The sequence below is a fragment of the Gimesia sp. genome (assembly GCF_040219335.1).
GTDB lineage: Bacteria > Planctomycetota > Planctomycetia > Planctomycetales > Planctomycetaceae > Gimesia.
The window spans coordinates 113,704-229,046 of the sequence record NZ_JAVJSQ010000031.1; the positions used below are offsets into that span (position 1 = coordinate 113,704).

Sequence of the window (115,343 nt, forward strand, 5' to 3'; positions counted from 1 at the left end):
GTCTTTCTGGCAGCGTTTCCGCCGTACCAGTCCCTGTTTCTCCAGGCGATCAATCAGCCCGGTAATCGCAGGCACGACCTGAACCATGCGGCTGGCGATTTCCAGACTGGGCAGTGGTTTCCCCTCGCCCCGCAGAATCCGTAATACATTATACTGTGACGATGTTAACCCGAACTCCCGAAACAGCTTACCGAGACGATTCTGAAGCTGATCGCTGGTACGCAATATGTTCAGAATCGCCTCGATTTCAGGGGACTGAAATGCCTGCTTCTTCTTCAATTCCTGTTGCAGTTGTGTCGGTTTCATATTCATTTTGTAACCTCTCCGCTTTTAATTTATATATAAACTATCGTCACGTCAATATGTATTCTGGAATTTTTCTCGAAAGATTTCTGTGGTGAGTAAAACTGCCGACTGCTCAAACCCGATATCCAGCTCTCTGTCCCCCATCAAACAGACACTCAAACCAGAGTAGGAATCACGACGCCATCAGTTACAATGATTGAGATAACAGTTATCATTTATTCAGCCAGTCGCTCAAGTAGTATGAAACAGATCTCCCTTTTGACATTGGCACTCTTCCTCGCTCTGCCCCAACGGGCGGCAGAAGCCTGTATGAATTGCGTGAACAGTGTCACCGAGGTAAAGCTGCCCTTTCTGAACTCCCTGCTCCTCGCTTTTACCGGCTGGCTGGTTCTCACGCTGATTTTCTGTCGCCCCCTGACGAAAGGGACCAGGCGGTTTTACTATTTCGGAATCCCCTTCTTGATACTGGGAGTTCTGATGTTCGTTCCCCTGGGAATGGGTGTGCCCATCATTCTCTGCTGGATCATCTACCTGCCGTATCAGATTCTGCAGTTCTTCTCGACCAGACAGGAACGCATTTTTAAAAACCTGCTCCCCCTGAGCGTCAATACCCTCGCATTGCTCCTGTCGTTGATTCTGATCTTCGTCACCACAGCCCGGGCCAATACCACACCGGAACTCATCAAATCGCTGGGCGGCATTTCCCCCTTCTATCCAGCGACTGTCCACCAGCAAATCACACGTCTGTCCCGACGCGGACCGGAAGTCGTTACCCCACTGAGCGACACCCTGGCTTCAAATTTCGAGCGCTTTGAGCAGGTCAGCGCCTACCCGACCGCACGCATGGCCTATTGCCTCAGGGAGATCGGCGGTCCCCAGGCGGAAGCAACACTACAGGACATCATTGAACACCGCATGAAGTTCAAGGACAGTTCCAGTGCGAAATGGGAAGCCGCGATCTGTTGTCTGTACGCTGAATGTGCCGGTGAGCGAGCTGTTCCAGTTCTCACGGATCTACTCAACCAGGCAGAACGTAACCAGAACCATTTCCAGAAACGGGTCGCCCTGATCGCGCTGGCTCGCACCCGGGATCAAGCCGCCATCGAAACAGTTCTCAATCACGTCCCCTTTTTACAGGAAGATCTGCAGGCTGATCTCACCAGCCGCTGGAGTGCTGCGATGATCAGCCTCACCCTGCAGGCACTCGCCGAAGGACAAGCCAGCCCGGACCTGATCCAGAGCCCCGTATACCATCGCCTGATGCTGGGACTGCGACCGGAGCTCAAGTCCGAATCCGGCATTGTCTGGAATCAGCAATGGGATGGTGAGTTGGACCCGGAGGCGCTCAAAACGCACTGGTCAGCGATACTCAATCAAAAAGACTGAACTCGCTAATCTTCCACGCCTGCCCAGTGAGGATCATCCAGTCCCAGGTTCATCTTGAATTCCTTGTAAGCCACAAACAGCACGGGCACCACGAACAGCGTAATCAGTTCGACAGTCATCCCGCCAACCACCGGCCAGGCCATCGCCTTGGCCACATCGGAACCGCGACCGGTCGAAAAGATCACGGGCATCAGCGCGATAATCGTGGTAAATGTTGTCATCAGACAGGGGCGAATCCGCTTGAGCCCTGCCTGCACTGCTGCATTGCGAATATCCTCGCTGGTATTGAGTCGCTTCCGGGTGAATACCTGATCGAGATATGTTGCCATTACCACGCCATCATCAACGGCGATACCAAACAAAGCAATAAAGCCAACCCAGACTGCCGTGTTGATCTCAATCTGGTTCCAGCCCAGGAAGATCATACCGCCGGCAAACGCGACCGGTATCCCGGCAAACACGGTCAGCGCGATCGACAGATTGCGGAACTGCAGATAGATAATAAACAGGTTGGTGAAGATCACCAGGGGCACCACCCACATCAGCCGCTGGTTGGCTTCAATCTGGTTCTGAAACGATCCGACCGCCTGCAGTGCGTAACCTGCCGGCAGATCCAGCGAACCTTCCTGCTGCGCAGTCCGCAGGCTGTTTTCAACGGTATCCACGGTTTCCAGAGCCCCTGCCTGCCCCGAAGGAGAGAAAGAGACGTAAGCCACCAGCCGTGCGTCTTCGCTGTTAATCACGCCGGGGCCCCAGGTGGTTTTCATCTCTGCCAGCAACGAAAGTGGAATGATCTCTCCTGATTGTGTGACCACGGGCAGTCGATTCAGTTCGTCAATCTGTTCCCGCAAGTTTCTTTCATAACGGACGCGGATCGGATAGCGTTCGCGGCCCTCGACAGTCCGTGTCACGTTTGATCCCCCCAGCGCCGTTTCTATCACCTCATTCACCATCGCGGTCGACATCCCGTATCGGGCTGCAGTCTCCCGACTCACATCAAATTCGACATACGGTTTCCCGAGCACAATATCCGGATTCACGGTCGCGGCATTGACCTGGGGAATCTGCTTGAGATGATCGGCAACAGCGATCGATGCTTGCGCAAGCCCATCCAGACTGTCGCCGTAAATTCGGATTGCCATCGACGCCTTGATACCGCTCTGCAACATGACCACGCGCCCTTCGATCGGCTGTAGGGGAGACGCGGGTGTCACGCCGGGCAGTGTTGCTACCGCGTTGATTTGATCCCAGATATCGTTGGTAGTCACACCGGGCCGCCACTGATCGACGGGCTTGAGCATGACATATGTTTCAATCATGGCCGCGGGAGCGGGATCGAGGGCCGATTCAATCCGGCCGATCTTCCCCAGCACGTTTTCAACCTCGGGGATCTCACTGATCAATGCGTCCTGAGTCTGCAACACTTCCATCGCCTGGGAAAAGCTGGCTGCAGGATAGAGCGTCGGCATATAGAACCAGCTCCCTTCATCGAGGGCAATCCAGTCATTCGTTGACAGTCCGGGAAACAGGTGCTTCACCTCAACCCAGCCGGGCACTTCGTTGGGCTCGACACCCAGCGCCCGGGCTCCTTTTTCGAGAGGCTTCAGCACTGTGGGCATGCCTACCCAGCTTCCCAGACCGAGCAACACAATCAGTGTCGGGCCAGTAAAAAACAGGTACTTGTGCCGCATGAAAAAGCGGAGCGTGGGTTCGTATAAATAATGAATCAGCCGCGCAACCGGGTTTTCATCGACAGGACGCAACCGTTCGCCCAGCAGCCAGAAACAGCTGATTCCCGCCAGCCCGACTGCAATCAGCGTCAGCACCGGTAAACTCAATGGCAACCACCGCAGGAAATCCGCACCGAAAGACCATGTCAGGATTCCACAGACCAGCGCGAACACGACCGACACAATCAGACGCTGTCTCCAGGGCCTGGGATTCGAATTCAGAAACAGTCGACTCAACAGGGGAACGAGCGTGATCGCCACAATCAGGGCCGCGGTAATCGAGAAGGTTTTCGTCCAGGCCAGCGGCGCAAACAGTTTGTAATCACGTCCGGTCAGCATGAAGACGGGAAAGAAACTGACAACCGTGGTCATCACCGCCGTCACGACCGCCGGGGCCACTTCAGACGCCGCTTCATAAATCACACGTAGTCGCTGCTCCTTCCCCCCGGGACGCCCTTCCGTTTCCCACTGGGCCAGCGCATCGTAGATCGACTCGGAAATCACAATCCCCATATCCACCATCGTCCCAATCGCGATCGCGATCCCCGCTAATGACATGATATTTGCATCAATGCCAAACACATTCATCGCGATAAACGCCATCAACACGGCAATGGGGAGTGTGATCGCCACCACCAGGCTGGCCCGCAGATGCAACAGGAACAGCAGAATCACCACCGCGGTGATGATTACTTCCTGTGTCAATGCGTCAGTCAATGTCGAAATCGTTTCGTTAATCAGGCCGGTACGATCGTAAACCAGTTTGAAATTGACGCCCTTCAGCCCCGGTTCGATCTGGGCCATCTTGGCTTTGACGCGATCGATCACCTTGCGGGGATTTTCGCCGAACCGCATCACGACGACGCCCCCCACTGCTTCGACGCCATTTAAATCGATGGCCCCTCTGCGAAATTCCGGCCCGAGTTGTACGCGGCCCAGATCGCGAATTCGGATAGGTACGCCCTCCTCAGAACGAATGACCGTCTGTTCGATATCACCGACCGCCTTCTCGGTGCTCTGTTCGGCGCCAATAAAACCACGGCCCCGGATAATGAATTCCATCCCTCCGGATTCCACCGTCTTCGCACCCACATCGATGTTTGATTTGCGAACGGCATCAATCACCTGATTCAGGGGAATGTTGTGAAACCGCAGTTTATCCGGATCGATTTCGATCTGATACTGCCGGACATAACCTCCCACGCTGGCTACTTCACTGACGCCGGGCACCGCCTGCAATTCGTATTTGACCACAAAATCCTGCAGGCTCCGCAACTCCGCCAGATTCATTCCCGGCGGTGGTTCGAGCGTGTAATACAACACTTGCCCGAGCCCGGTGGCATCCGGCCCCAGAGTCGGCACCACGCCCTCCGGCAACAGAGCCGCCGCCGTTCCCAGTTGTTCGGCGACCCGCGAACGGGCCCAGTAGAAATCGGTACTGTCTTTAAAGGTGACCTGCACGAAGCTGTAACCGAAGAGACTTTTCCCCCGCACCGACTCGGCATCGGGAACTGCCAGCATCGACACCGACAATGGGTAAGTCACCTGGTCTTCCACATCTTTGGGAGACCGACCCGGCCAGGCCGTGAAGATGATCACCTGGTTCTCACCGATGTTGGGAATCGCATCGATGGGCACATCCCGGACGCTCATCCAGCCAAAACCGACCAGAACCGCGGTCACACAGAACATGATCAGCGGCTCACGAATACTGAAACGAATCAGGGCACGCAACATGACTTATTTCCCCCCCTGATCTGAAGTCGGTTGCTTTTCCGGTTTCGCTTCTCCGGCAGAGGGATGCTCCGATTTCTTCTCCACTTTCCCGGTTGGGGCGAATGTCTCCACCAGTTCTCCACAGCGCAACATCTGGCTGCCGAAATAGGGATTCACGAGTTTCAGGTCCGGCTGCAACCAGTCCCCGCCCCCCTCGGGAACCATGGGACAGTAGAAGTGCTGATACGCCTCTTTCGCTGTCGCACCTCGTACCTGTGTCGCCAGTTTCACCACCGCATGGCTGATCGGTTTGAATTTCAGGCGTGCCTCTTTCAGCGAAAGATGATGCAGATGCGCCGCGTTCTCAGCGATCTGTTGCAGTTCCTGTCTGACAGTTGGACTGAGATTAGCATCCTGGGCCAGTTGAGCAGCCAGTTTCTGTAAGGTGGTCGCCTCCGATTCTTTTACGGGTTGATCACCGGCAAACTGTTTCTGAATCTTGAAGTAAGCCGCGTACAGTTTTTCTAATTGCGTACCGGTCCCCCCTGCGAGCTTTTCAATCTGAATCGAATCAAACTTCAAGGGTCCTTTTTTCTCTTTTGATTTTTTATTCGGCTGATATTTTGTTGGATCAATCAGGCTCGGCTTCCCCGAAAGCTGCATCTGGGAATCGATCAGGAAATTACCCGACGTAGCGACCTGTTCTCCCGGTTTGACTCCGTCCAGAATCACCGCAGTATCCCCCAGCATCGGGCCGAGTGTCACGTTTCGGAGTTCAAATCGACCCGGTTTTGTTTCGACATACACGACACTGTGATCGCCGGCCATCAGCACCGCGGACCGGGGCACGGTTAGTGCCTGTTTCTGCTGAACAGGCTCCTGGCTGTAACCAAATCGTGAAGTGGGTACTAATTTCATCCCACAGATGGGACAGTCTCCTGGCTGGTCCCGGATGACCTGCGGATGCATCGGACTGATCCACTTTCCTGCCAGCTCCGCATCGTAAACGGCTCCCTGCGGACCGATGGGAACCGTGATCTGTGCCTTGGCATAATCGCCGGGCCTGAGTTGTCCATGCTCGTTACTGAATTCCACCCGCACACCAACAGTTCGTCGCTGGGGATTCACTGTAGGATCAATAAATACGACACGTCCCTTCAGGGTTTTACCGGGTAATGACTGCAGCTCGGCGTCGACCTGCTGACCAAAGCGGATGCGGGCGGCATCTTCGGGATAGAGTTCCAGCATCAGCCAGACCGTCGTCAGATTGGCGATCCGATAAATGGGCTCCCCCGCTTTGATGTACTTCCCTTCTTCGGCCAGTTTTTCCGTAACGGTTCCCCCCATCGGGGCATAAATCGTTAGTCGCGACTCAGCCTTACCGGATGCGAGGAGCTGCTGAATCTGCTCCTCTGTCATCCCCAGTTCCACCAGTTTCTGCCTGGAATTCGCAACCAGCTTTTCCTGTGCTTCACGTACGACTCCGAGGGCAGCAGAACTCATTTTCTTGAGTGCCTTACGGGCTTCCAGCAATTCCACCTGGGCAGCATACAATTCGGGGCTGTAGACAATCGCCAGGTGGTCTCCCTTCTCGACTTCGACGCCAGTATAATCAGCAAACAGTTTCTCGATCCGTCCATCAATATAAGCGGCGATTGTCGCCTGCCGGCTCTCATCGATTTCAATCGAACCGATGGTTTCAATCGTCGAGTTGACTGCCTGCGTCTTCACTTCCGCCGTCTGTATATTAGCCAGGCGACGCTGTGCCGGTTCAATCGTCACCGCCAGTTCATCAATGTTGGCGCCCTTCTTCGCCGCCGGCACCAGTTCCATCCCACAAATGGGACAGCGTCCCGGTTGGGGCTGGCGGATTTGAGGATGCATGGGACAGGTATATGTCGTTTCCTTACCCCCGTCGCTGATCGACGCGGCGGGCGACGTGCCCGACTGGATCCAGCCGACTCGCTGCGCCAGGCCCACCAGTACAATCAGTAACAGTCCCACCGCCAGAAACAGGGCGGTGGGCAGCAGTTTTCTCAGCCACCAGCGGGCGGACTTGCCTTCGGGGTGCGGTTTTGTGTCTGGGGAGTTCTGCGGTTGATCATTAGTTGAAGATGAAGTCATCTTGCGTTTCCCGGTTTTCTAAAAGAGCGACCAGCCGGTTATTAACAACCAGCGGTGGACCGTGCCGGATAAACCAGCCAGCCGCCCTGTTTCTCTGGAAATTCAGTCTGAAACAGATGCATACGACAAGCAGCGGAGCGTCTCTGTTTAGTCAGCACAGAGACTTACTGGAAAGAGGGACGCAGCGAGACTCTTTTTACGATAAGAGGTGCGCCGAAAGCAATCAGGTCAGCGAGACACAGAACAGCAGCTGCGCAAAATGCGAAGGGCTGCCGTGATCCTGCCTCTCATGACGGGCAGGATGAACTACACATGTATTGGAAAACATGCCTGTAACAGGGGGCGTGGCCAGCACATTGACCAGGGAAACGGGAGCCTGTTGTGACGTCGTCTGCTCCGGGAGCGCGGGCTCTGTGCTTCTCTGGACACACTGACAACGAGCGTGCAACAGGCCACAAGTGCTCTCGCTGAATTCCTCTTCTGCAGACGCAGATTCAGCCTGTGTCTGCTGTTGGCAGCAGGACGTTTCAGTGGTATCGGACACGTGGTCAATCGCTACAGTCTGGCGATTGCAGCGGCTCTGCAGACAACAGCAGCCGAACAGAAAAGACGCACCCAAGGCCTGCGCACACAGCATCGCTGTGGTGATCCAGATCAACAGGATTTGACAGGCAGACGCCATCGAAGGCTCCAGAAATAACAGGACATCAGACTCTCTTATCAATATAGAGTCTGAGCCTGTTGAAGTCCACCCGGATTTTTTACTCTGGTTCCGGTAGCGCTGGTGGTGCCGGAGCATGCAGAGGCACATCCTGACCCGAAACGCGACTGAGTTGTGTCAGGGCGATCGCCAGTTCGCCAATGGCCTGGTGATATCCCAGCTCAAGCGTCAACAGATTGCGATAATCGCGAATCACGCGGTCAAACTCGACAGCCCCGCGGGAATAAGACTCCTGGTCGGCCCGCAACGTCTGCTGCGCCTGGGGAAGAATCGTATCTCGATAGAGTTGCGCCGTCTCTTCCGCCCGACGGGCTTCGGCCAGCAGTTCAGTGATCAACGCATCGTAGCGGTCCAGCAGGTCACTTTCTGAATACGTGGAGGCCAGATGCTTCCAGGTCGCCTCATCTTCCAGCGCGTCGTATTTCTCTTTCCACAGTGGAATACTGACTTGAGCTCCCAGCGACCAGGGATCCTGCCCTACCTTATACAAATTGGAAGGGGGCCGGTTGTTATCAGTGAAGAAATAGTTCGCCGACAGTGTCAGTTCCGGTCGACGGCTCAAATGAGCAACTTCGATCCCCCAACGTGTGGCCTGCGTCCGGAGTTGAGCCGCCTGGATCTCCGGCTGAGAATCCCGGGCCTGCTGAAAGATCTGCTGTGAAGACAGAGTCGGAAGATCGATCTTCAGTTCCTGCGGTGTTAAAATTGATGTATCCGCATCACGGGCGATGAGCCGATTGACTTCTGCCTGAATCGCGACCCGCAACTTGCGGTAGGTCAGCAGTCGCTCTTCCAGCTTGCTGAGTTCCAGTGTTCCCAGCAGAACGTCCCCCTGGGTGGCACTTCCGGTCGAAATCTGTGCATTCGCCACATCGATCAGTGACTGCAGCAGTTGCTGATTTGCTTCTGCGGTTTCAATCTGCTGGTCAATGACATACAGTCGATACCAGCCCGTCCGCACTGCAGCGATGACCCGCAGTCGTTCTGAGAGATAGTCAGCCCGGACCGCAAAGGCTTCGAAGCAGGCCTGCTGTTCCATGGCGTCCAGTTTACCCAGCCAAGGAATCGCCTGGCTCATACTCATCACCGCCCGCTGAGAACCGGAAGCCGTCTGCAGCGGAGCCCCGAAGACATTCGCCCCCAGTCTCGGGTCAGGCAACTTATTGACGTAGCGGGAACGGGACGATGCAGCGTTGTACTCCTGGTAAAGCTTGACCAGTTTGGGGTTCTGTTCCACCGCCAGCATCTCCAGTTCACTCAGTGGCTGGGAGATCGCCGGGTGATTTACAACCACATCAGAATGGGTACCGTCAGTCAATTCCTCCGGAGCAGATTTAATACCCCCGGTCTGGAGAATCTCCGCTTCCGTCACCGGTTCTTCAACGAAAGTTGTCTCGGCAACGGGAGTTGGCTTTAAATCCACAGAAGCTGTGGTCGAAGCGGTCTGCACGTTGGTTGACTGCGAGGCACAGCCAGTGATGAGTGCAGCTGAGAGTGCCAGCCCCAGTCCGCGCGCTCTGCCAGAGGGATGTTCCTTCATCCTGAAACCTTATAGCTGTCCCTGATCCAGGCTCCCTCCTGGAGCTGCATATGATCAGGAGTATGACTTAAAATTGGCACGGTCCGGAATAATCATCGGACGGAGCCACTCTACGGCTGTGTGTATGCTGACGAATTTGAGGATTCGAGAGGGGATCAGAGAAGGATGGTAACGGTTACAGGGGTCATCCCAGTCAGGAAATACAGCATTCCCAAAGAAAATGCTTCAATTTTGCCAGCCCATGAAAATTCAAGATGACCATCTTTTCCTGGTTTTGGGTTTGAAACTTATGTTTTTTCGCTCTAGTGTTTATTTTTCTACTATGCCTGTTCGATCGAAATAGAGCTGACACATTAAAAGTCTTCGTTCTGAAAAACGACTCAATCCTTAACTAATATGCAGCTCTTATGACTCATAATAAATTGAAATATGAACCCATGCATGTCGATACTTCAAATCCCGTAAACTGGCCGGTCTTAAGTTACTTCGATATCAACAAACCTGATGATGAAATTGAAATTTATCGAGTTTCTGACATTCCCAAAGAGCTAATGGAAGAAGCGTACTTTGGGTGTGGGAGTCACCCTGAAATTGTTGGACGTGTTTGGGACAAATTGGGCCAAAAAATACCAGACGAAGCCTGCTGCCTGCTAAACGGTCATAATTGTCTGTTGCATGATCAGACAGGTATCATCCTGGCAGTGTGTATGGGAACGCAATACTCACTGCGGATCACAGACAATTCTATTGAAGATGCAATCGGAGAAGGATTATCTCAAGAATGCAATTGGGGAGGGAGCGGGGATTTCACTGATCTACGTATGGAATTTGGTACGAATTGGTTTTTTGGTTCCTTCGCAGATCAGGAAATAAAATGGATTCAAGAATCGTATGACGACTTTAGGATCTCCCCATGAACAGAATTGTCTTTGCCGGGAAATCTATATCAATCCCAGCCTGAGCAATCTTGAATCGTCATTCCGACTTAAAATCGTTTACACAGCGCACAAAAAAAGCCCTAAGTCTCTAATAGACAAGGGCTTTCAAGTGGACGATACTGGATTCGAACCAGTGACCTCCACGATGTCAACGTGGCACTCTAACCAACTGAGCTAATCGTCCTGAGGTTTCAAAAGATTACGGATCAGGGTCGATATCGTCAAGTTCCAGAACACTTTCTGTGAAAAAAACTGCTGATTGGAAGAGTCGGTCGACCTGTCTGACCGATCATATCAATTTCACAGGATTCTCACGTTTTGCCTGCAAAACTGCGAACATTGACGCGGGCTGTGCCTGTCGAATATAAAGACCGTACCTCTTTCGAACTGCCTGATCAGTGAGCCCTTTGTAACGGCGACTGTGGCGGTTCCGACTTTAGAAGAAGTTCAATAAATCGAATGATTCAGATCAAGTTACCCGATGGAAGCGTAAAGGAATTTCCCGAAAACAGTTCAGCACTCGATGTCGCCCAGTCAATTGGGGAGCGGCTGGCCAATGCAGTCGTCGCCGCGGAAGTGGACGGAACCATTTGTGATGCGTTCCGCCCTCTGAAGGACATCTCTGACTCCAATGAAATCTCACTCCGCCTGCTTACCGAGCGGGACGCCGAAGCACTCGGCGTGATGCGACACTCCTGTGCCCACATCATGGCACGGGCAGTAATGCGGCTCTGGCCCGATATCCAGTTGGCATTCGGTCCCACTCTGCCGCACGGCTTTTACTACGATTTTGGCCTGGAACACACCATCAGCGAAGATGACTTCCCCAAAATCGAAGAAGAGATGAAGAAGATCATCAAGGAAGAAGAGCCCTTCGAACGCTTCTCGCTCGACCGGGAAGAAGCCGTCTCCTTCGTGAATGAGATGCACCAGTCATCCAAAGCCGAGCATATCGCTACCGGTCTGGCTGACCATCCGCAGCTCAGCTTCTACCGCCAGGGCGAATTTGTCGACCTCTGTCGCGGTCCGCACATTCCCGATGCGGGGAAAGTCAAAGCCTTCAAGCTGCTCTCGATTGCCGGTTCCTACTGGAAAGGGGATGCCGGAAACAAACCGCTGCAGCGTCTGTACGGCACTGCCTGGTTCAGCAAGAAGGACATGAAAAAATACCTGGAACAGGTGGAAGAGGCTAAACGCCGTGACCACCGTGTGCTGGGGAAAAAGCTGGGCCTGTTCCAGATTAATCCCGAAGTCGGTCAGGGACTCTGCCTCTGGCTGCCCAAAGGGGCCACCATCCGTGCGGTCCTCGAAGACTTCATCAAGGTGGAACTGACCCGCCTGGGTTATCAGCCCGTCTATTCGCCTCACATCGGTCGTGTGGAACTCTACGAAACCAGTGGGCACTTTCCTTATTACCGCGATTCCCAGTTCGCTCCGCTGTTCGGCCACGACGCCGGCCAGCTGGTCGACTTCTGGGTGCGTAAACTGGAAGAAGACGACCTCTCCGCTGAGCAGGAAGAGACCCTGTTCCAGTCCTCGCGGGTCATGAACTGCGACTTCGAATTTCCCCCTGGTGCAAGCCGGGAAGAGAAACTCAAAATTCTCAAGGACTGGGAACACAAGCATGAGCGGTTCCTGCTCAAGCCGATGAACTGTCCGCACCATGCGAAGATGTATCAGGCAATGCCGCGCAGCTATCGCGACTTGCCCGTCCGCCTGGCCGAATTCGGGACCGTGTATCGTCACGAACAGACCGGCGAATTGAACGGGATGCTTCGCGTACGGGGCCTGACCCAGGACGACGCTCACATTTTCTGTACTCCCGAGCAGGTCGAAGACGAATTCCGGGCCACACTGGACCTGGTGAAATTCGTGCTGGCCTCGGTCGGTCTGGACAACTTCCGTGTACAGCTTTCGCTGCGTGATCCGAAGAGCGACAAGTACGTGGGCAGTGAAGAGAACTGGCAGCACGCTGAAGACAGTCTGCGGAAAGTGCTCGCAGATTCCGGTATGTCCTACACCGAATGCGAAGGGGAAGCCGCGTTCTATGGTCCCAAGGCCGACTTCATGGTCTCGGACTGCATCGGTCGCGAATGGCAGCTGGGAACCGTACAGCTGGACTACAACCTGCCTGAGCGATTCCAGCTGGAATATACCGGCTCGGATAACCATCCGCATCGTCCCGTGATGATTCACCGGGCCCCGTTCGGTTCGATGGAACGTTTCACCGGGATGCTGATTGAGCATTTCGCCGGTGCCTTCCCGCTCTGGCTGGCTCCGGAACAGATTCGAGTCCTGCCCGTCAGCGATAAGACACTGGACTACGCCAACGAAGTCGCCGCCCAGCTGCGACAGAACGGCTTCCGGATTTCGGTCGATACCCGCAGTTCCAAGGTCAACGCGAAAATCCGCGATGCCCAGCTGGAACTGATTCCCTACATGTTCATCGTTGGTCCCAAAGAGGCCGAACAGACTGCTGTCGCTGTCCGCGACCGCATCGACGGTGACCTGGGTCCGATGCCTTTAGCCGATGCGATTGCCAAGCTGAAGGAAGAGGTCGAAGAACGCCGCGTCCGCCAGGTAGCGGAAAGCACGTTCGAAGCCCTGGAAGGTCAGACCGAACAGGCCAACGAGTATTAAAAACAGCATTCCCTGAGTGTAGTGATTCAAACAGGAACAGGGGTGGACTCACAAGTCCGCCCCTGTTTTTGTATACCCAGTCTCTTTGCTATTTCACTTCATTTCCGTTATAAAATGCGCTATGCGGATTTGTGACTTTCTTTAAGAAATAACTTCCGCTCTTCCGGGTTCTGAGATTGCATCAGAACGTTTTCTTTCCTGATTTTGTGAGTACATCACCATGAGCCAGGCCGTGGGACAGCAGATTGAAGCTGACTTTTTTGCGAAATTTCCAACCTCTGCGCAAGATTACAAGAAAGCATGTGAACTCTTCCCCAGCGGAGTCACCCACGACGGACGGTATATGAAACCGTTCCCGATCTATGTGGACCGCGCTCAGGGTGCCCACAAATACGATGTCGACGGGAACGACATTATCGACTACTGGAGCGGCCACGGTGCATTGATCTTGGGACACAGCCACCCGGCCATGGTCGAAGCGGTTCAGGCACAGGTCGCGAAAGGAACTCACTTCGGAGCCTGTCACGAACTCGAACTCGAATGGGGCGAGCTGGTCCGCCAGCTGGTCCCTTCCTGTGAAATGCTCCGCTTTACCAGCAGTGGAACTGAAGCGACCATGATGGCCCTCCGCGTCTCACGGATCGCCACCGGTAAGACCAAAGTCATCAAGTTCGCCGGCCACTTCCACGGCTGGCATGATCTGCTCACCCAGGCTTCTGAGCCTCCACACGATGACAAAAGCTACTCGATGCCTGGCGTCACGAATGGGGTCTCCGATGAACTGGTTATCATTCGCCCCAATGATCTGGAACTGGTTGAACGAACGATCGATGCACATGACCCGGCCTGTATTATTGTGGAAGCGACCGGCAGCCGCTGGGGTGTGGTTCCCCTGGAAGAGGGCTTCCTGCAGGGACTTCGCCAGTTGACCGCAGATAAAGGTGTGCTGCTGATCATGGATGAAGTCATCAGTGGTTTCCGTGTGGCCCCGGGGGGTATGCAGGAAGTCTGTGGCATTGTACCGGACCTGACTTCGCTGGCGAAAATCGTTGCCGGTGGTCTGCCAGGGGGCTGTCTGGCAGGACGCGCTGACCTGATGCAGGCGATTGCCTTCGACAACCCCTTCGGCCAGAAGATGAAACACCCCGGCACCTATAATGCCAACCCGCTCTCCGCCGCCGCCGGGATCGCCGTACTGAAAGAAGTTGCCACTGGTGAACCCTGTCGCCAGGCGAACGAAAGTGCAGCGAAGCTGCGCAGGGGCATGAATGAAGTCCTCACCCGCAAGAATGTGAACTGGGCCGTCTACGGCCAGTTCTCGATCATCAAAGTCTTCCCCGGCTACGATGGCCCGCGGCCGGAAGACGATTCGTTCGTTCCGTATGACAATGACTTTGATAAGCTGGACCGTAAACACGATGCCCGACTGGGGCACGCGTTCCGTTGTGCTCTGCTGCTCAACGGCGTGGACTGGTTCGGCTGGGGAGCGATGACAACCGCTTCTCATACTGACGAAGACATCGATTTCACAGTCAATGCATTTGAACGTGCTATTGACGCATTGCGGAATGACGGCCTGATCGATTGAGGTCCCGCCTGACGCAACAGGGAGTCTGTGCAGCATGGAAGAAATCTGGAAGCCAACCGCCGAGGAGGTCGAACAGGCCATCCATAAGCTGCTTCCCGATCTGATTGAAGAGGGGCTGAAAGCCCTGTTTGTCGGGACTAATCCAGGTCTGTATTCAGCCGCGGTCGGGCACCACTTTGCCCGGCCCGGCAACCGCTTCTGGCCTGCCATGCATCGGGGGAAGATCACCGAACGACTCTACTCCCCGTTTGAAGACTATAAACTGCTCAAGCGGGGTGGCGGACTGACCAACATTGTCAGCAGAGCCTCTAAACGGGCCGACGAACTCGCGAAAGAGGAGCTTTACGAGGGAGCCCGCATTCTCACGGAAAAGGTCATCAAGTACCGACCACAGAAGGTCGTTTTTCTCGGGATCACCTCCTACCGTAAAGCGTTTCAGCAGAAAGACGCGCAGCTCGGACTGCAGAAACACCAGATCGGGAAAGCCGACGTCTGGGTGCTGCCGAACCCCAGCGGGTTGAACGCCCACTATCAGCTCCCGGAACTGGGCAAGATCTTCGCGCGGATGTGGCGGAAATAGTCCACCCATTTTACCTGTCTTACGATATCGAAAACCTTTTCGATACCAAGTCGTTCTCCTCTCGGGATTTGGCTGAATCCAGCCGATTTATATCGACGATGAATAACATTAAACCGGTCAGGGAAACTGCGCAGGTATTATCCGTCTGCCTCCCGCTCCGGTCCGGAACGGTTCCGTATCCCACAGGTCTCTCACATGCATCGTCAATCGAAATTTCGCTGGCATCGAATCGTACTGCTGCTGCTCACCGCGGCTGTACTGAGTCAGCAGGGTTGCGTGCATCGCAAACGGTATAGCCTGTCCAGCTTCTGGATCGACTACAACACCTTGCGGGCTCCGGCGATCTTCTTCCAGAAGCGGGACCACTTTCCTTACAAGGCGTCCCAGGTCTCTCTGTTTCACTGGCAGTACGGCGTGACGCCGGGCCGGAACGTGAAATACGTCCGCCCGGATCTGGTACGGGAAAATATGCCAGTCTCAGACACCTATGGTGGTATCACCCAGGCGGGCATGCTCGTGGAACAGCAACCAGTCATCGAATCCGCGCCCTCGGTGAGTGCCAATGGTCCCATGTCGATTCCCCCTGCCCCACAGCCTGCTCCGAAATCGAAGCTCCCTGCACCGCCTCAGCTCAAACTGCAGCCCAAGCCTGTTCGTAAGCCGACGGCTACACCCCCGCCGCCTCCCGCACCGGCAGCAGAGAAATCCTGATTACTGCTTCGGTGACTGCACGCGGGGCTCAAATGCGGTAATCCAGACGAAGGGTTGACCGCGTTCATCAATCACCAGTTTGCGAACCAGCCCGGTTCCGCCAATGGCATCGCGGATCAGAATGCCCCAGGTCGTCCGCTTCTTGGAAACGTTGACTTTGATTTCATCAACGTCGATCTGTTTCTGCTGAACCTCATAATCGTCCAGCAGCATGGGAATCTCTGAGGCCTTGGAAGCGGCTACCAGAACATCACGCAGGGGGACATTGCTGAGTTCGACCGGAATCAATTCAAAATAGCGGGGCGCAGTTTTCTGGCGGGACAGTTTCAGTTCCCAGCCAATCGGCCAGGGAGACTCTGTGGCCTCCCAGGGGGTGATCAGCAGTTCCAGCGATCCCGAGGGGGTGCGTGAGGGATGAAAGGCCAGTCCGTACTGCTTGAGGGCGATCGCCAGTGCCGTCCCTTTGGACAGTTTGCTGAGATCGGCTGAAATCGTATCACCGGCGGGTATCTGCGAAAAACGTTTTTGTGCTTCCAGATCAAAGCGGACTGGCAGCGAACCCGGGAACTCCAGCTTGCGAACCGCCTGATCCAGGGTCAGGCCCTGGAGGTTTACTGGTGTCGCTTCAGAGAGGGCTGCAAAGACTTTTTTGAACTGTTCGTTCGAAAGCCCCCACAGTGGTTTACTGTCAGGTGATCCCTGGGCACCGTAGACTCTCAGCTCATTAATCCATTCTTTGACCCGGGCGACCTCGTTACGGGCAAACTTGCGTCCAGGAAACTGAATCACACCGTTACGATCCAGAGTACCGGTGACTCTCACCTCCCGTAGAGTCCCCCTGACATTTTCCTCGACAGCTGGTTTATCATCCAGAACGGCACGTCGGGTGCGAATCGAGATCCCCAGATCCCGAAACGTCTGCCCCCATTGCTGGGCATACAGGGCCGAACCGTCAGCTTCCATTAACAGAGTCACTGTCACGTCCGTTTTTAACGGAGCGCCCTGCGGTTTCTCCTGCTTGGGAAACGTCACCTGGGCCGTCGCTGTTGAGACGCCGGTCAGCAGGATTGAAAACAGAACTAAAAGACAGGCAGATTTCTTAATTTGATATTTCATATCTTTTGAGCTGCAATCGAAAGAAACAAGTTCAAAGAACTCATTGTCGGATAAGCCGACAGTGCAACACGAGGCTGCACGAGTATGTGATATTCCGATCTCTGGAGTATAGCAGATCATGTTCTGTCTGATGAGACCAAAACAGCAGGTGGCTACAATTCCGCAGCTGTCCTGATATCCTCGAACTGTTCAGACATATCTGAAAATTCGAAGCTCAGAAACAATCTTGGAATGGGTCACTTAAGTAGAATTCATTTCGTGTTTTTTGTGTCTTTCGTGGTTCAAACTCATCCCTGCCACAAAAAAATCCCCCGGACCATAATTGATCCGGGGGACGGGAGGTCGTGTCAGTCAGGCTGCACCAGTGGTTCAGTGTTTCTGACATAGTCAGGCAGTCAGGGCCGACTAGTTAAGCCAGTCCAGTCCTAGTGCCTTAAGTCTAAAGGACCAGGACTAGGCGTCGATCAGACTTTCAACTTTCTTTAATTCTTCCTGAGCTTCCTTGAGACGCTTCTCAGCAGCAGAAACATCTTCCTGCTGTGCCTTTAGCGATTCCTGAGCGTTATTCAACTCATCCTGGGCATCGGCTTTTTCTTTATCGCTGGCTGACTCCAGTTTCTGCTTCGCTTCAGCAACCTGCGTTTCCGCTTCCACAACATCTTTCTTTTCCTGGCTGATGGTTTTCTGAATCGCAGCGATGCGTTCGTTGGCGTTTTTCAGAGCATCCACTTTGGTCTGAGCGAGATTCTTACGTGCTTCGGCAACACGTTCGTCAGCGTCTTTCTTTGCTTCCTGAACGTCCTGCTTGGCTGCCATCTGAGCCGCTGCCAGGGCTTTATCCAACTCACGTTTGGCCTTTTCTACATCGTGCCGTTCTTCACTGATCTCTTCTGGTTCTTCCCCTTCGCGCTGGGCTTCTTCCAGCTCTTTCATTTCTTCCTGAATCTGTTCGGTGCCGACACGGCGGGTTTCATGAACGCGTTCTTCCGCATCCTGTTTGGCTTCTGCAACCTGCTGCTGCCCTTCCTGTTTCGCCTTATCGATTTCCTTACGGGCTTCTTCGATCGATTCGGAATTGGCCTGGCATCCGACGAGAACCAGAGCGGCCAGTGCTGTTGCAGAGCTGAGTTTCATTAAAGACATGATTTTCTCCTGTGCTTTCCTTAGTGCGGACCCTGTCCTCACTGACGTCTGAGCGGGCCACTTATGAGCAAATTGACTTCACTGTAATCTGATGTATCTTCAAGTCGCTTCCTCACTCGTCAGCGATCTGCTTGAGGAAGCCTGTAATGCCTGAACATGAAAAGCAGTTTCCGTGCCAGTCATACAGGTTGTACGAAATGCAGGCGTTTTCTCAGCTTAATGCAAGTAGGGTAGAAGTTCGGCAGGGCAGAAACAGCCCCCGGGCTGAACGCCGGGCAGACAGTCAGATCGCTGATCGCGCAATATAATGGATGGGATCAACATTGATTGATAAGTAAGCACGAATTAAAGGGCGTTTACCGGACTCATTTTATTCTGATCCAGTTACGATGTCGCTTTAGTTGGATTTAGCCGACATCTCATGCTGATATCCACCGAATAGCCATCACAGTCTAAAAAATAAAGAAGACCGGTTTCTGATTTTCAATGGATTTCTCCAGCAATTCTCTGAATGACTTAAAAAAGATCTTAAGCGAAGGAGAACTCACATTTTGATACTCTTGATCTATCAGATTAACGATTAAATACAGCTTGTCTGGTTCAATCAATTCTTCTTCGTAATCATCAATCATGGAATCACAAAGTCCATTGATTTTATGAAACACTTTCAGGTCCCAAAGCCCATTAAAGTCATCATCGTTATTCAAGGAAATGCAATTAACAAGAAGTGGATGATCAACATACCAGGATCGTAATTGATCCTCGGCCTCTTGATTACAAGGTGATAATATTCCTCTTCGATAACATTCGGTGAGTTGCATTTGAATGATTCCCGAAATTGTCCCCTGAAGCTAATGTCGTCAACGGCTCTGAACTGATCCCTTTAATACAGATGCCGCTTCAGCAGATCCAGGGGATAGATCGTATCGCGCCAGCGTACGCCTCCGTTCTTAAGCGTGATCCAGGCAGATCGCCAGAAGGCGAAGGTGAGAGCCAGCGAGGCGTAGAGCAGAAACGGGGTGATTGCCAGTCCGGACGAAAAGATCCAGCCCAGCAGCCCGTAAGTCAGGTGCAGCAACACGAGTGTCGCCAGAAAGCCGACCGTCTCAGCCAGGGGAAACAGGAAGGGCATCACGAACGGCACCAGAAAAAAGAGAACGTACAACGTCGTGACAAAACAGAGTCTGCGAACCGAATAGTAGAGCGAGGCAAAGGCGTTCTTTTCAATTCCGGTGATGACTGCCCAGGCTGAAGGCTGCCAGCGAACCTGGAGTTCGTCAATTCCCAGGTAGACATCCTGCTGATAACCACTCTGCTTGATCAGCTTTCCCAGCTTGATGTCATCCAGTACATCGAGCCGAATTGTTTCCAGCCCGCCGGTCGCCTGGTAGACAGATCGCTTCAGCAGATTGAAAGCACCGATGCCCACATAGGCATGTTTCCAGCGGGTCGGGATCAGCCAGAAAAATGTTCCCGAGGCGAGCAGAAAGCCGAAGTAAGTCACGAAGGCCCGCTCGAACAGACCTCCCCGTGCCAGTCGGGGGAGCAGCGCCAGATGATCGAGCTGCTGATCCAAAAAGATTCGGGTCGCATGCGTGATGGCCTGCGGCGAAAAGATAATATCCCCATCGGTAAAAAGCAGCAGTTCTCCGGTAGCCTGTTGGGCCGCCTGGTGCATCGCATGGGATTTCCCCAGCCAGTCAGCGGGCAGTTCTTCGATATGCAGGACCTGCATCTGGACCCGGTTCTCTGCCGCAGCCCGGGCGGCGACCCGCTCCATCATCGCACCGGTCTCATCTGTGGAGCGATCGTTGACCGCGATGATTTCGAGATTGGGATAGTCAGAGGCCAGCAGGGAATTCAGGTTCACTTCGATTGTCGCTGCTTCATCCTTCGCGGGCACAATCACTGAAATCCGTGGCCACTGGTCAGGAATCGCGGTCCGGTTCACACAGCGGGAGATCTGTTTCTGCAGCATTGTCACCAGTGATGGTCCCAGCAGAACAAGCCAGAACATAAGAGTAGCATAGCCCCAGATGGTGATCAGCGTGGCGGTCATCGCGGGAACTTTCCGTTATTCAATCCGGGGGGCGAGTAGATCGACAATCGTCTGACCGATGCGGAGCGAAGACGTCGCTGCCGGCGACGGTGCGTTTAACACATTGATCATGCGATCGGATTCGTCGATCAAAAAATCGTCGACCAGGGAGCCATCGGGGCCGAGAGCCTGCGCCCGCACACCCGCTGGGGCAGAGACCAGATGCTCGGACCGGATCTCGGGGATCAGCCGCTGCAGCGCTTCGACAAACGCAGGCTTGCTGAAGGAACGCCACATTTCGCCCAGACCGGTCTTCCAGTATTTACAGGCCATCTTAAGAAAGCCGGGATAGGTGGCAGCCTCGAGCAGGTCACGCAGATTGATGTTTGATTTCGTATACCCCTCACGGGCGAACGCCCAGACGGCATTCGGCCCACATTCCACGCCGCCATGAATCATCCGGGTAAAGTGCACTCCCAGAAAGGGAAATTCAGGATTGGGAACCGGATAGATCAGTGATTTGCACAGGTGCTCGGCTTCCGGCTTGAGTTCATAGTACTCCCCCCGGAACGGGACAATCTTAGAATCGGGATGGGCGCCCCCCAGTCGGGCCACGCGGTCGCTGAACAGTCCGCCACAGTTGATGACCTGTTTCGCGGTAAAGTCACCGGCCCTGGTTTGCAGGTTAATGCCATCCGCATGATGTTTGATGCCGACAACCTCCGCACCGGTCTGGATCAGATGTCCCTTTTCCTGAATCCGCTCTCCCAGCCGGACCGCCACCTGCCTGTAATCGACAATACCTGTTTCGGGAACATGAATCCCACGGATGCCTGCCACGTGCGGTTCGTATTCTTTAAGCCGGGCCTCGTCGATCATTTCACAGACGACACCGTTCTGCTGTCCCCGCTCAAAGATATTGTCCAGGGCGCCGAACTCGCTTTCGTCGACAGCCACGATCACTTTACCGCACTCGTCCCAGGGAATCTCCTCGGCAGTGCAGAAGGCTTTCATCGCCTTGATGCCTTCGCGGCAGTTGACAGCGCGCAGTGAACCGGGCTTGTAATAGATTCCCGAATGCAGGACTCCGGAGTTATGCCCTGTCTGATGCAGGGCCAGTTCGTTTTCTTTTTCGAGGATCAGCACAGAGGTATGGGGAAAGCGCTGCGTGATCTGCCAGCCGGTCGCCAGCCCGACGATACCCCCACCAATTATTGCGACATCTGCATTTTTCATGGATGACTTCTATACTCAAATGGTTGCCGGCATCTTATACTCGGGATTCGATAATTAGATCACGGAATCTCTCTCACCTTCATGTTTATCATAACTTAGCAGGATCGGGGTTACAGGAAAACAATGGTTGAGCATGTTCGCGATTATTTAGAGCAACATCAGGAACGGTTTGTCGGAGAACTGGTTGAGTTTTTAAAAATTCCCAGTGTGAGTGCCGACTCGACTCTCAAAGCCGAAACCCGGCGGGGAGCTGAATTTGTCCAGCAACAGATGAAAGCCGCTGGTCTGGAAAGCCGCCTGATCGAAACCGCGGGACATCCGATTGTGTACGGCTCGTGGAAAAAAGCAGAGGGTAAACCGACTGTCCTTGTCTATGGTCATTACGACGTGCAGCCCCCCGATCCGCTTGATCAATGGGAGACGCCCCCCTTCGAACCCGATATCCGTGACGGTCATATCTATGCCCGCGGTGCGACCGACGACAAGGGGCAGATGTATACACACATTAAATCGGTCGAAGCCTGGATGAAGACGCAGGGAGAACTTCCCGTCAACGTGGTCTTCGTGATTGAAGGCGAAGAGGAAGTCGGCAGCGACAACCTCGATCGCTTCCTGGCTGAGAACAAAGATCTGGTCGCCTGCGATATTGCAGTAATCAGCGACACCAGCCAGTATGCACCGGGCATCCCGGCGATCACTTACGGACTGCGGGGAATCCTCGCCTGCGAAGTGATTGTCAACGGCCCGCGACAGGATCTGCACAGCGGCGTGTTTGGCGGTGCGGTCACCAATCCTGCTAACGGTCTGGCCCGCATGGTCGCTGCACTGCACGATGACCAGGGACGCGTCCAGATTCCCGGCTTCTACGACAATGTCATCGAGCTCAAGCAGGAAGAACGTGATCAGTTTGCTGCCCTGCCCTTTGATGAAGCGAAATTCATGTCGGACCTGGGCGTTAAGGCGGTTTCAGGGGAAGCGGACTTCAGCACACTGGAACGCCGCTGGGCACGACCGACGTGCGATGTGAATGGCATGGTCTCCGGATACACGGGTGAAGGTCCGAAGACAATCGTACCTGCCCAGGCGCGCGTCAAAATCAGTTGTCGACTCGTTCCCGATCAGGATCCAGCCGCCCTGACCAGAGCACTGGAGCAGTTCCTGCTAGAACAGTTGCCGGCGGGACTGACCATGCAGTTCATCGATTATCACGGCTGCAAAGGACTCGTGTTCGATTTCAACAGCCCCTACATGGCGGCTGCCCGCACTGCGATTGAACAGGCTTTCGGAACGGCTCCGGTCATGATTCGTGAAGGGGGCTCAATCCCGGTAGTCGAAACATTCCAGTCGCTGGTGGGCGTAGAAACGCTGCTTTTAGGCTGGGGACAGAATACCGACAACCTGCACAGCCCCAACGAACGTTTCTCCCTGGAAGCCTTCCGTCAGGGAACCCTGGCAAGTGCCCTGCTCTGGCAGGAAATGGCGAACATTCAGGTGTGAATTCAGCGCAGATTGCTTGCTGAAATTCATCCAGGCGTGCAAGAGCCCCGAGTTCGGTTACTGAGTCTACTTACCCGAGTCAATCAGACCAGTTCCGGCATTGCCTTGTATTTATCGCGGTCGACCAGATAGCGGGGACGTCCCTGCAGGTCGTCGATCGTTGCAGATTCGACATCGATCCCCAGGTTGCGATACAGCGAAGCAAAGACTTCCTGGAAATGTACCGGACGATCTTCTGCGTATTCACCCAGCCGGTTGGTCGAACCGATGACCTGGCCGGTTTTCATGCCGCCACCTGCGAGCAGTGCAGTTGAGACGCGGGGCCAGTGATCGCGGCCGGAATTCGCGTTGATCTTGGGAGTCCGTCCGAATTCGCCCCAGACGACAACGGTGACGTCGTCCAGCATTCCGCGGTTTTCGAGATCTTCGACGAGTGCCGTCACACCCTGATCGAGCATCGGCATGTCTTCACGTCCGCGTTTGAAATTCCCACCGTGCCAGTCCCAGCGACTGAAGGCCAGCGTGACACAACGGGCACCGGCTTCGATCAGACGCCGGGCGGTCAGAAAGTCATCCAGCAGTTTGGGGCCGCCGTCTGCTCTCAGTTTCGGAGTTCCTCGACCGTAGCGGTCACGCAGCGTCTGATCTTCTTTCGAAAGGTCCAGAGCTTCGGCGAGTTTGCTGGAGGTCAGAATTCCGAATGCCTGCTGGGTGAACGAGTCGAGGCCGTCCATCGTGCCGGAAGCGTCAACCTGGCTACGGAACTGGTCGAGCGAGCTGAGTACTTTTTTTCGGTCATTCAGGCGATCCAGGGTGATCCCGTTGAGGGTCATGTCGGCCATGCCTTCACCGTTGGGACGGAAAGGCGCGTGTGCCAGTCCCAGGAAGCCAGGATCTCCCGCACGTGCCCATTCCATGTGGCCCATCTTGGGAGAGAGACCGAGGAACGGCGGGATTGAGGGATCGACGGCACCATATTTTTTCGAAAGAACCGAACCCAGGCTGGGCCAGCCGCCCAGGGGCTGGTTGTTGAAACGCTGTCCGGTCAGACACTGGAAGGCATCGTGCCGACCATCAGAGCCAACCATGGAACGGATGAAGGTGAACTTGTCTGCCATCTGCGCCATGCGGGGGAACTGATCCCCGATTTCAATGCCGGAAACATTGGTCTGGATGGCGTTGAATTCACCGCGGATTTCACTGGGGGCATCGACTTTGATATCCCACATATCCTGATGCGGAGGACCTCCCGGCAGGAAGATCATGATGATGCCTTTGTGCTGCTTTCGTTTGGTGGTTGAAGATTCCGCCTGCAGCAGTTGGGGCAGCGACAGTCCGCCTAAAGCGAGCCCACCGATCTGAAGAAAGTTCCTGCGTGAGATCCGGTCACAGAATTGACTCTTTTGAGAACCCAGAATCTTGAGCATCGTATCAGGTCTCCAAATCGTTTCAGGTGGGAATGTATGAGGAAGGCGAGCTACACCGAATTAGTTTATTTATCGCTAGTTCGGTCAGCCATATTAAAAATATCGGCGAGCCCTTATGTACCAGTATAGTGGTTTTTCAGCGGAAATCCAGTGCAGATTGCAGTAGCCAGACAATTTGTTCAGTATTTCGCCGCATCTCAGAAGCGTCTAAACGGGGAAGTAAAGGCAGGGATTCAAAGGCTGCGGTGGTATTCTCTTCCCCAAACCAGGCGATCAGGGAAGGATCCGCGTGCCGTTCATTGCTTTCCCAGCGCGAAAACTTGACTTCCGGAAAACGGGACTGCAGCTCTTGGATCAACGCCAGAGACTCAGCTTGCGGCAGGCCGGCCAGTGAGAACACGAACGGTCGCTGGAGTAATCGCTGCTGGAGTTCGCCGATCGTCGTCTGTTTCACCGGATGAATGACATCGGCTGCAATCTCTACCAGCGGATCGAGCACGAAGCGACGATACCAGCAGGCGGGATGTGGAATCGTCAGTTTGTCGTTCTGCAGAATCAGTTGATTAAATAACAGCAGGTCCAGATCCAGTGTGCGGGCGCCCCAGCGAACCTCGCGAACCCGCCCCAGTTCTGTTTCCACGGTCTGAAGTTCTGTCAATAATGCTTCGGGAGAGAGGTTAACTGAAAGCTGTGCTGCGCCGTTCAGAAAAATCGCTTCTGTCTGACTGCCTACTGGAGTGGTTTCGATCCACTGACTAAGCTTTCCGACTACGATATCAGGGTGGGCATCAAGCCGCTGCAGGGCCCGGTCAAAGGTCTCCCGAACATTTCCCTGATTTCCACCCAGGGCGATATAGCAATCAGGCATTGGAATTCCGGCAGTCAAAAGAAGCGTGAAATGAGAGGACGACTGCCTGCAGTTTAGTGAATTGAATCAGAAGTGCAATTCCGCGACTGCAGCTCACACCAGACGCTGAGTGTTGCGAAGATCATGCGTATTCAGGGAAAAATGCACTCTGTGAATGGTTTACATACCGTGGTTGTGCATTTCGGTAGTGGCATTTTCGAACAGGGCATTCGTATTCGTCCCCACGGCTGCGATGGCAGCTACACAAGCGAGTACAATCGCGGCCAGCATCACTGCATACTCGACAGCCGTCGGTCCATCTTCTTCACAGAGTAAGTTCTTGAGAAATTGCATTGTTAGATTCCGATATTCATACATGTCATATTTTTCTGGAGTCCGCTGATCAGTCAGTGAGCGAACCATCCCCTCAATTCCGTAAACTATGACGCATGTTCAAAATTAGCTCATATTCCTGATCGAAAGCTGGAAAAACTGGCGAAGGTGTCCAAAAATCAGCTAAATCGGTAAGAGTTGCAGGTTTTTCCCGCAGGAATTAGCGGGAAAGCAACTTGCAGGTCTGTTCAGACTGGCATAATCGGTGCATCCCTGTCACAATAAGAGACAGAAAACCGCTCCCGGACCTGAGTTATCATTTTTCAGGCTGTGCTGGTAGCGAGGATTGTGCGACTCAGTTCGCTGCTTCCCATTTCGTTAACTTTATTGGACAGGATACAATTGTTATGGCCAAAGAAGAGGCCATCGAAGTCGAAGGTACTGTAACCGAGGCGCTGGCAAATACACAGTTTCGAGTCGAACTGGAAAACGGACACCAGGTTCTGGCGCACGTTGCCGGCAAAATGCGCAAGCACTTTATCCGAATTGTGCCCGGCGATAAGGTTGTGGTTGAGGTCTCTCCCTACGATCTGAATCGTGGACGCATTGTGTATCGGGAAAGGTAAAGGCCCGCGGCCTGCCTGCCCTGCTTGTGGAATTCACAGCCACAGGAGTTTTCACTGATAACGTGTAATCTCCTGTTGTTGCTTTGCCTGCCGGGCTGAATTCGATACGTTCTTATTCCCCCAGACCGACTTGCGTTCCCGGAAGACATATGCCCCAGGACTCAGCCCAGCTGGACTCTCTCCCGTTCGTGCAACTGTTTACCGACGGCGCCTGCCGTGGCAATCCGGGTCCGGGAGGCTGGGGAGTCATTCTACGTCACCCCTCGACGGGTACCGAGAAAGAATTTTCTGGTGGAGACGCAGAGACAACAAACAACCAGATGGAGTTACAGGCAGTCATCTCCGGTCTGGAACTGTTGAAGAAACGTTCGCGGGTCGAAATCATTACCGACAGCGTCTATGTTGCGAAGGGGTCCAAAGAGTGGATGCCCAACTGGAAAAAGAACAACTGGCGCCGTCGCGAAGGGAAAAGCTGGAAGCCCGTCAAAAACGAAGAGCTCTGGCGGCAGCTGGATGAACTGCTGCAACAGCACGAGGTGCGGTTCACTCAGATCAAAGGTCACAGCGGACATCCAGAAAATGAACGCTGTGATGAACTGGCTGTCGAATATGCGTTGAAGCTGCAGAATCAGACTGATCTCTAATTTACCGGTTCCGGAATGCGATGACCGAACCTTCCCTGGACACACCGATTCAATTTCTACAAGGAGTCGGATCGGAACGCGCCGAGTTGCTGGCGAAGCTGGGAATCGAAACGGTAGAAGACCTGCTCTGGCATCTGCCCCGGAGCGTACTCGATCTGACAGACGTCCGCCCCGTAAATGAACTCGAGGAGGACCAGCTGGCTTCGGTCTGCGGAAAAGTGGTTGACCTCGACGCCCGTACGATTTCCCGTGGACGGACCATCTCCGCCATTCTCCTCGACTGCGGAAGCGGCTTCCTCAAGGGAACCTGGTTCAACCAGCCCTGGGTCATCAAGCGATTCTTCCAGGGGCAGTTGCTGATGTTCTCCGGCAAGCCCAAACGACGTTCGGGCAAATGGGAAATGTCGCATCCCCAATACCAGGTTCTCGAAGAAGATCTGGATGATCCTCAAGGGGTCGTGCTGCCCCGGTACAGCTTGACCGAAGGCATCAAAATGTACCAGATGCGACGCATGGTGCGGACCGCCGTAGAGGAATATGCACAGCTGATTCCCGACTACCTCCCCGAACCGTTTCGCGAAGAACACGGCCTGCTGCCGCTGGCACAGGCGGTGATCCAGATGCATAAACCGCAGACAATGCAGGAATACGAAGCCGGCGTTCGTCGCGTTATCTTTGATGACCTGTTGGAATTTCAACTGGGCCTGGCCATGCGTCGGCGGCAATGGACCTGCGTTGATAACGCACCGTTGATCAAAGTCACCGCCAAGGTCGATGCCCGGATCCGACGCCTGTTTCCGTTTGACTTCACAGAAGGACAGGACCAGGCAATCCAAGAGATCAAAACGGATCTGGGTTCCGGTCGCGCCATGCATCGCATGCTGCAGGCGGACGTGGGTGCGGGAAAAACGGCGATCGCCATCTACGCCATGCTCGCGACGATTGCTGCAGGCAAACAGGCGGTTCTGATGGCTCCCACGGAACTGCTGGCCGTCCAGCACTGGGATACGATTAATCGCATCCTGAAGCAGAGTCGGGTTAAAAGATGTGTGCTGACGGGCAGCCTGTCCTCAGCTGAGCGGAAGGCCACGCTGGAACAGATTGCCTCCGGTGAGCAGCAATTGATTGTCGGCACCCAGGCCGTGGTTCAGAAAGATGTGCAATATCACGATCTGGGCCTGGTAATTATCGACGAACAGCATAAGTTTGGCGTGATGCAGCGGGCGCACTTCACCAGCGAAGCGAATACGCCCCATATGCTGGTGATGACGGCCACCCCCATTCCCCGCAGCCTCTGTCTGACTCAGTTCGGTGAGCTGGATATCTCCATCAATTCCGAACTCCCGCCGGGCAGACAGCCTGTCACCACCAGTCGGATCTCGACCACTCCCCAACGAAAGAAAGCCTGGGATTTTCTGCGAGCCCAAATCGCTGCCGGGAGGCAAGCGTATATTGTCTGTCCCCGGATCGACTCCGAGCTCGAGGAAAACAGCCGATCCAGTGCGGAAGAAGTTTATCGCAAACTACAGAAAAGCGAGCTGGCCAGTGCCTCGATCGGTCTGGTACACGGTCAGATGGACCGCGAAGAGCGGGCCCAGATTATGGAACAGTTCCACCAGGGCAAGATTCAGGTGCTGGTCTCCACAACGGTGGTCGAGGTCGGAGTCGATGTGCCCAACGCCACCTTAATGGTGATCCTGCAGGCAGACCGCTTCGGACTCTCTCAGCTACATCAGCTGCGTGGCCGTGTCGGTCGTGGTATTCATTCCGGATACTGTTTTCTGTTTTCGTATACAGAAAGCGAGGAGGCACTCAAGCGGCTGGCCGTCATGGAACAGACGACCAACGGCTTCGAGATTGCCGAAGCTGATTTCCAGGCCCGTGGTCCGGGTGACATTTTCGGAACCCGCCAGCATGGAGAGCTGCCATTGCGCGTCGCCGACCTCAGACGCGATGACGACCTGCTGCAGGAAACCCGTGAGATTGCACTCCGACTGGTCGAAAAAGGGGAGTTTGATCAGCCCCGTTTTGCACCGCTGAAAATTCGCGTCCTCGACCGGTTCGGGCAGCTGCTGGACCTGGGACAGAGCGGTTAAGCACAGTCAGGTCTGGACACGATTGGAAAACCAGGCAGCCAGCGTTCCATTGGCAATCACCGGAAACCAGGCAGCCTGATCGGGCTTGAGCAGATTGGCACTTCCCATGTAAAGAAAACATTGGGAGATGGCAAAGATCACACCCATCACACAGGAACAAATGGCGATGTTCAGAATCTGGCTGCGGCTCTCTTTCCGGAGCACGAAGGGAATCGCCATCAGCACGGCGATCAGGTTCATGAACGGCCGCGTCAATCGGGAATGCAGGTCGAGTTTCTGCTTGCGAATGGAGAGATCACTGAACGAGGGATTGTTAATCCGGGCGATCAGTTCGGGCGTCGAAATCAGCGAGCTGGAATTACGGTTACACAACTGATCGCAGCCCACGTCAGTTACGATGAAAATATCATTGGGATTCTTGCCCGGTAGTATCATCTTACGGGCAAAGGCCGCGATATCCAGGTCTTCATACTTCGGGAGTGCATTCTGCAGCACCCAGCCACCAGGCCGCGTTTCAGTCCCGGAAATGTAGTGTGCATGGGGGGCCTTCACGGTTACAAAATCGTGCACGGTCGGCTTGGAAAGAACGAACTCCGCATTCACCATCCGCTGTTCCGTGAGATAAAGTTCCTGACCATTGATCATGATCCGGGTACTGAAATCATAGACCGGCTCAACGAACTGCGCACTGGTATCCATCTTTCCCCGTTCTGCCTGAACCTTGTCGGCAATGCTGGGAAGAACCAGTTCCTGGTTGGCGATGATAAAACCGTTGACAATGATCGTCGCGATGGTCAGTGGAATCGCCAGGCGATACGTCGGAATGCCGGCGGAAAGCACTGGGTTAAGTTCCCCATGTCTTACCATCAGCGAGAACACAACCACAGCAGCCAGCACGGTCAGAATCGGACTGACCATATCAAAGAAGACACTGGACTGGTACAGATAGGTCTCGGCCATCAGCCAGAGCAGCCCACCTGAGGAATCACCTTCCTTCAGACCGGCCTGGAATTCATCGATATTTGTGAATCCGTCAAAGACGACATACAGACCATAGGTGGCTATGAATCCGATGATGAACACATGGAAATATCGTTTCAGAAGATAACGGTCAAAAGTTGTAAACACGGTTTCCGGTCGCTGTCAGAGACTGAATCGAGAATGGATACCTCAAATCTGAGATTGTGGGGCGGGTATTACATCGCAATCCCCGAAATGGGTCAATATCAGGAAACAGAACGGGAAGTATTCACAAGTCCACTATCCGATTTTAGATGACTTTTTGGCACTTCAAAATCAGTCAGAGTGGCGTTTATTGTGAATTTCCAAAAACAGTGAGAAAAGAAACTTGCATAAGTCATTTCATTTTTGCAGTTTATGGGCTATTCGAGCTTTTAGGAACTTTCCAACTCTCGACATTTAATCCGCGTAGTGAATAATACTCACGGTGCAGAGTGATCTCAAAACTGTCAGAAACATCAAAGGTTTTTGATTACTTTAGCTAATTTAAAAGCTATCTTTTGGGAGTATTCAATTTCGCATTGAGTCGTCTGAATCTGATTTTTATGAGGGGAAGATCGAGTGGTACGTAAAGATGCAATAATTCGGTTGCACAAGCAACTGTTGAACCGCCGCGATGAGCTCACCAAGCTTGTGAACGACAGTTCAGAAGGCTCCTCAGCCAGCCAGTCCTCCGTGGAGGACAGTGGTGACGCCGCGATTCGCCAGACACGACAGGATCTGGAATCTCACCTGGCAGAGCTGGAATACAAAGAACTGATGCAGATTCGACGCGCGATCTCCCTGATTCAGGAAGGGCGTTACGGTCACTGCGAGAGCTGTAATAAGAATATACCGATTGCACGGCTTAAAGCGGTTCCTTACACAATGTTTTGTGTCAGTTGTGCACAACAGCGCGAATCGATGGGTTTATCCACGAGTGATGTTCATGGCGATTGGGAAAACGCCTACGAGTTCGAAGGACGTCTTAACGATCAGGAGTACAGAATTCACGATTTGGATCTCGAAAAATAATACCCCCCTCCGATAATAAACGACACAGGGTCACGCTTGACTGATTGCGTTTATTATCTGATCTCTCCACAACACGATGCCCCCTCATTCCTGTTACGATTCCCGGAGAGTGTGATTGCAGTCAATCACCAGACCCTGCTTTGTTACTGGAAGCCCGCGTGGATTCAGTTGGACTTCCGTAATCAAATCGTTCGGCACTTGGCGAAGGATTGCCTTATTTTGCCGTGGTCAGCAATAAGCTGAAATGCAAAAAAAGATCCTGGGTCACGCTGAGAGATTTGCAACATGAAGAATCGATATCCTTTGCTGGCAGTCATTGCCATCATTGTCTCCATTTCGTTGTGGAATACCTGCTTCGAGTCACCGCTCAGTTCACGTCAGCTGGAAGCGAAGATTCCTTCTCAGGGTAATGCCCGTCAACCAAATGCAGCGATGTTGTCTTCCGCATCTTCTCTGCACGATGGAAGCAGGCATCTCGCCAAGATCGCTAAACTCGCGACCCCCAGTGTGGTCCACATCCAGTGTGAACGGCAGACTCCCCGTGGCGCTGTTGAAGAAACCGGATCTGGTGTCATCGTTCGCGGTGAGGGAAAACCGGGGTTATACATCGTTACTAACCGCCATGTCGTGCGGGACTCAGACGGACCTGCGATTTCAATCCAACTGCACGATGGACGCGTCATCAACCCGACTCACAAATGGGAAGATAAAGATACCGACCTGGCGATCCTCAAGATTGACGTGACCGATGTCACTCCGGCCGACTGGGGCGACAGTGACAAACTGGATATTGGTCACATGGTACTCGCCATGGGCAGTCCGTTTGGTCTGAGCGAATCGGTGACTCTGGGTATTATCAGCGCCAAAGGACGCCGTTCACTGCAATTGGGAAGTGGATCTGAGGTACTAAACCAGAACTTCCTGCAGACTGACGCCGCCATCAACCCGGGAAACAGCGGCGGTCCGCTGATTGACCTCGAAGGCAAAATTATCGGGATCAATACTGCAATCGCTTCCAACAGTGGTGGTAACGACGGTATCGGATTCAGTATCCCCAGCAAGCTGGTACAACACGTCTTCACACAGCTCCTGAAGTACGGACAGGTCTATCGGGCTTACCTGGGTGTACAGCTCGATCCGGAATTCAGTATCGGAACTGCAACTCGACTGAATATGGACCGTGTGCGTGGTGCCCGCGTGGTAAAAGTGATTTCTAATACGCCGGCTTCCCGCGCCAACCTGAAATATGATGACATCATTCTCAGTTTCGGCGGTATTGACGTTCTGGATCAGAACCACCTGATCAACCTGGTCTCCCTGACACCAATCGAACATCGTGTGAGTGTCGTGCTGCTGAGAGATGGCCGTAAAGTCAATGTGATGGTGGAACTGGCGAACCGCCGGATTTTGGATGAACTGGAACGCAAACAGCGCGAATCACAACAGTCTTCCCGACGCTTTGGTACCTCGGCCGAGCCGATGAGTTTCCATAGAGTCAAACACGCATCTGCCACTGAGGATCTGGCCGGACTGAGGGTTCAGCCCATGTACGCAGATCTGGCTGCTCAGCTCGGTTTCACTCAGGATCAGGCAGGTCTGCTGGTCTTGAGTGTCGATGAACAGAGTTCATTCACTGGAGTGGTTGATCTCTATGACGTGATCGAGGAAGTCGCTGGTTCACCAGTCCACAGCCTGCAAGACTTTCGTCAGGCACTGGATCAGCATCAGGATCTGAAATCACTGGTCCTGAAAGTTTCTCGCGGCAAGCCGGGAGCAGTTCAGCAGCAACTCGTCATCTGGCAGAGGTAGTCACAGCCCGGCACGACTTTATTCCACTCTCTACTCGCCATCCCGCATCCTGACCATATTCAAACCAGACTCGTTTCGTTGTTCAACAAGGGTTCTGCTTCAACGAAAAAAAGCCAGGTCAGTAATGTACTGACCTGGCTTCGGTTTGAATCTTAGATTCGCAGAGAACTTAGTCGCGGTAGAAGCGAGTCAGTTCTTCGAACAGCAGAGGATCGCGGATCGAATCGCTGGCGAGACGAGCCCGGAACCGCTGGTTGCCTTCGACACTGCCGCGTACGATGACCTGGAACTGAACCGAATCACCAGGTGCCAGACCTGCCAGAGATTTGAAGACGACCACACCGTTCTCAGCGATGTGCTGAGTAGGACCGGTGGCAGAGATCAGCTCAACTCCAGGAGGCAGTTCACAGGAGACAGAAACGTTCTGGGCAGACTTACTACCATCGTTCTTGACTACCACGTTGTAACCTGTTTCAGCTCCGATTTCGACAGGATCGTTCAGGTCGGCAATTTCCAGGACCAGCTGGGCGACCCCTTCGATACGTGTCTGAATCTGTGCATCGGATTTCACGTTGTGTTCAGACAGAGCACGTACGTGGTGCACGTAGTTGCCGATAGTTTTGGTCTTCAGTTCGACGTTGACATTGGCTGACTGACCGGGCTCCATACGTCCCAGGAACCAGCTGATGGTGGAATCTTCAGGATTGAACTGACCGCCACGATCGGCTTTGACGAATTCAAATCCTTCTGGAATTTTATGCAGCACGCGAACGTTGTTGGTAGCGGCGGCACCGTCGTTGACGGTGGAAATTGTGTACTGTGCAGAACGGCCTTTGTAACGCAGTCCGGGACCTTCGATGGCGACCTGAACCTTGGGAGCGATCACATTCACACGAGCCTGAGTTTCCTGAGCCAGGCCACCTTCAGCTTTAGCGACAACTTTCACAACCTGTTCGCCACCCAGGACAGCTGCCAGAGCCAGACGGATAGTGCGGGTTTCGCCAGGATTCAGCGAACCGACCTGCATCTGCAGATACTCGGCAGTCACATGTTCCAGACCTTTAGGAATTTCAGCTTCGAGCACAACGTTGTGCAGTGTACCTGTTCCCGGGTTGGAGATGGTGACTGACTGTGAGGCGGGCTCACCAATCATGACATTGGTTGGACCTTTGACTGCAACCTGCAACAGAGGCTCAGCAACCATGAAGGACTCAGTCAGAGTGTTGGTAAACCGAACATTCGCTGCGGCGGTGATAGCACCTCGCTGGCTGGGGATCATTGAGATCTCAATGGTTTTGGTTTCACCGGCGTTCAGTGAATCAAACTTCCATTCAAGATGATCCTGGCTGGCAATGGGCCGGGGAGTGGCATCTGTCAGACGAACTGATACCGGGAAGAAGGCTTCCACAACGACGTCCCTGGCAGATGCTTTACCTTCATTGGTGACTTCCAGTGCGAACTCGCATTCCTGGCCAACATTGATTTCACTTTTCTTAACCCATTTGTGAGACACTTTGGCCTTCGCGACTTCAGAGGCGGTTCCGACAGGCTTCACCTGCACGGCTGCTGCACGACGTTTCTGAGGTGTCGAACTGATGGTTACACCGGAAGGCTGAGTAGCAGTTTCTTCCTGTGCAGCTTTTCCAAAGGTCAGATGATGTTTGTTTTCTACAGTCTGACGATCCGGGATCCGGGGAATTGTCAAACCGGGTGCCTGAGGAGCAGGCTGTTTGAATTCGGTTGGCGACCGGAATGGATTTTGACCACTGCCGGCACTGACCTGCTGAATTCTACCTTGTGTGCCCTTCTGGTGCTGAAATTCAGCATGCACGATATTCTTTTTGGACTGATCCGCATTGAACTCCTCAAAACGGTACCGCTTCTGCTCTCCAGCCGGTTCCGCGTGGTCAACCTGCTGAAAAGCGGACTGCTTGACTTCAGCCTGCTGTTGCTTCTGCTCCAGGCGACGGTAAGGGCGTTCCTGACCGAACAGCTCCTTGTAGTAGTTCGGTACCTGGGACATGCGGGCTTTACCGGTGGGCTGGTACTCTGCACCAGGCTGAGTCGCAGTCTGCTTTGGCTGGGAAATGGTGATATTTCCCGAGGTGCCGGCAGCTTCACCCGTAGACTTCTGTCCGGAGAAGTACTGAATACTGGATTTGGAATTGGAAGGGGGAGCAGAATCAAAGGGAGACTTTGATTCCATCATGCGATCATCGGCGGTTGCGATACTCGCACTCATTACCATGGTTGAAAATATCGCGAGCATCTTTTTTCCGCGTCGCATTGTGTTTCTCCTTACCGATAGGAACTTACTGCTGGATAGGGATGTTTGAGTTAATGGATTTGACATGATGAGAATTGTGAGAGCTGTAGTATCTGGATCATGCACAGGAAGGTTTTCTACTTTTATCCATCTCTCTCTATCGGGTGTAACGATTCCCAAAATTGAACGAGTTGTAATGATTTTTTAAAATAAATCGGAATTATAAGCTTTTCCGGTTATTTCGATTATACCGCTCCCGGTATTTCAAACAGCACAACAATACACATAAACCACTACCAACATACAACTTAAGCACAACCCCCTCTTCCAAAAGCGATTCCTGGATCATCCACAGTCCCCTAACCTCCCCATTCTGGCAAACAGGTCCCTGCAGGTGAAACCGGGCCTTCAAATCCTGCAAAACACGATTTTCATTTTCTGGCGATTGACTCATGGGTACTTAGACTCACAATGACTGTTAGCTTACGGTCCGGCAACGGATCCCTTATTTTCGAGTTATAAAGCAGGCAAATATGAGTTTATCCGCTTCAGAGACAGGCCATTCCATGCGTCAGCATAAGACGCTGAAGGTCTACCTGCTGGGTGGTGTGGACTTTGATTCCCTGCTGACACTGCAGGAACGGGCTCTGCAGGAGATCCATTTCCAGCAGGACGAGTCCGCTATTCTGTTTGTCTGTGAACACCCGCCCATCGTTACTGTGGGGCGTGAAGGCAGCCATTACCAGCTGTCCGGGGCCTATCACGACCTGAAAGCGAAACAGATTGAAGTTCGCTGGACGAATCGGGGAGGCGGAGCTCTGCTACATGCCCCGGGGCAACTGGCCGTTTATCCCCTGTTCCCTCTCAAACAGCTGGGCATTGGCATCAGCGGATTCCGGGATCGTCTGCAGCGGGCGACAATCAGTGCAGCCGGCGAGCAGGGCGTTGACTGTGAAACCTGTCCGGATGACTCAGGAATTTTGGGCCGTTGTGGACAGTTTGCCTTTCTGGGGGCTGCGATCAAATCCTGGATTTCTTACTATGGTTTGTATATTAATGTGTCTCCCGATATGAAACTGCAACGTCTGATCGACGCCAATCGATATGACCACCGCGTGACTTCCCTGTCGGCAACGCTCACGCGGGAAGCCAGTATGGGTTCGGTTCGCGAAAGCATGATTCGCAACCTGGCTCAGCAGTTCGGCTATCCGGATCCCCACATTTTTACACGACACCCCTTACTGCATCGAGTAAAGAAGAAAGTTTATGTCGACACTTAATATCATCACCGATCCCGCCCCCGCCCCACGGCAGCGTCTTCCCAAGTGGCTCAAACGGCCTATGCCGAAACCCGGCATGGCTTTCACCAGCAACGTGATCGAAGACCTCAACCTGGTCACCGTCTGCGAAAGTGCCAAATGCCCGAATCGCACCGAATGCTGGTCGCATAAAACTGCGACCCTGATGATCCTGGGAAATGTCTGCACGCGACCTTGCGGTTTCTGCTCGATCGCCAAGGGGAAAACTGAAACCGTTCAGTTGGACGAACCCGAACGCGTAGCGGAAGCAGCCGCCCGTCTGGGCCTCGAACATGTGGTGATTACCTCTGTCACGCGTGACGACCTGCCCGACGGTGGGGCAGAGCACTTCTATAACTGCATCCTGGCAGTCCGCGAACGAACCGGGGCAGACATTGAAGTCTTGACTCCCGACTTCCGTGGCAATCGTGATGCCATTCAGCGGGTGATTGAAGCTCATCCTGATGTGTTTAACCACAACACCGAAACGGTGCCCCGTCTGTATCACCGCGTTCGTCGGAACGCCGTCTATCAACGGACCCTGGATCTGCTGAAGCAGGTGAAAGATACTGATCCGAGCATCGTCACTAAAAGTGGTTTGATGCTGGGGCTCGGCGAGACACGCGAGGAAATACTCGAAGTCTGTGCCGATCTGCGGGCCGTTGGTTGCGATATTGTCACCATCGGCCAGTACCTGCAGCCGACGCCTGAGAACCTGCCGGTTGAGCGTTTCCTGCCGCCGGAAGAATTCGACGAAGTGGGTGATCAGGTGCGGGCACTGGGATTCAAACTGGTAGCCAGTGGTCCTTTCGTCCGTTCCAGTTATCATGCAGGCGAAATGGCATCGGTACTGGGGAAAGAGTCCTGAATGTCGACTCCGATCACGGTTCCTTCCCTGGAAAACCAGGACCAGAAGCTGACAGTCAGCCTCTGGCTGACACGAACGGGAGAGCCTGTTAACCGGGGAGACCGGGTTGTCGAACTTCTGATTCCCGGTGTGACGTTTGATGTGGCTGCCCCCTGCACCGGAACACTTGCCCGTTGTGAATGTCGATCCGGAGACGAAGTTCACGAGGGAACCGTGCTGGGCTGGATCAAATCTTCCGAAGCCAGCCCGCCAGACGATTCAGTCGCCTCTGGACCTGAGTGATCAGAAACGGAACTGCCATGACAACCGACCAGATCCGAGGTCATCAAACCATTCTGGAAATGCTCGACCGGGCCCTGTCCCGCGGACGCCTGCCGCACGCGCTGCTGTTCTCCGGTCCGGTGGGCGTGGGCAAGAACCGGGTCGCCCGTTATCTTGCCCAGTGCCTGTTCTGCGAACAGACTCCTTCCGACCAGCTCAGCTGCTGTCACGAATGTAACTCCTGCAAACAGATGGCCGCCGGTACGCATCCCGATTTGATCAGCGTAGAATGTCCTCACGACAAAGCCATCCTGCCATTAAGTCTGATCATCGGCAGCGAGGAGCGACGGGGCCGCGAAGGGGTCTGCTATGAGATGTCACTTCGCCCCATGACCGGAAACCGACGGATTGCGGTCATCGACGACGCTGACAAAATGAATGCCGAGAGCGCCAACGCACTTTTGAAAACCCTGGAAGAGCCCTCAGCGAATTACCTGATGATTCTGATCGCCAGTGAGTTGGATGCAATCCTGCCCACCATTCGCTCCCGCTGCCAGCTGATCCGGTTTGCTGAACTCTCTGCAGACGATGTATCCGAACTGCTGCTGGAACATCAACTGGCGGAGTCTCCCGAACAGGCGCAACAGGTTGCCCGACTGTCGGGTGGCTCGCTGGATGTCGCCAGCCAGCTGCTGGATGAGAACCTGCAGGAACTCAGGACGAGTATCACACGACTGTTGTGCCAGCATCCCTTCCGTCCGCAGGCGTTTTCACAGGCGGTCATCAAAGCCGTGGATGATATCGGCGGCAATACTGCTGCTCAGCGAAAAACTGCTCACTGGATCCTGCATTTCTGTGCCGACTTCTATCACCAGGCATTGCAGACTGCTGCCGGACAAGAGTTGACGGTGAACAATGCGCAGATCGACAAATTCGTGAACGGATTCCCCGGCTCGACCGAAGACCGGATTGAAAAACTGGGTTCGCTGCTGGATCGGCTGCTGGAAACCGAAGAACAGATCGATAGGAACGCCACGATCAGCCTCTGTATCGAAAACCTGAGCGAAGACCTCCGGGCGCTGCAGAAAAGCACTCCCTGAACGCAAGTGCCAGTTACGAGACACAGTCTGCTTTTTAAAAAAAAGGATTTCGCCCGAATCGATAGAGATTGATCCCTGCTGTTTGGCTATAATAGAATCTTATCAGCAGAATCCACACTTCTCCTGCTGAGGATTCTTCCCGAGGGATCCGCGGGCCGTTCTGCTGCTGTTTCTGATCTCCATTCGATGAAATTATCATAGATGAATAACGAAGTCTCAGGTTATATTGTCCGCTACGGGTCAACCCGCATGATTGGCGAGTTCTCCGCCAAGGGCTCTGATGAGCTGCCACGAAATGCCTCTGTCATTGTTAAAAGTGATCGCGGTCATGAATGGGGTGAAATACTCTCTCCCGCTACGGACCGCGTGCGTTCCTTCATGAAAGATACCAAAACCGTCGGCCGCATCATTCGCCCCGTCACCGACGATGACTATCGCCTGCGCGACAAGAATCGACACGAGGAACGCACAGAGTTTCTAGGCTGCCAGGATCTGGTGAAAGAACATAAGTTGCAGATGCAGCTGGTCGATGTGGAACATATTTTTGGTGGGGAAAGGATCATCTTTTATTACCTGGCCGAAAAACGCGTCGACTTCCGCGAACTGGTCAAAGCGCTGGCCCGCAAATATCGATCACGGATTGAAATGCGACAGATTGGCGTCCGGGATGAAGCCAAACTGCTGGCTGATTACGGCGACTGTGGCAAAACAGTGTGTTGCGGAACACATCTGACCGAAATGCCACCGGTATCCATGAAGATGGCCAAACTGCAGAAAACCTCACTCGACCCCAATAAGCTATCCGGTCGCTGTGGCAGACTCAAATGTTGCCTGCGATACGAGTACGACACTTACCGCAGTTATAAAAAAGAACTGCCCCCGGTCGGTTCATTCGTCGTCACGGAACAGGGGGAGGGAAAAGTCACCAATCAGGATATCCTTTCGGAATGCGTTCAGGTGATCTATCCTGATTCGCGAAAATCAATTGTCCATAGAAAAGATATTCAGGAAGTCATCAAGAAGAAAAAAGGGGAAGGCCAGCCCCCCGGGAACGGGAAATCACTCAATCAAAAACCGGCTCGCTGAAATTGGCCAGATCGGGATTGATTTTCCTGAAATTCCCAATGATAATTTCTCGCTATCTGAAGCGCAATCTCCTAAGATAGTATTGACGAAGGTCTCTGTGACAGAAACACTGGACTGTAACAACATCAGAGACTGCAACCGCTCGAGTAAGAAGGTATGGGTGAAAACATGACATTTGCAACCAATCTAACCCGCCCCAAACTGCAATATCACCCGAATGCCTACGACTTTATCTTTGAAGCGTTGCAGCAGGCTCAAGAGCTTTACGCCCATTCCATCTCTGAACTTTCCGAACAGGAAGAAGCTCACGTCTCGGGACAGGAACTCCTGGAGGGAGTGCGCGTTCTAGCCCTCAAACAGTTTGGACTGATGACCCAGACTGTGTTCAAACAATGGGGCGTGCACTCAACCAAAGACTTCGGCAAGATGGTCTTCGAAATGATCGAGCATGGCAGAATGCGAAAGACCGACAATGATCGCCTGGAAGATTTCGTCGACATCTATGACTTCCAGCAGGTCTTCGATGCGAACTACATCATCGACACCAGCGAAGTCTTTACACGCAACCCGGCATAAAGACCGATTCGCCGCGACTCTGGCACCTGCCCGTCAGATTCCATTTTCACCTCTTATCAACCTCGTCTGCGTGCGTTGCTGCGCTCCGTAAGTTTTTGCGTTTAACCAACTTTGTTAAGTTATCGTTATTGCAAAAAAAACCTTACGTGATACACTCCCCGGATAGAGTTTTTGCTGGAGTTTTACTTGTAGGTTTTTTGGTCCTTTGAAAAACCTGTGCTGACTGTTGCCCGGAATCATATGAGGTTTTGAGGTTTTACAACAAGATTTACAACGGCTTATTAAATGGGGTTAACTCTAAGGATGAGGTTTTCTACCGTCGCTCGCTACTCGCCCGTTCGTCCTGTTCCCAAACTCATCACTCTAACCATCAGCACGCTCTTCTGCTCCGCTCCCTTGCTGGCAGCAGAAACATCAGATGCCTCGCCACCCGTGGCCGCATCTGAATCCGTCGTCATCAGCTGGCTACTTGCGATTGCAGGTGCGATCTTCGCCCTGTTTACCGCTTATCGCTTTTTCTCCTGGATGGTCGCGCAGTCCGAAGGTGACGCCCGCATGAAGACCATCGCCGAGCACGTCCGTGAAGGAGCCCGTGCTTACCTGGACCAGCAGTTCAAGGTCGTGACCCTGTTCTTTGCCGTGGTCTGTGCATTGCTGGCCTTCATGGCCTTTGGCCTCAACACTCAATCACACTGGGTCCCCTTCGCCTTTTTGACCGGGGGTTTTTTCTCTGCACTGGCAGGCTGGTTCGGTATGCGAACCGCTACACTCGCCAGTGCACGTACCGCCCATGCGGCGAAAGAATCACTCAACAACGGCCTGCAGGTCGCGTTCCGCAGTGGTGCAGTGATGGGACTCGTCGTTGTGGGACTCGGACTGTTGGACATCAGTCTCTGGTTCGGTGTTCTGCACTGGATCGTCAAGATGCCTCTGGCGGAGATCACCGTCACCATGCTCTGCTTTGGTATGGGAGCCAGCAGCCAGGCACTGTTTGCCCGCGTGGGTGGTGGTATCTTTACCAAAGCCGCGGACGTCGGAGCCGACCTCGTCGGTAAAGTGGAGGCAGGCATCCCCGAAGACGACCCGCGTAACCCGGCAACGATTGCAGACAACGTGGGCGACAACGTAGGTGATGTCGCCGGCATGGGGGCAGACCTCTATGAATCGTACTGTGGTTCCATCCTAGCCAGTGGTGCCCTGGGTGTCGCCGCATATCATGGTTATCCCAAAATGCAGATGATGTGCCTGCTGCTGCCGATGTGTCTGGCCGCAGTCGGTATCTTCCTTTCGGTCACCGGAATCTTCATGGTGAAAACAGAAGAAGGTGCCTCTCAGAAAAACCTGTTGAAAGCACTGGCTAAGGGAATCGACACCGCCGCCTTCTGTGTGATTGTCGCCTCCCTGGGCCTGGTCTGGATCATGCTGGTAATTCCTTCGCAGTCCGCGGGAATCCCGGAAGATTCTCCACTGCTGACGGGGAACAAACTGTTTGGTGTCTTCGGTGCGATCGTCTCCGGTCTGGTTGCAGGCTGGTTGATCGGGAAATGGACCGAGTATTCCACCAGTGATGAATTCAAACCGACCCGCTTCATCGCGGATCAGTCTTCAACCGGTCCAGCGACAGTGATCATCGCCGGGATCGCCGAAGGCTTTTACAGCGTCTGGGTGCCGATTCTGGTGATTGGTGTCGCTATCATCGTCGCCTTTGGCTTGTGTACCGGCTTCGACTTCCAGAACTCACAGGTTTTCGCGATGGGCCTGTATGGCGTTGCGATTGCCGCTGTGGGGATGTTAAGCACACTCGGGGTAACACTCGCCACCGATGCCTATGGTCCGATTGCTGACAATGCCGGCGGTAACGCGGAAATGAGCGGTCAGGAACCGTTCGTACGCCAGCGAACCGACGCCCTGGACAGCCTGGGGAATACGACAGCTGCTACCGGAAAAGGCTTCGCGATCGGCTCAGCCGCTTTGACAGCGCTGGCTCTGTTGGCTGCCTACGTGGAAGAAGTCCGCATCGGGTTTGAACGCTGGGTCGAGAACTCAGCCATCGTGCAAACGGTGACCGATGACCCTTCAAATGCGTCTGCACTGAAGCTGAGTAAAAACTGTATTGCGATCCGTATTCCTGACAAAGACGGCAACGCTCCCAAACACAACAACATGGGTTACCTGCTGTTCCCCGCTCTGCACCAGACTCAAATTACGCCCGGGCGAACCAAAATCGAAGAAGCCGAGGTGGGATCGATCATCAACGGCCTGAACATCACAGAGCTCCTGTTGCGCAGCGACTGTGTTGAAGTCAAAAAAGCGACCGTGCCTGATTTCTCCCGCTTCTATAATTTCTCGCTGCTGAACCCCAAGGTACTGGTTGGGATCTTTTTCGGCGTGATGATTGCCTTCGTCTTCTGTGCGATGACCATGAAGGCTGTGGGCCGCGCCGCGGGTGCGATGGTGGACGAAGTCCGGCGGCAATTCCGTGAAATCGCAGGGATTATGGAGAACGAAGCCGAACCGGATTACGCCGCCTGTGTCGAAATCAGTACAGCTGCGGCACAGCGTGAAATGATTCTGCCCGCGATGCTGGGCCTGCTCTCCCCGGTTGTCGTGGGTGTCCTGCTGGGAGTCCCCGGCGTAGTAGGCCTGCTGGTGGGAGCCTTGACGAGTGGGTTCGCAGTTGCCATTATGATGGCTAATGCCGGTGGTGCCTGGGATAATGCTAAGAAGTACATCGAAGCAGGCGCACATGGCGGCAAGGGAACTGATGCGCACAAAGCCACAGTAGTAGGTGATACCGTAGGTGACCCGTTCAAGGACACCAGCGGTCCCAGCCTGAATATTCTGATCAAGTTGATGAGTATGGTTTCTGTTGTCATAGCCGGTTTTATCATCCAATACGCATTAGAGCTATTTTAAGTATTTGAAACAGGCTAAAGGTCACCAAAATCAATACCGAACCTTCTCAACAATCTGATTCCGTCGAAAGCATGTCGAGTCTGGAACGTGCCTGCCTGTGCGCCCGTGTCTGCGAGCAGTTTAAAGGTCAGGACATCGTGGTCCTCGACGTCACGAAAATCACCCCGCTGTTCGACTACTTCATCATCACCACCGCGACCAACCAGCGGCAGGCCCATGCCATTGCCGAGGAAATCCGGGTCCTGATGAAGCAGGATCATGCGAATCGCCGCAACATCGAAGGCAAGGACAGCAATTGGATCCTGGGTGACTATGGCGACGTAGTGCTGCACATCTTCACCGATGATGCCCGCGGGCTGTACGACCTCGAGCGTCTCTGGGGGGATGCCCCCCAGCTGGACTGGCAGTCGCACAAACCCGCCGATTCGCAGTAAGCCTCTCGCGGTTTCTACCAATCTGACGCTGCAGCGTGTATTCTGGGTACCAGGAGCGTACCCCCTTTGTATCGATGTTATTAATTCGGAGCGCCCCCGCTCCGAGCGGAACGAGAAACATGAATATCCTCGCCGAACTGAGAAGCCGGTTTGAACCTGTATTAACTGAATGGACCGACAATCCCTCCTCGGTCATCGACATGCTCAAAGCCTCACAGGACCCCAAATTCGGGGACTACCAGGCGAACTTCGCGATGCCGCTGGCAGCCAGAATTCCCGACCTGAAACCACGGGACCTGGCGGCGCAAATCGTCGAGAAGGTGGACCTGTCTGATTTCTGTGAACCACTGGAAATTGCCGGCCCGGGTTTTATCAACATCAAGCTCAAGCAGGACTGGCTTCAGGAACAGACAATGCAGCTGGTTCAGGACGAACGATTAGGTGTCGTGGCTGTAGAAGCCCCCCAGAAGGTCGTAGTCGACTTCTCCGCGCCGAATGTTGCCAAACCGATGCACGTCGGTCACCTGCGAAGTACCGTGATCGGCGATGCCAACTATCGGGTCCTGAAATTTCTGGGGCACGATGTCGTAGGCGATAACCACATCGGGGACTGGGGTACCCAGTTCGGGATGATCATTTTTGGCTACAAGCATTTTCTGAACGAAGCCGCTTTCCAGGAAGAGCCAGTATTCGAATTAGCTCGACTTTATCGGCTGGTCAACCAGTTGTCGGATTACCACGCTTCCAAAAACTCCCTTCCCCAGAAGGAACTGGAAATCGAGCAGCTGACGGAAAAACTGCAGACGCTCGAAGGAACTGCAGACCAGACCGACAAAAAGGTACAGAAACAGCTTAAAAAACTCAAAACCGAATTAGAAACCAATCAAAAGACCCTCAGTTCACTGCAGGAAAGCCTCAGCCAGCTGGAAGCCAATGAAGACCTGAAAAGCAAGGCGACCGCCTTTCCGGATATCGCTCGACTGGCACGAGAAGAAACCGCGAAACTCCATGCCGGTGATGCTGAGAACAACGACCTGTGGAAACAGTTTCTCCCGCAGTGCCTCGATTTAATTCAGGGAGTCTATGACCGGCTCGACATTCACTTCGATATGACGCTGGGGGAAAGTTTTTACCAGCCCATGCTGGCGGATGTCGTCGCAGACTTGAAACAAAAAGGACTCGCCACCGAGAGCCAGGGAGCAATCTGTGTCTTCATGAAAGGTAAAGAGGCACCCTTCATCGTGCAGAAACAGGATGGCGCCTTTACCTACGCCACTACTGATCTGGCTACCATCAAGTATCGAGCCGAAGAGCTCAATGCTGATCGAATCCTGTATGTTGTTGATTCCCGACAGAGTGAACACTTTGAACTACTGTTTTCCACCGTCAAAGACTGGGGCTACACTGATCTGGAACTGCAGCATGTCAGCTTCGGTTCAGTCTTAGGTGAAGATGGACGTCCAATTAAAACCAGAGCGGGAGACAGTGTTGGTCTGGACAGCCTGCTTAATGAAGCGATTCAGCGAGCCTATAACATTGTTTCGGAAATTGACGATGACAAACATGACGGACCAGAGCTGAGCAAAGAAGAACGCAAACAAATCGCTGAGGTGGTAGGACTTGGTGGTATTAAATACGCTGACCTGAAGCACAACAGAGAGAGCGATTACAGATTCGATTGGGACAAAATGCTGGCCAAGCAGGGTGATACGGCCACCTACATGCAGTACGCTTATGCCCGGGTGAATGGCATCTTCCGCAAGGGGGGCATCGACAGAGACGAACTGCGGACACATCAGCAGTCTCTCAACCTGATCGAACCTACCGAAATCGCCCTGGCGATGAAAATCAACCGTTACTCTGAGATCCTGGAAAGTGTTGCCGCTGAAGCACGGCCCAACTACCTGACCAATTACCTCTACGAACTGGCTGACCTCTTCAGTACCTTCTATGACGTCTGCCCCGTGTTAAAGGCTGACGATGAGACTGTCAGAACGAGCCGACTGCTGCTCTCCGATCTGACCGCCCGGGTCGTTCAGAATGGCCTGTCACTCCTGGGGATCAGAACCTGCGAGCGAATGTGATCTTTCGCTCTCGCATCAAGAAACAAAAAAAAAACGCATTCCACAAAATGGAATGCGTTTTTTTATGAATATTACCCGGCAAGGGCTCGAACCTTGACTAACAGAATCAAAATCTGTTGTGCTACCATTACACTACCGGGTAATGAGTTTCTGTCAATTCAGACACAGTAGCCCAACTCAGGTTCACCGCTGGGGACCAGTAATGAACCTAGCGAACGGAGTTTATTGGATCTCCGCAAATCTGACAAGAGTTCTCTTTCAGAAAAACGGGATCTTTTTATTTCACTAGTCGTTACGCAGCTTGAGGTTCATCTCGGTCAGCTTCTCGCGAATTTCGTTCAGCGAGGTCACACCGAAGTTCCGGCTGGCCAGCAGCTCGTCCGGGCTGCGACGCAGCAGCTCACCAATGGTGCCGATACCGAGACGCGACATACATTTTCGCGAACGCACGGAAAGCCCCAGATCGGAGATCGGCTTTTCGGTAACCGGGTTGTCTGCCAGTTCCGGAGGCAGAGCGGCGTAGCCACCTTCCTGCCCCAGAGCCTCGTGCAGGTTCTGACCGATGTGCAGACCGAAGGAAGACAGCATCTCGCGAATTTCGTCCAGTGAGGTCTGTCCGAAGTTCTTACCGGCCAGCAGATCGTTTTCGCTGACGCGTGTGAGATCACCCAGCGTGTGAATGTCCATCGCGTGCAGACAGTTGCGGCTGCGGACAGACAGTTCGAAGTCGGTGACGGGACGATCCAGCAGCTGCTTCATGCGGGCTTCGTTGCGGGCAGTCTCTTCGTCGTAGTACATGTTGTCGGCTGCTTCGATGTCCTTGAGGTACATCGCTGCCATTTCGTTGGTTGGATCCGCTTCCAGAATCCGACGGAAACAAAAGGCGGCAGCCGGGTAGTTTTCCATGTCTTCGTAAAGCAGACCCAGGTTCAGGATCGCGCCCAGGTAGAACGGCGGGCTGGAAAGAGACTGCTCATACAGGCGAATCGCATCTTCGTCATTTCCACGTGATGCGTTTTCTCCAGCCAGACGGAAGATAGCCCGTGAATGGCGGGGATCCATGTCGACGGCACGTTCGAAGTATTCGATTGCGCCATACAGGTCGCCACGATCGGACCGAATGCAACCCATCTGGAATGAGTACTCAGCACGACCAGCGGCATCTTTGGCGATGGAAGAGAGCAGCGATTCTGCTTCATCCAGCTTGCTGACCAGACGACGGGTTTCAGCACGCCGCAGCGAGCATTCGATCGAGTCGTACCCCAGCTTGGCAGCAGCTTCCAGCTGTTGATCTGCATCGTCATAACGTTTGAGAGCGATCAGCGAGACGGCATGGAAAAAAGCAGCGGTTGCGTTATCCGTGACTTTTTCCAGTTCGATAACAGCCTGTCGATGCTTACCCAGTAGATGCAGGGCGATGCCGACCCGGGCACACAGTGCCGAAGAACTTTCTCCGTCTGCAATGCGTTTGACGAGCGACTGTACTTCACTGTTGAGCTCTGAAACCTGATCAGAGCAAACAATTCTTTTCAATTGCTCGACATCCGAGTAGCCTACACTCTCAGTGCTGTTAAATACACCTTTTACGTCAATTAATTCGTCGACACTCACACTAAGTTCCTTTATTGCAGCTGGCGCGCAGATGGAAGCGTACAACGGGCTTTTTCACAGAACCTGTTGCCAAATTTCACAAATTCGAATCTTACAGTCTGACCTGGCAAACGGCAACCATCAAGGCCTGTTTAGCCCCTTATCCGGCTGTAGTTATGTACCTCAGGCCTCTTCCCTGCACCGCAAATGATACATATGTTCACCAATTCTGGCAAAATCAGCGTACGAGAGCCTGATATCCCCCATCGCTGGGTGCTCCCGGCAGGTGCAGGTTCTCCTGGACGATCTGTCGTTCCGGGAATCGGGTTAACACTGTCTTCAACAACTCACCATTCTCTCGCGGGTCAAAAGAGCAGGTGGAATACACGAGCCTGCCCCCTGGCTTGAGCTGCCTGAGTGCTGTTTGCAGCAAGTCCTGCTGAATCTTCTGGAGTTCCCGGAGAGAGTGCTCATCCAGCCGCCAACGGGCCTCAGGGCGTTTCCCCAGCACGCCAGAATTCGAACAGGGAGCATCAACCAGAATGGCATCGAACTGTTCTTCAGGCAGTGTAGCCCCCCGGGTGTTGATCAGCTGTGTGCGAATGCAGGTCAGCCCCAGTCGGGATGCATTCTGTTCGATTTTTTCCAGCCGATCCGGAGAGACATCGGTGGCGACAATCGTACCCCGATTGAACATCAGCTCTGCCAGATGTGTGGTTTTCGTTCCGGGTGCTGCACACAGATCCCAGACCGTTTCCTCCGGTTGCGGACTGAGCAGGTTGCCGGCCGCCATCGCCGATTCATCCTGAATGGTAAACTTACCGTCATCGAAGCCGACCAGTGACTCAAGCGGAACTGCATTTTCGAGACGGATTGATTGCGGCTCTGCGCCCGGGCTGACTGCGATTCCTGCAGCCTGCAGTTCGTTCAAGAGTTCATCCCGACTGTTCTGCAGCAGATTCGTACGCAGGTAGAGGGTATTTCGCTGGTTGAACCATTGCGCGATGGATTGAACCTGCTGGCTGTCATATCGCGACAACCAGTCTGTCATCACCGACTGCGGATAGCTGAATGCCCGCGAAAAATATCCTGCCTGATCGACTTTCGGATCCGGAAACAGATCCGTTGTCAGACAGCGAAACCGCTGTGTGCTGAGTGGGACTGCATTCGCCTGAGGCTCTGTGACTTCGTCTGTGGTCAGCAGTCTGCCCACTGACCTCAGGATGGCATTCACCAGTTTCTTCCAGCGTTCCCTACCGACCTTGCCGGCCAGTTCGACGGTTTCTGAAACAGCAGCATGATCGGGAATCTGATCGAGCATCACCAACTGATAGACGCCGGTTCTGAGCAGTGTCCAGAGTGCCGGCTCAACCTTCTCGCGGGGGCGTGTGAGCTGGCTTTCAATCAGTGTGTCCAGTGTCAACTGGCGGCGGATCACGCCAATACTGATTTCCATTGCCAGGCGACGGTCCTGCTGCGACAGATCAATCCGACGACTCCACTGTTGCAGGGAATCAGCGACAAACTGGTCCTCCGTGCGATACGCTTCCAGCAGAAAAAAGGCGAGTTGCCTGGCGGAACGAAAATATTGCGGCAGCGCAAGCTCATCCGCCGGACGGGACTTTGATTGATCTTCCCAGACGTTTTTTCTCTTCACGACGTCTGACCACACAACCGTTCCAGGTCGTCAAAAAACCGGGGATATGTTTTGGCAGTACAGCCGGGATCTGCAATCTGAATACCGGGCACTTTCAACCCCACCAGGGCAAAGCTCATCGCCATCCGATGGTCGTCGTAGGTCTCAATCACCGCCGGTTGAATTTCACCGGGATGAATGGTCACGGAGTCATCCGTTTCTTCGACACGAATCCCCATGCGCTTCAGCTCTGTCGCGATGGCAGACAGACGGTCTGTTTCCTTATGTCGGATATGAGCAACGTTGCGGATACACGTTGGTCCCTCAGCGAACAGAGCTACTGCTGCCAGCGTCTGGGCGGTATCGCTGATTTCATTCATATCGACATCAATGCCCTTCAAGGGTTTTCCATGTACCGTAACACTGTTGCGGTCCCGCTTGATGTCACAGCCCATGTCTTCCAGTACGCGGATGAAGTTAATATCTCCCTGCAGAGCATCCTGGTTGAGTCCGTCCACGGTTACCGAACCGCCTGTGATCGCAGCTGCTGCAAAAAAGTAGCTCGCGGCGGAAGCATCAGGCTCGATATCATAGGCGCCAGGTCGCTGATAAGTTTGCGGCAGGATTCTCCAGACATCATTCTGCACTCGATCGATGGTCACACCGAATTGCGCCATGACACCGAGGGTGATATCCAGATAGGGTCTCGAAACCATCTCGCCCTGAATGGTAATTGTTGTGGGGCCCAGTGCAGCTGGCGCCACCATCAGCAGGGCACTCAGATACTGACTGGAGACATTACCGGCAATCGCCGTTTCTCCGCCCAACAATCCTCGAGCTTTTACCCGGACTGGCGGACACCCGGTGTCGGATTCACAGGAAACATCGACCCCCAGCTCTGCCAGGGCGTCAATCAGATCCTGAATCGGTCGCTGCCGCATGCGTGCGTTTCCGTCCAGCTGAAATTCCCCCTGCCCTACCGAGCAGAGTGCGGTCAGAAAACGGATACTGGTACCACTGTTTTCCAGCCAGAGTGACGCTTCGCTGGCGGGAATCTGTCCTCCGCAGCCCTGTACGACGGTCGTGCAATTTTCCGGATCATGATCGACTTTAATTCCCAGTCGGTTCAAGCTTTCGATCATCACCTGGGTATCACGACTGTCCAGGACGCCGGTCAGTTCAGTCTGCCCCTCTGCCAGGGCAGCGACAATTAGCGCGCGATTTGTGATGCTCTTGGAACCGGGTGGTCTGACAGTCCCGTTGAGCGGACCGGAAACTGGTTGAACCTGGTAAGTGTCGGACATGCGATAAACTATGAACTAGGAAAGGCTTCTGATACGGACGGATCAGGATCTGTGACAGACCGTCTACACCCACACAGCATACACTTTCGCTCGCCAAAGCTAAAGTGAGGGACCCGTGATCCTGATCGGTCTCAGGTATTTTTAATCGCCTGAGACAGCCCTTCCCAGATACTGGGATACTGCAACTGCACTCCCAGTTCTTCGCGTAACCTTTTGTTATTACAACGTTTATTGACACCCGCAGCACGTTCAGTGCTGTTAGGGCGGGTCGATTTTGACTTCACATCCGCCGCTTCTCCCGTCGCAAACCGGGGCTGAGGTGCATCGAGCAGTTGAGCCAGGGTTTCGTAATATTCCTGACGCGTTACAGGACGACTGTCACTCACCAGATAATGTGAAGCAAGCTGCAAGTCTCCATCACAGCGGAGAATAGTCTGGACGATGTCATCCAGATGAATCAGATTCAGCCAGGCATCAGGTCTGCCCGCCAGTGGTTCTCCCGCTTTGATCTGTTCCATCCGGGCCAGCAGTCTTCCGGGGCCATAAATCCCTGCCAGTCTGAGAATTACAGCCCGCGCGTTTCCCTCGACAGCTACTTCTCCGAGCAGTTTCTGCTGGGCGAACAACTGTTCTGCCTCCAGACAGATCTGCCCGTTCTCCCGCTCCGGTTCGCATGCCGAGGTCTCGTCGACCCACTCCCCCGCCGTCTGACCATAGACACTGGTACTGGAGAGATAAATGATCTGCTGTGTACGCTCTTTAATTACTGACAGGGCATGCGCGAGACCTTCGACGTAGACTTCGCGTCGAGACTGGCTCGCGGATCGATCAAAGCCCACCGCATACAACACGGTTTCCGACTCGGGGAGGCCCTGCAGCGTTTCCGGATTTGTGATCTCTCCCAGGACCGGCTGAATTCCCAGTTCGGAAAACAGCTGTGCATTTGCCTCCGAGCGCGTGAGTGCAGCCACATCGTGCCCCGCTGCCAGCCATCGACGAGCCACTTCCCGTCCTACATATCCGCAACCAATGATCAGTTTTTGCATCGGAACCTGTTTCTCTGAAAATTCGAGTGTGCCCTGCTTTAACGTTTACCGCGAATGCGGGGGGCCAGTTGAGTCGCCCCCTGCAACACGAGGGCAATCTGTGCCTGAATCTGCTTACCAAGATCCTGTTCTGTTGAATCCGCCAGGTACTCGGTTAACGGAAACTGATCTGGATCTTCAATCGCTGTCTGCAGCCTGGTAAAACGGTCTGCCATTCTATTCAGTGCTTCCTCGAGTTCCGCCTGCGTCAGATCATAACGCTCGAGTGAGGAAGAGTCAGCCGTTCTGACCTTAGTCAGGCGGGCCAGTGTGTTCCCCTGAGTCCGATAGAGATGGCCGTCGAGATAAGCGCGCCTCAGATGTCCCTGGTCATCGAACTGGTAAACCGGATCGCCGCCGAAGTAAAACGAAAACTGCCCACTCCGTTTCTGTCCCCAGAAAACGGGTTCTGATTCCTGAGGCACCCTGAATTCCGCCCGGGGATAGAGGGCGATCGCTTCCCGCATCAGATCTTCGCGGTCCTGTTCGTGAAGCGCCATCAGAACCTCTTATTCCGCTCAGACACTGTGACTCCCAGACGTCTCTCAGTCGAACAGGTGGCTGACCGATTCATTGCGGTGAATTCGGCGAATGGCTTCTCCCAGCAGGGGCGCAATCGAAATCGTACGTAAATTCGAAAGCTTATCCTGATCGGGAATCGGCAGACTGTTGGTCACTACAATCTCTTTGATCGGCGCTTCGCTGAGAGACTTGATTGCCGGTCCACAGAAGACAGCATGCGAAGCACCAACGTAAATTTCTTTGGCACCATGCTCTTTAACCACATTCACGGCTCCCACAATCGAACCGGCCGTGGAGATCATATCGTCAAACAGCAGGGCGATTTTGCCTTCGATCGGACCACCGATAATATTGGCCTGCTGTGTTTCCAGGGCGTTCTTGCGGCGCTTATCCACAATCGCCAGCGTGCCCCCGATATTATTATTGTGCTGCAGCGTCCGCTTGATACTGCCTTCATCGGGGCTGACGACCACCAGATCTTTATCGGGGATATTCAGGCTGCGGAAATAGCGATCGAGAATCGGAGCTGCATACAGGTGATCCACGGGGGTATCAAAGAAACCCTGGATCTGGGCCGCATGCAGGTCCATCGCCAGGACGCGATCCGCGCCTGCTTCGTTGATCAGGTTGGCGACCAGTTTGGAGGTAATCGGAACGCGTCCCGAGTCTTTCCGGTCCTGGCGGGCATAGCCAAAGTAAGGAATGACCGCGGTGATACGCTCTGCACTCGCACGTCGACAGGCATCCATCAGGATCAACAGTTCCATCAGGTTATCATTGACCGGCGGAGAAGTGGGCTGCACGATAAAAACATCGCGTCCCCGCACGTTCTGATTGAGTTTCAGGCTGATTTCCCCATCCGGGAAATTCGATAATTCGACTGAGGCCAGTCGAATGCCGAGATATTCTGCAATTTCTCCGGCCAGTTTGGGATGAGCTCGTCCACTGAGAAGTGTGAGATGGTCATACATTGAAAAAAAGCCTGCAGTAGTGCAATACCTGGGGTAGCGGGATTCAGATCTGCGAGAGCCAGACAGTCCTGTCCGGTCCGTTTCTCTATTCACGCTTATCCAGAGAAAGAAGTCAAGCATGAGCTTTCGATTTCATGCGAAACTGCCCAAATGCCTTGCTTTGCACATTTTTTACTGGCATTAACGGCTGAGGATTCCATGGAAACCGGAGCGATTATTACGCCGTTTCCTGTTGCAGAATGTCTGCGACCTCGGCCAGCTGTTCCTGGGTATTGACGCCCAGTGCTTCCTGGATAGTGAATGCGGTTTCCGCCAGGACCGTTTCCCCGTCCTTGAGCAGAATTTCTGCACAGTCGGTCAGATAGTATTCGGCCTGATTATTATTCGGTCTGACCTGATTCAGAGCTTTGAATAACTGTCTGCCATCGAATGCAAAACAGCCCGTGTTGATTTCAAGAATCGCGACTTCTTCCGGGGTCGCGTCTTTCTGTTCTACGATCCGCAGGAAACTGCCGTTCGTGTCGCGGACGATCCGCCCAAGACCTTCGTTGGCTTCGGTGATTGCAGTGCCTACTACGCAGGCGGCATTCTGCTGTTGCTGAACTTCCAGCAGACGCGAGAGCGAACTTCCCTTCAATAGAGGTGTATCTCCCGCGAGTACGAGCACCGGTCCGTCATGTTCGGCCAGATTATCGGCGCTCATCATCACGGCATGTCCCGTCCCCTTCTGGTCGGCCTGCAGAGCAAACTCCACATCCGGATGGTGGGACAGCGCTGCTTTGACCTCATCTGCTTTGTGTCCCACGATGACCACAATTTTTTCACAGCCGGCTGAGCGGGCGGCGTCCAGCACATAATCAATCATGGTACGTCCCAGAATCGGGTGCAGGACTTTGGGAAGTTCAGATTTCATCCGGGTACTTTTACCGGCGGCCAGGATCACAGCAGCAGGAGCGCTCACTTCAAATTCCTTTATCTATAAAAAAAGAGCGGAAAGACATCAGCCAAACCGCTCCGTATTTCATTTATATTCCATCACAGCCTGTTGGTTGCTGAGGCACAGATCTGATTTAGAACTGGAAGCCGAAGCGGGCCATGAAGCCATCTTTGGTATCAAATCCACCACCGGACCCGAAGTAAGCACGACGACGGAATACACCACCAGCCTCGAGGAACATGGACATACAGGCGCCTTCACCTCGTAAACCGAGCATCAGAGCGTAATCCTGGAATTCCACCTGGTCACGGTTGGCGATACCGGTTCGTTCGACTTCGAAGGACTCGATATCGTATTCGAAGGTACCATACAGCCAGACGCTCTTATCGCCGACGTTACCCAGGAAGCGACTGACGCGTGATTTGGGGAACATTGCCCGGATTTCCCAGAGATCATTCGGGGTCCAGACAATACCAGCATAAGGAATAATGTAATCACCCAACCGGTCCCAGTAAGCGGCACCGACGGCAAACATCCAGGTTTGAGAAGGACGATAGAACAGCACGACACGGGCATCAAACTGCCAGGCATGCGAGCTCAGGCTTTTGCCAAAGTCAGAAGCCAGGGCAGGCGTGAATCCAAGTTGGACACTCCAGAGGCCGTTGGCCGGTGTCGATAATGCCAGGTCACTCCCAAATCGATAGCCGGCACCCGGCAGTGAGATAAACTGAGGACCATCCCAACCCCGATAATCAAATTCGGGAGCTGCAGAAAAGATCCAGCCACTCCGCAGGGGAGTTGAATATTTCAGGTCGACATCAGTTTCGAAGACGCCAAAATTACCACCATCTGCCCCGCCGGGTTGCGCGTAAGTGCGAACCTTGGGAATCAGACCAAAGGTCAAACTGGAACTCCAGCCAAAACGAAATGGCTGAGGGCCATTCAATCCGGTTGTATAACCGGGCATGGGCGAACCTGCATAAGGATCGACAATACCTCCCGCGCCAGGTGTCAGGAACGGGTCGTATCCCGGTCCGGGAGACGGTGCGCCGTAGAGGTTTCCGGCTCCCATATTCGGATCGAAGGGTTGTCCGTCCGGCACGGTATAGCCTCCACCTGCTGGCGGATAACCTCCCCCTGGTGGCGGAGTTGTTCCGTAGGGAATCGATTCCTCGTAGGTGGGAGTCGGACTTTGCGCACGAATCACATCATCGAAATCCGACGCTGGCCTATAAATTGTGGTCATTTCAGTGGCCTGAGCATTCAGACCCGCTGTGAAAACAATGGCTAGACAAAGAAGAGTAGTTTTCAATGTTCGACCTGTGAATATGAAGGTAAATCAGGTTTCGAGCAGAAACGCTCTTTTTCTGAAGGGAGAGCCGGCCACACTGTGTTGCACAGCTCTAATGACTCGGGGGTGGTACAGTGGGCGGAGTTTTCCAGAATCGTCGAATCAGGTCAACATCAATCTGCAGACTGGCAGCAGCATACTTGAGGAAAAAAATAAAATTTCCTCAATTTTAGCGACTTTTTTTGAATGGAAGAATGGGCAGTTTTCAGCGGAAACTGCTGGTGCTCATAGAATTAAGCAGCTTCGACGCAGTTTCAGGCACTCGGGACATGCGTGAGGACAGGGAGCCGGGAGGCAGGGCATCGCATACCGGCCAGCCAGATATCGCGTGGATACTGACTGGCGGTTCGAATGACAGGGACGACTAAGCAGATCCAGTCGAATCCCCGGAGCAACGGCGTTATCCGGATTTACTTGTGGTAACCCAGGCCGGTCACGACAGAATGCAGTTCTTCGAAGGTGATAAACCGACGGCGGTGACGCAGTTTATACTGGTCGATAGCCTGAGCCAGTTCGTTTACGTCTTCATTTTCAGAGTTGTAGGAATTGCTGAACTGCCGACGTTCGACGCCACCATCGGGACGCTGTTCCCCACGATTCTGACGACGATCCTGGAAAGTGACAGCCTGTTGCTCGGTAACCTGGTTCATAAGATTGCTCCTCATTTTAATACTTACCAGGTAAAACCTAGTCTGGATTTTCCGGTAAGCTGCGAAATACTGTGATCTGCAACGGTTAATTCTGTGAATTGCTGCGCAAGATGCCTGCTGTTCCGATCAGAGGGATCGTGGGAGAAATGCAGCACAATCGATTTATGCAGGATGCTGGGGAGTCAATCTCGGCCCGAAATATTCCTGTCATAAACTGGATCGGCGGTTTCTGCCGCCTTCTTTGGCTTATGCAGCATTTCTCGTTATATTACAGGTATCCGGGTCGTAAGTATTCTGCCTGTCATGCAGCAGACAACAGGAGGCGTTGCCTGCAGAAGAACCGATTCCCGATTTTTCACACTCACTAATGAAAGACAACCAAGTTATGACAACCAAAGTGGCAATTCTGGGTGGGGGCGGGATGGCGACCGCCTGTGCATCATTGCTCACAGAAAGCCCGGAGACAGCCGTCTCCATGTGGGTCCGTAAGCCGGAAGTTGCTGAAGATATTCACGTCCACCGGGAAAACCGCAGACTGCTGCCGGGAGTCAAGCTGCCTGAAGCAGTGCATGTGACCTCAGACGTTGATGCAGCGGTGAAAGATGCCGATTTCCTGGTCATCGCAATACCCACCGAATTTGTCAGGCAGGCACTGACCACACTGAAGCCACACCTCAAAGGGGAAACGCCGGTCGTCAGTGTGATCAAGGGGATTGAGAGAGAGACTTTTTATCGTCCCAGCGAGATCATTACCGATGTACTGGGACCGCGGCCCGTTGTGGCACTGGGAGGACCCAGCCATGCGGAAGAAATCGCCCGTCGGCTGCCGGCCAGTGTGGTGGCTGCCAGCGGGGAGCTCGATCTCGCTCGCGAGACGCAACAGCTCTTCAGTACAGATCGCTTCCGGGTGTATACGAATCTGGACATCATTGGGGTCGAACTGGCGGGGGCTCTTAAAAATGTAATCGCGATTGCAGCCGGGATCTGTGATGGGGGCAAATATGGCGACAACGCCAAATCGGCCATTATGACACGCGGACTGGTAGAAATGACCCTGTTCGGAGCCTCCTTTGGTGCTGAACCGTCCACGTTTTCAGGCCTGGCTGGTGTTGGCGACCTGATCACCACCTGTATGAGTCCCTTCGGTCGCAACCGGAGTCTGGGAGAACGGCTCGGCCGCGGCGAGACGCTGCAAGAGATTCTCAGCAGCATGGAAGCGGTCGCGGAGGGTGTCAACACAACTCGCAGCGTTTATAATCTGGCAGAACAGAGAGGGCTGGAAATGCCCATCACAACCGAGATCTATCGGGTGCTGTTTGAAGGCAAGTCACCCGAAGATGCCACCCAGACCCTGATGACACGCCCCCCACGTGAGGAATAATTAACCAACTGACATTCCAGGTAGCGCGCTAATACCTTCACCCCCTTTTGGAGTTTGTTTGATGCGATTCACACCCTTGTTGTTACTTACCGTCTGCTGCGGTTTGTTTTTATCGACCGCAGAGACTCAAGCGGAGACCTGGCCTCAGTTTCGTGGTGCTGATGGCAGCGGAGTCTCTTCCGAAACGAATCTTCCCACAAAGTGGTCGGCTCAGGAGGGTATGCTCTGGTCTGTCGATCTCCCCGGTCGTGCGAACTCTTCTCCGGCGATCACAGTGAAACGGGTCGACCTGACGACCAAAACTCCCGATAACGGTCTCTGGATTCTCTCCTTCGACCGAAAGACAGGTCAGCAGCTGCTGAAAGTCAAAGTCGGCACCGGGGAACTCGCCGCACCGGGTCCCCGCAATCTCTGGGAACATCGTCACAATGCAGCGACACCCACCCCGATGTCCGATGAAGAAAACATCTGGGCATTCTTTGGTTCCGGGTTGCTGGTCTGCGTCGATGCCGCCTCCGGGGGAATCGTCTGGCAGAAGGACATGGTCAAGGACTACGGTGCGTATGACATCACCTTCGGCATGGGTTCTACTCCCCGCCTGTGGAACAACCTGCTGATCGTCACCTGCATGACCAAAGGCCCCTCGTATGTCGTTGCTTTCGATAAAGAAACCGGTAAAGAGGTCTGGAAAGCCAACCGCAAACTTCCTGCAGAGAAAGACGGTGCAGACGCTTACTCGACACCGACCATTTTTCAGCGTGGCGATCAGACGGAACTGCTGGTTTCCGGTTCCGATCATGTGAATGCCTATGATCCCGCGACGGGCAAACAACTATGGATTGCTGGCGGCCTGGATATTCCGAGCCCCTTCGGCCGAATCATCGCGGCACCGGTTGCGAACAAAGAGATGATCATCGCGACTTCCGGGAACCCCGGTGGAGGCGGTCTAGGTTACATCAAAGCTTTCAAGCAGGGTGGCACCGGCGACATCACGAAGTCTGGCCTGATCTGGAAGTTTGATACAGCTACCCCCGATGCATCCACGCCCCTGATCATGAATGACAAACTGTATATGGTCAGCCAGAATGGTGTGGCGACCTGCCTGAACCTCAGCGATGGGAAACCCGTCTGGAAAAAGCGGGTGAACGGTCAGTACTTCTCGGCTCTGGTTGGTGGAGACAACAAGGTCTACTTCCTGAGCATTGAAGGGTTGTGCACGGTCATCGATGCTAAGACGGGAGAGGTGATTGCCGAGAACCAGTTGCCCGGCACTTTCTATTCAACTCCCGCCATCAGTGACGGAATCATTTACCTGCGTTCGTTTGATAAGCTGTACGCCATCAAAGGTAAATAAATCTTTTCAGCAGTACGCAAAACAGCCCTCCCGGCGTGATCCGCCTGGAGGGCTGTTTTCTTTTGGTCTGCGCATTACCGCTGCCGCGTCACCGCGAGTTACCTGAGATCAGGCACGCCCCGCCAGTTCCGGAATCGCCTGGCCATGCATGACGATCGGCGTAGGACGACCGGAGAAATCGGGCAGGAAGGTATTCGCATAATCGATACCGAGGTGTGAATAGATGGTCGCCAGGAAATCGTGAGGTCTGACGGCGCGGGCAATTGGTCCTTCCCCTTTGGCATCAGTGGCACCAATGATCTGGCCAGTCTGAATATTTCCGCCGGCAAAGAGCATTGAATTCGCGTTGGGCCAGTGATCGCGACCGGGTTGTGTCGTACCCGCACTGCCACTGCCGATGCCGCCCCCGGTACTTTTCGAGTAGGAGATGCGGGGGGTTCGTCCGAATTCTCCCCCGACAATCACGAGCACCCGTTTATCGAGTCCACGAGCATAGATGTCTTCAATCAGAGCGGTCACCGCCTGGTCGAAGAATGGTGCGCGATACTTGATCGCATCGAACACGTGGTGATTGACCGCATGGTCGTCCCAGTTGGAAACGCGTCCACACAGAGGCCCGGAAAGCTCGGTTGTAATAATTTCCACGCCCGCTTCTACCAGGCGACGCGCCATCAGACACTGTTGTCCCCATTGATGCATTCCGTACCGGTCACGAATGTGCTGAGGTTCCTGTGTCAGATCGAATGCCTCAGCCGCCTGTTTGCTGGTCAGCAGATTCGTTGCCTGGGCTTCGAACTGATCCATGGCCTGCATGGCCCCTTCCAGGTCGAGGTCTCGACGCAGCTGGTCAAACTGCTGCCGCAGACTGATTCGCTTCGCCAGTCGTTCCGACTGCCGGGCATCTGACAGACCAATGTTGGGGACCTTGAAATCAGGTTTGCTGGGATCCCCCTGAATCTGGAATGGTCCGGCTCCAGGTCCCAGGTAGGTGGGGCCGGCAATCTGGAAGCTGTCGTAGTTTGTTATCGCATTCACGCCCACATAGTTGGGCAGTACTTTATTCGGATCCCGGCGGAGAAAGTTGGCGACCGACATCCAGTCGGGCAGCTTGGGTTTGCGTTTATCGACGCGATCGGGATCGCCTCCCAGAACCTGTAACGATCCAGCAGGATGACCGCCGCCGGTATGGGTGATGGACCGCAGGACGGTGAATTTGTCGGAGATTTGTGCGCAACGGGGGAGTAGTTCGCTCAGATACAAGCCTTCGGTTTTTGTCGCGATCGGAGAATAAGGACCACGATAATCGGAGGGGGCTTCCGGCTTGGGATCGAATGTATCCAGATGACTCACACCACCGCGGCACCAGACCAGAATGATGGCAGTTCGTTCTTTATTACCGGCCGGTGCTTCAGCATTGGCTGCCTGAGCCGCCTGTAACTGGTAGAGTGCCGGCAGCGACAGGCCTCCCAGCCCCAGCTTGAGAAACTCACGTCGTGAACCTGTTTCGGCCTGCTTTAGCGAGGATTTCTGCTTCATTCCCGATACCATTAAAATGGAGTCTGATCTACTTGTGAGAGGGAGCACGCACTTCAAATCAGAGATCTGTTATGAGTAGTATACCACGCATCCTCCCGAAATGTCTAACTATTCAGGTATCGGCTGTTGAAACCTGGTTTCTAAAACAGGACAAAGTCCCCCGATTCAGAAGTTGTTATGGGGAAACAAAAAAATAAGCCGCGTCAGCATACCAACGCGGCGTCACTTGTTCAGTTTTCATGATTCCGATCAATGAGCGTGTTTTTCGCCATGCTCATGTTCGTGATCGTGGTCATGATCGTGAGCGGTGATTTCTCCCGTGTACGATTTGCCGTCGATCTCAAGAACCAGACGGGCCTTGGTATCTTTCTCATGCAGCAGATCACCAAGGGCCTTCTCTTTCAGAACGAACCGTGACGATTCCCCCTGGGGATCGGATTCTTCAGGTGCAGCGGTCAGTGTGAACTGTGACCCTTTGCCGTCATGCTTGACGTTCACGAGAATGCTTTCCGCTTTAATCGGAACATTCTTTTTCGCGGCACCATCCAGAATATAGACCGTGATCGCACCGCTTTTTTCGTCGTGAACCAGTTCGCCATGATAGGCTTCCTTTCCGAGTTCGATCAACGAGCCATGGTGGGGGCCTTCGGAAGGATGTTCGTGCCCATGATCGTGATCATCCATTTCTTTATCTTCATGCGCTGTTTCGTCGAATGTCTTGGTGTTCTGATCACTCTGATTCTGGCATCCCAACAGAGCCAGTCCGAGTCCACAGCACAATACAGTCAGCCAGTTCGCTTTGCGAAATTTCATTTTACAATCCTTTTCAGTTAATTGATTAAGTTACATTTGTCAGTTTTGTCTCTCGTTTTATATCGTTTTTAATGCGCGGTGGAAGCCGCCTGTTCTTCGCTTTCTTCCAGCAGGGGGATTTCTTCCGTCCCCCGTTCGACAATCCGTGCGCCTGCCTCGCGTCCAAAACTCCAGAACAGAGCAGGACGGATGAAGAACTCCAGAATCGTACTGCTGAGCAGTCCACCGATGATCACCGTCGCGACCGGGTACAGAATTTCTTTACCTGCTTCTCCCTGTGCCATCGCCAGGGGAACCAGACCGATGCCCGAGGTTAACGCCGTCATCAGCACGGGTGCCAGGCGTTCCTGACCTGCCCGAATAATCATTTCGCGTGTCCAGCTTTCGCCTTCGTATTTCACCAGGTGCAGATAATGGTTGAGCAGCAGAATTCCGTTACGAGAGGCAATCCCGCCCAATGAAATAAAGCCGACCATGGCTGCGATGGTCAGAGTCTGTCCCGTAATGACCAGCGCGATCACCGAACCGATGAAGGCCATCGGCAGTGCCGCCATTACCTGCAACGAGAAATTAACGGAATGGAACATCGTAAACAGCACCAGGAAGACACCCAGCATCGAAACCACAAACAGAATCGCAATCAATCGAGAGGCTGTCTGCTGATTCTCAAACTGCCCGCTGTATTCCACAAAGTAGCCTGCGGGCAGTTTCTCAATAATCGGCTTCTGTTTCGCCTGGATGTCCTGCACCACGTCGACCAGGCCACGACCGGACACGTTACATTGCACGATGATCCGCTTCTGAACCTTTTCCCTGTTGATCGTATTGGGCCCGGACGATTCCGTAATCTCAGCGACCGAGGACAGAGGCGTTGTACCGCCGTCAGGCAAATTGATCGAAAGTCGTTTCAACGTCTCCCGGTCTTCGCGGTACTGTTCGTCCATGCGGATCAACAGATCAAAGGTCCGTTGCCCCTGCAATACCTGGGAAACCACCATCCCGTTCATGGCGGTCTGCACATATTCATTCACATACGCGGGCGTCAGTCCATACAGTTTCAACTTATCCCGGTTGAGTTTGATCTGCAGTTGCGGAATCTCCACCTGAGGCTCAACCAGTACGTCAGTCACACCAGGTACCGAACGCATCGCAGTTCCCAATTTTTGAGCAGTCGTCCGCAGAATGGTCAGATCCTCGCCATAAATTTTAATCCCAACCTGGGCTTTGACGCCGGAGATCATATGGGAGATCAGGTGCGCCAGTGGTTGTTCCACGGAGATCACAATACCGGGAATCGACTCCATCGAATGCCGGATCTCTTCCAGCACTGCTTCACGTCCTCTGCCTGATTCCGGATCAAACGAGATAATGTATTCCGAGACATTCACCCCTTCGGCATGTTCGTCGAGTTCCGCCCGGCCGGTGCGACGGGAAAACGCAGCCACACCTTTGATCTTCTTTAACTGATCCATCACCGTTCTGGCGATTTCATTCGATTTCTTCAGAGAGGTTCCAGGAGGTAGAACCACATTCAATTGCGCGACCCCTTCGTTAAAGGGGGGCAGGAAATCCTGTTCGAGCTGTATCAGGAACAGCCCTGCGATCAGCACACTGATAATCCCCAGCATCAGCAGAGGTTTCGCAAAACGGATACTGAAACCGATGACCATTCCCGCGCCCCATTTCAGGAGGCGAAGCAGTGGTCCATCTTTGTGAGTGTGCTCACTTTCAGTTTCTTTTTCTGATTTCTGAACGGGCGAACCAAATTTCTTACCCAGCAGCCAGTAAGACAGCACGGGAGTCAGCGTCAGAGAAACCAGCAGTGACGACAGGATCGACACGATATATGCCACACCCAGGGGTGTAAACAGGCGACCTTCCATCCCGGACAACGCGAATAGCGGCAAGAATACCAGCACAACAATCACGGTTCCAAAGACAATGGAATTCCGGATTTCACAGCTGGCCTGAAAGACGACCAGCAATGTCGGCTTGGGGTTCTCGCGATAGCGGTTCTCCTGTAAGCGGCGGAAAATATTTTCTACATCCACAATCGCGTCATCCACGAGTTCACCGATGGCCACCGCCAGGCCTCCCAGCGTCATCGTATTGATTGATAATCCGAAGACAGCGAAAATAATCGCCGTGATCGCAATCGATAAGGGAATCGCTGTGAGGGTAATAAACGTCGTGCGGAAGTTCATCAGGAACAGGAACAGAATAATCACCACCAGAATGCCCCCGTCCCGCAGGGCTTCGATCACATTCTCAATGGAACGGTCGATGAATGATTTCTGCGAGTAGAGTTCAGGCTGAATTCGAATGTCTTTGGGAAGCGAAGGTTTGAGCTCTTCCAGCGCCTGGAGCACATCGTTGGTCACCCGTCGTGTGTCGGCATTGGGTTGTTTATTGACGGTCAGTACCACCGCCGGACCGCCGGCAAAGGTGCCGTCTGCCTGCTTGATGAATGCGGAACTGTCTCCCCGCTTCACCTGGGCACCTTCGGTTACCCGGGCCACCTGGGACAGAACAATCGGGCGTCCTTCCTGGCGGGTCACGACGACTTTCTTCAGATCGTCCAGCGTCTGGATCCGCCCCAGTGCCCGTACCAGAAATTCGTTGGGCCCCTGTTCATCCAGGTAGCCCCCGGTCGTATTCAGATTACTCTGCTGGCAGGCCTCCCGCACCTCGTGCAGTGTAATCCCATATTTGATCAATGCCTCCGGATTGACGAGGACCTGGAACTGTTTGCGTCCGCCCCCCATCGTAAACACCTGGGAGACACCGGGAATGGTCAACAATCGCTGACGAACCACCCAGTCCGCCAGGGTCCGGACTTCCAGGGGCGAAGTTTCATCGTCTTCACTCCACATCCCGAGCATCATGATCTGCCCCATGATGGATGAGATCGGCGCCAACTGTGGTTTGATGCCTTCAGGTAGACGATCGGTGACCAGTTGCAGACGTTCGTTGACGACCTGCCGGTCGTTGTAGATATCGGTGCCCCATTCGAATTCGACATAGATCACGGAGATACCGACGCCGGAGGAACTCCTCACGGCCTGCACACCGGTAGCACCGTTGAGGGTGGTTTCCAGGGGAAAGGTTATCAGTGATTCAACTTCTTCGGGCGCCATGCCGGGTGCTTCCGTCATCACCACCACCCGCGGGCGGTTGAGATTGGGAAACACATCGATGGCCATATTCAGTGCCTGCCATGTTCCGAATCCGATCAGGAACAGGGAGAAGGCCAGCGTCAGGTGCCGCTGTTTCAGTGAAAAACGTATAATTGCATTGAGCATTGGATTCTTCCGTACCGGGAGTCACGTTCAAGGGATGCACTAGAGCTTCAGACTGGTCTGAAAGACGATCAGTGGTTATGTCCCGCGTGGGGATCGACCGCACCACCGGCTTTGTTTTTCAAAGCCATCTGCATCTGATGTGCTCCCGTGAGTGCAATTTTGTCTCCGGGGAAAATCGCACCGTCGTTCTGAATGACTGCCCAGAGCTGATCCTTATACAGGACGTGCACCGGACGCCGATCAAAGTGATCGCCGTTCTCCTGGAAAACAAAACTCTCTGCCCCCTCGGTCGCGATTGCTTCCACGGGCACGACAATCTGCTTCTTCCAGGTCTCCACTGGAATCCGCAACTGCATCCTCTGTCCCGGCTTGAAACGCCACGTTATAAAGCGTTCTCCGTCCGAGCGTACGTTTTCATGCTCGATCTTGTTCGGCAGATCGACAAAGACCGAAAAGATGCGTGCATCGGTTTCGATCTGGTTGTCCAGGTAATCGATCTGCAGGTTTTTAATCAGCTCTTTATTTTTGTTATTGATTTCCTGAATCGCTTGGACGGACCAGCCATTTTCCAGGCAACGGGTTAATTCATCGGCTTCCTGTTCAAACGCCTGCCCTTTGAGATACAGGTCACTATAGTCGGCCAGCACGCACAGCGTATCGCCTGCCTGGACGAAGTCACCTTTGCTGATATTCAGCGACTGCACAATGAAGATGGATTTGTGACGCGCGTTGACAGGTCCCTGTGAATCGGGTGCGGGTGCTGAGATCCGTTGAATTGCCATGTTCGGCAGTTGGACTTCTCCCGACTGATCGTGCAGCTGAGGGGCATACACCTGATGTTCTTTAATCAGCCGACGGTTATCACGGATCTGGTCGACCTGACCTTCGGAGAAACCGTGCAGCAGTAGTGCCTCTCGTTGGGCTTTCAGAATTGCTTCCAGTTTTTCTTTGGCATACTCGCGTTCCAGCAGGACCTTACCGGCGATAACACCTTTATCCGTAATTTCCTTGATCCGGGCGATTTCCTTGTCTTCGACATCGAGTTCACCCAGGGTCTTCAGGAAGTCAGCCTGGGCCTGCACCAGGTCTTCATGGGTCAGGCGGATCTTGAAGAGTTCCCGACCGGGCTGCACCGCTTCACCTGCAATCACATTCACGTTGGTGATAATTCCGGTCATCGGTGCCACGACTTTCACTCGGGTCTTTCCGGGCACCTCTACGACAATCGCAGGAATGGTCAGTGTGCGAGTGAACGCCTGCAGCTTCACGGGAACGACCTTCTCCCCTGTCAGGCCGATATTCTTGCGTGCCTGGGGAGTCAGTTCCAGAGAGGTCGATTCCTCATGCCCGGCGTGATCGTGGTCATGATGGTCCTCTTCCGCTCCATGTTCGTCTGTTGCATTTTTTGATTTTCCGTTTTCCGCCATGTCATTCACAGCAGGTAGCCATTGTTGCTGAGTCTTCCAGGCCAGCAGGCCAACGGGGATCAGGATCAGTAAAAATAAAATCCAGATCCAGTTCTGTTTGAGTTTTGATTGATTCATCACAGTCCTCGACGATGACAGCGCACAGGCTGTCGTGATAAGCGCAAGGGAAGTCGAATAGAACCGGTCTCATGTGAAGGTCCGCTGACAGTTTGAACAATCAGTGTCAGCGTGAGGCCGGAGCGACAAGAGGTACTGCGGAGTGGTTAAATCAACCAGACAGTGGTCTGGGCCTGGGCGCGCACGCCCGGCGCTGCAAAAAGAAAGGCCGGGGGCAACTCACGCATCTGATTTACATACTGGCGTTCCTGTGTGGAACAGAGCAGGTCCCAGATGGGAAGCAGGCTGACCAGTTGCGACGATTCATCATGAACTTTGGCAGTCGCTGCCGTCAGATAAGAACAACGCCCTTCATGGCAAGGGTCGGAATGCTGATGCATCGGATGTTCGTCCTGATGTCCCGCAGCTGCTGTGTGATCATGTCCCGCAGCTGCTGTGTGATCTACATGTGCATCATGCTGAGCACACCCGCTTTCGTGATCATGATGAGCGTGTTCAGCTGCTTCGTGTTCCTGTTCAGCATCGTGTCCACACAAGCCCAGGGGCTGGCAGGAGTTAGTATGCCCCGCGTGAGCGTCATGCGCATGATGCCAGCCACAACCCAGCAATGTGTGGGTCAGCATGGAAAACAGCATCAAGATGACAGTCATACGTAAAATCATAATCGTTCCTGAGAGGAGTATCACTCTGCTGGAATCATGTCACTAAAACGGGAATGTGTCAAGCTCTCTCCCTTAGAATGCAAATTTGACTCCGAGAGAGCCCCTTCTGCAATGAATTTCTCTAAGTGGTTTATGAGTGGTGCTTTATCAGAATGTTGAAAAAACACCTCGCTGACAAAATCTGTTGCAGAATGGATCACACTGTGATCAAACCGACTCTCTCTGAAATGATAATCATCAGTTCCCTTATTGGTCCCTGCCAGCTAGACTGGAAAGTGCGCCAGTCAGATGAATCTTTCAAATGATAAGTCGAGTTCAAGCAGGAACTCACTAAAGGAGTGAATTGTGTCTGCGAAATATCGCGTATTAATCACGGACCGTGCCTGGCCCGATTGTGAGGTCGAGAAACAGGAATTAGCCCGCGTGGATGCCGAAGTCATTGAGGCCCCTCCCGGCGCGGATGAACAGACCCTGATCGAACATGCGACCGGCGTCGATGCGATCGCCACGTGCTGGGCCCAGGTCACCCGGCCCGTGATTGAAGCGGCTCCCAACTGTAAAACCATCGCCCGCCTGGGTATCGGTCTCGATAATATCGACGTGGAATATGCGACGTCACAGAAGATTCCGGTCACCAATGTTCCCGATTACTGCATCCCGGAAGTCGCCGACCATGCGATTGCCCTGATGCTGGCCAGTCTGCGAAACGTGGCCTATTTCCATCAGCAGACCAAACAGGGTGTCTATGATCTCTCCGCCGCCCCAATGCCCCGCCGGGTAAGTACCCTTACCATGGGACTGTTTGGTTTTGGATTGACCGGACAGGCGGTTGCAGAACGGGCCCGTGCGTTTGGCATGCAGGTGATCGCGACGAATTCTTCCGGTAACGATTATGGCACTGGTACGAAAATGGTCGATTTTGAGGAGCTGCTGGCAGAGAGCGATGTGATTTCGATTCACGCCCCGCTGACGGAAGCCACCGAGCACCAGTTTGATGCAGCGGCATTCGAGAAAATGAAGTCCACTTCACTGATTATTAATACCTCGCGCGGTGCGTTGATTGAATTCGACGCGCTCAAGTCGGCGATTCAGAATCAGAGCATTGCTGGTGCCGCTCTGGACGTGTTTGATCCGGAACCACCCGACTTGACCGATCCATTCTTTCAGCATGAACGGGTGATCGCAACTCCCCACGCGGCTTTCATTTCCAGCGAATCACTGGACGAACTTCGAGCACAGGCGGCCCGTCAGATAGCAGATGTTCTCGTCGGTAAAGAGACGACGAATGTCGTAAACCCGGAAGCACTTGCATAACCGGTACCATCCGCAAATAGATGTCGAAAATCTGCATCATTGATTCCCTGAATGTCATCTTGTCGGACTTTCAATAAGCTAGGTTAAATATAGCTGTATTTAACTTTAGACCAAAAGCTTTACGAAAGGCTTCACAGATTCAGGCAGGTATGGATGGCCCCCGATAACAATTCTCCCCAATCCGATCACGCAGATCAGCGAATCGAATCGCCCGCATTCCGCGATGCGGCTTCGGTTCCCGAGGGAGATGTTGCGCCTCAACCCGCCAGGCCAGAACGCCCTCAAAGCTCAGGGGAAGCGAAAGTCAGTTTCTCCGAACGTGAGCAGATCCGCGCCCTGGAAGCAGAACTGCTGGGAAAAGAGCAGCTCGTCGAAACGTTGACCGAACGACTCACCGAAGTCGCCGAGGAACTGGAAAAGAGCCAGCACAGCAGACAGGATCTGGCCAAGGTCGACAACAGAAGAATCAAAGAGCTGGAAGCCTGCCTGCGGGAAGAAGCGGAACTGGTGGAAACGCTCAAGGAACGCTTGACCGAGGTTGCCACTGAACTGGAGCGGTGCCAGAACAACCAGCAACACCCTGCGGATACAGAGAGCCACCGTCTGGCAGAACTGGAAGCGGAGCTCGCAGAAAAATCACAACTCGTCACCGATCTGAGCGGACGACTCTCCGAGGTCGAGGCTGAACTCGAACAGAGCCGCCGCGAGTACCAGGAATTCTCGGCGTCAGAAAAACAAAAGGTCCAGTCACTCGAAACCGAGCTGCAGGAAAAAGATCAGCTCGTCGTCATGCTCACCGAGCGACTGGAACAGGTCGCCGAACAGCTCGATCGTCGACACCGTAGCGGTGCAGACCGCGGGATGACGGTCTCCGGGGGCATTCCCCGTGAAGTGATCGAGGAACAACAGAAAATTGCACAAGATCTGCAGGCCTTCATGGAACAGATGCAGGGCGCGGAGACCGAGTCTTCCCTGGCCCGCATTGAAATGCAGATCGCCGAACTTAAAAAGATGGTCGAAGACGGGTTCGAGAAAGGTCCCGTCGCCGCGAAGCCGTCTACCCTGGTGGATTACCTCTCCGCACCCAGTGCTCCTGCGGTAGAAGAAAGCCCGCTGGAAAGCGAAGTGGAACAACAGGAACCTGAGCCAGAGGAAACTCCCGAGTCTTTCAGCGAACCTGCCAGCGATCCGAATGTGAGTGGCTGGGAAGCCATGAAGCAGAAGCTGCTCTCGGGTCAGGGAGTTGATGTCTCCAGTGATCTGCCGGAGAAAAAAGCGCCTGCTCCTGCACCTCCAGTGCCTCAACCAGAGCCCGTCGCACAAAACAGTGCCCTGCTCTCTGGTGGAACCGGACGTACCCTGGCCAGCTACAAGCCTCCCTTGCCGGATGCTCCCGCTGAAATTGACTATGACCAGTCCTCGCATGAAGAACTGACCGCGGCCATTCGGGAACGGGATCAATACATCGGGCTGTTGATCAAACGTCTGAGAGAAGCAGAAACCGCTGTGATCCCGGTCAACTGGGAAGCCATCAACAATGCTCCTGAAGAGCTAGTGAAACATCTGCAGACACTGCAGCACGATCTGGAACACAACCTGGGACTGGCCGAAGTCGAGATTTCAATCGAGCGGGCACGTCTCTCCCGTACCGAACTGATGCTGCAAAACCGCGAAGAACAGATTCGCAAAAAGGAAAAACAGCTTGGTCTGAACCTGGAACGCGGCGAAGACGAAGCGGTTCCCGAGGAAAAGCAGCTCAACGACGATCAGAAGAAACGCTGGCTCGGCTTTCTGAACTAAACAATCCGCCCTGTTACGGGATCTGCTTGCCGCGTTGATGCTTCTGGTTCGCCACGCCGGTCATCTCTGCCCACTCCTGCCAGGCGGCTTTCATCTGTGCGACCCGTTCCGGATAGTGGGACGCTAGATTGTTGGTCTCGGTGCGATCCTGTTCCAGATCGTACAGCTCCCAGCGATTGATGGTTCGATCCGCCACCAGTTTCCATTTCCCCTGTCGGACCGCCTGGTTGTTTCGCAGTTCCCAGAACAGGGACTCGTGCGGCTGGCGCGTCTCTCCCTGGAAAATCGGCAGCATGCTCTTCCCTTCCACCGGGATGATCTTATGACCTGCATAGGCTTCCGGGTACTTTGTCTCCGCGAGTTCGATGCAGGTTGGCATCACGTCGATGATATGTGCCGGCTGGCGGGTCAGACTGGCGGGAGCTACATGGCCGGGCCAGCGGACAATCAGCGGAGTCGAAATGCCCCCTTCATGCATCCAGGTTTTAAAACGACGGAACGGTGTGTTCTGCGGGAACGCCCAACTGGGTCCACAGGTCGTGTAGTACTCTTTGGGGCCGGGTTCCTGTTGGGGATTCGCACCGCCCGGCTCGCTGGCATCAGGACCATTGTCCGACAGGAACATCACAATCGTATTCTCATCCACGCCGGTCTCTTTGAGTGTCTGCATCAGACGGCCGATATTCTGATCCATACAGTCAATCATCGCCGCATAGACTTCCATGCGTCGCTGCTGCCAGTCGCGGGGGTACTTGTCGTTTTCCCAGTCGGCGGACTCCGGATCCCGTTTGGGCAGCTTCCACTGGGGATCGACGAGCCCCATTTTCAACTGCCGCTGATAGCGTTCTTCCCGCAGCGCTTCCCAGCCTGCGGCATAGCGGCCTTTGTATTTCGCGATGTCTTTGGGCTTGGCGTGCAATGGATAATGAGGCGCGGTGTAACAAAGATGCAGAAAGAAAGGCTGGTCTGTTTTCGCGTAGCCTTTGATCTGTTCAATCGCGTGATCGGTAAAGGCATCGGTCGTGTAAAAGTCGTCGGGGAACTCGGTGATCCGCGTGGTGTTTTGCGCAAAGAAGCGATATCCGCCCCCGGAACTGCCCCACTTGTATTTGGGATCCCGATAGTAAGGATCAAAGAAATTGCAGCAGCCATCCAGCAGGCCGTAATAGTCTTCGAACCCACGATAAACGGGGTGCGTGGTCTCGGTGCGTCCCAGGTGCCACTTGCCGCTGAGGGCCGTCTGATAACCGGCCTGCTTGAGCACTTCACCGAGTGTCACCATGTTCGTCGTCAGATGAGGCCGGGGATAACGGGGATAAAGCCCGGTCACCAGCGAAGCCCGCGTGGTCCAGCAGACCGCGTTATTGTAGAACTGGGTAAACCGCAGACCTTCCCGGGCCATCTGATCCAGGTTGGGTGTCTGCACTTCGCCGCCGTAACAACCGAGGTCCGACCAGCCCATGTCGTCACACATGATCAGAATGATGTTGGGCCGCGTTGTCTTTTCTGCTGCCGCAGACGCTTTCATCACTGGGAAAAGACAGACAACACACAGCAGTAGCAGCACGCGGAACGACATTAACAGAACTCCTCGGGACGAATGGAAACTTAAACTTCTTTCGTAACTAGTTTCATCATCCTGTCTGTCGGCAGGTAATGCAATACTGCTGCAGGTCCAGGAAAGAAGCTTTGATCGACTCGACCAATTGTTCGCCGGTCTCTGCATCGGGAATGGTTTCTCCAATAATCACATCGCAGTTAAAGGGGACCAGCAGCGCTTCGCCCCGCGGCAGTGCCCGGCCCAGTCCGTGCATCATTACTGGTGTCAGTCTCGTATCGGAGCGATCGTGCACGATGTGATAGACGCCGCGTTTGATTTCGCTCAACTCTTCGGGGTTACCGCGACTGCCTTCCGGGAACAGGATCAGAATCTCGCCCCGATCCAGGGCCTCGTGACAGCCCGCGAACAGTTCGCTCTTGCGCATGCGTCCGGTCCGCTGGATGGGAATGATGTCCAGACAGTTCCTGGAAAACCAGGAGAGGTAGCGATTCTTCAGGAAATAATCGGCAGCCGCTACAGGACGCACCTTATGCAGGCGCGACAGGGGATACAGGCTCATCAGCACCAGGGCATCGAGATGACTGTTATGATTGGCGACGACGATCGATGGCCCTTCGACAGGCAGGTTCTGCTTACCTCGCAAGTTCAGTCCGAGAACGATAATCACGATCGGTCTGACGATGAGCGCAAAAAACAGGATTTTGAGTACCCGCTCCATAGTTCTGTCACTCCACAGCTCAGAAACTCATGTAATAGAGGTAATGAAAAAACAGTGGCGATGTAAAAATCAGGCTGTCGCAGCGGTCCAGAATACCGCCGTGCCCGGGAATCAGAGAACCGCTGTCTTTGATCTCCAGGTCACGTTTGATTGATGAGATCACGACGTCGCCGATAAATCCCGAGACGCTGATCAGCAGGCCTGCCAGCAGACTGAAGCGGAAATTCAACGGTGTCAGAAACGGTCCCAGAAAACCGGAGACCAGTGCAATGGTCAGCAATCCTCCGATGAAACCTTCCCAGGTCTTATTCGGACTGACTTTGGGAATGATCTTGTGGCGTCCCAGCAGTTTGCCCCATATAAACTGGCACACGTCATTAAACTGGGTCATGAATAACAGGAAGATTACCAGCCCCATGCCACCGGCGTCAGCGTTCTTTACCGGCAGCATCAGCAGGTAAGCAATGTGACTCAGACAGAAGACAGTCAGCATGACAGCCCAGTGAATGATGCCTGCAGAATGAATGAAGCCGCGTGTCTCTCCAATCAGCACCATCCGCATCGGAAGAAACAGGAACAGGTAGACCGGAATAAAGATGATAAACAGACCGTACCAGCCGATGCTGACCAGATAGTATTGCACGGGAATCGACAGGTAGGCCCAGAACAGCACACGCCTGTCCGCCTGCCTTGTAGGGACAATCGAAAAGAACTCCTTGAGCGCCAGGAAGCTGATAAAGGCAAACAGGATGATGGCCGTCGTGCGACTTACAATCAGGCAGAGAAACAGAATGCCGATCATCCACCACCAGGACTGAATTCGCTGACGCAGTTCGGTATAGTCCTTTTCCGGCTTGAGTTGCTTCAGGATCAATCGACAGGTCGTAGCCGTGACCAGCAGACCGAAGACGACCAGCATCGCATACAGAGAATGCGGAGGGATCTCCCACATGATCAGGCCTCCAGAAATCGATAGGCAGAAACGGCACGGCGGATGCACGTCACAACCGCTCCCAGGATGATCACGATCAAAGCGATCAACAAGCAGTAATCCGTGTGCCAGACCAGCGTTTCGATCGCGGTCAACACACAGGCAATCGTCAGTACGGCCATGCGATGCTGCTTGGCCATGGGGCCTTTGAAGTCGACGGGCGCCCCGATGCTGGCACTCAACGTGCGGATGTAGGCCGTCATCACAGCCAGCAAACCTGCACACCAACCCAGTTCGGCACCATAGGCGACCATATGCATGGCATAACCGGCTGAAACCAGAATCAGCGGGTCGGCGATCCGGTCCGGAATATCGTTGAACAGTTCGCCCGAATTCGTTTTCTTGCCCCCCTCAACGGCGACCATCCCATCGAAGAGGTTACACAGCAGTCGGCACTGGATCATCAATCCCGCCAGAATCAACAGCCACCAGTGTGCATACAATGCAAAGCAGATAAAACCGGCTGCCGCCAGAGCCGCGAACAGAATGCTGATTACGGAAATCTGGTTGGGGGTGATCTGCTTACCGCTCAGGTAACGTGCGAACGCAACAACGAATTTCACTTCGCGGACCTTGAGCGGTCGTCTGGTGCCGGTGTCATTCATATTGGGTCGTCCCCTGCTGCTGATGAATGCGGAGTAATCTCCAGGATGTAAACATACAGAACGAAAACGCGACCATCAGGGCCGGTAAGATCGTGGCGATGATCCGCGGGGTTCCCATCAGGGTGTGTACATTGACCAGGCAGAAGCCGGTGAAGCAGATCACAATCAAGGCCGGCACCACAACTTTGACCAGCGGTCGATCAAAGCGATGAAACAGGTGAGTCACCGCCTGCACCATGAACAGTGTGATCATAAAACTGGCGGTCCCCTGGGTGAGGGCCGCAACCACTCCCTGCTGCGCGGACTCCCCGGAGTTCATCACATAGGCCCAGCTTCCCCAGAGCAGAAATGCCAGACCAGCTGAGATCAGGTTAAACAGTTTTGATGTGCGAATATTCTGTGTCATGAAAGCAGACCGTAATTATCAATGAAGCGTGATTTCTCTGCCGGACAGCCCTACTTCGGTGACCGGATGAAACCATAGTGTCGGCTGGTAAGCAGTTAGGCAAGCTTCGCTGCAGACGAATTCCCGCAGTTTTACTGCCTCTGTCTAAGTACAGGGCGAAATTCTCTCCCCTTTACCACGTCCTTTTTGAAAGATTTTTTCAATTCAGCGGAAATCCATTGTCTGACGACCTGAAACCGCGAGGAAGTACGCCAACCACATGAACATAAGTCACATAAGAGAATGCCAGCCGGGGATCATGCTGATTCAAAGATACTTTGGTGACTTAAAGTTTATTGGGCCGATTGAATCCGGTTGAGCAAACGTTCGAGTTCTTCCCGCGGTGTTTTTGAATGCAGGCCGGGTCCGCGCAGAAAGAACTGGATCGACTTGCCTATACCAATCGGCTCCTGGAATCGGAGCCTGATGCGATAGGGCTTCTGGCTGAAGGGATACAAGAGAGGGAAATACGCACAGCTTCGTAATTCTTCGATGTTACTTAGAGGCATTGTTTCAGTCTGACCATCCTTTTCAAACCGAATATGACTGTTATTGACCCAGACTACATCTGCAAAACCGGAGACCAGATACCGGATCAAAAATGATAAACAGAGTCCGAAAACTACTGCTGTCACAAACTGCCCGACGGTATCCCAATTCCAGCCCCAGACATGCTTCGGGTTCACACCGACGAAAACAATGACAAAAATGAGCGGCGTCAGTGGTAACCACCTTCTGATCAGGAACGTTGTGCCTTCAGTGGAGATCTGCTCCATGTCTGATCGTGGAATGGATTCATTAAGCATGGTTGCCCTCATTCCAGTTGGGTTTCCTGTTCTGACTGTGCCCCCACCAGTTGTTCCAGTTCCGCAATCCGCAGGTGCTGGGCTTCCAGTTTCTGCTTCAGTCCTTTCGCTTCGGCCATTGCGCCACAGGCCAGGCAGAACCCCAGGAATCCCAGAAAACCACTATATACATCGAGAAACGCCATGGATTACTCTTTCAAATTAATTGAGACTCACTGATTGAGCTGATACCTGATCCTCGTCAGACCAGCTAATTGAGATTGTGATTACAGAAACAGACCAATGCCGATCACAATAATGGCGAGGACAAACGCGGTGGCAATTGTTACCCCGAGTGGAGAGCGGAAAAAGGAATTCACGCCTACCGCTGCAGAGTGTGCTGTCTGAAATTCGAGCCGGTAATTATCCATCTCGACGGGCTGTCTGCTGAAGGGAACTTCGACCAGGGTATCCGAAACGAGTTGATCCTGATCGAGCAATCGAATGCCCACAATTTCATGTACTGCGACAGGCGAACTCAGATTCCAGACGAGCCCGTCGGTGGCTGACTGATTCGGTCTGGCTCCCAGTTTGTAATTGAACAGGTCTTGTGTGACAATCTGCACTTCGTAGTCGGGCAGTGCTTCCTTCTGTTTCAAGAGGGGAATTCCGTGATCGCGGGGTTCTTTATCCGCATCCAGCGCAGTCACTTTGACCTGGGTCAGCCCTTCGCTCTGCCATGCCGCCAGTGCCACGCAGGCCAGTACACTGAATAACACCACGCCGCTGCAGACCAGACTGGTAATAGCCCAGGGAGAACGGGAACGGGGTTCGGGTGTCGGATCTGTCATGGCGTGAACCAGTAAAGAGAACAGGTAAAACTGATACTTTATTCAGTATAATTCTACTGACTGAACTGAAAGGAGTACAGATCACACTCCTGCAGAATCCAACAGAGGCGGACCGGCTTCCCGGCCAGCGTCGACAGATCAGCGTCGCTCTTCCAGCGCACCTGACCGTCAATTTCATCTCCGATCAGAGGGATGCAATCGTCCCTGGTAAAACCGGGTATGGGAGTTCCGTCCGACTGCTGCAGTTCGACCCGCAGACTGCCCGCGGCACTGGTACTGAAGTTGACCTGCAGACGATCCCCGGCAAAGACCAGCGGTCGGGTCAGCAGTTCTCCGGCGGCATAGCCTGCATTCACGGAGACAAGACCGTCAGTGCGGAGTACGTAGCGATCGCCGCTACGATGGTAGATCGACATTTCGGTCGGGCTGGTCGGCACCACATTCAGGGCCACGTAATTCGCCCGGTTCTTCCACTGTTCGGGTTCCAGTCCCGGTCGAATGAAGGCGTGCTTGAACAGGCGATCGTAGTGTGAGGAACCGGCGCGCGTGGTCATCAACAGGATGTCGGTGGCGTTCTGATCCTTGAGGTCATAATCCGGTGCAGAGCCGCGTCCCGGAATGAAGCGGGTCGGCAGTGAGATATAAATGTGTGGTGCCCGGAAGTAAGGATGCGTCTGATTCGTATAAAGGTGTTCGCCCGGCAGATTGGGATCCATGGCGACCGGATCGGTCCAGTGACGAAAATCAGGAGACGTCGTGCGACTGATGCTGCGCAGCCGTTCGGGATCAGTCCACGTACGAAAATAACAGACATACTGCTGCTCGGCTTCGGACCAGAACGAGACATTCGCCGAATCAAAGGCGTGCCGCCACTGGGGCTGATATGGGATGACCTCGGTTTGCTTCGTCCAGTGAATGCCATCGGGTGAGACGAAAGCGAATAACCCGTGGCCCTGCTCTGCTAAGCCCCGTTTATCTCCGGGTCCGGGATAGCCGGCGAGTGCCTTATAGCGTTCCTGCGGATCGACGCCCGGACGGGTATCCAGAAAAGGAGTGAAGTTGGTCAGGAAGGGAGGCTGCTTCGCCAGGATCACATTGTTCTTGCGTGTTCCCCCGACTTCGTGCATCCCCAGTTCCGGGAACTCCCATTCATGCCCGTCCCGACTCTCAGCGTAATGCACGGTCTCCCCGGGATGACCGGTGTGCTTTTCCCCCTGATAATCCGGATCGGAACCGCGCCAGTAGGCCTGGTAGCAATCCCCGTTTTTGATGACGGTCATCATGTGCCGCACCGGTAATGGCGAACGGGGCCGGGGTGCTTTGACAGGCGTGTGCAGTTTGAGCTCCACGCCCTGCAGCTTGTCGATCAACAGGCGATCGACAAACAGCTCCCGACGCGAGCCGATCTCAACGGGTTGAGCAAATGCCAACAGTGGCAGCAGCATCAGTAGAGACCAGATCAATCCTCTCAGAACTTGCTGCTTCACAGGACATTATCCCTTCGATAAATGAGACGCGTTTGAAACTTTCTCTCGTTCAGGCCATGGGGAAGAATGAGACTCCCAGCAGGACGACAATGAATCCGACGACGCCCATCAGGGCCGTCATGGGGGTAATGAATTTCAGAGTCTCTCCCTCGGTCATGCCACTCATTTTACCGATGACCCAGAAACCGCTGTCGTTCATCCAGGAAAGAGGCTTGGAACCACAGCCAATCGCCAGAGCAAGATAAACCGGATGAAAACCGAGCGTTGCGGATTCCGCAATCCCGCCCAGAATTCCCACGGTGGTAATCATGGCCACGGTCGATGATCCCTGGGCAGTGCGGATGGCCGTCGTGATCAGAAAGGCCAGCGTGACCAGCATCAGGGGAGAGACATCGGGCAGTGATTCAATCAGAAAGCTGACACCTGTCTGCTGCAGGACGCCCCCGAAGGCTCCGCCGGCAGCGGTGATCAGAATAATCACACCACCCGTGGAGAGGGATGCCTGAATCGATTCGGAAAGTTCGCCCAGCGAAGATTTTTTCTGTCGCACCAGCGTCGCCAGGGCGATCACCGCAGCAATACCCAGCGCGATGTTTTTATTTCCCAGCGTCATGATCAGATCCTGAATCTCCGGAGAAATCTGGTCGCTGATGGACTTGAACTTCAGCAGTGTGGACCCGGCAATCATTATCACCGGCAGCAGGATGGGTGCCAGTGACAGCCAGAGTGAGGGGAGATCTTCGAGCTGGCTATTGGAAAGTCTTTCGAGATCGGCCTGTGTGACGTCAGCCGAATCGCGAAAGGGGAGTTCACAGTGCTTGTTGATCAGGGTGGCATAAGCCAGACCGAAGATGGCCGCGATACTGCCAACAATCATGCCCCCCATGATCATGGTGGCGATGTCGACTCCCAGTTGCTCCGCTACAAATAGCGGCCCGGGAGTGGGAGGTACCAGGGAGTGCGCCATCGTGCCTCCAGTCACAATCGCCAGCACGTAGAGCAGGTAGTTTTTGCCGGTGCGAAATCGCATGGCTTTACCGAGGGGAATCAACAGGTAGAACACGGTATCGAAGAAGACGGGAATCGCCAGCAGAAATCCGCTGGCCATGAAGGCAACGGGAGCCAGCTTCTCACCCACGAAATTAATGGCTGAGCGGACAATCCGCTCGGCGGCGCCGCTCTCCAGCAGGCACATGCCGATGATGGCCGCCAGAGCGATCAGGATGCCGATCTTGGCACACGTCGATCCGAAACCCGCGGCCACCCGTTCGCCGACCGACTGCTGCCCTGCTTTGATGGCCGCCTTATAGTCGGCAGGGGTGATCGCAAAATCGTCGAGGCGAATCTCACGGCTCGCGCTGTCATCCCGCACCTTGAGGTCAGCGATGATCATCCGCTGGCTGTCTTTAGTAAACTCGGAGGTCACCCGGGCCACCTCGGTCTCGGCAATGGGAATCAGCGGAACCCCGGGCTGCTCGCCCCCCATGATCATCAGCAACATGCCGGGCTGCAGCATCCCGGCCTTTTCGATCTCGATGACAATCTTCTGATTGTCGGGAGTGACTTCGAGGATTTTAAACTTGTTTTTGCGGAGGGCTGTCTCCTCGATCTGCTGAGCGGGCGTCAAGACACCTACACAAATGGCTCCTGCCAGCAATGCCAGGAAGGCATGCAGACGAAAAAACAGGACGCCACCGACGACGATGGTCACCCCGGCTAAAATAATCACGATCACCCAAGCGCTTAGTTCCATGATTCAACCAGTTCGAATTGTAGACGCACCGTGTGTATTTCATGAAATTCACCATTTTTTCGACACATCCTGATCGGAATCGGGTTAAATAGACGTCAGCCATTCAGTGATGTCTGACTGACTCCCGAATGAAATTCGGGGCCATTCTCTCCGTCTCAGTTCAGGTGAAAGGTCATGATGAGTTTTTCCATCAAACGCACGGCACAACTTGTGAGTTTTCTCCTACTTACATTGTCGGTCCCATTATGCCACTCTTCGACTTTCGCAGCAACAAAGAAGCAGTCGCGAGTCTCCGAATCAGAGCTGGCTGCCAAGGTTGACGCGCTGATCGAAGGGGAGCTGAAGAAATCAGGAATCACCCCGGCCCCCCTGGCCAGTGATGAGGATTTCCTCCGCCGGGTTACTTTTGACCTGGCCGGCAGAATGCCCACGACTTCCGAAGTGCTGCTGTTCGGCCTGGATTCGACTCCCGACAAACGACAGGCCGTGATTGAGGAACTGCTCAAGTCGGACGATTACGGGGTGAACTGGGCCCGCTACTGGCGGGATGTGATTTACCTCCGCGCCACCGACATGCGGGCTCGACTGAATGAAGCCCAGTTTGTCGACTGGATGACCACACAGCTGAATGAGAACAAGAGCTGGCAGGAGATCACGACCGATCTACTGACGGCCTCTGGTGACGTACGGGAAAACGGCAGCACGGCGTTGATCTTCGCGCATGAAGGGGATCCGGCTGAGCTCGCTGCAGAAACCTCGCGTATCTTTCTGGGAATCCAGATTCAGTGTGCCAACTGTCACGATCACCCGACCGACAAATGGAAGCGGAAAGACTTCCACGAGCTGGCGGCCTTCTTCCCCCGCGTGCGGGTGCGTCCTGTACGGGATTCGACACCACGTACGTTCGAGGTGGTATCGATGAATCAGGGCAACGAGTTTGCCCGCCGGGTACAGATGCTGAAAAATCCCGAGTTCCTGTTCCGCTCTTACGACCGCAATCGCGATGGCAAGCTGACCCAGCAGGAAGTGCAGCGGACCCGGATGGCGCGCGGCTTCGAACAACTCGTTTCCCGCGCTGATACAGATGGTGACAAAGCGCTGACAGCAGACGAACTGAAGAGTATGCCTCTGCCGGAAAACACGCAACGGTTCATGAGCGAATACTATATGCCCGACCTGAACGATCCGACATCGATGGGTCAGGTGATCCAGCCGGTCCTGTTCGTAGGCACCAAAGCCCCCGAAGGCCTGGATGACCTGGAACGTCGTGAAGTGCTCTCGAAGTTTTTAACCTCGCAGGCGAACCCCTGGTTCTCACGGGCCATCGTGAACCGGATGTGGTCGGAAATGCTGGGCGAAGGATTTTATATGCCCATCGATGATATTGGTCCTGAGCGGAGTGCCGTCTACCCTGAAGTACTCGATGCTCTGGCTCAGGGCTTTACCGCCAGCGGCTATGATCTGAAGTGGCTCTGTCGGACGATTACCAATACCCGGGCGTACCAGCGAAAAATGCAGAAGCGGGTTGAAGGACAGTTACAGACGCCCTTCGCGGCCCAGCTTCCGACTCGCCTGCGAGGCGATCAGATTTTCACAGCCATCACGCAGGTGTTCGGCGTGGATGATCTGCAGGCCGATCGCAGTGCCGGCAACCGACGCTACCAGCGCAGCCGTTCGGCCCGGGGACAGTTCAGCAGTCTGTTTACATTCGATCCATCCACTTCGCAGGATGAAATCACCGGGGATGTTCCCCAGGCACTGTTCATGATGAATTCCGAAGCCCTCAACGGCATGCTGGGAGCGAATCGGTCGACGAAACTCGCCCAGATCGCCCGCGACTATCCCGAGAATAAAGCGGCCATCCAGGAACTGTATCTGCTCACACTCTCACGAGAGCCGAGCGCGAAAGAACTGGAGATCTGCGAGGACTACTTCCAGCAGGCTGAACGGCGTGAGACTGCCCTGGAAGACCTGATGTGGAGTCTGCTCAACTCGAGTGAATTTATCACCAAGCGTTGACCCAGAGTGACTGCCGTTTCGCTTCAACCTTCAAAAACAATCTCTCCATCTGAGGAGTTTTACATGAGTCTTTATCATCAACAGCATGTTCAGGCCGGCCGTCACGGATTTTCCCGACGGAGCTTCTTACGCAACGTTTCCCTGGGTGCCATGGCTGCAGGCACGCTGAGTTTTCACGATCTGATGAGCGTCTCCGCGGAAGAGCTCCGCAAACAGGGACGTTCGATGATCCTGCTCTGGATGTCCGGCGGACCCAGCCAGTTTGAAACCTTCGATCCCAAACCAGGAACTTCCAGTGCCGGTGATAAGGCACCGATCCAGACCGCTGTCTCAGGCATTGAGATTTCCGAAGAATGGAAAGAGACCGCGAAGGTCATGCAGGAGCTCGCCCTGATTCGCTCGATGACCAACAAGGAAGGGAATCACCAGCGTGCGACCTACCAGATGCACACCGGCTACATTCCTTCCGGCAGTGTCAAACATCCCAGCCTCGGCTCCAATATTGTTCGTGAGATTGGCAACCGGGAACTGGAGATTCCGTCGATTGTTTCAGTTGGTGCCACCAACGGGGCAGGCTTCCTGGGCGTCGATTATGAACCGTTCAACGTCAGCAATCCGGGGAGCATTCCCAACAACGTGGCTGCCACCGTTCCTGATCAGCGGTATCAGAAACGGTTGGGTCTGCTGGGACGCCTGGATACGGAATTTGCCAGCCGGGGTGGTGAAGTGGTCGTCAAAAACCACAGTAAGATTTATAACAAAGCCTCAGCCATGGTTCTGAGCCCGCAGACCAAAGTCTTCGACCTGAGCGAGGAACCGGATACCCTGCGTCGCCAGTACGGTGAGAACAACTTCGGTAAAGGCTGTCTGCTGGCCCGTCGGCTGGTCGAAGCGGGATCGAGCTTCATCGAAGTCCGCTCCAACGGCTGGGACAACCACTTCGATATTTCCGAGTCGATCACACAGCGTTCCCAGGAAGTCGACGCCGGCATGGCGACCCTGATTTCAGATCTGAAACAGCGGGGCATGCTGGATCGCACGCTGGTCGTCTGGATGGGTGAATTCGGGCGTACCCCGAAAATCAATGCCCGCAACGGACGCGACCATTATCCGCGTGTCTTCTCCGCAGCACTGGCGGGTGGGGGCGTCAAAGGGGGACAGGTCATCGGATCTTCCACCAAAGACGGCTCTGCGGTTCAGGATCGTCCGGTTACCGTAACAGACCTGTTCTGTTCGATCTGCCAGTCACTGAATGTGAACCCGAAGAAGGAAAACATGAGCCCGCTGGGACGTCCGATGAAGATCGTCGACGGCGGCGAAGTGGTTCAGGAACTATTTTCCTGAACCACGGCCTGAATCCCTCTGGTGCCTGACCGCTGAAGTTCAGTCTCAGGCGCCGGAAGCGGCTGCTTCACTGAGCGCCTTCGCCTGAGCGGCGGACGTATCCAGTGAGAGTGTGATTGTGACCGACCAGCGTCCTTCATCGTCGGCAACAAACTCCCAGTGCGGGATGACGACTGAACTCTGATGGACGAGTTCGTAGCCCCCTTCGGACTGGCTGATCGTTTCGATGGGGAAGGTCCAGATGCTGGCGGGCGATGATAAATCGAGGGCCGCATCCAGTCCGAGCCATTCGTCAACCAGACCGATGCGATCAAGCTTCTCCAGGTCCAGCTTTGACTCCAGTTGTCCGAGTTGCTTGCCCATGTGGTTGTAGTAGTAACGGTCACTGGCGCCTGCAGCCATGCCGGCGAAGTTGAATTCGACGCCGAAATGCAGGGGCACTTCGGTGGGCAGGTTCGACAGTTCATAGTGGACGACCAGCGTTCCGGCAGCAGACTTGCTTAAAGACACTGTCTTGGTGACTTCGACTTCATACGGTCCCACGTGCCCTTTACGGCTCATGCGGACATCGCATTCGTCATCGGTGCGGCGTACCGAACTCAGGTAGACGCCTTCGACGAAGTCGCCCAGTTCACCACCACCATTGATCACGGTATCGAGGTCCACACCCGGCTGATAGAAGTGATCCATCAGCGACTTGCGGGGCGTATTATCGTACTGCAGTTTCTGTTCGAGCCCCGGCTGTTTGAAGCGGACGGCGTTATGGATCTTGCCGATGTCGTCACCATTCTGACCGCCCTGTGCCTGTTCCTGAGCCGCTTTGCGGATGATGCCGTGGTAAGGCTCGGGACGCCGACAGAGTGTGGCCAGCAGGTTGTGTTTGGCACCGCGGATATCCAGTTCATACAGATGACCGCCATGCGCAGGTGAGAGGAAGCTCACCAGGCGATGGCTGGCCAGTCGGATTTCTTTACGGGCATCCAGGTTGAAGTCAGCAGCTTCGACTTCCAGCCAGTTGTTGTCTCGGTGATTGATCTTTTCCAGCAGCGAATCTGCTGAGATCAGATGCTTGAAGATCGCATTTCGCAGGTGAGGCAGATACAAACCGCCGAACGCACCATGCCAGTACGGGCAGTTACATTGAGCGCGGTAGAGTTCAGTCCGAGCTTCGTGCAGGATCGGCAGGTCCTCTGCGTCGACTCCGGTGGCTTCCAGGCTCTGCAGACGACTACTGACCAGCAGCATCCGCGAATACATTTCGTTGAGCTCTGAATACTTCACGCGGAAGTTACGCCAGAAGCCGCCCCGCAGGTATGGTTTGAGACGATCGAATTCTTCGTCTTCAGCAAATTTATCTTTGAGGTGCGACAGTTCAAGTTGCCGCTCGGAAGAGAGCGCCCACTCGTTCATTTCCCGATAGCTGGCATCGGGCAGGTAGCAGCTGCCCATGGGGGAGACGGTGTCGACCGATTCGCCCAGCGTGGTCACTTTGAGCCAGTCACTGTTCTGACGCAACAGATCGAGGAAACGTCGCAGCCAGCCATCCCGGTAGACGTGATCGTAGGTTCCGGGCCAGGCGCCGAATTTTTCTCCGTCGTCACCAAAGACGACAACCGAATGCGGATGATGGTCGGCGATCTGTTTCAGGTAGTGAATCGTCTCGACCGGATCGGTAAAGGGAATCTGGTAGCGGAGTGTTTCGTTGTCGGGGAAAATTTTCAGCAGGCGACCTTCGTCTTCCGACAGGTAGTAGCCGTGCATTTTTTCCGCTCGGACGCCGGCGGCACTGAAGTGCGAATCGTCGAGCAGCGTGAATTCCATACCCGCGTCGACCAGGTCAGACACAAAGGACTGTTCCCAGACGCGTTCTGGAACCCACATGCCGCGAATCGGTGTCCCGAAGAGCTTCTTGAGGTATTCGGTGTAGGCTTTGATCTGGCCGATACGGTCAGACTTGGGAATCCCGGCCAGGATGGGTTCGTAAAAGGGTCCCCCCAGAATTTCCACCTGTCCGGATTCTGCCAGACCGCGGACGCGATCGATGTATTCCGGATGGGCTTCCACCATCCATTCCATCAGGCTGCCTGAGGTATGCAGTGAAAAGGGGATATCCGGGTATTCTGACAAGACATCGAGAAATGGCTGATAGCTGTTTTGATAGGATTCTTCAAAAACGCCTTCAAAATTCCCGACTGGCTGATGGTTGTGAATGACTAATACGAGCCGAAGTCGACAGCCCATGGGCCGCATCCTTTCATCTGTGTGGTACACAGAACTATCGATAACGCAGTGAATTAGAACGAATGAGTGCTGACACTCGCGGGTCTGATCCTCCCCGCGTTCAGCGCCAATCCTGCAGGGTCTGGACGAATCTGACTTATAGTAAAGCCAATCTTTTACTAATGATAGAGGACTTTTTCCGAGAATAAAATCCAGGAGTCCTTAAAATCAGCACTCCTGGAGCTGAAATACTGTCGGATGGAGGGTAATTGTTAAAGCAGGTAAGTTTTCACCAGACAGAACGATGGTTTTAAGCCAGAAACTGACGTTGGCTTCTCTATTTTACCTGAGGCCGAAAAGAGCGTAACAGAGCCCCGCTCTTTGTGTTGAAGCTTTATGACTGCTCTTTCGCGAGTTCCCGCTGGAGCAGTTTCCGGGCCTGTTCGGGGAAGACCGGATTGACGTACATCTGGGAGGCGAGTTCGAAACCCGCCAGATGGGCCAACCGGGGATAGATGCGCAGCGTCCAGGTGTACCCGACGTCGTCTCCCGTCGGAAACGGGGGCGTCTGAATGACAAAGTTCAGATCGTGGCTGCCCAGAATCGTCTCCAGTGCCTTGAGCACCCGTCGCGTGATTGCCGCAAGGTCTTCTAGCTCCTCATCTGTAGAGTGGTCATAGTGCGTACCGCGGGAACGGGGAATCAACCAGGTTTCAAAAGCGAACCGACTGGCGTAGGGGCAGATCAGATCAAAGTGTTCGGTCACGAGAACCGGGTGAGAAGCCAGCTGCTCGAACAGCGAGGTCCCCTGCTCTGCCTGATACTGTTGTGCGGTTTCAATCTCTCTGTGCAGTGCCTCGGGAATCACGTGACTGACCATCAACTGCGAATGGGCGTGGCCAAGTGAGGCGCCTCCCAGGACTCCCTGGTTTTTGAAGATGATCGCATACTGCAAACGGGGGTTCTGCCGATGCACGCGCAGTCGGGTACGATAGGCGTGGAACATGTTCTGAAAGCTGGCGAGGTCCAGCCGGGAAATGTGCGTTTCATAGTGTGGGCATTCCACAATGACTTCGTGCACGCCGAACGAATCGTGTTCGGAACCGGGTGTCGAGACGGGTGTGAGAGCGGGATATTTGTTATCCACCACCCGCAGGCTCCAGCCGGGGCCGTCGGGTTTGGATCCGGGTGCGCGGACAGCGAACAGTTCAGGCTCTGTCTCATCTTCCTTCCCCTCAGCAAAGGGATCGGAGGCGATCTGCTCTGCACTCTGGTCCTCGTCGCCCTGACTGCTCTTGATGGCGATGGGACGTTTGGCCCGTTCCGGCGCAAAGATGGTCGTCAACCCGGTCAGCGGGTCGGTACGAATTTCAGACATGGCAGACAGTGATTCGAATGGGGACAGAGAGATCGATTTGATGGATCGCTGAATTCCGTTTAAGACGAGGCGGAAACTGATTCAGTACTATTCGCACGAAAACTAAGCGCCTGCTGATAGACTGAGAGGTAGTTCTGAGCGCTATGCTTCCAGGACCAGTCCCGGGTCATGCCATTCTGCATCAGTTGCTGCCAGGTCGGTTTATCATTGTACATATCGATGGCACGTCGCATCTGTCGATACAGTACGGTCGCATCAAAGTGCCAGAAGGAAAAACCGTTCGCGGTTCCGTTTTCAAGGTTGGTGTCGGAGGCATCCACGACGGAATCTGCCAGACCGCCGACTTCATGCACGATGGGGACTGTGCCATAAATCAGGCTATACATCTGGTTCAAACCACAGGGCTCAAACTGGCTGGGCATCAGGAAGATATCCAGGCCGGCTTCGATCTGGTGGGCCAGGATTTCGTCAAAGCCGATGAGCGTGGAAACCTTATCGGGAAATCGTCGTGCCAGTTCGCTGAAGGAGGTCTCGTGGTACGGGTCTCCCGTTCCCAGGATGACGAGTTGCACGTCTGTGGCCAGCAGGTTTTCGGCGGCATCCAGAATCAGAGAGAACCCTTTCTGATCGGTCATGCGGGAGATGGCCCCCAGGAGTGGAACGTCGGGTTTCTGGGGGAGTCCCATCCGTTCCTGCAGTGCTGCTTTACAGCGAGGCTTGCCTTCTGTGACCGTCTGTGCGGAATAATTCGCGGCGATGTGCGAATCGATCTCGGGATTCCAGTCGGTCGTATCGACGCCGTTGAGGATGCCCACCAGCCGATCGGCGTGGGAATCGAGAACGCCGTGCAGACCGTAGCCGAACTGCTCGGTTCGAATTTCCTTCGCATAGGTAGGGCTGACCGTTGTTACCATGTCGGAGAAGACGATGCCTGTTTTGAGCAGGTTCAACTGGCCGAAGAATTCCATCTGGTGGCGGTTGAAGTATTTCCAGTCGATTCCGGTGAGCAGCATGTCCCAGTGCCAGTACTGCCCCTGGAAGGCCATGTTGTGAATCGTGTAGACGGCGGCGGTCTTTTCGAAGCCGGGCTGGTCTTCATACTCAATGTTGAGCAGCGCCGGGATCAGACCGGTCTGCCAGTCGTTGGCATGGATAATGTCTGGTGAGAGGTTCAGCTTTTTAGTGAACTCCATCACAGCGCGGCTGAAGAAAATGAAGCGTTCGCAGTTATCCTGATAATCCCGACCGCCCTCGTGGTAGAGTTCGGGGCGATCAAAATAGCGGGCCTGTTCGACCAGGTAAACCGTTGCGCTGGAACCGGGGAATCCGGTTTTGCGAAGACGGGCTTCGACTTCCTTGCTGCCGACCGAGATCGTTACTTTTTCCGGACAGAGTTCGAAATCATCCAGATTGAGGCCCCGCTTCGCGATTGACTGCGGGTAGCAGGGTAAAAACAGGCTCACCTCGTGCCCGGCGTCCGCCAGTGCCTTGGACAGCGCGGAGGCAACATCAGCCAGTCCGCCCGTTTTGGCAAAAGGAATCGCTTCGGAACTCGCTACGACGATTTTCATAAAATCCCAATCTATCTGGATTACATATCCGGTGGTGTGTCTACAATATTCTATACGTCATTATCGGCTGTGAGTATTGGTTCTGTAAACTCAAGCCGGAGTGTTGCGGCTGGAATCGGCGGGTTGTTCGCACGAATGTCTCACTACCGCTGATGAATTTCAGCAGACTATATCAGACCCGTTCTGGTTTTACCTGTTTGTTCAGTAAAATTAAACCGGAACTGCAGCAAAATACCGCATGTGTAATTGCGGATCAATTTCAGATTCATGATAGTATATGATCTGAACCTATTCTGAACCACAGGTCATCCCCCACGGGAAAGACCCGGTTTCAGCACGACACTTTGTTGACAGTGTGGATTCACCATCGTTGCAGTCGATCCGCGGTCTGTCTCATCCAGTCATAATTTCTGATATGAATGATCATTCAGTTCTGAAGAATCAGCCCGAATCGACAGACCAGCCACCGGCTCCGTCTGCCGAGAGCGAAGCTGCTGCGCCGGTTCCCCTGGCACCTCCTCCCAAGATCCACCACGATGCCTTTACCTGGGAACTGCCAGCCGAGGAGATTACGCTGCGAATCCGCTGGTTTGGATTGTGCGTCGGGTATGTGCTGGTCAACTTTGTGGGCAACGATGCTGCGATTCAGGTGCCCCAGCTGAACTGGATTCTGACCCTGGGGGCGATTTATGCCCTCGCGGATACCTGGTTCAGCTTTCGAGGCAAAGTCTTTCTGGGCGAATGGCCGCTCACCATTTCCGTGATGGAAGCACTGTTTATCGGCTTGCTCTGTCATTACGACACCGGGCTGAACAGTCCATTCCGCTTTTATTACCTGCTCTCGCTGATCGTCTGTTCGATCCGGCATTCGCCGCTGATTGCTTATGTCACGCTGGCACTGCATCTGTTGAGCTACACGACGCTGCTGTTCCCTCTGCAAAATGCCCCACCGGACTGGCTGACCCAGATACTGTTAATGGTCGTGTGGATGGGTTGGGTCGCCTGGGCCAGTATTGCGTTTTCCAGCCTGGTGAAACGGACGAGTCTGGAACTCTCAGTCGCCAACGAACAACTCAAACAGAACCAGGAACTGCTGGAGGACCGGATTGCCCGGCGGACCAGTGATCTGCAGGAATCTCAGGCGCTGTTGATTCAGCAGGAGAAACATGCTGCCTTTGGTCTGCTGGCAGCGGGGATTGCGCACGAGGTCGGGAACCCGCTGGCGGGTATCAGTTCGCTCGTCCAGTTACTGAACCGGCACAATAATGACGAATACACGAACAAGCGACTGGACGAAGTCGACGCACAACTGCGGCGGATCCAGCGTATTTTACGCGAGCTGATCGATTTCAGCCGACCGGCGACAACAGAGCGGAACCGCTGCTACATCAATGAAGTGATCACGGAATCGCTGAATATCGCCAAGTATTATAAGCGGAAAAAGGGGAAGAAGATCATCACGCGGTTCGCGGAGAATCTGCCCCCCGTGCAACTGGTACGTGATCAGCTGGTGCAGGTGTTTCTGAACCTGATTCTGAATGCGATGGACGCCACCGAAGAGGGACAGTCGATTGAAATTACGACTGAAGCACGGGACGGACAGATCCTGATCTCGGTGCACGACAATGGTGAAGGCATCCAGGAAGTGGATAAGGAAAAACTGTTCCGCCCCTACTTCACGACCAAGTCTAAGGGAACGGGACTGGGGCTGTTTGTCTGTCGTAATATTCTGGAACATTCCAATACAGGCACAATCCGAATTGACGATACCGTAAGTGAAGGGGCGAAATTCGTTGTTGCCCTGTACTGTGAAGAAGTAAAAGATCTGGGCGAAATTCCTCCGGGGCCGGCCCAGGAAATGAAATTTGTGACTACCTGATGATAGAAAACAGGACGAACTCCGACGTGCAACTCAACCGCTCGATACTGATTGTCGAAGATGAAGAAGTCATCCGCAGCTCGCTGGCCGAATTTCTGACCAGCGAAGGCTACGAAACCATGCAGGCTTCGACCGTGGCCAAAGCACTGGAGCTGGCCCGGGATCGGGATTTCAACGTCGCTATCTGCGACGTGCAGCTTCCGGACGGAGATGGAATTGAACTGCTCCGCCGGTTGCAGAATATCAAGCCGAGTATTTTCGTACTGATCATCACAGCGTACGCGACCGTCGAAAATACAATCTCCGCGTTCAAGGCGGGGGCGTTTGACTACCTGGTAAAACCGGTGATCTTTGACGACCTGTCTCACAAGCTGAACCGGCTGTTTGAATATCAGAAAATTTTCTACGAGAATCAGATTCTCCGACGGGAACTGGCCCGCAGCCCCGGTATTGAAGACATTGTCGGCAGCAGTAAGGCACTGCAGAAACTGCAGAGCACAATCCGCAAGATCGCGGCTACGAACTCCAATGTGCTGCTCTCAGGGGAATCGGGGACGGGAAAAGAACTGTTTGCCCGCTCGATTCACTCGAATGGTCCCAATCGCGAACAACGTTTTCTGGCCGTGAACTGTGGCATGCGGCCCATTGAGCTGCTGGAGTCGCAGCTGTTTGGATCCGCGGCCAGTTCGCTGCAGTATCCACAGGCGGAGCAGACCGGCGTCTTCAAGAATGCCGACGGCGGTACGGTCTACCTGGATGAGATCTCACAGCTTCCTCTGGGTACCCAGGGCAAACTGCTGCGTGCCATTGAGTACGGTGAGATCCTGCCACTGGGAAGTGCGGAGCCAGTGAAAGTCGATGTGCGGCTCATCGCTTCCACGACGCGCGATCTGGCAGAGATGGTCAAGACCGGCGAATTCGAGCAGGATCTGTTCTATCGGCTGGATGGGATGAAAATTCATATCCCGGCACTGCGTGAGCGGGTGGACGATATCCCCGAGCTGGTTGAATATTTTCTCGCCAAACATTCGCGCAAGATGGGCAAGCGGGTTACCGGGGCGACCAGTGAAACGATTCGGGCGTTGATGTCAGCCGAATGGAAAGGAAATGTCCGCCAGTTGGACAATGCCATCGAACGGGCGGTGATGATGTGCGACGACACATTGATCTGCCTGAATGACCTGCCGCCCGAACTGCATCAGAATGAGCCACCATTGCCGGACGTCGATGACCTGCGACTGGCGTTGCGTCATTACGAGCGAATGCACATCACCCGCGTACTCAAGGACAGTGCCGACAAACGCGAGGCTGCCAAACGGCTCAAACTGGGACTGTCGAGTCTGTACCGTAAGATTGAAGAACTCGATATCGAACTCGAATAATCAAGCGTCAATCAGCTTGTGACTTCAGTCTTCGCAGGTTTTGCAGCCGGCTTTGTTGGCTCAGGTGCCGGCTTTTCGAAGTAGGCCTGATAGCCTTCGTTGTCGATGTAATCATAGCCGACCAGCGAGTTGGTAATGACGTTGTTGGCGATCAGACCAGTGATCTTAATGCCGTTGGTCTGGATGATCTGCTGCACCTTGCGAATCACGCCGCGTCGGTTCTTGTCGATGCGCACGACAAGTAATACTCCGTCGACCGTCGAGGAGATCACAGAGGGATCGCTGACCACCACCAGGGGCGGTGTATCGATCAGGATGTAATCGTATTCATTCCGCAGCTGATTGACCATTTCAGCAAAGCGGCGTGACATCAGCATTTCTGAAGGGCTCTCTGGCAACATTCCTGCTGTCAGGATCGACAGATTACTGATGCGGGTTTCGCGGATCGAGGTCTGGGCATCAATTTCCTGGGCCAGAACATCTCCCAGACCGACGGCGTTATTGATTCCGAACAGTTTGTGTACGGTTGGCCTTCGCAAATCGGCGTCGATGATCAGCACTTTTCGGCCTGTCTGGGCAATCGCCAGGGCCAGGTTGGAAACAGATGTTGTCTTGCCGTCTCCGGGTTCAGCACTGGTCACCTGCAACACCTTCGCACCGCAGCGTTCGGTTTTCAACAGCAACGAGGTGCGCAGAGACCGATAGGCTTCCGCTTCCCGGGATGCGGGTCGATAGTAATACCAGAGAGCTGAATCGAACTGACTGTCATCCATGTGTGCCGGTTCCTCTGTGAACTGGGGAATTTCACCCAGCATCGGCAGGTGTAACAGGTTGCGAATTTCATCGACCGATTTCATGGTCGTATCCCGCATTTCGCGGAAGTAAGAGAACGCGAGTATCAGCCCCAGACCTGCAGCGCCGCCTGCCATCAGGAATTTCAACTGTCGCTTGATGACCAGTTCGTCTTTGACGGGTGACAGCTGCGTCATGGTATAACCGCTGTTGCCTTGGGCCACTTTTTCAAGCAGCAGCTGTTTAAAGATACTTTCCCGCTGCGTTTTGAGTTGTGCGATTTCTTCGTTGTACGCCTGGTCCACGACCTGGTAGTTACCGACTTTTTTGGCCAGTTCCGTTTCCTGGTCAAACAGCCGGGTCAGTTCGGTTTCACGGTTTTCCAGTTCTTTCATCTGCTGTTCCATCGACTTCAGATAGATGTTTACGAAGTCAACATCTTTCATTTTCGATACCTGGAATTCTCCCGACTCCAGATTATCAGCAGAGATTTCGATTCCCTGGCGACGATAGAGGTTGATGATCGTGTCGATGCTGCGATTGACGGCATCCAGGTCCGGATGATTCTTTTTGTAATCCCGTTCGAGGCGATTCTTTTGAATCAGCAGCGGCATGAGATGAGTTTCGAGTGCGAGGCGTGCCCGTTCCACCTGAGTGTTACCCGGTGCAATTGCCTGAGATTCGACACCGCCGGTGGTGGCTCCCGCCTGTCCGCGGGCCTGGCCCATCAGGAACTGTTGCGCCAGCAGTTCGAGGGTCTCTTTGGATTCTCCGCTGGCGATGGCTGACTTGAGAGTATTGATCTTCGATTTCAACTCGGTCAGTTTAAGCAGGTTCTGACGCCGTTCATTGTCGATTGTTTTCACGCGTTCCTGATGCATGTTCGTACTGCCCGCTACAGCGGCTTCCGAACCGGGGGTGTTTTCCCAATACAGGGGGGCATCTTTGCGGAACTCTTTGTATTCCTGTTTCTTCTTTTCCAAATCAGACAAAATCGACTCATTGGCCTTATTCAACTGGTCAATAATTTCGCCCGTATTCTGATCACGCACCTCATCCAGGTAATGCTGATACGCATCCACGATTGCCTGCATAATGACTTTGGCATCGTGAGAATTCTTATTCTCGTAAGTCAGATTCAGGATATTCAGAAATGTCCGGTCAGTTCCCGAGAGCCGCTTGACCTTAAGAGAATCGATGATTTCCTGGGCAGGATCCTTTTCTCCCTTGAGCGAAGGCAGCTCTGTGAGTTTGGCCGCTTTGACAGCCTGACCGACAATCCGGGGACTCTTGATGACGTCAATGTGTGCTGTCAGTTCCCCGAAAGTCTGAACCTCTCCCTCTTTGATGGGAACCGGGTTTTTCTGTGAGACCTGGATCTTGGTATTCGCAGAAAAGACAGGTCCCAGTTTCATGTAGGCAGCCTGTCCCAGTAACAGACCGGCCAGCAGTCCCCCGACGATCAGGTATTTATTTCTGAAGAGCAGCCGGACGATATCCACTCCCGGAGCGGAAGCATTCGTGGTTGCATCTTCCATTCCATCGAAGTCGAGATCGGAATTAGGTTCGAGAGGCTGAAATTCAGTATTCACAACAGGGGTCCTGATTTAGTGAGGCGCAAGCTTCCTGCGATTGTATTATGCAGAGGTGACTGAGTCGGTTTCTGATACCGGGACGATTAACAACCGCCCAGGCATTTATTGGATTCTGCACCAACGTACTCAGCATACCATTCGATGGTCCGCCGCAGGCCTTCCTGAATATCCACGACAGGTGCGTAGCCCAGGTCCCGCTCGGCAGCTGAGATATCGGCCCACGAATGTTTGACATCGCCGGTACGAGGCGGCTGGAAATCGGGATCGTAAGGCTTGTCCAACTGTTCGCAGATGAACTTCAAGAGATCGATCAGGTTCAGCGAGCTGCCACAGGCAACGTTGTAAACATTTCCTGAAACGACGGCGGCGTCTGCCTGTGAGGCCAGGATGTTTGCCTGCACCACGTTATCAACGAAGGTGAAATCACGCGACTGCAAACCATCGCCAAAGATCACCGGTCGTTTGCCTTCCAGCAAGGCGGAAGCAAACAACGGAATCACAGCCGAGTAAGGACTGTTGGGATCCTGGCGGGGTCCAAAGACGTTGAAATAGCGAATTCTCACGGTTTCCAGAGAGTAAGAATTGGCGAAAGCCTGGCAGTACAGTTCGCCGGCCAGCTTGGCGGCAGCATACGGTGACAGCACTTCTGGTGTCTGTCCTTCATGCTTGGGCATCTGTTTCTGGTTACCATATGCACTGCTGGAACCGGCGTAAACGACGCGTTGTACGCCCGAGCGACGGGCGGCATCAAGCACGTGAATGGTTCCGGTGACACAGGCTTCGTGTGTATCAAGTGGGTGATCGACACTGCGTGGAACGGAAGCCAGGGCCGCCTGGTGGAAGATGATATCGACATCTTTGGCAGCGGCTTCAACGGCGGACAGGTCGCGGAGATCTCCCTCAACGAATTCGACCTGCTCTTTGATGTGCTCCAGGTTCTTCAAAGCGCCCGTGCTGAGATTGTCAAAGACCCGGACCCGATGTCCGTCGTTGATCAACCGCGTCGCCAGATGAGATCCAATGAAGCCTGCACCGCCGGTTACTAGATAATTTGTCACGTTTCTGTTCCTGCAAAGATCAAATTTCGTCGGGCCAGAACAATACAGCCAGCAGACGCCCAAGTCTGTCTCTACGAATGGCCCCTAAGTTGTACTTTCAATGTAGCATCCGTTTGCCGGGTATCTGGCATGGAATTCAGACGTTTCCTCTTAATCATTATCGAACAACCTTCGCTCGATATCCGGATCCCTATTATATGCAGTCATTTCCCATATAACCAAAATAATAAGTCATGGAAGCCGGCCGCGCAGGTGCGCAGGAGAGCACCGCAGAGGACAGAGATCGAGAATAATCGCTTTAACCACTACCTGTGCAGGGTGTTGTAACAATCGTCACAATTTTGCTGATTGTGTGGCAGCCTGCAGGATTTTCAGGCGTGAACGAAGGGGAAACTTATTTCACGCCGGGTCCGAAAGGAGAAAAGCGGGCGATCATAATTCCGGCAGCGACGGAGGCATTCAGAGAATCGACGAGCCCCGCTGAAGTGAGGCGGCAGACGACATCGCATTGTTCGAGCGTGAGCCTTCTGAGGCCTTTCTCTTCGTTGCCGATGACGACCATCCAGGGGCGATCCTGGCTGTAAGTGGCGACGTCTTCTTCCGCATGTTCGGACGTCCCCATGATCCAGATGCCGGCTGCCTTGGCTTCGGTGATTGCGCGACTCAGATTGGTTTCAACGGCGAAGGGAACCCCTTCCATGCCTCCCGAAGCGACGTCATAGACGGTTCCGTTCAGGGGCGCTGAACGATCCTTGGTCAGGATGATCCCTCGCACACCGAAAAAACCTGCGGTTCGAAAAATGGCGCCGATGTTGTGCGGATCCTGAATGCAGTCCAGGGCCAGCCAGAGTCCTCGGGATTCGCCCTCTGTTTTGTCCATCGCGAACAACTCGCCCAGCGAAGAGGGTATGCGGGGTTTGACCAGCGCCACGGAACCTGCGGTGCGGCGGCCCTGATCTTCCGACTGGCGGCGTTTCATCTTCTGGGGTGGTGCCTTGCGAACCACTACGGGAATACCATGACTGCGGGCTTCATCGGCTACGTCTCCCCAGTTTCCCTGTGAGGCTCCCGCGGTCAGACGGATTTCAGTCACGTCAATCGGGCGGGTTTTCAAGGCAGCCAGCACACTATGGGGGTTTTTCAGCTCCAGAGCCACTTACACAATTCCTGAGTCAGCGAAGAGAATCATACCTGTCGGGTGAATCCCGACCAATGTGCAAAGGGTAGGCTCTCTGATCGACAGATTCAAGGAGTGCGAGACTCAGAATGCTTGTTCTCGGCCAGTTTTTCCGCGTATTTAGCCAGGTCCGAGGATTTGAGTCGATTCATGCCGACAGAGGTGTCGTTGATGTCGGAGAGCAGTTTGTCTGCATTGTCCTGCATGCGAACGGGGAGACGCACCGTAAACTGACTGCCGCGTCCGAATTCACTCTCCAAAAAGACTTCCCCGTCCAGCAGCTTGGACAGTTCACGAATGATGGAAAGTCCCAGGCCGGTGCCTTCGTAAGAGCGGCTCATCGTATCACGGGTTTCCGAGTTCGATTTCCCCTGGCGGAATTTCTCGAAGATAAATTCCTGCTCATCCAGGGGGATCCCGATGCCGTTATCACGGACCAAAAGATCGAACAGTTCCGGGTCGTCTTCACAGAGGGTCGCCGAGACATGCACGCGGCCCCCTTCCGGCGTAAACTTGATTGCGTTGGAAAGCAGGTTGTTCAGAATCTGCTGGATCTTGACCGAGTCCTGAAAGAGGATGGGAATCCTGGGATCGATTTCCGAAGTGAGTTCGATATTCTTTTTATCGGCCAGGGGGAGCATGGTACCGGCGCGGCGTTCGATCAGATCGGCAATCGATAATTCGGAAAGCTGCAGTTCCATCTTACCGCTTTCGATTTTGGCCAGATCGAGAACATCGTTGATCTGCGCGAGCAGGTTTTTTCCCGACATCTGAATGTTGGCAACGTAGCGTTTCTGTTTTTCTCCGAGGTCTTTGGTGTTCGCCAGCAGATCGCTGAAGCCGAGAATACTGTTCAGCGGCGTGCGGAGTTCGTGGCTCATCGTGGCCAGGAACTCGTCTTTGAGTTTATTCATCTCGTAAAGTCGGAGGTTCACCTGCGCGAGTTCATCGACTTTGGTATCGAGGTCCGTGTTCACGGTCCGGAGTTCTTCCTGAACCGTAACCAGGTGACGCAACATGCGGTTGAACGCGTAGCTCAGCTCTTCAAATTCGTCCCCGGTACGAATGTCGGCTCTCAGATCGAGATTGCCGTGCGCGATTTCATCGCTGACGTCCTTGAGGTGCAGGACCGGCTTGACGATCACATACCGCACGATGGCGTAAGCGGCGAGCATCGCCAGGACGGCGGTGATCAGGGCTGAAGCGACGTTGATCGCGCGGTTCCAGTTCTGGGCCTGTTCCACCTTCTGGGACGGGAAGCGAATATTGACGATGCCGATCAGCCCCCCGAGTTCGAGATCCGGATCATCGTGCAGACGATGACAGGAGACACAGGATTCGGTGGCGTGAATGGCACTGTAATACTGGAATTTGCCCTCAGACACGTCGGCGTAGAAGATTTCATTCTCGCCCTGCTTGATGCGTTCGAGGGCTTCGTAGCCGGCACTGTCGATGGGGCGTTCCTTGGAGTCGGCGTTAGAAGGGTTGGCTTTGAAAACCGACCAGCTGTAATTACCGAGGTCCTTGGACTTCACCGACTGGGCGATCTTTTCGATCAGCTCCCGGTACTCTTTGTTGTTCTCGGACCATTTCCAGTGCTTTTCCAGAATGATGGGGGCCACCAGCAGCCGAGCGGAAGTCACGTTCTGCTCATCCAGCACCTGGTTGTTCATCCAGGTATTGAGGGAGAAACTGGCGGTGATCAGGACCATAAGCCCCCCGCCGAACAGGAAGCGGCACTTCCGTTCGAGATTGGTTTCACCGAGCAGTTTTTTAAAGACGCGATACGACATGGACTTCCAGCTGCTAACGAATCAGGATCAGACCAAGGCCCCGAGCCCGAGTATCCTCTGATCTTATTCCAAAATTACGCGGAGAGAAAAGCACGATTCGCCAATTCTACTCTCAATTCATTGAAATATCTGAGAAATCCTCAGAGGCTGTGACCGACCTGGCAGCAGGGACAGTAGAAAGTGGAGCGCTGCGCCTGGACGATGCGAATGATCTCCGCCCCCCGGCAGGTGGGACAGTGTTCTCCCGCCCGGCTGTAGACGCGGTGATGATTCTGGTAGCCGCCCGATTTGTTCAACGCATTCCGATAAGTGCCATCGCCGAGTGTCGAACCTTCGTAACGGATTGCTGCTTTCAGTATCTTGCGCGTCGCCTGATGCAGGGCTTTGACTTCGTCTGCGTTCAGTTCATTGGCGGGGCGCTCGGGATGAATCCGACTCAGATGCAGAATCTCACTGGCGTAGAGATTCCCGATGCCGGCGACCATTTTCTGGTCCAGTAAGGCGACTTTAATCGCCCGGCTGGTGCTGCCACACCGCTGCTCAAGTTCCTGGAATGTCAGGGCCAGGGCATCCGGACCGAGCTTTGCGGGGCCGAGCACGGTCTCGAGTTCCGCTTTGCGTAGTAATTGAACCGTTCCCAGTCCGCGACGGTCCCAGAACCAGAGTGATGTCTGCCTGCGTCCGTTCTGTAGACGCCATTCCAGGCGAAGGTGTTCGCGATCCGGCGGATCGGAGAGTAACATCAGTCCAGTCATACGGGGTTCAATGACGAACGACTCCTCGTTCTCCAGGTCCAGAATCACGCGTTTGGCCAGTCTGCGTACGGAAACCACCGTCTGATTTAAGACCCTGCCCTGGATCGACTTCAGACCTGGTTTCATCGAAATGGGCTTACAGGTACAGCGGCATTTGACGAATTCACGGATCCGGGCGCCTACGACGGCATCGCGGATGCCCCGCACCATGGTTTCCACTTCCGGCAGCTCTGGCACGATTATACTTTCTATAGCAATGGTAGCGGTTTTGCGTTGTCAACAATTTTGAACGAAGTGTTTCTATTCTACTACCTGTAACTGTTCTTTCGATGTCAGCGTTCAGCTGAAACAGGAAGAAGAAGAAATTTGAGATTACGCTTGACGTTGGGCCAAAGTTGGACGATCCTAGATCATAAAGTACTTAGATTCCCTATCTTGCAGAACGTGTACACACGGACTGCAATTCGAACCGTCAAATATCAGTGCCAATCGGAGAGCGTCCATGCGCCCTAAAAACCCTCGAGTCGGCTCCAGTGTTGTTTCAGTTCTGGCAACCATCGCCTGTTTATCAATCGTTCTGGCAGTCACGTTTTATCTGGTGAACCGCCAGCCTCAAGTGACCGTGGAAAAAGTGGAGGAGCAAATTCAGGCTCCTGCAGAAACCCCACTGGTCATGGAAGAACAACAGGAAGTTGTGGTCGTGCCGGAACAAACTCCTGAACCGGTTCAGGAAACGCCGCGAGTCACTCCTGAAGAAATGGTCGCCGCCCAACTGGCTGCCGGCGAATTCGGTCAGGCGATTGAAACCGCAGAGACCGTCGCTGACCTCAATGAACGCACCATGCTGCTGAAGATGGTTGTCAAAGCCCAGATGGATTCCGGCGACTTTGTTGCCGCCCTGGGAACGATCAACCGGATCCCGCTGGCAGAAGCCCGCTCGCAAGCGATGAGCGAACGGGCCCAGGCCATGTCACTGGCCGGGGGTTCTCAGCTGGCCGACTTCACCGAACTCATTCAGCTGATTCAGACACAGACTTCAGGTCTCTGGTCAGACACCGGGGAAGGTGATGGGGAAATCAGTCAGTTTTCCAGCGGGGTTAAGGTCGATCCCCACGGACTGCTGCATCAGATCAGTCAGCAGGAACGCAACGGACAGCTGGCAGCTCTGGGCATTAAAGCCCGTCAGGCTAACCTGAATCAGAATGTCGCTCAGAACAGCCAGCTGCGTCTGGTTTCGCTGACACGTCTGGAACAGCAGGTAGAACAGTTAATCGAAGAAGGTCGTTCTCCGGTCGAAACCATGAAAATGCTCGCCGGTCTGACCAAAGTTCAATACATCTTTGTTTACCCGGAAGAGAACGAAGTCGTGATCGCCGGCCCGGCTGAAGCTTGGATCTACAACGAGCAGGGCCAGGCAGTGGGTGTCGAAAGTGGACGTCCCGTACTGCAGCTGGACGACCTCGTTACCGTATTGCGGACCTTCTCTGACCAGGGTGAAAAAATCTTCGGCTGTTCTTTCGATCCCCGTCCTGAAGGACTGGCCCGTGTGAAAGAATTCGTCGCTCAGTCCAATGCCCGTGGCCCTCTGCACGCTGGTGGCGGTGTGCGGAACTGGACCCGTCAGCTGAAGGATAAACTGGGCGTCCAGGACATCACTCAGTACGGTGTGCCTGACACTTCCCGTGTGGCTCGTGTTCTGATCGAAGCCGACTACCGGATGAAAATGATCGGGATCGGCAAACTGGACGCTGGTGCGAATATCCCCAGCTACTTCGATCTGCTGGCCAAAGAAAACTCACAGTCGGCTCAGAAGCTGGAAGCACTTCGCTGGTGGCTGACCATGAAGTACGATTCCGTACTGCACAACCCACAGCGGACCGCCTTCGAGCTGGTTGGCTCTTCTGTCCTCTGTCAGTCTGAAAACCAGATTGTGACCAAAGAAGGTCAGCGTCTGCAGACCGGTCAGGCCGAAAAGCTGAACCGTGAATTCGCTGCCAACTTCACAAAGCATTATCAGGAACTGGCCCAGAAAGATCTGGTTTACGCCGACCTGCAGAACATTTTCGATCTGGCCCTGGTCGCTGCCCTGATGCAGAACGAGCAACTGGCTAACCGTGCCGGCTGGGAAATGAATGCCTTCGCTGCGAACGGCATGTATCGTCCCGCTGAGTACAAACCTGCTCACACGGTCGAAACGGTCGTCAATCACCGGGTCTACAACGGCAAAGACGTTGTGGTTCAGGTAGCCGGCGGTGTTCGCGTCGATACGGCATCGGTCGTTAAGAACCAGAACAACCTGAAGGTCTCTCCCGAAGTGGGAGCAGTCTCCACCAAATCACAGGCCCCGGCGTTGCCCGTCGGTCGCTGGTGGTGGGATCTGGCTAACTGAGATCAGTTCACCAGAAACAGAAAAAAAAAAAACGCGGTCCCCAACAGGGCCGCGTTTTTTTTTGGAGTGGGCTTTCGCTTATTTCACATAGCCTTTGATGCCAACCGGCTTGAGGGTCTGCGGAAAGTCGCGGGGTTCCGTGTGAGCCTGCTGCATGACTTTCGTCATCTGTTTGACTTTCTCCGGATGCTGCTCAGCCAGATTCTTCGTCTCGCCGATATCCTGGTTCAGATTGTAGAGTTCAATCGGCCGGTTCATCCGGTTCTGTACTGCCTTCCAGTCTCCCATCCGCAGTGCCCGGGAACGAATCGTACCTTTGGTGTATTCCCAGTAAAGGTAATCATGTTTTTTCTGAGTTCCCTTCCCGAGCAGCGTCGGCACAAAGGAGATGCCGTCAATGTCGACTCCGTCGGGAACTTTAGTGCCTGCGACCTGCGCGAACGTTGGCAGGATATCCCAGAAACCGATCTGCAGTTCGGAAGTGGTCCCCGGGGCAATCTTACCGGGCCAACTGGCGATAAAGGGCACCCGCAGGCCGCCTTCATACATGGTTCCCTTATGGCCTTTGAGGGGTGCATTGCCGTCAAAGAAATCGGTCATCTCTTTCCAGTTGCCCCCCTGCCCTCCATTGTCGGAAGTGAAAATCAGCAGTGTGTTATCGCGGATGCCCAGCTGCTCCAACAGGGTGACAATTTCACCCACATGATCATCCAGTCGAGAGACCATGCCAGCGAAGGTGGTCAGGCCATCTTCAGAACCGATGTAACCGGGACGCGGATCCGGAATGTCCTGCTTGGGGAATTTTCCCTGGTAGGGGCGCTCGGATTCCTCGGGCACCACCAGCTCCACGTGAGGCAGAATGTAAGGCAGGTAAGCGAAGAAGGGTTGATCCTTGTTTTTGCGGATGAATGACTTGGCGTCTTCGTGAATCAGGTCATGAATGTATGTGCCCCGCCCGCCGTTTTCGTTCTCGGGGAGCATCACCTTGTCGTCATTCCGCCAGATCCAGTAAGGATAGTAAAAGTGGGCATGCACCTGCAGGAGCTGACCGGTAAACTGATCGAAGCCCTGCTGTGTCGGTCGGCCGGGGGTGCCTTCATAGCCGAGTCCCCACTTGCCGAAACAGCCGGTGGCGTAGCCGGCTGATTTCAATACTTCGGCAACGGTCTTGTCTTCTTCGTAGAGCAGCTGATTCAGATCATTGGCGCGGACCGCGGTGTGCCCGGTATGCTGACCGGTCATTAGCACACTTCGCGAAGGCTGGCAGACCATGCTGCCGGCGTAGGCCTGAGTAAACTTCATGCCGTCAGCTGCCAGCTGATCGATGTGAGGTGTTTTGATTTTAGTCTGACCGTAACAACCGAGTTCTGCATACCCGAGATCATCGGCCATGATGAAAATGATGTTGGGTTTCTGCGCGTCCGCAGCGCGGCTGTCTGTCGGTTGAGACAGGTCCAGACAGCTGAGGACAGCCAGTAGTAAGAAACAACGTCGAAGCATTATGCCATTCCCTTTCGAATGTATGGATTTGGTTTGTTTTTGAAAGATTTACATGTGTTAAATGTTTTGAAAACTCAAATTGAAAAAACGCTTTGAATTGGTCTTGACCGATTCGAGGGTACCTTCTATTCTCCCCGCACCATTAACGTTCAAGTTAATGAAATCAATTTCGAGAAGACAATTCCTGTTACTATCACACCTCAGAATGACAGTTATCATTCTCTGTTTCAACCTTCAAGCAAATACCGGTGTTCGTTGAGTGATTTCATTCACTCAACGGAAAGATCGAATGCCCGAGGCACGGACGCTGAGGCATCGATCTTTTTTGAAGTCACTCCAGACTGATACCTGCCAGACCGTGAATAACAGGATGAAAATTTAAGGCGAACAATCGCCTCCCGGAAGTGGTGCATGTCCTTCCCCCCCTGGGCTACTGCTTCCGGGAATTTTTATGCGCAAAGGCCCGTCTCGTTGAGAAACTCACGAGACGGGCCTTTTGTTTTTTGCATTCGTTCCGGATCAGTTTCAACCCTCTTCGGGGAAACCATCCATCTTGCCGATTACGACGATGCCGGATTCAGAAACGGTAAAGCCCCGTTTTTTATCCTGCTCCAGGTCATAGCCGATCTCGCAGCCTTTGGGGATCGAAACCCCTTTATCGATGATCGCATTCCGGATCTTGGCATGTCGCCCGACGTTCACGCCGGAGAAGAGAATCGAATTATCGACCTCGGCCCAGCTGTTGACGCGGACATTGGAGGAGATGATCGACTGGCTCACGCGACCACCGGAAATGATCGACCCCGGACAGACCATACTGTCGACCGCCTGCCCGACGCGGGGCTTGGAACCTTCGCTCTGGGCGAAGACGAATTTCGGTGGTGGATCGGGTGCCTGGTACGAGCGAATCGGCCAGGTGTTATCGTACAGATTCAGCTGCGGATGCACGGAAATCAGGTCCATATTGGCTTCGTAGTAAGCGTCAATGGTTCCCACATCCCGCCAGTAATAGCCGTCGCCTGTGTTCTTATCCTGGAAGGGATAGGCACGGATCAGGTGGTCATCAATAATCGAGGGAATGATGTTCTTACCAAAATCGTGCGCGCTGTCGAGCTGAGTGGCATCGTAGCAGAGGCGTTCGAACAGGAAATTGGTGTTGAAGACATAAATCCCCATCGAAGCCAGACTCTTATCCGGATGAGTCGGCATCGGGGCAGGTGAAGCGGGTTTTTCTTCGAACTTGACGACCCGCATGTCATCATCGACGCCCATGACGCCGAACTGGGTTGCTTCGGTGCGGTCCACGGGAATACACCCGATAGTGACTTCGGCCCCTGATTCACGGTGATCGTTGATCAGTTTTGAGTAATCCATTTTATAAATGTGATCGCCGGAGAGAATCAGAATGTAATCAGAGCGGGCACGTTCGATGGTATAGATATTCTGATAGACGGCGTCAGCGGTTCCCTGGTACCACTGTTCGTCAATTCGCTGCTGGGGAGGCAGGACATCGATGAACTCATTCAACTCCCGGCAGAGGAATCGCCAGCCCAGGTTGATATGACGATCGAGACTGGCAGCCTTGTACTGAGTCAGAATCAGAACCCGCCGCAGTCCACTGTTGATACAGTTGGAAAGGGTAAAATCGATAATCCGGTAACCGCCTCCGAACGGTACCGCAGGTTTCGCCCGATCCCGGGTGAGAGGCTCAAGGCGCGATCCCTTGCCTCCTGCCAGTATCAATGCCAGGACGTTCCGCATAGCTATTCCTCCTGAATATGGAACAAGGTTAAGCGAAGACACCTTCGTTCCATCAAAATGATTTTGATGATGACTCAGCCTATGTTGTATCATCCTCTGCGCATGAAAGGAATTCTAAAAAACTCTGTTTTGCAGAAGTTCATTTTTCTTCAGGAAGTTTCACCATGACAGAGTGTCTGGTTGAAACACCGCACAATTCGGAATGGCAACTTGATGAACTTCAGACAGAATTAACGCTTGCGGCTTCTCTCCCGGAATCGATCGATTTATAATTTCGCGTGTTCGACTCTCACCTTCCAGATTGCGGAGAATGCATCCATGAGCACCACTGACGAAAAACTCACCAAGTCCTTCTATGATCGCATCAGCCATTCTTATGACGCGCTCGCCGATTCCAACGAGCATGTGGCGCGTGAAAAAGGGTTGGCAGCCCTGGCTGTTTCAGAAGGAGAGACAGTGCTGGAAATCGGGTACGGCACCGGACATTCGCTGGTCGCTTTGGCAGAAGCAGTCGGAGAGAGTGGCCAGGTCTGCGGGGTGGATATCTCCGACGGCATGCAGAAAGTCTCGGAAAAACGCGTAGCCGAGGCAGGTCTGGCCGATCGGGTCAAACTGTCGGTCGCCAATACGCCTCCGCTGCCTTTCGAAGACAACACCTTCGATGCGGTCAGCATGAGCTTTACCCTGGAACTGTTTCCGCTGGTGACTATTCCGGAGGTGCTGCAGGAAATCCGCAGGGTCCTGAAACCGGGAGGACGCCTGGGCGTGGTCTCAATGGCTCTGACCCAGGCAGGGGAAAAAGACAGTATCCTCGAGAAAACCTACAAATGGATGCACCAGCACTTCCCGCATATCGTGGACTGCCAGCCGATTGATGCCATCGGGTATCTGAAAGAATCCGGCTTTGAGATCAAGGAAGAGAACAACCTCGAAATCTGGACCATGCCGGTTGCAGTCCTGGTGGGCGTTTCCCCAGCCTGATAGAGCGGGGGTGGGCTGTTCCCGCTGCAGGGTGTTTTTACTGGCGATGCGGGTACGTATTTCGTAAGATATCAGTCTAACCCAATACGCCCCGCCCGTAAGTTAAACTCACGCCTTGCAGACTGGAACCTCAACATGAAATCACGCGCTTACACTTCGGCATTTGCCCTGTTCTGTTTTGTCGTCAGCTCTGTTCAATCGGGGCTCGCTGAAGAGAAACAGGAGCCACTGGAATTACCGCGGGTCGAGGCGTCCTACCATCCACCCTATTATTCGACCACTTACGAGCAACCAGAGAATCCCGCTGAAGGACAGCTGCAGATCGGCGTGACGTATACGCTCTGGATTCCCGAGGGACTCAAGCAGGTCCGCGGAATTATCGTTCATCAGCACGGTTGCGGTGAAGGGTCTTGCAAGGGAAGCGTCACCGCTGCTCATGACCTGCACTGGCAGGAACTGGCCCGCCGCAACGGATGTGCTCTTTTGGGGCCGAGCTTCCACCAGGTACAGGCTCAGAACTGCCGACTGTGGTGTGACCCGCGGAACGGGTCCAGCCAGGTCTTCACCGACTCGCTCAAGAAGCTGGCGGAGCTCTCCGGTCATCCGGAAGTTGCGACGGCTCCGTGGTGTCTCTGGGGCCATTCGGGGGGCGGATTCTGGTCGAGCCTGATGCAGATGCAGTACCCCGAACGAATTGTCGCGATCTGGTTCCAGTCTGGTACCGCCTTTGGTTACTGGACGAAAGGTGAGATTGAGGCTCCCACGATTCCCGAGGCAGCGATGCAGATTCCGATGATGGCCAATCCGGGTTTCAAAGAGAAAGGTCACGAACGGTTCCGTCGCGCCTGGGATGGCAGTCTGGCGATGTTCAAAGCCTATCGTGCCAAAGGAGCTCCGATCGGCTTTGCCCCGGATCCTCGTACGGGACACGAAACCGGGGACTCACGCTACCTGGCGATTCCCTTCTTCGACGCCTGTCTCAAGCTGCGCCTCCCGGACCAGGTGGGATCGGCGCTGAAAAAAGTGGATGTTGAGCAGGGCTGGCTGGCACCGCTGAACAGCGAAGAGACGCCGGTTCCCTTTGATCAATATTCCGGAGACAAGGCGACCGCCGTCTGGTTGCCCAATCAAACCGTCGCGCTGGCCTGGCTCGACTTTGTGAAAACCGGTGCTGTCGAAGATCAGACACCCCCGCCTGCACCGACCAACGTCAAAGTCGACTCAAAGACCGGTACCATCACCTGGAACGCGGGTACGGATTTTGAAAGCGGTCTGCAACAATTTCTGGTTCAACGCGATGGAAAGACCATCGGTCAGGTTCCCGAAAAACCGACGAATCGCTTCGGACGCCCGCTGTTTCAGAATATGAGCTACGGTGATACTCCCGTATTGCCGCTGCTGAAGTTTCAGTTCGTGGACAAAACTGCTGAACCAGGGCAGGCGCATCAGTATGAAGTGATTTCCGTCAACACGGCAGGGCTGAAATCCGAGTAAGCTTAGAGATTCTGAGGGCACATACCCCGGAGGCTGATATGAACACATTGAGGCCGCGAGTTACATTTCCGGTTTCAGGCTCCTTTTTTCAGTTGAATTGAATCCTCAAAGATTTGAGACAGTTCAGACTGGTCCTGAAACCGCAGGATACTCTCCAATTCCACCGAGTTTAAATCCGCTGGGGAGCCGGTCATTCCTTCGAGATGATATTCAAATCCATCTGCAGTTTTTCTGTTAAATACAATAGTTACACCGAGTTCCCTCTCATAATCCTGTTTCAGAGCAGGTGAAAGTTCATGTTTCAATACAATCTTCATACGCGTAAGCCTATTGACTTGCGGTAATTCATCGGGCTTTACCTGAATCGTAGACTTCTGTTGCTGTCTGAAAACCTGATTACAGAGTTTGCGTACCTGACGATGCAGTTCTGTCAGGATGTAGAACTGTTGCAGATATTGCCAGGTTTTCTCTTTAACAAATTTCTTGAGACCAGGGTGCTCAATTGAGTTACGGGTCGCATCAGGCAATGAGTCACTTATCAAATTCTTTGCCATCAGAAGATCTTCGTCACGATGAAACCTGTAAGTTAGAATTCGAAGATAATATTGGATGAGAACTTTCAAATTCGATCGGCGGTCGTCCCTCAGTTCTTCAGCGACCAGGCTCTTTAACTTTTCGTAATATTCATTCTGAAAGCAACGTTCATAGAGGAATTGTTCGACAGTAAATCTGTGGTAATTTTCAGTCTGCCCCAAAATCCCCTCTTCAAATTTGAACTTGAAAAGCTGGAGATAAATCAGCGAGAGAATTTTCCGCAACCTGGCATTACCCGGATTCTTTTCCAATTTATTCTCTAACAAGCGACAACTGCTGTGTATTAAGGAAAGTTGCCTCACAGGCTGGTCAAGATATCCATTTAATTCCAGATAGACATCGTAATTCTGTTTCAAATCAGAAATTCCCAACAGTTGATCCCATACAGGATGCAACTTACCAAAGACCGTCGCCATTTCTCCCGCCGTTTCCTGTCGACGGCAGAAGCCCTCCACTTCATATTCATGAAAATGCAATGCGTGTGCTGCCGGAGCATAGAAAACCTGCATCCCATGTGAAGACAGTCGATAAGCCAGTTCAGTGTCTTCAAAATTGACTTTGTAAAACCGCGTATCGAAGTTGATCGGTTCCAGTGACAGCAGTTTGCTGGATACACTGACGTTGCACGTATAGAAGTGGGTGTAGTCGACAAAACTGTTTTCGGACATCTGGTCAAAACAAAACTGTTCGTGCCCGATCTGAGTAATATGAGTCAGAAGATGATTCTGCTTCTGTTCGGGATGCCAGTCGACTCGCCCCAGGATGGCAACATGATCACCGAATTCTTTCCCCAGTCTGACATGTAGATTTAAGAGGTCCGTTCCTGGATAGATGTCATCGCCGAGAAAGAGCAGTCGTCGTCCCCTGGCTGCCTCAATCCCGCTGTTTCTCGCTTTTGCAGGACCTGCATGCGGATTGGCCAGAATCTGCATTGGCAGCCTGTTTTGATACGACTTGAGGATCTTTATGGTTTCATCTTCTGAACCATCATCACAAAAAATCACTTCATAATCGACAGTGGTCGCAGCATCTGCTTTCAGCCAGCAATTCAGTAAGTCCATAAGTCGATCAGCCCTGTTGTAGGTTGGAATAACAACGCTGAGTTCAACAGGATATGACTTATGATCTGGATCTGGCGGAAAGGCACTAAGTCTGTTTTGAGATGATGACACTGAAATCCATTCCATATTTCTAAATCGAAAATGAGTTCGAAAGGCTTATATGGCGGTGGTATGTGAGATGAGATTTAAATGCCCGGGGATGGCAGAGAGGAGTCTGAGAGGTTCCAGGTAAACTTATAGACCAAACATCAAGATACGTAAAGCCCAAGATCCAAAGCCTGCATGCAAAGCAAATGATAACATTTTAAGCCAAATATAAGACAGATTATCACGACCAGCGAAACATTACACATACATAAAAGACAGGTCTGTAGATTTATTACTTATAGTAATTCTAGCCAATACAACTTATTTTCATGGTGTATCTTAGGTAAATGCGGAATACTCGATTCTCTTTAGTGGAGATCAGACAACTGTCGCCAGAGGAAACCGTCTAATGAACAAATACGAACATTCCTGTCTGATGCTTTCAGTAACCTGTTCTTCTTCCCCTGAGTCATCGGTTGTAAAATCTGGAAAGCCTCTCCACTTGCCTCAAAAAATAACTTCAGAAGATCAATCTATCCCCTCCCAGAGACAGAAAAGCTCATTCGGATTTCAGAGAAGCGATCTGCTGGAGATAAGGTTCTCATGATTGCATGATCTTCTTCAGGGGCGCGCACGGGTCAAGGGCAGAAACTCTCCAATGGTTTTGAAACCAGGCTGAAGCTGCGGTCAGATGAGTTGATTGTGCTCCGAATATGCTGTGAAATGATTTGAAAATCAGGGAGACAATTTGAAGATGTGCCTGATGTTCCGGTGAAAAACGGGAAAAATCGACGTCGATTCAGGTGCTGCTGACGAACCGGTTCAACAGATTCCAGTGCACGCATCATCCGCCTCGCGCGCGAAGCACAATTGCACAACAATACGATTCGGAGAGGGGGGTTCAAGATCAGTCTGTTCAGCTGAAAAATGGAGATTTGTACTCAACGACCTGCGTAATCTTCATTCTAAAACCAGAGCAGTAAATACCATGCAATAGAATGACTGAGGAGTACGAGCAAGTTACCTACGCTATGTAATATCAGAGGAATCAGAATCGTTTCACTTTTGAGAAACGCCCAGGCCAGAAACAAACCACCCAGCAGATTTTCAGGGCTGGGATTCCCATAAATAATGTGTAGTAACCCGAATAGAATTCCACTTACAGCGATCGTTTTCCGTTCGCCAATCAGGCTGTTTAACGAGACGCAGACCACAAATCTATAGATGGTTTCTTCCTGAAGAGGCGCCTCAATACACGATCCGGGAAGGAGTAGAAAAAAATGCTGAGGTTCGAAAAAATGAAAGGGGATTTCGTATCCCATTCGATACCAGAGCCCCCATCCCAAACCGATACAGATTGTGATAATAACGCCGATCTTGAGTGACGTTTTCACCCAGATACTCCAACCCTGTATAGGACGTCCCTGCAGTCCCAATGATTTGAGATTTCCTTCATTCAGATAGACCAGCGCAGCAAACGCGACCAGAGCCAATGAGAGACGGTAGCGGTCATAAACGTAATTGCCGTGAATCAACAGCATGTCGAGACCGACGGCAAAGACAGCGATTCCCAGGGACCAGTTCTGTTTGCAATACTGCTGCTCTATCCCTCTTCCGATTGCTGAATGCACGCGATCCTCACTGACTCGAAAGATTCCAAGGACTGCTTATGATAGCTTCTGAGTTATTCCCCCGGATATTTATCCCAGCGATAAGCGACTTTGGAGTTCTGCCAGAAGACTTTATCGAGGGCTGCCTGCCCTTTGTCCTGCAGATAATCGACCAGTATTTTCTGTAGCGTTACATAGTCGGCGGCCCGCTCTGAGACAGGCCAGTTACTGCCGAAGATCATGCGGTCGACACCAATCTGGTTCCAGATGACATCCAGCGTCGGGCGGTAATAGTCCACATCTGCGGGGACATCATTCGGACGATGTCGCGAGGCACCTTCCACCAGGGCAGAGACCTTGATGAAGACCTGCTTCTGATCAGCCAGTGCTTGCATGTAACGCCGCCATTCGGGATCGATTTCGTCGCCTTTGATCACAACGTTGCCGATGTGATCAACAACGATACTCAGGTCGGGAACCTGTTGGGCGACCTTGCGGGCCGCATCCAGGGTGACTGGTCCGCCGTTGAGATCGACCTGCAGGCCCTTGTCGGCCATGAATTTCAGATCGTCGATGAAGCGGGGTTGGGAGAGTCCTGGTTCGACCAGATTATGATTCACTCGGATGCCTTTGTAGATCGGGTTCTTAGCGAACCGTTTCAGTTGCTGACGAAACTGGGGATCGCCGGGAGTCAGACGTCCGACGAAGCCGATAATCACCGGATTGTCTTTCGCCACATCGAGGATCCACTGGTTGTCTTCGACCAGTTTACTGGCCTCCACAACGACGGTCGCATTGACCGGCTGGTACTTCTTCAGCGCCACGAAGTCTTTAGGAAGGACGGTCCGGTAGAGCGATGAATTCTTTGGGGGCCAGGGAACTCCCTCGGGACGGCTGGGATCGTAGAAGTGGGTGTGCGTATCGACAACCTTCTGAGGCAGTAATTCCTGTGTTTTCTCCGCAGCAGCAAAGTTAAGACCAGTCTGAGCTGCGACAAGGCCTGCCGAAGCCGATTTCAGGAAGTGACGACGATTCATGGATTGCATGGGGGTACCTCGAGGCTGGTGAATCTGGATGTCTGTACGCCGTTCTTAACAGCATATCAGAACTTGGACCGCTGGCCAGTCAGAATTCCTGCGGAGGAGCAAATCTCCAAGGCTCACGTTTGAACAACGAGCCCGGCTTGACTTATCTATTTTCACAGACAGTCGCTCTGAAGGGCCGAATCAGGAAACGCACTTCCCATAGAGGGCTCTTTTTGCTAACTTTCACGCACTGTCTATCTTACTATGCATCTTATGGGAGCCTGTTGCCAGGGTTGGCAACGTGCAAATTCAACGGACTTGAGATTGTGATGCCCCAGCCGGAAAACCGTAATTCGAAATGGAATCAGCGTGAGGAACTCACGTCTGAAGCGGAAACGGAAGCGGTCGAGAGTGGGGAATACAGTGATCTCGCCGATGAGCCTGCTCAGGAAGCGGACTGGTATTCGCATGAAATCGACGACGATGCCGACGAATACGACCTCTCCTTGAAGTTCGAAGACTTTGCTCCGCTCTGGCTGCAGAAAGCCAAATCATTATACGACAGCAACCCGGAATGGTCGGTGGCCTCAGCACTAGGTGTCCTGGCGTTGACTCTGACCACCCTGCTCTTTCTATCGATGCCCGCACCTTCGAAAGAACCTGTGGCAGCAGTTCCTGAAGCGGAGATCCCCTTTATTCTGGAACCGACGGTCACTTACCAGGACTTTGACTCGGAGCCCATTGACACACGCCTCGAAGTCGAACCGGATGCTGCTTTGCCGGTGGAGTTGATGGAGAGTGAACCGCTGCTGGTCTCTTTTGGAGAATTGCCAAACACTCTGGTAGAACACGCAGCCCCCCGGGAAAGAATGCCGGAATTTACGCTGCCCGATTTCAACATCCCTCCCGAGCCTCCAGCGGCTGCGCCTGAACTGGCGATGAATGTTCAACGAATTCAGATCATCGAACGCGAGATGCTCGATCCTGCGATTGACGAACCATTTCTGGTAGAAGCGAACCCAACGGCGATAGCGAATCCACAACAACTGGAGCCAGGCGACCGGCTGCTGTTTGATCGAAGCTGGCAGCGCATCGATCTCGTCCGGGCGGATCAACAGTCCGAGCCCGCCATTCGTCCCACCTTGTACCACGAACGTTTTCCGGGAGGAGAACATGTGCAGGTCGGACGCGAGCAACCACAGGAACGGAGCCGACTGGATCACCTCACACGCGTGACTGCACCGCGACAACAGGAAGAGCTCCAAATTGAAATCCGTAAGCAGGCTCCTCAGGAAGGGTCTTCTCAAAAACTGTTGACTTATTCCATTCTGGTTAAGAATGGAGGCAGCTCACCCGTTTATGATGTGCAGGTAGAAGAGACGATTTCTCCAACTGCGAGCCTGGTAGATCTTTCACCGTCGGCTGAAGTCAATCAGAATCTGGTCACCTGGAAAATGCCACAACTGGATGCCGGCGAAGAACGGGAACTGCAGGTTAAAGTCTTTCCGAATCAGGAAGGTCAGGTACAGACCAGTTCTGCGATCCGCCTGGCCTCAAATGTGACTTCGGCCACGGAAATTACCGCCCCCGAACTGGCCCTACAGGTTAATGGTCCCGAAGCGGTCACCGCGGGTGAAGTATTCGCGATGGATTTTCTGATTACGAATCAGGGACAGCAGTCTCAGGCGGATGTGAGTCTGAATCTGGATCTTCCCGAAGGTCTCACACACGACCAGGGGCGTCAGTTGACCTTCAAAATTGATCAGCTCGCAGGAAATGAATCACGCCGGTTGCGTGCCCGAGTGAAAGCAGTCAAGACCGGGCAGGTCACTTCGCAGGCCGTACTTGTTCTGCAGGGCCGCTCGCTGGACGAAGCCGCTTTGCAGCAGGAAGTCAGTGCTCCTGCTCCTCAACCAGAGGCCAAACCTGCAACACCACAGCAACCGGCTGCTCCCGCGAAGCCAGCTACTCCCACGCCAGCACAGCCGGCTCCTGTAACGGCTCCCAACTGCCCCTGTCAGCCGCCTGTCTATTATCTGCCTGTTCCCTGGATGATCCCCTGAACAACGCAGAGTTGAATGGCTCTCCCGACTTCGGTTACTATCAACGCTGAACTCAGCATCGGAATGTAACCCTGGAATCAGTGGAGAACTCACCATGTCTGCCTGCCTCGCTGTAATGTCGCCACGCCTGTTTCTACTTGGCCTGCTCGTATTTCTGGTGAATGATCACCAAAGCACTTCCGCATACGGACAGCAGCTGGATCATAAACAGGGAGAGATGGCAGGAGAGGTCGATTCCGGTTCCGTTATTCTGCAGTCTCGACTGACGGCTCCTGAACTGGACGAAACGGGCGATGTTCCCGGCAGAGCGGGTGTGGGGCGATTTGAAATCTCGACGGACAAGAGTTTTTCCATTTCGCGTTATACGGACTGGCTGACGGCCAAACCCGAATCTGACTTTATCCTGAAAACAAAAGTGACAGGCCTCCAACCGGGAACCCGCTATTTTTATCGCCTGCAGTTTGGTGCAACAGAGAACAACACCGAAACGGGCCCCGTCAACACATTCCAGACACTCCCCGCCCCGGAAACATTGGCCGAGATGTCTTTTGTGGTCGTGACGGGAATGAATTATCGCGCCTTCTATAAAGGGCTTGCCGGGCGTCCCGCTTACAAAGGAAAAGATCGCGACCTGGGATTTCCGGCACTGGCCAGCATCCTCAAGCTCAGGCCAGACTTTTTCGTGGGCACCGGGGATAACGTCTACTACGATCACCCTTACGACAATCCCGCCAGGACACCTGCCGAGCTGAGAAAGAAATGGCACGAACAGTTTGTGCAACCACGCTATGTCGATCTGTTCGCAAACGTCCCGACCTATTGGGAAAAGGACGACCACGATTTTCGGTACAACGACTGTGACTTATCAAAGAAGAAGCGTGAGCCGGGAGTCGAACTCGGACTGGAGACCTTTCGCGAACAGGTGCCAGTCGTGGATCCGGATGAGAGTGATCCGATCACTTACCGTAACTATCGTATGGGCAAGCTGCTGCAGGTCTGGTTCACTGAAAATCGAGACTATCGCAGCAACAACCGCGACAAAGATGGTCCGGAGAAAACGATCTGGGGGAAGAAACAGCGTGCCTGGCTGCAGGAGACTTTGCAGAATTCAGACGCGACGTTCAAGGTGCTGATTTCTCCTACGCCAATGATCGGCCCCGATGGGAAAGGAAAAATTGATAACCACACCAACATCAATGGATTCCGCCATGAACGCGATTCGTTCTTTCAGTGGATTAAAGATCAGAAGCTGGACGAGAACGGATTTTACATCGTGTGCGGCGACCGTCACTGGCAGTATCATTCGATTCATCCGACAGGTGTGGAAGAATTTTCCACCGGTGCACTGGTTGATGCCAACTCGCGACTGGGAGTCGCCCCGGGAAACAAAAAGGGGACCGACCCGGAAGGCCTGGTCAAGCAGCCATACACTTCGAATCCGGCTTCGGGTGGTTTTCTGTATGTCAAAGTGACACCGAAGAAGGAAGATTCAAAAGCCCTGCTCCAGTTTCTGTTTTATGACGAGCAGGGTAAGCTGTTGCACCAGGTCGATAAAACGCAGCCTCTGAAACCCTGACAAAGAGTATTGAAGTTGCCTTGCATCCGGTGATTCACCAAAGCTAGCATAAATAAAGTCCGTTTCCGGTATGACACTTTACTAATTGAGTCGCACATATGAACCATGCTCTACGCCTCGCAAGTTTTCTGATTCTGACCGTCAGTCTCGTGGTCTGTCACCTCGAAACGGTTTCTGCAAATAACGCTTCACCCGGCACGATCAGCATCAGAGCCGGGAAGACTCCGCTGCAAAATCAACCGGTGAGCGTGGACCTGTCTGATTCCCAAGCGATGACTCAGCCTCTGCATCTGATCGATCCCGCTTCGCAGGAAAAGATTCCGGTTCAGATCGAAACCCGGGACGGGCAGCCGAGCCGACTCTGGTTGATTTATCCCGGCACACTGGCAGCCGGTGAGACAAAAACGCTGGATCTGAAAACGGGAGCGGTACCTGCGGCCCGCGAAGTGACGATCAAAGATACCGGCAAGGCCTACCAGATCATGATTGGTCAGCATGAGGTTCTGGCCTACAACTACAAGCATGTTCCCGCGCCGAAAGACCTGCATCCGCTGTATGGCCGCAGTGCTCATATTCATCCGATCGTGACCCCAGGTGGCAAAGTCGTCTCGGATGAATTCCCTCCCGACCACGCTCACCAGAGCGGACAGTTTCTGGCGTATACCAAATGTATTTTTGAGGGACGCCCTACCAATTTCTGGGAGATCAAGAGTAACAAGGGCCGCGTACGGTTTCATAAACTGCTGTCAAAACAGTCAGGTCCGGTGTTCGGTGAATTACAGGTCGAACAGGAATTTGTCGACCTGACAGGAACTGCTGAAAAAGTCGCTTTGAAAGAGATCTGGACCATTCGTGTCTGGAATCAGCTGGAAGCGGATCCGGAATACTGGATGTACGACATCACTTCCAATGCGCGCTGTGCGTCTGACAGCCCGCTGTACCTACCTGAATACCATTACGGCGGCATGGCGATCCGCGGTGGTCGGGGCTGGACAAAAGAAAACTGCCGCTTCCTGACATCGAATGGAAAAACTCGCGAAAACGGCAATCACGACCGCTCCCGCTGGTGTGATATTTCCGGACGGCAAACAGCCGATGAATCTTTCAGTGGCTTTACGATTTTAAGTCACCCGCAGAACTTTCGTTTCCCGGAGCCGGTTCGCATTCATCCCTCTATGCCTTACATGGTTTTTACCCCCAGTGTGCTCGGCGACTGGAAAATAGAACCCGGGACGCCTAATATCAGTCGCTACCGATTTCTGGTTCACAATGGTCAGGCGCTCTCAAACACTGACCAACTCTGGAACAGCTATGCCCACCCACCCCAAGTCACATTGAAACTGGCTGCTCCCACCGAAACTGAAAAATGAAAGTAACACAATGATCTGGGACCTGCACTGCCACCTCTCCGGGGTGGATGGAAAAACGGTCGATGAACGCATCGCCCAGTTAATGGTCTATGCTGACCGGATGGGCGTAGAACGCCTGATCTTTTTTATGGGCTGGCCCTTTCTGATCGATCCGACGCCCCAACAATTCCGCGAGCAGAACGACCAGGTCATGCAGGCCATCAGCC

88 protein-coding genes and 2 tRNA genes (2 of these 90 only partly in view) are annotated in these 115,343 nt (G+C 53.7%); 36 read left to right on the top strand and 54 right to left on the bottom strand.

From position 1 onward, the window contains the following. A protein-coding gene (locus RID21_RS25410; RefSeq protein WP_350193825.1) for a MarR family winged helix-turn-helix transcriptional regulator crosses the window boundary here: on the bottom strand, window positions 1-306 show its 5' portion. The gene continues 186 nt to the left of window position 1, outside the view; 306 of the gene's 492 nt are visible here — the first part of the coding sequence; it begins with the start codon at window positions 304-306; the stop codon falls past the left edge of the window. A gap of 309 nt (window positions 307-615) precedes the next feature. Here RID21_RS25410 and RID21_RS25415 point away from each other — a divergent pair, with 309 nt between their 5' ends. Beyond that, window positions 616-1,692 carry a HEAT repeat domain-containing protein gene (locus RID21_RS25415; RefSeq protein WP_350193827.1) on the top strand — a complete coding sequence of 359 codons (1,077 nt, stop codon included), beginning with the start codon at window positions 616-618 and terminating at the stop codon, window positions 1,690-1,692. Window positions 1,693-1,697: 5 nt separating this feature from the next. Here RID21_RS25415 and RID21_RS25420 read toward each other — a convergent pair whose 3' ends face one another. The 4 genes from RID21_RS25420 to RID21_RS25435 form a co-directional block, all read right to left on the bottom strand. After that, window positions 1,698-5,159, bottom strand: coding sequence for an efflux RND transporter permease subunit (locus RID21_RS25420; protein WP_350193829.1), 3,462 nt, complete (start codon window positions 5,157-5,159; stop codon window positions 1,698-1,700). 3 nt (window positions 5,160-5,162) lie between these two features. Beyond that, window positions 5,163-7,262 (bottom strand): efflux RND transporter periplasmic adaptor subunit, encoded by a 2,100-nt coding sequence (locus RID21_RS25425; protein WP_350193831.1) that lies wholly within the window; start codon window positions 7,260-7,262, stop codon window positions 5,163-5,165. A 223-nt stretch (window positions 7,263-7,485) separates the two neighbouring features. Then, window positions 7,486-7,944 (bottom strand): hypothetical protein, encoded by a 459-nt coding sequence (locus tag RID21_RS25430; protein WP_350193833.1) that lies wholly within the window; start codon window positions 7,942-7,944, stop codon window positions 7,486-7,488. A 79-nt stretch (window positions 7,945-8,023) separates the two neighbouring features. Beyond that, window positions 8,024-9,523 carry a TolC family protein gene (locus RID21_RS25435; RefSeq protein WP_350193835.1) on the bottom strand — a complete coding sequence of 500 codons (1,500 nt, stop codon included), beginning with the start codon at window positions 9,521-9,523 and terminating at the stop codon, window positions 8,024-8,026. A gap of 407 nt (window positions 9,524-9,930) precedes the next feature. Between RID21_RS25435 and RID21_RS25440 the strand changes: the two genes are divergently transcribed. Beyond that, window positions 9,931-10,440: a hypothetical protein gene (locus RID21_RS25440; protein WP_350193837.1), complete on the top strand. Its 510-nt coding sequence runs from the start codon at window positions 9,931-9,933 to the stop codon at window positions 10,438-10,440. 131 nt (window positions 10,441-10,571) lie between these two features. Here RID21_RS25440 and RID21_RS25445 read toward each other — a convergent pair. After that, window positions 10,572-10,645: transfer RNA gene (locus tag RID21_RS25445), tRNA-Val, on the bottom strand. Window positions 10,646-10,920: 275 nt separating this feature from the next. Between RID21_RS25445 and thrS the strand changes: the two genes are divergently transcribed. The 4 genes from thrS (at window position 10,921) to RID21_RS25465 (ending at window position 15,980) form a co-directional block, all read left to right on the top strand. Next, window positions 10,921-13,101 carry a threonine--tRNA ligase gene (gene thrS / locus RID21_RS25450; protein ID WP_350193839.1) on the top strand — a complete coding sequence of 727 codons (2,181 nt, stop codon included), beginning with the start codon at window positions 10,921-10,923 and terminating at the stop codon, window positions 13,099-13,101. A gap of 220 nt (window positions 13,102-13,321) precedes the next feature. After that, the gene (locus tag RID21_RS25455) at window positions 13,322-14,689 is read left to right on the top strand and encodes an aspartate aminotransferase family protein (protein WP_350193841.1); all 1,368 of its coding nucleotides are present in this window, start codon (window positions 13,322-13,324) and stop codon (window positions 14,687-14,689) included. Window positions 14,690-14,723: 34 nt separating this feature from the next. Next, complete coding sequence (gene mug, locus RID21_RS25460; RefSeq protein ID WP_350193843.1) at window positions 14,724-15,269, top strand: G/U mismatch-specific DNA glycosylase; 546 nt, start codon at window positions 14,724-14,726, stop codon at window positions 15,267-15,269. Between the two features lie 195 nt (window positions 15,270-15,464). After that, complete coding sequence (locus RID21_RS25465; RefSeq protein WP_350193845.1) at window positions 15,465-15,980, top strand: hypothetical protein; 516 nt, start codon at window positions 15,465-15,467, stop codon at window positions 15,978-15,980. On the opposite strand, the gene RID21_RS25470 is transcribed toward RID21_RS25465, so the two are convergent. The 5 genes from RID21_RS25470 to lhgD form a co-directional block, all read right to left on the bottom strand. Continuing rightward, window positions 15,981-17,096: a hypothetical protein gene (locus RID21_RS25470; RefSeq protein ID WP_350193847.1), complete on the bottom strand. Its 1,116-nt coding sequence runs from the start codon at window positions 17,094-17,096 to the stop codon at window positions 15,981-15,983. A gap of 453 nt (window positions 17,097-17,549) precedes the next feature. Further along, window positions 17,550-18,239, bottom strand: a complete 690-nt coding sequence (locus RID21_RS25475) for a hypothetical protein (RefSeq protein WP_350193849.1) — start codon at window positions 18,237-18,239, stop codon at window positions 17,550-17,552. A 452-nt stretch (window positions 18,240-18,691) separates the two neighbouring features. Further along, window positions 18,692-19,060 (bottom strand): hypothetical protein, encoded by a 369-nt coding sequence (locus RID21_RS25480; RefSeq protein ID WP_350193851.1) that lies wholly within the window; start codon window positions 19,058-19,060, stop codon window positions 18,692-18,694. 62 nt (window positions 19,061-19,122) lie between these two features. Next, window positions 19,123-20,298, bottom strand: coding sequence for a glycosyltransferase family 2 protein (locus tag RID21_RS25485; protein ID WP_350193853.1), 1,176 nt, complete (start codon window positions 20,296-20,298; stop codon window positions 19,123-19,125). Window positions 20,299-20,313: 15 nt separating this feature from the next. Continuing rightward, window positions 20,314-21,513, bottom strand: coding sequence for an L-2-hydroxyglutarate dehydrogenase (gene lhgD, locus RID21_RS25490; protein WP_350193855.1), 1,200 nt, complete (start codon window positions 21,511-21,513; stop codon window positions 20,314-20,316). A gap of 123 nt (window positions 21,514-21,636) precedes the next feature. Here lhgD and RID21_RS25495 point away from each other — a divergent pair, with 123 nt between their 5' ends. Continuing rightward, the gene (locus tag RID21_RS25495) at window positions 21,637-23,010 is read left to right on the top strand and encodes a dipeptidase (protein WP_350193857.1); all 1,374 of its coding nucleotides are present in this window, start codon (window positions 21,637-21,639) and stop codon (window positions 23,008-23,010) included. A gap of 83 nt (window positions 23,011-23,093) precedes the next feature. Here the strand turns inward: RID21_RS25495 and RID21_RS25500 are convergent, their stop codons facing one another. The 3 genes from RID21_RS25500 to RID21_RS25510 form a co-directional block, all read right to left on the bottom strand. Next, on the bottom strand, window positions 23,094-24,437 hold the full coding sequence (locus RID21_RS25500; RefSeq protein ID WP_145188942.1) for a DUF1501 domain-containing protein: 1,344 nt from the start codon (window positions 24,435-24,437) through the stop codon (window positions 23,094-23,096). A 136-nt stretch (window positions 24,438-24,573) separates the two neighbouring features. Further along, entirely contained in the window at window positions 24,574-25,305 is a 732-nt protein-coding gene (gene folK / locus RID21_RS25505) for a 2-amino-4-hydroxy-6-hydroxymethyldihydropteridine diphosphokinase (RefSeq protein WP_350193859.1), read from the bottom strand. Between the two features lie 159 nt (window positions 25,306-25,464). Beyond that, window positions 25,465-25,638 carry a Flp family type IVb pilin gene (locus RID21_RS25510; RefSeq protein WP_145042410.1) on the bottom strand — a complete coding sequence of 58 codons (174 nt, stop codon included), beginning with the start codon at window positions 25,636-25,638 and terminating at the stop codon, window positions 25,465-25,467. Between the two features lie 386 nt (window positions 25,639-26,024). Here RID21_RS25510 and infA point away from each other — a divergent pair, with 386 nt between their 5' ends. The 3 genes from infA (at window position 26,025) to recG (ending at window position 28,983) form a co-directional block, all read left to right on the top strand. Beyond that, the gene (gene infA / locus RID21_RS25515) at window positions 26,025-26,243 is read left to right on the top strand and encodes a translation initiation factor IF-1 (protein WP_002643979.1); all 219 of its coding nucleotides are present in this window, start codon (window positions 26,025-26,027) and stop codon (window positions 26,241-26,243) included. Window positions 26,244-26,392: 149 nt separating this feature from the next. Then, a complete protein-coding gene (rnhA, locus tag RID21_RS25520) occupies window positions 26,393-26,887 on the top strand; it encodes a ribonuclease HI (RefSeq protein WP_350193861.1) in 495 nt (164 codons plus the stop codon). Window positions 26,888-26,907: 20 nt separating this feature from the next. Next, window positions 26,908-28,983: an ATP-dependent DNA helicase RecG gene (recG, locus tag RID21_RS25525; protein ID WP_350193863.1), complete on the top strand. Its 2,076-nt coding sequence runs from the start codon at window positions 26,908-26,910 to the stop codon at window positions 28,981-28,983. 6 nt (window positions 28,984-28,989) lie between these two features. Here recG and RID21_RS25530 read toward each other — a convergent pair whose 3' ends face one another. Continuing rightward, entirely contained in the window at window positions 28,990-30,111 is a 1,122-nt protein-coding gene (locus RID21_RS25530; RefSeq protein WP_350193865.1) for an LptF/LptG family permease, read from the bottom strand. Window positions 30,112-30,564: 453 nt separating this feature from the next. Here RID21_RS25530 and RID21_RS25535 point away from each other — a divergent pair, with 453 nt between their 5' ends. Beyond that, window positions 30,565-31,017 carry a TraR/DksA family transcriptional regulator gene (locus tag RID21_RS25535; protein WP_145042414.1) on the top strand — a complete coding sequence of 151 codons (453 nt, stop codon included), beginning with the start codon at window positions 30,565-30,567 and terminating at the stop codon, window positions 31,015-31,017. 285 nt (window positions 31,018-31,302) lie between these two features. Beyond that, on the top strand, window positions 31,303-32,826 hold the full coding sequence (locus tag RID21_RS25540; protein WP_350193867.1) for a trypsin-like peptidase domain-containing protein: 1,524 nt from the start codon (window positions 31,303-31,305) through the stop codon (window positions 32,824-32,826). Window positions 32,827-32,995: 169 nt separating this feature from the next. Here the strand turns inward: RID21_RS25540 and RID21_RS25545 are convergent, their stop codons facing one another. Then, window positions 32,996-35,113, bottom strand: coding sequence for a COG1361 family protein (locus tag RID21_RS25545; protein WP_350193869.1), 2,118 nt, complete (start codon window positions 35,111-35,113; stop codon window positions 32,996-32,998). A 512-nt stretch (window positions 35,114-35,625) separates the two neighbouring features. Between RID21_RS25545 and RID21_RS25550 the strand changes: the two genes are divergently transcribed. The 9 genes from RID21_RS25550 to argS all read left to right on the top strand — a co-directional run bounded on the left by RID21_RS25550 (window position 35,626) and on the right by argS (window position 45,715). Then, entirely contained in the window at window positions 35,626-36,372 is a 747-nt protein-coding gene (locus RID21_RS25550) for a lipoyl(octanoyl) transferase LipB (RefSeq protein ID WP_350193871.1), read from the top strand. Further along, window positions 36,359-37,258: a lipoyl synthase gene (gene lipA / locus RID21_RS25555; protein WP_145042418.1), complete on the top strand. Its 900-nt coding sequence runs from the start codon at window positions 36,359-36,361 to the stop codon at window positions 37,256-37,258. The genes RID21_RS25550 and lipA overlap by 14 nt, the downstream gene beginning before the upstream one ends. Continuing rightward, a complete protein-coding gene (locus RID21_RS25560; protein ID WP_350193873.1) occupies window positions 37,259-37,540 on the top strand; it encodes a biotin/lipoyl-containing protein in 282 nt (93 codons plus the stop codon). It begins immediately after the preceding gene. A gap of 17 nt (window positions 37,541-37,557) precedes the next feature. Beyond that, window positions 37,558-38,619 carry a DNA polymerase III subunit delta' gene (gene holB / locus RID21_RS25565; protein WP_350193875.1) on the top strand — a complete coding sequence of 354 codons (1,062 nt, stop codon included), beginning with the start codon at window positions 37,558-37,560 and terminating at the stop codon, window positions 38,617-38,619. Between the two features lie 201 nt (window positions 38,620-38,820). Then, window positions 38,821-39,705 carry a PSP1 domain-containing protein gene (locus RID21_RS25570; protein ID WP_350193877.1) on the top strand — a complete coding sequence of 295 codons (885 nt, stop codon included), beginning with the start codon at window positions 38,821-38,823 and terminating at the stop codon, window positions 39,703-39,705. Window positions 39,706-39,873: 168 nt separating this feature from the next. Next, window positions 39,874-40,281 carry a Minf_1886 family protein gene (locus RID21_RS25575; RefSeq protein WP_350193879.1) on the top strand — a complete coding sequence of 136 codons (408 nt, stop codon included), beginning with the start codon at window positions 39,874-39,876 and terminating at the stop codon, window positions 40,279-40,281. A 303-nt stretch (window positions 40,282-40,584) separates the two neighbouring features. Further along, window positions 40,585-43,197 carry a sodium-translocating pyrophosphatase gene (locus tag RID21_RS25580; protein WP_350193881.1) on the top strand — a complete coding sequence of 871 codons (2,613 nt, stop codon included), beginning with the start codon at window positions 40,585-40,587 and terminating at the stop codon, window positions 43,195-43,197. A 71-nt stretch (window positions 43,198-43,268) separates the two neighbouring features. Then, window positions 43,269-43,631 carry a ribosome silencing factor gene (rsfS, locus tag RID21_RS25585; protein WP_232102001.1) on the top strand — a complete coding sequence of 121 codons (363 nt, stop codon included), beginning with the start codon at window positions 43,269-43,271 and terminating at the stop codon, window positions 43,629-43,631. A 119-nt stretch (window positions 43,632-43,750) separates the two neighbouring features. Further along, window positions 43,751-45,715 (top strand): arginine--tRNA ligase, encoded by a 1,965-nt coding sequence (gene argS / locus RID21_RS25590; RefSeq protein ID WP_350193883.1) that lies wholly within the window; start codon window positions 43,751-43,753, stop codon window positions 45,713-45,715. 71 nt (window positions 45,716-45,786) lie between these two features. Here argS and RID21_RS25595 read toward each other — a convergent pair. The 10 genes from RID21_RS25595 to RID21_RS25640 form a co-directional block, all read right to left on the bottom strand. Further along, window positions 45,787-45,857, bottom strand: a tRNA-Gln gene (locus RID21_RS25595). A gap of 143 nt (window positions 45,858-46,000) precedes the next feature. Then, window positions 46,001-47,326, bottom strand: a complete 1,326-nt coding sequence (locus RID21_RS25600; protein WP_228030311.1) for a DNA-directed RNA polymerase subunit alpha C-terminal domain-containing protein — start codon at window positions 47,324-47,326, stop codon at window positions 46,001-46,003. Window positions 47,327-47,543: 217 nt separating this feature from the next. Next, window positions 47,544-48,962 (bottom strand): 16S rRNA (cytosine(967)-C(5))-methyltransferase RsmB, encoded by a 1,419-nt coding sequence (rsmB, locus tag RID21_RS25605; protein ID WP_350193885.1) that lies wholly within the window; start codon window positions 48,960-48,962, stop codon window positions 47,544-47,546. After that, window positions 48,959-50,245 (bottom strand): 3-phosphoshikimate 1-carboxyvinyltransferase, encoded by a 1,287-nt coding sequence (aroA, locus tag RID21_RS25610; protein ID WP_350193887.1) that lies wholly within the window; start codon window positions 50,243-50,245, stop codon window positions 48,959-48,961. Before aroA ends, rsmB begins: the two co-directional genes overlap by 4 nt. A gap of 131 nt (window positions 50,246-50,376) precedes the next feature. After that, a complete protein-coding gene (locus tag RID21_RS25615) occupies window positions 50,377-51,291 on the bottom strand; it encodes an SDR family oxidoreductase (protein ID WP_350193889.1) in 915 nt (304 codons plus the stop codon). Between the two features lie 38 nt (window positions 51,292-51,329). Next, entirely contained in the window at window positions 51,330-51,830 is a 501-nt protein-coding gene (locus tag RID21_RS25620) for a hypothetical protein (protein ID WP_350193891.1), read from the bottom strand. A 45-nt stretch (window positions 51,831-51,875) separates the two neighbouring features. Continuing rightward, on the bottom strand, window positions 51,876-52,823 hold the full coding sequence (locus tag RID21_RS25625) for a ribose-phosphate diphosphokinase (RefSeq protein WP_145042428.1): 948 nt from the start codon (window positions 52,821-52,823) through the stop codon (window positions 51,876-51,878). Window positions 52,824-53,040: 217 nt separating this feature from the next. Continuing rightward, a complete protein-coding gene (locus tag RID21_RS25630) occupies window positions 53,041-53,784 on the bottom strand; it encodes an NTP transferase domain-containing protein (RefSeq protein ID WP_350193893.1) in 744 nt (247 codons plus the stop codon). Window positions 53,785-53,893: 109 nt separating this feature from the next. Next, a complete protein-coding gene (locus RID21_RS25635) occupies window positions 53,894-55,006 on the bottom strand; it encodes a hypothetical protein (RefSeq protein ID WP_350193895.1) in 1,113 nt (370 codons plus the stop codon). 515 nt (window positions 55,007-55,521) lie between these two features. Next, entirely contained in the window at window positions 55,522-55,761 is a 240-nt protein-coding gene (locus RID21_RS25640) for a hypothetical protein (RefSeq protein WP_145188998.1), read from the bottom strand. Window positions 55,762-56,146: 385 nt separating this feature from the next. Between RID21_RS25640 and RID21_RS25645 the strand changes: the two genes are divergently transcribed. Together RID21_RS25645 and RID21_RS25650 are read left to right on the top strand one after the other, a co-directional pair. Then, a complete protein-coding gene (locus RID21_RS25645; protein WP_350193897.1) occupies window positions 56,147-57,142 on the top strand; it encodes an NAD(P)H-dependent glycerol-3-phosphate dehydrogenase in 996 nt (331 codons plus the stop codon). 61 nt (window positions 57,143-57,203) lie between these two features. Beyond that, a complete protein-coding gene (locus tag RID21_RS25650) occupies window positions 57,204-58,496 on the top strand; it encodes an outer membrane protein assembly factor BamB family protein (RefSeq protein ID WP_350193899.1) in 1,293 nt (430 codons plus the stop codon). 108 nt (window positions 58,497-58,604) lie between these two features. Here RID21_RS25650 and RID21_RS25655 read toward each other — a convergent pair whose 3' ends face one another. The 5 genes from RID21_RS25655 to RID21_RS25675 form a co-directional block, all read right to left on the bottom strand. Beyond that, window positions 58,605-60,032: a DUF1501 domain-containing protein gene (locus RID21_RS25655; RefSeq protein ID WP_350193901.1), complete on the bottom strand. Its 1,428-nt coding sequence runs from the start codon at window positions 60,030-60,032 to the stop codon at window positions 58,605-58,607. 249 nt (window positions 60,033-60,281) lie between these two features. Further along, window positions 60,282-60,845, bottom strand: coding sequence for a hypothetical protein (locus RID21_RS25660; RefSeq protein WP_350193903.1), 564 nt, complete (start codon window positions 60,843-60,845; stop codon window positions 60,282-60,284). A 68-nt stretch (window positions 60,846-60,913) separates the two neighbouring features. Then, window positions 60,914-64,147 (bottom strand): efflux RND transporter permease subunit, encoded by a 3,234-nt coding sequence (locus tag RID21_RS25665; protein ID WP_350193905.1) that lies wholly within the window; start codon window positions 64,145-64,147, stop codon window positions 60,914-60,916. Between the two features lie 68 nt (window positions 64,148-64,215). Beyond that, on the bottom strand, window positions 64,216-65,691 hold the full coding sequence (locus tag RID21_RS25670) for an efflux RND transporter periplasmic adaptor subunit (protein ID WP_350193907.1): 1,476 nt from the start codon (window positions 65,689-65,691) through the stop codon (window positions 64,216-64,218). A gap of 146 nt (window positions 65,692-65,837) precedes the next feature. Continuing rightward, window positions 65,838-66,353 (bottom strand): hypothetical protein, encoded by a 516-nt coding sequence (locus RID21_RS25675; protein ID WP_350193909.1) that lies wholly within the window; start codon window positions 66,351-66,353, stop codon window positions 65,838-65,840. Between the two features lie 345 nt (window positions 66,354-66,698). Between RID21_RS25675 and RID21_RS25680 the strand changes: the two genes are divergently transcribed. Together RID21_RS25680 and RID21_RS25685 are read left to right on the top strand one after the other, a co-directional pair. Beyond that, window positions 66,699-67,667: a C-terminal binding protein gene (locus tag RID21_RS25680; protein ID WP_350193911.1), complete on the top strand. Its 969-nt coding sequence runs from the start codon at window positions 66,699-66,701 to the stop codon at window positions 67,665-67,667. Between the two features lie 153 nt (window positions 67,668-67,820). Continuing rightward, window positions 67,821-69,467, top strand: coding sequence for a coiled-coil domain-containing protein (locus RID21_RS25685; RefSeq protein WP_350193913.1), 1,647 nt, complete (start codon window positions 67,821-67,823; stop codon window positions 69,465-69,467). 13 nt (window positions 69,468-69,480) lie between these two features. On the opposite strand, the gene RID21_RS25690 is transcribed toward RID21_RS25685, so the two are convergent. The 10 genes from RID21_RS25690 to RID21_RS25735 form a co-directional block, all read right to left on the bottom strand. Then, window positions 69,481-71,046, bottom strand: coding sequence for an arylsulfatase (locus tag RID21_RS25690; protein ID WP_350193915.1), 1,566 nt, complete (start codon window positions 71,044-71,046; stop codon window positions 69,481-69,483). A 55-nt stretch (window positions 71,047-71,101) separates the two neighbouring features. Next, window positions 71,102-71,746, bottom strand: coding sequence for a lysophospholipid acyltransferase family protein (locus tag RID21_RS25695; RefSeq protein WP_350193917.1), 645 nt, complete (start codon window positions 71,744-71,746; stop codon window positions 71,102-71,104). A gap of 19 nt (window positions 71,747-71,765) precedes the next feature. Beyond that, complete coding sequence (locus RID21_RS25700) at window positions 71,766-72,698, bottom strand: phosphatidate cytidylyltransferase (protein ID WP_350193919.1); 933 nt, start codon at window positions 72,696-72,698, stop codon at window positions 71,766-71,768. 2 nt (window positions 72,699-72,700) lie between these two features. Next, on the bottom strand, window positions 72,701-73,342 hold the full coding sequence (locus RID21_RS25705) for a CDP-alcohol phosphatidyltransferase family protein (protein WP_350193921.1): 642 nt from the start codon (window positions 73,340-73,342) through the stop codon (window positions 72,701-72,703). Next, window positions 73,335-73,748 carry a hypothetical protein gene (locus tag RID21_RS25710; RefSeq protein WP_145189047.1) on the bottom strand — a complete coding sequence of 138 codons (414 nt, stop codon included), beginning with the start codon at window positions 73,746-73,748 and terminating at the stop codon, window positions 73,335-73,337. Before RID21_RS25710 ends, RID21_RS25705 begins: the two co-directional genes overlap by 8 nt. A 332-nt stretch (window positions 73,749-74,080) precedes the next feature. Then, window positions 74,081-74,593: a hypothetical protein gene (locus RID21_RS25715; RefSeq protein WP_350193923.1), complete on the bottom strand. Its 513-nt coding sequence runs from the start codon at window positions 74,591-74,593 to the stop codon at window positions 74,081-74,083. A gap of 8 nt (window positions 74,594-74,601) precedes the next feature. After that, window positions 74,602-74,778, bottom strand: coding sequence for a hypothetical protein (locus RID21_RS25720; RefSeq protein WP_350193925.1), 177 nt, complete (start codon window positions 74,776-74,778; stop codon window positions 74,602-74,604). An 81-nt stretch (window positions 74,779-74,859) separates the two neighbouring features. Further along, window positions 74,860-75,423: a hypothetical protein gene (locus RID21_RS25725; RefSeq protein WP_350193927.1), complete on the bottom strand. Its 564-nt coding sequence runs from the start codon at window positions 75,421-75,423 to the stop codon at window positions 74,860-74,862. Between the two features lie 53 nt (window positions 75,424-75,476). Beyond that, on the bottom strand, window positions 75,477-76,910 hold the full coding sequence (locus RID21_RS25730) for a glycoside hydrolase family protein (RefSeq protein WP_350193929.1): 1,434 nt from the start codon (window positions 76,908-76,910) through the stop codon (window positions 75,477-75,479). 49 nt (window positions 76,911-76,959) lie between these two features. Next, window positions 76,960-78,663: a GntP family permease gene (locus RID21_RS25735; protein WP_350193931.1), complete on the bottom strand. Its 1,704-nt coding sequence runs from the start codon at window positions 78,661-78,663 to the stop codon at window positions 76,960-76,962. 174 nt (window positions 78,664-78,837) lie between these two features. On the opposite strand from RID21_RS25735, the gene RID21_RS25740 reads away from it, so the two are divergent. Then, window positions 78,838-80,682, top strand: a complete 1,845-nt coding sequence (locus RID21_RS25740; protein WP_350193933.1) for a DUF1549 domain-containing protein — start codon at window positions 78,838-78,840, stop codon at window positions 80,680-80,682. Window positions 80,683-80,745: 63 nt separating this feature from the next. Beyond that, window positions 80,746-82,026 (top strand): DUF1501 domain-containing protein, encoded by a 1,281-nt coding sequence (locus RID21_RS25745; protein ID WP_350193935.1) that lies wholly within the window; start codon window positions 80,746-80,748, stop codon window positions 82,024-82,026. A 45-nt stretch (window positions 82,027-82,071) separates the two neighbouring features. On the opposite strand, the gene RID21_RS25750 is transcribed toward RID21_RS25745, so the two are convergent. From RID21_RS25750 to glgA, 3 genes are all read right to left on the bottom strand, one after another. Beyond that, window positions 82,072-84,267, bottom strand: a complete 2,196-nt coding sequence (locus RID21_RS25750; RefSeq protein ID WP_350193937.1) for an alpha-amylase/4-alpha-glucanotransferase domain-containing protein — start codon at window positions 84,265-84,267, stop codon at window positions 82,072-82,074. Between the two features lie 373 nt (window positions 84,268-84,640). Continuing rightward, on the bottom strand, window positions 84,641-85,624 hold the full coding sequence (locus tag RID21_RS25755) for a galactose-1-phosphate uridylyltransferase (protein WP_350193939.1): 984 nt from the start codon (window positions 85,622-85,624) through the stop codon (window positions 84,641-84,643). A 59-nt stretch (window positions 85,625-85,683) separates the two neighbouring features. Next, window positions 85,684-87,195 (bottom strand): glycogen synthase GlgA, encoded by a 1,512-nt coding sequence (gene glgA / locus RID21_RS25760; protein ID WP_350193941.1) that lies wholly within the window; start codon window positions 87,193-87,195, stop codon window positions 85,684-85,686. A 415-nt stretch (window positions 87,196-87,610) separates the two neighbouring features. Here glgA and RID21_RS25765 point away from each other — a divergent pair, with 415 nt between their 5' ends. Both RID21_RS25765 and RID21_RS25770 read left to right on the top strand, forming a co-directional pair. Next, entirely contained in the window at window positions 87,611-89,074 is a 1,464-nt protein-coding gene (locus RID21_RS25765; protein ID WP_350193943.1) for a sensor histidine kinase, read from the top strand. A gap of 26 nt (window positions 89,075-89,100) precedes the next feature. Next, on the top strand, window positions 89,101-90,456 hold the full coding sequence (locus RID21_RS25770; protein ID WP_350193945.1) for a sigma-54-dependent transcriptional regulator: 1,356 nt from the start codon (window positions 89,101-89,103) through the stop codon (window positions 90,454-90,456). A gap of 11 nt (window positions 90,457-90,467) precedes the next feature. Here the strand turns inward: RID21_RS25770 and RID21_RS25775 are convergent, their stop codons facing one another. The 5 genes from RID21_RS25775 to mutM all read right to left on the bottom strand — a co-directional run bounded on the left by RID21_RS25775 (window position 90,468) and on the right by mutM (window position 97,863). Then, a complete protein-coding gene (locus RID21_RS25775; protein WP_350193947.1) occupies window positions 90,468-92,840 on the bottom strand; it encodes a polysaccharide biosynthesis tyrosine autokinase in 2,373 nt (790 codons plus the stop codon). Between the two features lie 86 nt (window positions 92,841-92,926). Further along, entirely contained in the window at window positions 92,927-93,901 is a 975-nt protein-coding gene (locus RID21_RS25780; RefSeq protein ID WP_350193949.1) for an SDR family oxidoreductase, read from the bottom strand. A gap of 394 nt (window positions 93,902-94,295) precedes the next feature. Then, on the bottom strand, window positions 94,296-95,057 hold the full coding sequence (gene rlmB, locus RID21_RS25785; protein ID WP_350193951.1) for a 23S rRNA (guanosine(2251)-2'-O)-methyltransferase RlmB: 762 nt from the start codon (window positions 95,055-95,057) through the stop codon (window positions 94,296-94,298). 89 nt (window positions 95,058-95,146) lie between these two features. Further along, entirely contained in the window at window positions 95,147-96,871 is a 1,725-nt protein-coding gene (locus tag RID21_RS25790; protein WP_350193953.1) for an ATP-binding protein, read from the bottom strand. A gap of 140 nt (window positions 96,872-97,011) precedes the next feature. Further along, window positions 97,012-97,863: a bifunctional DNA-formamidopyrimidine glycosylase/DNA-(apurinic or apyrimidinic site) lyase gene (gene mutM / locus RID21_RS25795; RefSeq protein WP_350193955.1), complete on the bottom strand. Its 852-nt coding sequence runs from the start codon at window positions 97,861-97,863 to the stop codon at window positions 97,012-97,014. 265 nt (window positions 97,864-98,128) lie between these two features. Between mutM and RID21_RS25800 the strand changes: the two genes are divergently transcribed. Next, window positions 98,129-100,015 (top strand): DUF1598 domain-containing protein, encoded by a 1,887-nt coding sequence (locus RID21_RS25800; RefSeq protein ID WP_350193957.1) that lies wholly within the window; start codon window positions 98,129-98,131, stop codon window positions 100,013-100,015. A gap of 78 nt (window positions 100,016-100,093) precedes the next feature. Here RID21_RS25800 and RID21_RS25805 read toward each other — a convergent pair whose 3' ends face one another. After that, window positions 100,094-101,515 carry an arylsulfatase gene (locus RID21_RS25805; protein WP_350193959.1) on the bottom strand — a complete coding sequence of 474 codons (1,422 nt, stop codon included), beginning with the start codon at window positions 101,513-101,515 and terminating at the stop codon, window positions 100,094-100,096. Window positions 101,516-102,040: 525 nt separating this feature from the next. Continuing rightward, window positions 102,041-103,276, bottom strand: a complete 1,236-nt coding sequence (glgC, locus tag RID21_RS25810; RefSeq protein ID WP_145189100.1) for a glucose-1-phosphate adenylyltransferase — start codon at window positions 103,274-103,276, stop codon at window positions 102,041-102,043. A 318-nt stretch (window positions 103,277-103,594) separates the two neighbouring features. On the opposite strand from glgC, the gene RID21_RS25815 reads away from it, so the two are divergent. Continuing rightward, on the top strand, window positions 103,595-104,257 hold the full coding sequence (locus tag RID21_RS25815; RefSeq protein ID WP_350193961.1) for a class I SAM-dependent methyltransferase: 663 nt from the start codon (window positions 103,595-103,597) through the stop codon (window positions 104,255-104,257). A 135-nt stretch (window positions 104,258-104,392) separates the two neighbouring features. Then, on the top strand, window positions 104,393-105,751 hold the full coding sequence (locus RID21_RS25820) for an alpha/beta hydrolase family protein (RefSeq protein WP_350193963.1): 1,359 nt from the start codon (window positions 104,393-104,395) through the stop codon (window positions 105,749-105,751). Between the two features lie 74 nt (window positions 105,752-105,825). Here RID21_RS25820 and RID21_RS25825 read toward each other — a convergent pair whose 3' ends face one another. From RID21_RS25825 to RID21_RS25835, 3 genes are all read right to left on the bottom strand, one after another. After that, window positions 105,826-107,532, bottom strand: coding sequence for a glycosyltransferase family 2 protein (locus tag RID21_RS25825; protein ID WP_350193965.1), 1,707 nt, complete (start codon window positions 107,530-107,532; stop codon window positions 105,826-105,828). A 926-nt stretch (window positions 107,533-108,458) separates the two neighbouring features. Then, a complete protein-coding gene (locus RID21_RS25830; protein ID WP_350193967.1) occupies window positions 108,459-109,124 on the bottom strand; it encodes a CPBP family intramembrane glutamic endopeptidase in 666 nt (221 codons plus the stop codon). Window positions 109,125-109,177: 53 nt separating this feature from the next. Then, window positions 109,178-110,149: an amidohydrolase family protein gene (locus RID21_RS25835; protein WP_350193969.1), complete on the bottom strand. Its 972-nt coding sequence runs from the start codon at window positions 110,147-110,149 to the stop codon at window positions 109,178-109,180. A 308-nt stretch (window positions 110,150-110,457) separates the two neighbouring features. On the opposite strand from RID21_RS25835, the gene RID21_RS25840 reads away from it, so the two are divergent. The 4 genes from RID21_RS25840 to RID21_RS25855 all read left to right on the top strand — a co-directional run. Beyond that, window positions 110,458-112,191: a hypothetical protein gene (locus RID21_RS25840; protein WP_350193971.1), complete on the top strand. Its 1,734-nt coding sequence runs from the start codon at window positions 110,458-110,460 to the stop codon at window positions 112,189-112,191. Between the two features lie 94 nt (window positions 112,192-112,285). Next, a complete protein-coding gene (locus tag RID21_RS25845) occupies window positions 112,286-113,767 on the top strand; it encodes an alkaline phosphatase D family protein (RefSeq protein ID WP_350193973.1) in 1,482 nt (493 codons plus the stop codon). A gap of 98 nt (window positions 113,768-113,865) precedes the next feature. Beyond that, entirely contained in the window at window positions 113,866-115,137 is a 1,272-nt protein-coding gene (locus tag RID21_RS25850) for a DUF6807 domain-containing protein (RefSeq protein WP_350193975.1), read from the top strand. A 10-nt stretch (window positions 115,138-115,147) separates the two neighbouring features. Next, a protein-coding gene (locus tag RID21_RS25855) for an amidohydrolase family protein (protein ID WP_350193979.1) crosses the window boundary here: on the top strand, window positions 115,148-115,343 show its beginning. It continues 587 nt past the right edge of the window; the window shows 196 of its 783 coding nt (coding positions 1-196); it begins with the start codon at window positions 115,148-115,150; the stop codon falls past the right edge of the window.

Bases quoted from the DNA above. Each gene is read 5' to 3' on its own strand.
- RID21_RS25415 (WP_350193827.1), top strand. From the start codon at position 616: ATGAATTGCGTGAACAGTGTCACCGAGGTAAAGCTGCCCTTTCTGAAC.
- RID21_RS25420 (WP_350193829.1), bottom strand. From the start codon at position 5,159: ATGTTGCGTGCCCTGATTCGTTTCAGTATTCGTGAGCCGCTGATCATG.
- RID21_RS25425 (WP_350193831.1), bottom strand. From the start codon at position 7,262: ATGACTTCATCTTCAACTAATGATCAACCGCAGAACTCCCCAGACACA.
- RID21_RS25430 (WP_350193833.1), bottom strand. From the start codon at position 7,944: ATGGCGTCTGCCTGTCAAATCCTGTTGATCTGGATCACCACAGCGATG.
- RID21_RS25435 (WP_350193835.1), bottom strand. From the start codon at position 9,523: ATGAAGGAACATCCCTCTGGCAGAGCGCGCGGACTGGGGCTGGCACTC.
- RID21_RS25440 (WP_350193837.1), top strand. From the start codon at position 9,931: ATGACTCATAATAAATTGAAATATGAACCCATGCATGTCGATACTTCA.
- thrS (WP_350193839.1), top strand. From the start codon at position 10,921: ATGATTCAGATCAAGTTACCCGATGGAAGCGTAAAGGAATTTCCCGAA.
- RID21_RS25455 (WP_350193841.1), top strand. From the start codon at position 13,322: ATGAGCCAGGCCGTGGGACAGCAGATTGAAGCTGACTTTTTTGCGAAA.
- mug (WP_350193843.1), top strand. From the start codon at position 14,724: ATGGAAGAAATCTGGAAGCCAACCGCCGAGGAGGTCGAACAGGCCATC.
- RID21_RS25465 (WP_350193845.1), top strand. From the start codon at position 15,465: ATGCATCGTCAATCGAAATTTCGCTGGCATCGAATCGTACTGCTGCTG.
- RID21_RS25470 (WP_350193847.1), bottom strand. From the start codon at position 17,096: ATGAAATATCAAATTAAGAAATCTGCCTGTCTTTTAGTTCTGTTTTCA.
- RID21_RS25475 (WP_350193849.1), bottom strand. From the start codon at position 18,239: ATGTCTTTAATGAAACTCAGCTCTGCAACAGCACTGGCCGCTCTGGTT.
- RID21_RS25480 (WP_350193851.1), bottom strand. From the start codon at position 19,060: ATGCAACTCACCGAATGTTATCGAAGAGGAATATTATCACCTTGTAAT.
- RID21_RS25485 (WP_350193853.1), bottom strand. From the start codon at position 20,298: ATGACCGCCACGCTGATCACCATCTGGGGCTATGCTACTCTTATGTTC.
- lhgD (WP_350193855.1), bottom strand. From the start codon at position 21,513: ATGAAAAATGCAGATGTCGCAATAATTGGTGGGGGTATCGTCGGGCTG.
- RID21_RS25495 (WP_350193857.1), top strand. From the start codon at position 21,637: ATGGTTGAGCATGTTCGCGATTATTTAGAGCAACATCAGGAACGGTTT.
- RID21_RS25500 (WP_145188942.1), bottom strand. From the start codon at position 24,437: ATGCTCAAGATTCTGGGTTCTCAAAAGAGTCAATTCTGTGACCGGATC.
- folK (WP_350193859.1), bottom strand. From the start codon at position 25,305: ATGCCTGATTGCTATATCGCCCTGGGTGGAAATCAGGGAAATGTTCGG.
- RID21_RS25510 (WP_145042410.1), bottom strand. From the start codon at position 25,638: ATGCAATTTCTCAAGAACTTACTCTGTGAAGAAGATGGACCGACGGCT.
- infA (WP_002643979.1), top strand. From the start codon at position 26,025: ATGGCCAAAGAAGAGGCCATCGAAGTCGAAGGTACTGTAACCGAGGCG.
- rnhA (WP_350193861.1), top strand. From the start codon at position 26,393: ATGCCCCAGGACTCAGCCCAGCTGGACTCTCTCCCGTTCGTGCAACTG.
- recG (WP_350193863.1), top strand. From the start codon at position 26,908: ATGACCGAACCTTCCCTGGACACACCGATTCAATTTCTACAAGGAGTC.
- RID21_RS25540 (WP_350193867.1), top strand. From the start codon at position 31,303: ATGAAGAATCGATATCCTTTGCTGGCAGTCATTGCCATCATTGTCTCC.
- RID21_RS25545 (WP_350193869.1), bottom strand. From the start codon at position 35,113: ATGCGACGCGGAAAAAAGATGCTCGCGATATTTTCAACCATGGTAATG.
- RID21_RS25550 (WP_350193871.1), top strand. From the start codon at position 35,626: ATGAGTTTATCCGCTTCAGAGACAGGCCATTCCATGCGTCAGCATAAG.
- lipA (WP_145042418.1), top strand. From the start codon at position 36,359: ATGTCGACACTTAATATCATCACCGATCCCGCCCCCGCCCCACGGCAG.
- RID21_RS25560 (WP_350193873.1), top strand. From the start codon at position 37,259: ATGTCGACTCCGATCACGGTTCCTTCCCTGGAAAACCAGGACCAGAAG.
- holB (WP_350193875.1), top strand. From the start codon at position 37,558: ATGACAACCGACCAGATCCGAGGTCATCAAACCATTCTGGAAATGCTC.
- RID21_RS25570 (WP_350193877.1), top strand. From the start codon at position 38,821: ATGAATAACGAAGTCTCAGGTTATATTGTCCGCTACGGGTCAACCCGC.
- RID21_RS25575 (WP_350193879.1), top strand. From the start codon at position 39,874: ATGACATTTGCAACCAATCTAACCCGCCCCAAACTGCAATATCACCCG.
- RID21_RS25580 (WP_350193881.1), top strand. From the start codon at position 40,585: ATGAGGTTTTCTACCGTCGCTCGCTACTCGCCCGTTCGTCCTGTTCCC.
- rsfS (WP_232102001.1), top strand. From the start codon at position 43,269: ATGTCGAGTCTGGAACGTGCCTGCCTGTGCGCCCGTGTCTGCGAGCAG.
- argS (WP_350193883.1), top strand. From the start codon at position 43,751: ATGAATATCCTCGCCGAACTGAGAAGCCGGTTTGAACCTGTATTAACT.
- aroA (WP_350193887.1), bottom strand. From the start codon at position 50,245: ATGTCCGACACTTACCAGGTTCAACCAGTTTCCGGTCCGCTCAACGGG.
- RID21_RS25615 (WP_350193889.1), bottom strand. From the start codon at position 51,291: ATGCAAAAACTGATCATTGGTTGCGGATATGTAGGACGGGAAGTGGCT.
- RID21_RS25620 (WP_350193891.1), bottom strand. From the start codon at position 51,830: ATGGCGCTTCACGAACAGGACCGCGAAGATCTGATGCGGGAAGCGATC.
- RID21_RS25625 (WP_145042428.1), bottom strand. From the start codon at position 52,823: ATGTATGACCATCTCACACTTCTCAGTGGACGAGCTCATCCCAAACTG.
- RID21_RS25635 (WP_350193895.1), bottom strand. From the start codon at position 55,006: ATGACCACAATTTATAGGCCAGCGTCGGATTTCGATGATGTGATTCGT.
- RID21_RS25640 (WP_145188998.1), bottom strand. From the start codon at position 55,761: ATGAACCAGGTTACCGAGCAACAGGCTGTCACTTTCCAGGATCGTCGT.
- RID21_RS25645 (WP_350193897.1), top strand. From the start codon at position 56,147: ATGACAACCAAAGTGGCAATTCTGGGTGGGGGCGGGATGGCGACCGCC.
- RID21_RS25650 (WP_350193899.1), top strand. From the start codon at position 57,204: ATGCGATTCACACCCTTGTTGTTACTTACCGTCTGCTGCGGTTTGTTT.
- RID21_RS25655 (WP_350193901.1), bottom strand. From the start codon at position 60,032: ATGAAGCAGAAATCCTCGCTAAAGCAGGCCGAAACAGGTTCACGACGT.
- RID21_RS25660 (WP_350193903.1), bottom strand. From the start codon at position 60,845: ATGAAATTTCGCAAAGCGAACTGGCTGACTGTATTGTGCTGTGGACTC.
- RID21_RS25665 (WP_350193905.1), bottom strand. From the start codon at position 64,147: ATGCTCAATGCAATTATACGTTTTTCACTGAAACAGCGGCACCTGACG.
- RID21_RS25670 (WP_350193907.1), bottom strand. From the start codon at position 65,691: ATGAATCAATCAAAACTCAAACAGAACTGGATCTGGATTTTATTTTTA.
- RID21_RS25675 (WP_350193909.1), bottom strand. From the start codon at position 66,353: ATGATTTTACGTATGACTGTCATCTTGATGCTGTTTTCCATGCTGACC.
- RID21_RS25685 (WP_350193913.1), top strand. From the start codon at position 67,821: ATGGCCCCCGATAACAATTCTCCCCAATCCGATCACGCAGATCAGCGA.
- RID21_RS25690 (WP_350193915.1), bottom strand. From the start codon at position 71,046: ATGTCGTTCCGCGTGCTGCTACTGCTGTGTGTTGTCTGTCTTTTCCCA.
- RID21_RS25695 (WP_350193917.1), bottom strand. From the start codon at position 71,746: ATGGAGCGGGTACTCAAAATCCTGTTTTTTGCGCTCATCGTCAGACCG.
- RID21_RS25700 (WP_350193919.1), bottom strand. From the start codon at position 72,698: ATGTGGGAGATCCCTCCGCATTCTCTGTATGCGATGCTGGTCGTCTTC.
- RID21_RS25705 (WP_350193921.1), bottom strand. From the start codon at position 73,342: ATGAATGACACCGGCACCAGACGACCGCTCAAGGTCCGCGAAGTGAAA.
- RID21_RS25710 (WP_145189047.1), bottom strand. From the start codon at position 73,748: ATGACACAGAATATTCGCACATCAAAACTGTTTAACCTGATCTCAGCT.
- RID21_RS25715 (WP_350193923.1), bottom strand. From the start codon at position 74,593: ATGCTTAATGAATCCATTCCACGATCAGACATGGAGCAGATCTCCACT.
- RID21_RS25720 (WP_350193925.1), bottom strand. From the start codon at position 74,778: ATGGCGTTTCTCGATGTATATAGTGGTTTTCTGGGATTCCTGGGGTTC.
- RID21_RS25725 (WP_350193927.1), bottom strand. From the start codon at position 75,423: ATGACAGATCCGACACCCGAACCCCGTTCCCGTTCTCCCTGGGCTATT.
- RID21_RS25735 (WP_350193931.1), bottom strand. From the start codon at position 78,663: ATGGAACTAAGCGCTTGGGTGATCGTGATTATTTTAGCCGGGGTGACC.
- RID21_RS25740 (WP_350193933.1), top strand. From the start codon at position 78,838: ATGATGAGTTTTTCCATCAAACGCACGGCACAACTTGTGAGTTTTCTC.
- RID21_RS25745 (WP_350193935.1), top strand. From the start codon at position 80,746: ATGAGTCTTTATCATCAACAGCATGTTCAGGCCGGCCGTCACGGATTT.
- RID21_RS25750 (WP_350193937.1), bottom strand. From the start codon at position 84,267: ATGGGCTGTCGACTTCGGCTCGTATTAGTCATTCACAACCATCAGCCA.
- RID21_RS25755 (WP_350193939.1), bottom strand. From the start codon at position 85,624: ATGTCTGAAATTCGTACCGACCCGCTGACCGGGTTGACGACCATCTTT.
- glgA (WP_350193941.1), bottom strand. From the start codon at position 87,195: ATGAAAATCGTCGTAGCGAGTTCCGAAGCGATTCCTTTTGCCAAAACG.
- RID21_RS25765 (WP_350193943.1), top strand. From the start codon at position 87,611: ATGAATGATCATTCAGTTCTGAAGAATCAGCCCGAATCGACAGACCAG.
- RID21_RS25790 (WP_350193953.1), bottom strand. From the start codon at position 96,871: ATGTCGTATCGCGTCTTTAAAAAACTGCTCGGTGAAACCAATCTCGAA.
- RID21_RS25800 (WP_350193957.1), top strand. From the start codon at position 98,129: ATGCGCCCTAAAAACCCTCGAGTCGGCTCCAGTGTTGTTTCAGTTCTG.
- RID21_RS25805 (WP_350193959.1), bottom strand. From the start codon at position 101,515: ATGCTTCGACGTTGTTTCTTACTACTGGCTGTCCTCAGCTGTCTGGAC.
- glgC (WP_145189100.1), bottom strand. From the start codon at position 103,276: ATGCGGAACGTCCTGGCATTGATACTGGCAGGAGGCAAGGGATCGCGC.
- RID21_RS25815 (WP_350193961.1), top strand. From the start codon at position 103,595: ATGAGCACCACTGACGAAAAACTCACCAAGTCCTTCTATGATCGCATC.
- RID21_RS25820 (WP_350193963.1), top strand. From the start codon at position 104,393: ATGAAATCACGCGCTTACACTTCGGCATTTGCCCTGTTCTGTTTTGTC.
- RID21_RS25825 (WP_350193965.1), bottom strand. From the start codon at position 107,532: ATGGAATGGATTTCAGTGTCATCATCTCAAAACAGACTTAGTGCCTTT.
- RID21_RS25835 (WP_350193969.1), bottom strand. From the start codon at position 110,149: ATGCAATCCATGAATCGTCGTCACTTCCTGAAATCGGCTTCGGCAGGC.
- RID21_RS25840 (WP_350193971.1), top strand. From the start codon at position 110,458: ATGCCCCAGCCGGAAAACCGTAATTCGAAATGGAATCAGCGTGAGGAA.
- RID21_RS25845 (WP_350193973.1), top strand. From the start codon at position 112,286: ATGTCTGCCTGCCTCGCTGTAATGTCGCCACGCCTGTTTCTACTTGGC.
- RID21_RS25850 (WP_350193975.1), top strand. From the start codon at position 113,866: ATGAACCATGCTCTACGCCTCGCAAGTTTTCTGATTCTGACCGTCAGT.